The organism is Pedobacter sp. Leaf41 (genome assembly GCF_001422545.1).
In the GTDB taxonomy this organism is placed as follows: domain Bacteria; phylum Bacteroidota; class Bacteroidia; order Sphingobacteriales; family Sphingobacteriaceae; genus Pedobacter.
The window spans coordinates 57672-173014 of sequence record NZ_LMLE01000009.1 but is presented as its reverse complement, the minus strand read 5'-3'; the positions used below and the strand labels follow the sequence as shown (position 1 = coordinate 173014).

Genomic DNA, 115343 nt, shown 5'->3' with positions numbered 1-115343 from the left:
TCAAGATGGATATAAAGTTGCAGAAAGCTATACTAGCATAGATAGGTTTGCAAAAGAATTGGGATCTACTTTGCTTGCTCCATTTATGACGCTTTCGTTTATGGCGTTGCTGGTTATTCCACGTTTAAAGTTAAGCGATAAGGGTTTGTTTGATGGTGATAAGTTCGAGTTTGTTTAAACAACTAAACCACAAAAACTTCTGCTAGTGGATTAAAAAGATAGATTCTTTTATCATCTAAACATACACAGCGGTAGCGTTTTCGAATGCGTTCGCCTTTAGTAAACCGACGGCCATCTTTTATTTTAAATATCGTATTGACCGGAAGTTGTTCTAAATGCAGCGTTTCAACGGTATTAGAATCGTACTTTTTCAAAGCTCTTGATAAATGCAAATCTGAACAGCTCGATGCAGCAGGGTTAGACATGTAATTATCAATAGCCTGATGAATATCAGCAGGGAAAATATTCATATCAAAAAATGGAACCATCATTCTTTGGAAGTTTTTTTTCCACTCCAAACCATGAGGTTTTACTTTGTTTTTGAATTCGTTCCAGGTGAGTAAATGGGCAAATTCATGAACTGTGGTAACCAGAAAAGCGTAATGATTTAAATTAAAATTTACAGAAATGCGGTGTCCCTTGTCGCGGTAAGGGTGGCGGTAATCACCAAGTTTTGTGGAACGGGTTTTAGCGATTTTAAACTCGCATTGAAAATAATCTATCCACTTTGCAATTAGCGGCGCCGCCTGAGCAGGCATATATTGCGCTAACAAATCAACTTTCTCCATTTAACCGCAAAGTTCGCAAAGTTTTTCGCAAAGAAACAAAGAAAACTTACAAGCCATTGGCAACACGTTTTAAACCGTCTTTTAAACGGCTTACGTTGAAATTCATCAAAAGCCCTAATTTATAATTTCCTAACTTCATATAAGTTAATGTTTGCGCCAAATGTACATCATTCAAGGTTTCAACGCTTTTCAATTCGAGCACTAATTTTTTTCTACCAAAATATCAATTCTATAGCCACACTCGAGCTTTACTTCTTCGAAAATTAAAGGCATTACCTTTTCCTTTTCAACAAAAAATCCAGCTTTAGCTATTTTGTAAAATAAACATTCTTTATGGGCACTTTCTAATAGACCTGGCCCTAACGCATTATGTACTTCAATAGCCAAACCTATTACAACTCTCGATAATTCATTCTCATCCATAATATTGAATCTAACTTTGTTCTTTGCGCCTTTTTTCTTGGTGTTCTTTGCGGTTAAGGAATGACCTACTCCTCTGATGGGAACAAAGAAGCCAACACCAGTTTAATCTCTCCAAATGAATAATCTTTTCCTAAAAAGTCTCTGATCGTAGCCATCGATTTTGTTTTCTGGCTCTCAACCGCGTCAGCAATATTTCTAATTTTGTTAGGCTTAACCAACTTCGATACATCTATTTGCTGCGTAGACACGTAATAAGCCAGGTGGCCCTCAATTGTACCAACAGAAAAACCTCTTTCTTTTGCAATTTCCTCCAATGTTTTACCTTGTTCGTAAAGCTCAAAACTGATTAATTTTGTATCAACTTTTGGCTCTTTCTTTTTCTTCTCAACAGCCGATTTCACTTTTAAAACCTGGCCTTTCAGTTGAATGGCCTTCTGCAACTGCTCATTTCGTTCAGCCAGGTTCAACAGTTTGTCAGTATCGGCTTTGCTAAATTCTTTTCCATTAATAATCGCACTGAGTAATGCTTTGCTTTTGTGCATTTTTTTCAATTGTTCATAAACTAAAATTTCCAGTTCAAGCAATTCGGTTAAGTAAGTTTTGATTCCCTTCTCTTCCTTAATGGATTCAATTTGTGCTAATAGTTTATCTGATACAGTTTTAATAAGCGGATTGAAATATTTTAGTGCAGCTTCAACTCTTTTCGAAACATTAAATAAGGTATGCTCGGTTTGTTCGGCGAATAAGCCCTTCAGTTGATTTAGAAATGTATCAGCTGTGGAAGTGGTTTTCTGAAATTCCTTGTACAAATCCATAGTCCAGCTATCATACCGCTGTTTGGTAGATTTTGCCTCGCTTTTATCGAAAGTTTCCACATGCTCTTTCATGTAGTAGCGAACCAGGTTTAAGTCGAATGCAGCCAGTAAATAACTTCTGATAAAATCGTAACTCTCAACGCTTATTTGTTGGGTTAATATCTCTGCAGGTTGTTTTGTGCTGGAGAAATAGTGAATGTTCTGATCTTGCTGCAAACCATTCTCTCGCAAATGCGAAGTAAGTACCAATCCTTTCAGCGAGCGCAAACGCGATAATGCTACGTATGCTTGGCCAGGCGCAAAGGCATCCCCGATATCAATTATTGCTTTATCAAAAGTTAAACCCTGACTTTTATGAACAGTAATTGCCCATGCCAATTTTAGCGGATATTGGACAAAAGAGCCCGTCACATTTTCTGCAATTTCATTTGTAGCTTCGTTGAGTTTGTATTTTACATTTTCCCAGGTGTAGGGCGAAACGGCAATTACCGTTCGCTCATCAGGGAGTTCTATTTCGATAATATCCTTTTCAATGTGGTGCACAACCCCGATTTTTCCATTATAATAGCGCTTTTCGGCAGTCATATCATTTTTGATAAACATGACCTGAGCACCAACTTTCAGCTCTAAACTTTTTTCATTAGGGTAAGCGTATTCATTAAACTCGCCGGTAACTTTCGCATCAAAAAAATACGACTTTGTTTTCAACTGCGTTAGCCTTTCACGGTTAATGGTATCAGCTTTATTGTTGTGCGTAGTTAAAGTGATATAGTTTTCATCGGCCGCAGGCTTAAAATCTTGTTTAAAATGCTGGCGCAGCAAAGCGGTATCTTCGGGCGTAATCTTGTTGTTGCGCAGGTTATTTAACAAATCAATAAATACGGCATCATCCTGACGGTAAATTTTATCCAGCTCGATATACACTGGCGGACTATTTTGTAAGGCCAGTGCATCAAAAAAATAAATGCTCTTGTAGAAACCAGCCATCACCCGCCATTCGTCGTTTTTTACTACTGGCGGCAACTGGTGTAAGTCGCCAATAAATAGCAATTGCACACCGCCAAAAGGCACGTTTCTGTTTCTCCGAATGTACCTTAGCGAGAAGTCAATCGCGTCTAGCATGTCGGCACGGAGCATACTCACTTCATCAATCACCAGCAATTCAAGCTCCTGAATCATGCGCTTTTTGTTGCCCTGCATATTGAGGTGCTTCACAATGGTTCGCGGCGTATTAAAATTGAAGGTAATATTTTGATTGATTAGATTACCCGCCGCATCAGGAAAAAATGCTCCGAAAGGCAATTGAAATAAAGAATGAATGGTTACACCGGCAGCATTAATTGCAGCAATACCAGTTGGGGCACAAATCAGCGCCTTCTTGTGCGTAAGCGAAATCAATTTCCGCAGGAAAGTAGTTTTACCTGTTCCTGCTTTTCCAGTTAAGAAAACATGTTTTGAAGTGTAATTGACAAACTTTGCAGCAATTTCTGCTGGCATAGAAGTTTCTTCCAGTTGTGGCATCGGTATTAAGATTTTGGTTTGCTTTAGTTGGAGGGATGATTAAAGCTAACAATTTTAGCACAAAAATAGGTATGATTTTTAGTTTTCATTTAATAATTTAGGTAATCAAAGTTAAATATCTGGAAATGAATGTTCAGTTTTTCATCGGGTATGGTAGTCCTATGTGGTAAAATTGAAACCTGAAAATGAAACATTTTAAAGCGGTGGGTTTTAAAACTATCCCAAGAAATAATAGAGATGTTATTTAAACCCGACAGCAATGGAAATACTTTTTGTTGTACTAGTTTAGGTAACGCAGAAGCTTTAACAAAAAGATTGTAATAAATGGCGGGACTGCTTTTACCGATGAACTACTGCAGTTGCTTTTCTAAACGTGATTTAAGATTTGAACGGGTAACGCTATTAAAGATTAAAACATTAACCAGTTCAAACAGTTAACCAATTTTCTTATCTTTGCAGCCTGATGAAACAAAATTATTCAAATCTTATCGCTGTTAAATTTCTTTAACCAGGTTTCATCGCCATTTTTACCCCAAATTTATTATGCTTAACCCTGAAATAGAAAAACGTAAAACCTTTGCCATTATTAGTCACCCCGATGCGGGCAAAACCACATTGACAGAAAAATTTCTGTTGTTTGGTGGTGCCATTAACACAGCTGGTGCGGTAAAACGGAATAAAGCGAACCAAAGCAATACTTCCGATTTTATGGAAATTGAGAAGCAGCGTGGAATCTCGGTAGCTACTTCAGTTATGGGTTTCGAATACAGCGGCAAGCGAATTAATATTTTGGATACCCCTGGGCACAAAGATTTTGCTGAGGATACTTACCGAACGCTTTCTGCTGTGGATAGCGTTATTTTGGTGGTAGACTGTGTAAAAGGAGTGGAGGAACAAACCGAAAAACTGATGTCGGTTTGTCGGATGCGTAACACCCCAGTAATTATATTTATCAATAAAATGGATCGTGAGGGAAAAGAAGCTTACGATTTACTGGATGAAATTGAAGAAAAACTAAACATCAGCTTGTGCCCGCTTTCATGGCCAATTGGTCAGGGCCACACCTTTAAAGGTGTTTACAGCATTTATAACAAACATTTAAACCTATTCAATTCTGATAAAACCAAAGTAACCGATTCTGTAGTGGCGGCAAACGATTTGAACGATCCTTCTTTGTTGAACTACCTAAAAGAAAATGAAATTAACAACCTGAAAGATGATGTTGAATTGGTTGATGGTATTTATGGAAAGATTGATAAAGATCTATATACCGAGGGTTTGGTTGCTCCAGTATTTTTTGGAAGTGCCATTAACAATTTCGGTATTAAGGAGCTTTTAGATACGTTTATTGATATTGCGCCAAGTCCCCGCCATAGAGAAGCCGAAGAGCGTGATGTATTGGTAGAGGAGAAAAATTTTAGTGGTTTCGTATTTAAAATCCATGCCAACTTAGATCCAAAACACCGCGATAGAATTGCATTTTTACGGATTTGTTCAGGGAAATTTGAACGCAACAAATTTTATTACCATACCCGCCAGGATAAGAAATTAAAGTTTTCGAACCCGATGGATTTTATGGCGAATGAGAAAAGTATTGTTGAAGAAGCCTGGCCAGGTGATGTGGTTGGCTTATATGATAGTGGCAACTTCAAAATTGGCGATACTTTAACTGAGGGCGAAAAATTGCAATTTAAAGGTATTCCAAGTTTTTCACCATCTATTTTTAAAGAGGTAGAAAATATGGATCCGATGCGTACTAAACAGTTGGAGAAAGGTATTGAACAACTAACTGATGAAGGGGTTGCGCAATTATTCGTGATGCAGCCCGGAAATAGAAAGGTGATTGGTGCGGTTGGTGAACTTCAGTTTGAGGTAATTAACTTCCGTTTAGAACATGAATATGGTGCTAAATGTCGTTTCCGTACCTTAAGTTACACACGCTCGAGCTGGGTAACCTCAACCGACAGAAAAAAACTGGATGAATTTGTGAAGCGTAAGCAACAACATATTGGATTTGATAAAGAGGCAAACCCCGTTTATCTATCAGACAGTGACTATATGATTAATTTAACGAAGCAAGATTACCCGGATATCGATTTTCATAAAACGAGCGAATTTAAGAGCTAAATTTTCTTTCTTGTCCATGCAACTAAAATTTACAAATTTTCGTCTGATAAGTAACAAACTAAAAACTATGAAAAACAAATTTGCTTTCGTTACTTATCTATTGTTTATCCTTTTAGTATCTTCTTGCGCAACGCTAAAAACGGATTCAAAGTCGTGGACACTTTTGATTCCTTTAGAAGCTAAAAAGAAATTAACAGTGAATTTGGCAGATACAAGTGCATTTAATGTAGATATACAAAATCCAACTAAAGATACCTTGATCATTAAACAGCCGAATACTCAGGATCAGGTTATTGTTAATGATAAAGTTACGCTGTCTATTCCGGCTGGAAATCATCTGGAGATTTTAAATGTTTCTAAAAAGACTATCAAGCCAATTGTCAGGATTTTCGATCATAAAGCTAAAGTTGTGTCAGCAGTTTCAGCGTTTTAATAGGATCAATAATTTGATTAATTATAGAACAATCAAATTGCAAACCGATGATTTAAATTATCAACTTTCTCCTTTTCTTTGTCAGATCAATTAAAAACATCATGGTTAACTATAGCGAAATTTTCAATGAGCAAGGAATGGATTATCGAACGTACCGTGCACTGGTAGACCAGCTTTTGCTGGAAGGGAAGGCTACCGGCGATGTTACTTACGATCTGCACTATACAAAAATGAATGTGCAACGTATGAACCGAGTTGATAAAACCTCAAGTTTGACAGATGAACTAACTGCTACCATCGATAATTTTAAAGCCAACTACAAATTTTTGGTAATTACAGAAGGTTGGTGCGGAGATGCGGCTCAAATTATTCCTGTTTTTAATAAAATAGCCACGGCGTCTTTAGGTAAAATTGATTTAAGATTTGTACTTCGCGATAAAAATCTTCCTTTGATAGATGCGCATTTGACTAACGGAGGGAGAGCAATACCAGTTTTAATTATCCTGAATGAAAATGCAGATCAAGTTTTAGCAACATGGGCACCACGTCCACAGGTTTTGCAAGAATTGCTTAAAGAGTGGAGAAAAGAAACAACTGAAATGCCTGTTTTGGCAGAGAAGCTTCACAGCTGGTATGCTAAAGATAAAACACAAACAACACAAGCAGAGTTAAATGTGCTTTTAAGGGGATTGGAAGTAAATAACTAATCTTCTTCACTATCTTTTTCGTAGCCTTCATAGTAGTATGATTGCTCAATTCCTTTGAAGATTACTTCTCTATTATCTACATCATCTGTGAGGTGAGCCGCAAGTAGGGTTTTTAGCTCTAGATCATTTATAGGACTGCGTTCCATCGCTTGTAGATACAATGTCTTATCAATAAACTGCCAGTTAACCAATCGCGTGAGGCGTTCTTTCAAGATCATATCAAGCCAAATTCGCATTGTTCTACCGTTCCCTTCCATAAAAGGGTGTGCAATATTCATTTCTACATATTTAGCTACAATTTCTTCAAAAGTGCTTTCTGGCATCTGTTCTACTTTTACCAAAATCTCATTTAGGTATAAAGCTGTAGCAAATCGAAAACCACCTTTAGAGATATTTAGTGTTCGTATTTTGCCTGCAAAATCAAACAAGTCTTTAAAAAGATAGAGGTGTATATCTTGTAAGGCTTGCGTAGTGCCAATTTCTATTTCATAGATATCTCCACTCTCGAATAATTGGAATGCATTCTCTAAACTTTTTTTATCAATACTTTTCATGCATTATTTGAACGAAAACTTTATCCAAAATCTAATCAACTGAAACCGTTAATCCTTCTTGCTGTAAAATTTTACGGTAAACTTCCATTTCAGTAAAAGAACCTTCCAAAACTGGGCACTTTCCGTCATTATGCACTTTCCACGCAATTTTTTCCGCCTGAGATTCGTTATAATCCAAATACTTCATCATACAGTAAATTACATGATCAAAAGTATTTACATCATCATTCCACAAAATAAGGCGATGTACAGTTTTCAGGGAAGTTAAAATTTCTTCGAGCGTAAAGGTCTCTTCTTTGGTTTCTGTAGACATGGTTGCAAAAATAAACAATAATTAGAAGATTTGAGATATTAGATTTGACAAGTCAGACGATATGCGTTTCCTATCTCTCCCTCATCTCATATCTTTATAAAATAATTACATTTACCTAATCAAATATATGAGCATGCATCAATCCAAAATAGCAGGAATAGGTTACTACGTTCCAAAAAATGTTTATACCAATACCGATTTAAGTCGTTTTATGGATACCAACGATGAGTGGATTCAGGAACGAACCGGGATTAAGGAACGTCGTTTTGCCGATCGAAATGAAGAAACTACCACCACAATGGGAATTGAAGCAGCAAAGATTGCTATCGAGCGTGCAGGTATCACCGCAAAAGATGTCGACTTTATTGTTTTTGCCACCTTAAGCCCTGATTATTATTTTCCAGGATGTGGTGTTTTGCTACAACGTGAAATGGGGATGGGCGAAATTGGTGCCCTGGATATTCGCAATCAGTGTTCAGGATTCGTTTACGCACTTTCGGTGGCCGATCAGTTTGTGAAAACCGGGATGTATAAAAATGTTTTGGTGGTGGGTAGTGAAAAACATTCGTTTGCTATGGATTTCGAAACCCGCAGTCGTAATGTTTCGGTAATTTTCGGCGATGGTGCAGGTGCTGTAGTTTTGCAACCTACAGATGAAAAAGGCAAAGGAATTTTAAGCACCCATTTACACAGTGATGGTACCGATGCAGAAATTTTAGCCATGTATTATCCAGGTTCTCATGCAAATAAATGGATGAAAGATAAACCTGCTTTTCCTGATCAGGAATTAGGCGGCTTATTTATGACTCCAGAAATTTTAGAAAGCGGTGCAGCACTGCCCTACATGGACGGGCCGTCAGTTTTCAAAAAAGCTGTGGTAAAATTTCCAGAGGTTATTAAAGAAGCTTTGGCTGCAAACAACTTAACGGAAAAGGACATTGACATGCTTGTGCCACATCAAGCAAATTTACGGATCAGCCAATACGTTCAAAACTTGTTAGGCTTGAGCGATGATCAGGTATTTAATAATATTCAAAAATACGGAAACACCACAGCAGCATCTGTCCCTATAGCTTTGTGCGAAGCCTGGGAAGCTGGAAAAATTAAAGATGGTGATTTAGTTTGCCTTGCCGCATTTGGATCAGGTTTTACCTGGGCAAGTGCGCTAATCAGGTGGTAACTTAAGGTAAAAGGTTGAGGGTATGAAAGCTTAAGACTAATATCCTCAACGTCATTTTGTTTAGAATAGTAAATTTTATTATCTATTTGAAGTTTAAATCCTTCCTTTATAAAATAGCGCAACGAAGCCAAATAAGATGAAGCAAGCACTAATGCAGGAAAAAACTATAGTGGTTGATGCAAGCCCCCTGCTAATACCATAATTTTCGTTATAAAATATAAATTCCTTTATTCCGACACTATTTTCCTCAAAATCACGGCTTCTATCTACCACTTTAACCATTTTGTTCTTATGTTTGAATTGAAATATGGGATAATACACATATGTAAACCTTTTATTATTTACCCGTTTAACAGCAACAATCGTAGCTTCGGTTTTTGTTCCGAATAGTAATGGGCGATACGAACTTATCAATCCATAAGCCAGAAAAAATCCGAGCAGGATCAACGAAACTCCAAATACTTTTATCAGTGCCATTTCAATTTTTGTCCTTGGTCTAATAGCTTTTTAACCTTTAATTCCTCGCTATAAAATCCCTCAGGTAACTACATTCACCGGCTGCCACCTGATAAAACGGCGTTTTGCTGTATTTCAATTTCAATTCTTTGAAATACGGATTGTTGTAATTTGCATTGATGAAATTTTGATATTTCACATCATCTTTATCCCAATAACTAAATGAATTTAATTTGGCGTTCAAAATTATTTGCTTTTGAGCACATTTGGCGAGCATGAATGTACATTTTGCCTTAAAATCTGCATTTGTACTCAGCGCTCTAGCTTTCAAATACCAGCTTTTGGCAGTTTGAGCTTTTTTATAGTCTGCATCATAACCGTACTTTGCCGGGCTTGCATTGTCATAAGTTGACCAATCGTAGCTAATTAAAAACCAGCTATTTCCATAGTAGCCAGTTTGATATACCGCATTTGCCATTTTGTAATAATAAAGTGCAGCATTCTTCTGGTCACTAACAATCAGTCTTTGTAACCGAAGCATTTCCGCAGCAAAAGTTTTCTTCGTAACAGAAGCTTTTGCCACTACATATTTTTTAGGAAAATCATTTATCGTTTGGATAAATGGGTTTGCATAAAGTTTAGAATTTGCATCATCGGCATAATAATCTTCAGGATTAAAATAGTTGTAGTTTGGTGATACTTTTGCAAACATTTGAACCGCTTTATCGTACTGATGTGTTCTTAGATAAGTGGTTCCATACAGTTCAAAAAAATCATCGTCACTCAGTTGATTTAAAGCTTTTGCCAACAATGCTGTCACATCTGTTCCTGTAGTTTTTTTCTTGTAGTTTAAAAGTCCTTGCATGCTTTTAGGACTTAAATACTGTTGCCAGAAAGATTTGCTCTGATAGCTTATATTCTGAAAAAGCGAATTTTCTTTTAATGTTCTGGATTCCAGATCGCCTTTTACCATTGCCAGTGCAGCCTTTGCGGTATCGCCTAATTTTATGTAAGCCGGAGCTAATATTTGCTGGTAAAAATTTCTTGTTGTTCTGCTAAATTTTTTTTCCTCATTTCCCCAATCATTAACCTGAATTTCATTTTCAGCGAATCGCTTTTCATCGAGCCATTTTAACGCTGGCAACAAATCGTTCTCGTTAAAAGCATTGCCTCTTTTGATGTTTTTCGCTTTGATCAACAAGTCTGTGATCCGATATTGATCACGTAATTTTTCAGGAAGTTTCTCTGCGTTTAGGATGGCTAAATAGTTCGAAGCCAGGAGATCTTTATTTTCCATCCACGATAGATATGCAGCTGTTAAAGTACCCAATTCTGGCTGCGGGTATTTCTTTTCGGTTGCTAATTTAACTGCAAAATCTCTAACCAGGTTTAACTGTTTTAAGTTCAGATTTTTAACACTATCCCTTTGTCGCAGGTTATTCTCAGAGAAATAATAGCTATAGGATATTTTTGCAATATCATTCGCCTCAATCAATGCCTGCTCCAGTTTGTTAACTTCTCTAACCAATAACGCCCCGTTAAGCTCACTTTTGGGTTCGTATTGATATACTTTATACAAACTTTCAATATTAAAATCTGGATTTCCAAAGCCGTTAATTGCCCAAATATTGGCCTTTTCACTATTGGTTTTTGCATATATCAGGGCTCCATCTACAGGAGCGCTGTTGTAATAATAATTCTTATAAGCCTGCACTCTCCTTTCCGGGTTGGTTGCAAAAACTTTTGAAAATAAAAATGCAGATTCTGCCGGATTTCCTAATCGGCGAATAGAACCAGCATAAAGTGCCAAAGCCCATCCTTTAACAGCACTATTGGTTTTATTGGTTTTGATAAATTTTTCGTAAACGGTTTTGCTATCGGTATGTAGGCCTGCATAATGAAACATCCGCTCTGCTTGATAAGCATAACGCAATTTTAAGAAATTATCTTTTTCCAATTCCGTTAATTTAAGGGCTTCTTTCGCAAGCACATCCATTTGTGTGCTATCTCGTGGTATTGGATCCCAAAGATTGAAATTAATATTAGCATGGGGCTCACAGCTTTTAGCGAAAGTATAATATTTCAAGGCGGATTTGTTTTTGCTCAATCCTTGTACAAAAGTGTTTTTTTGCAAACTATCTGCCAAATCTGAAAGCTTTCCGTCGAAATGTGCAAGCTTGTTACTTGTTGCACTATCTACATTGTACATAATCTCATGAACATCCTGTTCCTTAACATCTAAATATTTCGCCCATTCTCGGCTATTAATTTGCGATTCGCTTTCTACATCTTCCTCGTTATTCAGATAAGCCATTTGGTTATAAGCAAAAGGCGTGTACTCATCACCCCCAATGTTGTTATGGAAATAGGAAATATAATAATCATAAGGATCAATTTCGCCGCCACAGGCGATGTTTACCGCGATTTCGCCAAAGAAAGTAACAAGAAAAACGCTAAAAATTAGCGATAACTTTTTGAAAGTCTTCATGTGTAAAATGTTTTAAAAGGTCGGTATCGAGATGATAAAAAACGAGATTTCGCTCTTCAGGTTTTAAATATCGGGATAAAAAATTAGATGTTGTAAATAAATCTCCGGCAGAAATTTCCTCCCACCTAATCACGTCGCCACGTTTTAACCCTGCCGCTGGATAATCGATTAAGAGATCGTATAAAATGGAGCGGCCTCTTTGCTTAAATAGTTTTTTGTCATTTATTTGATCTTTGGTAATTCGTTTAGAAATTCCAGCATATTCTTTATTCCTGAATACGACTGCCCACTCAAAAATTGGTAAGGCAACATCAAGCTTTAATGGGTAATTTCGGAGGTAATCTTTTAAATAGATATTCATTTCTCTTTGATCAAGAATGGAATTTTGCTCGCCATATTTACGCAGATTCCCCATGTTGTAACACATCAGCATGGCCTTTTTTACTGGGGGAATACCACTGGTCGATTTGTTTTTTACCTGATGTAATCTTAAGGTGACGGAAATTGTTTTGTTCTTAAAAAGCGGCTGAGCTTTCAGTTGATCAAGAAAATTGAAATACTTGTCTCTAGTGGTTTTAGTCCAATCGCAGTCTATTTGAAGTTCAGAATAATCCGTCTTTCCGGCCTGCTGAACTTTTGCATCAACAAATACTGCTATTCTATTGGCTAGCGATTTTATTCTGCTCGAATCTATGTCATTAAAAATATGGTTAACAATAAAAACTACTGGAATGATGTCGATTGTTTTTGGAAGCGGATTGGAGAACTTTATAGGAGAAATAGGAACATCCTGTTGAAAGTCGGGATTAAAATCTACATCCATAATGCGAACATAAAGCGATTTCGACTTAAATTTCCGGAGGTAATCAGTTTCAACTTTGTTGTTTTTATAGTTTGTTCTCCAAAAATAAAAAGTGGGCTGAACGATTGACCTTTGCCTACAACCGAATAAGAAAAATATAGAAATCACTAAAATACTTATCTTGCGCATATCAATTTTATTGATCAAAAGTAAGATAAAATGCGAGCAGTTTTACAAAGAGTTACACAAGCAAGTTGCACGGTTGATGGCACAATCACGGGCGAGATTAAAACCGGATTTTTGGTGCTTTTAGGCATTGAAGATGCCGATACAACCGATGATTTGGATTGGCTTGCTCAAAAAATTGTTAATATGCGGGTATTTGGTGATGAAAATGGCTTAATGAATAAAGCGTTGTCTGATGTTAATGGAGATATTTTGTTGATCAGCCAGTTTACCTTATTTGCATCTACGAAAAAAGGTAACCGCCCAGGTTTTACCCGAGCCGCGAGGCCAGATACGGCTATTCCGCTTTACGAAAAAATGATTGAGAAATTGTCGACTTTAATGGGCAGGAAAGTGCAGACAGGGATTTTTGGAGCGGATATGAAAATTGCTTTGGTAAATGATGGGCCAACTACAATTTTAATTGATACGAAGAATAAAGAGTAAAAACCTCTATTTCTCGTCACTGCAATCTTTTAAAGGAGATTTTAGTTTAAAGAAATAATCAGCGAAATATAAAAGCTAACACGATGACCATTAATGAAGCACAGGAAACAGTAGATCAGTGGATCAAAACTACAGGTATCAGGTATTTTAACGAGTTAACCAATACTGCTATTTTAATGGAAGAAGTGGGGGAGGTAGCTCGGATTATGGCTCGGCGATACGGTGAGCAGTCATTTAAAAAGAGTGATGAAGCGGTAAACCTTGCCGATGAAATGGCCGATGTGATGTTCGTGCTGATTTGTTTGGCCAATCAAACAGGTATTAACTTGACCGACGCTTTTCAGAAAAACCTCGACAAGAAAACAATTCGCGATGCAGACAGGCATAAAAACAACGAGAAGCTAAAATAATTTTAAAGCCTTTAGTCGGTAGTAACGAGTTAAATTAGCGCTGCTGAAATTTGCTTTGATATTGAATCGGCTTATGCTTTCAATGCTCCCTTTAGAAAGTTGGAGGTACAAACTCCATTAAAGTTCTGTAGGCCACAAAGCGATTTTTAAACTTTCTGTTTAAACTCTCTTGTAGCTCTGGAGCAAATTCGCTTTGGTATTCGTTGTAATTTTCTAAAGTTTCGGCAACATATTGTGCACAATAAGTTACGCCTTCATTTGGCGAATCAAGCACCTTTAATAATCGATTGGATACAAACATTCCGGTAGCCATCACTTCTGGAATATGGGTTTGCTGCATCCATTGCAACCATTCTTCAACTGCAGCATCATCTAAAATTAGGGTAACATTATATAAAAGCATGTTGCAAAGATAATAAATGTGCCCAAGTAAAAGAGAGATGAAAAACTGAATTTCTTATATTCGGCGATTATTTAGAGGATACTCATGATTGAAATTTCAACATCGCGAACAGTAAAGGATTTAGAAGGTATTATTACGCTTCAAAAAAAGAATCTAAGAGCCGATTTAACTGTGGAAGAAATTGAACAGCAAGGTTTTGTAACGGTTTCGCACAAGCTTGATGATTTGGAAAAAATGCATCATCATGAACCGAACATCATCGCTAAGGACGGTGAAAAGGTAATCGCTTATGTATTGGGGATGACGGAACAATCGAAAAATGATATTCCCCGATTAGTAGAAATGTACGAGAGTTTCGATCACATTCAATATCATGGAAAATCGGTGGCTGAGTATCAATATATTGTGGTGGGCCAGGTTTGTGTTGATAAAGATTACCGTGGGAAAGGCTTATTTGATCAATGCTATCAGGCTTATAAGAATTTTTTCGAAGATAAATTTGAATTCGCAATAACTGAAATTGCCACTATAAATCTACGTTCAATGAAAGCGCATGAGCGTATTGGCTTCAAAACGATTGATACCTATACAGATCAAATGAGCACAGAGTGGAATGTGGTGGTTTGGGACTGGAGATAAACTATTGAAGGTTTATCAAGGCTTGCTTAACTGCATTATCGGTTTGATTCACTGATCGGTAATAGCCTACGTCACCAAGGTAATAGCGGCATAGCAATGCTTTCAAATCGCTCAAAATTACAGGCTTAGCATTGTACAATTGAAAACGATCGATCTGTACGTTTTTGCGTTGAATATAACCTATGAAATCTTTGAAATCATTATCTCCTAAAGTAAAAGAATTGATGTTTTGTTCTACAAAGCCAGCGTTATATTTGTTTGTTAATACATTGAAAACATAATCTGATAAAATCTTTTTGCTTACCAGGGTAGCATAAAATTTATTGTAACCAACGGTATCAAGTTTAACAAAAACATCTGGCTGTATGCCTCCACTAGGCTTTTGTTTTCTTACATTTTGTGTAGCTACGCCTTCTGCTTTTTCTATTGAATCCTGAAAAGAAGTGCGATCTCCGGTCAGTTCTCCATCCATCATTCTCTCATCCAACTCATGTTTGTAAGCATCATAACCTTTTTTGTACGATTTCTGAATGCTTCTTCCCGACGGCGTATAATACCGGGCAATGGTTAAGTTTAAAGCAGATCCATCACCAAAAGAAAACTGTTCTTGAACCAGTCCTTTGCCAAAAGATCGCCTGCCTACAATCACCCCTCTACCTAAATCTTGAATAGCACCTGCAACAATCTCACTTGCCGATGCGGTATTCTCGTTAATCAATACCGCTAATTTCCCATTTTGAAACGCTCCAGTACCGGTTGAAAAATAATCGGTACGAGGTTCGTGTTTACCCTGAGTGTAAACAATGAGTTTATTTTCAGGTAAAAACTGATCAGCTAAACCCGTAGCAGCAGAAAAATACCCGCCGCCATTGTCGCGGAGATCGAGGATGAGCTTCTTCATCCCTTTGGCTTTTAAATTATTAGCAGCAGTAGCGAAATCATTATCGGTATTTGCTCCGAACTTACTAATTCTAATATATCCAGTTTCAGGATTAATCATATAAGAAGCATCAATACTACTAATGTTTACCTTACCACGGGTAACCATTAACTTACTTTGTACCTGTGTTCCATTATGCATTAAAACAACGCTAACACCGCTTCCGGCTTTACCTCGAAAACGTCCGGTTAACTGCTCTTTTGGCAAGTTTCGCCCGCTTACAACTGCGGTATCAATACTCAAAATTTTATCTCCCAGTTTTATTCCGGCCTGGTAGGCAGGCCCGTCTTTAACTACTCCAGTAACCATCATCGTATCATTGAGCATGTAATACTCAATGCCAACACCTTCAAAGTTACCCTCTAAATTGTTGGTCATATCTTGCGCATCGGTTGGAGGCAAATAAACACTATGGGGATCTAGTTGATGTAGAACACTATCTATAGGAAGATTCTGTAAAGAATCAGTATTAATTTCATCAACGTAGTTTTTATTGATAATGTGCAGAATCTCTTCAAGTTTTCCGTCACTATTTACAGCCAGCTGCGGACTTCGCTGAACGCCAAAACCCTGGTCTTTTATAAATTTTATCCCCAAAATCATACCTACTATTAAAATTACAGAATAGCTTATTGCAATCAGTAGGTTATTTCGGGTATTTTTTTTCATTAGCGTTGTGCAAATTTATGAAATTTAGCGGGTTACTATATTTTTTAACTGCATTTTCATGTCTTTTGTTTCTAATATTTAACATAAATTAACGGATGTAATTATTCTTACAGCGACAGGAAGATATATTTTTAAGTTTTTAAGCCGTTTTTTAAAAAGAATTTACCGAATTTTATCAAAATTAAATTTATGAACAGAGTTACCGAGCAGGAATCTAATTATGATAACATCGACAAAATGTCGGTATTGGAGGTTTTGCAGGGCATTAATAACGAAGATAAGACCGTTGCTTTTGCAGTTGAAAAATCTTTGCCTCAGATAGAAAAACTAACTTCGGCAGTTGCCGAAAGAATGAAAAAAGGCGGTCGCTTATTTTATATTGGCGCAGGTACAAGTGGTCGTTTAGGTGTAGTAGATGCCTCCGAATGTCCACCAACTTATGGGGTTCCATTTGATTGGGTTGTCGGAATTATTGCCGGTGGCGATACGGCCATTAGAAAGGCAGTAGAATTTGCGGAAGACGATGCCGAGCAAGCCTGGAAGGATTTGGAAGAATTCAACATCAATGAAAAAGATTGTTTGGTAGGGTTGGCCGCATCTGGAACCACACCTTATGTAGTTGGCGGTTTAAATACTGCCCGTAAGCACGGCGTTTTAACCGGTTGTATTGTTTGCAATACTGGTGGGCCAATCGCTGCTGAATCTGATTTTCCTGTTGAAGTTGTTGTTGGCCCCGAATTTATTACCGGTTCAACCCGAATGAAATCTGGTACTGCACAGAAATTGGTTTTGAACATGTTGAGTACTACCGTAATGGTTCAGTTAGGACGGGTAGTGGGAAACAAAATGGTAGATATGCAGTTAACCAATAATAAATTAGTTGATCGCGGAACGCAGATGGTGGCAGATGAATTAAACATAGGTTATGATGAGGCGGCAGATTTACTTACAAAATATGGAAGCGTACGTAAAGCGGTAGAGGCGGGACAACGACAACCACAGTAAATGGATGAATGATATAATGAGTGAATGATAGAGTTAGCATCGCCGTTAAATTCAGTCATTCAAAATTCACTCACTCAAAATTAAATATTAAAATGCACGAAATCGAGCCTTATTACCAGTGGAGAGATGATTATGTTTCGGCAGAAGATGAGCGCTCACCTTTTTATAACACCGAGTATTCGGAAATTTATTTCGACAAGCAGATTTATAATTTCTTGCTGCATCCGCAGTGGGACGAATTTGGATCGAACACCCTTTACATGAAGGTTTTGTATGCTGATTATGATCGCAGTTATGCCATTATCGAATTTATCGGCGAATGGAATGATGCAATTAATAATGATATCATGTTACTTAAACGCGATATTTTAGAATTAATGATGGACGAAGGCATTACCAAATTTATTCTCATTGGCGAGAACGTTTTAAATTTTCACGCATCTGATGATAGCTATTATGAAGAGTGGTTTCAGGAAGTAGAAGATGGATGGATTGTTGGCGTAAATTTTCAAGAACACGTTATTTCCGAATTTAAAGACAATAACATAGATTACTATATCAACTTCGGAGGAGCTTTTGATAATCTGCCTTGGCGTACACTTAAACCGCTACAGTTCTTTAAAAAAGTTGAAGAACTCTTGACAAAAAGATTAAACTAAATTGTTATTTTTAAAATCATTTAAATACACAAAATTAAAAATGGAACAACAAAATTATAATTATCAAACCAATAGTGTCTTTGTACAGGAAAACTCTGTATCGAAGAAGTTTTTTGCAAACGTATTTCTTTGGATGTTTGTAGCGTTGGCTTTATCAACTCTATCTGCTTTTTATATTTCAAACACGGAGTCAGCATTAAGATCATTAATAGATTTTGAAACAGGAAGAAGAACTGCGTTGGGTTATGTGGCAATGTTTGCGCCACTTGGGCTAGTTTTAGTAATGGGAGCTGGCTTTTCGAGACTATCTTATGGCGCCTTGTTAGGTGTGTTTGTGCTGTTTTCTGTGCTGCTGGGCGTAAGTTTAAGTTTCATTCTCTTAATTTACACTGGCACATCGATTATAACTTGTTTTGCTGCAGCCGCAGGTATTTTTGGTATAATGGCTGTTATGGGCTATACAACAAATATAGATTTGAGCAAGTTCGGCCCAATTTTAATGGTTGGTGTTGCCGGTTTATTTATAGCCAGTATTGCAAATATGTTTATCAAAAGTGAACAGTTTAGCTTAATCATGGCATTTGTTGGTATTGCTGTTTTTACAGCATTAACTGCATACGATGTTCAAAAAATTAAAAGAATTGGAATGGGAATTGAAGAAAGCGGAGAATCAATTCCATCTGCTGATACAAAGAAATTAGCTATAATGGCAGCTTTGTCGCTATATCTTGATTTTATAAATATATTCCTTTTCTTGCTACGCATTTTCGGAAGTAGAAAATAATGAGCAAGTTTTTGGTAATCATATTCTTCATTTTAGTTGGCGGCATTATCCAGGCAATTACTGTAACTTATATTACAGATCGTATATTTCTTAGTTGTTTGCCTGGTGCCTTTTGGATGGGATATTTGATTACATAATACAATAAAAGATTCGATAAAAGGGAAACAGTTTAAAGCCCTCAAACAAAACAATATTCTTAAGGCTGTGCAAATTTGCATGGCCTTTGTAATTTTATTTGGCACCAGAGCGATAATTTTTGGAATTGATGTTGCTTTGTTGCATTTTTGTACGCTTATTAAGAAAGACGGAGGGATTAGACCCAACGAAGTCTTAGCAACCTGTGACCACACAAGGTGCTACATTCTATCCCGATTTTAATCGGGGGCAGATAAGTTTAGGATTACGATTCTCGTACCAACTTTTTAAATAAGCTTTTTTTGAGATTTTAGATTATAGACGTGAGATTTGAGACTTGGTGCGCAAGACTGAATTTCTCATATCTCATATCTTCAATCTCACATCTAACAACGGAATGAGCATAAGAGAAGAATTAGAAAAACGTATTTTAGTAATTGATGGTGCGATGGGTACCATGATTCAGCGTTATACTTTAACCGAAGAGGATTTTAGAGGGGAACGTTTTAAAGATCATCCATGTGATGTAAAAGGCAATAACGATTTGCTCAACATCACTCGGCCTGATATTATTAAAGCCATACATCTTGAATATTTAGCCGCTGGTGCGGATATTATTGAAACCAACACCTTCAGTACACAAAGAATTTCCATGGCTGATTATCAGATGGAAGATCTTTCTTATGAATTAAGCTTTGAAGGTGCGAGGGTGGCAAAAGAGGCTGCTACTGAATTCATGGCTGCAAATCCTGATCGGAAATGTTTTGTTGCAGGTGCAATCGGGCCAACCAACAGAACCCTTTCGATGTCGCCAAATGTAAACGACCCAGGCTTTAGGGCGGTTTATTTTGATGAACTGGAAGCGGCATATTATGAACAGGTTCGCGGTTTGGTAGATGGAGGTTCTGATGTGCTTCTTATCGAAACCATCTTTGATACGCTAAATGCAAAAGTAGCCATTGTGGCCATTAAAAAATATGAAGAAGTAGTTGGTCGTAAGCTCGAAATTATGATTTCGGGAACCATAACCGATGCTTCTGGAAGAACGCTTTCTGGTCAAACAGCAGAAGCTTTCTTAAATTCGGTGATGCATGCAAAACCTTTAAGCATTGGTTTTAACTGTGCTTTAGGTGCTAAAGAAATGCGCCCGCACATCGAAGAGCTGGCTACCAAGGCTGGGTGTTATGTTTCGGCTTACCCAAATGCAGGCCTGCCGAATGAATTTGGCGCTTACGATGAACAACCGCACGAAACCGCTCACCTGGTCGACGATTTTATTCAATCTGGATTCGTAAATATTGTGGGTGGCTGTTGCGGTACCACTCCTGATCACATTGGATGCATTGCAAAGAATGCCAAAAAAGCTTCTCCACGGAAATTACCAACTATCGAGCCTTTCATGCGATTGAGTGGATTGGAGCCTGTAACGATAACGCCAGAAAGTATTTTTGTAAACGTTGGCGAAAGGACAAACATTACCGGATCTCCAAAATTTTCGAAGTTAATTTTAGGCGGCGACTACGAAGCGGCCTTGGCTGTGGCCCTACAACAGGTAGAAGGCGGAGCGCAGATTATTGATGTGAACATGGATGAAGGTATGCTCGATTCGGAAGCTGCCATGACGAAGTTTTTAAATCTGATTGCCTCAGAACCGGATATCGCCAAATTGCCTATCATGGTCGATTCTTCTAAGTGGTCGGTGATAGAAAATGGATTGAAATGTTTGCAGGGGAAAGGAATTGTGAACTCCATTTCGCTTAAAGAAGGCGAAGATAAATTCCGCGAAAGCGCCCGCAAAATTATGCAATATGGCGCTGCAGTTGTTGTAATGGCTTTTGATGAACAAGGCCAGGCCGATAACTACGAACGGAGAAAAGAGATTTGTAAACGAAGCTATGATATTCTGGTACATGAGATCGGTTTTCCTCCTGAAGATATTATTTTCGACCCCAATATTTTAACCGTTGCAACCGGATTAGAAGAACATAATAACTACGCGGTAGATTTTATTAATGCAACCCGTTGGATCAAAGAAAACCTGCCACATGCAAAGGTAAGTGGGGGTGTATCAAATATTTCCTTTTCATTTAGAGGAAATAATGTTGTTCGCGAAGCGATGCACTCTGCCTTTCTTTACCATGCCATTCAGGCCGGTTTAGATATGGGTATTGTAAATGCAGGTATGCTTGAGGTGTATCAGGAAATTCCACCCGAACTTTTGGAAAGGGTAGAAGATGTGCTTTTGAACCGACGGGATGATGCTACAGAGCGATTGGTTGAATATGCTGATACGGTAAAATCAAAAGGCAAAGAAATTGTAAAAGACGAAGAATGGAGGAAAGGATCCGTTGAAGAACGCCTATCTCACTCCCTGGTAAAAGGAATTGTAGAGTATCTTGACGATGACGTTGAAGAGGCTCGTCAAAAATATGCCCGCCCAATACAAGTAATTGAAGGACCATTGATGGACGGAATGAACATTGTTGGTGATTTATTTGGTGCCGGAAAAATGTTTTTGCCTCAGGTGGTAAAATCGGCCAGGGTGATGAAAAAAGCGGTGGCTTATTTGCTTCCCTTTATTGAACAGGAGAAATTAGATAATCCAGATCAGGACCAAAATTCATCAGCGGGAAGAGTGTTAATGGCAACTGTAAAAGGTGATGTTCACGATATCGGGAAGAACATTGTGGGGGTAGTTTTGGCCTGTAATAACTTTGAAATTATAGATATGGGCGTGATGGTTCCTGCTCAGGAGATCATCAAAAAAGCCAGAGAAATAAATGCCGATATTATTGGCTTAAGTGGATTAATTACACCATCACTTGATGAAATGGTCCACTTTGCCAAAGAAATGGAACGAGAAGGTTTTACCATTCCATTAATTATAGGTGGAGCAACTACGTCGCGGATTCACGCGGCTGTGAAAGTTGCCCCAAATTATTCTGGTCCGGCTATCCATGTTTTAGATGCATCGCGAAGTGTTACTGTTTGCAGTACGCTGATGAATCCAGAAACAAAAGCTGACTACGTTGCAGGGATCAAAGCAGAGTATGAAAAAGCCAGGGAAGCGCATTTGAACAAGCGTTCTGATAAGCGTTTCAAAACCATTGAAGAAGCACGGGAAAATAAATTTAAGATAGATTTCAATCGAAATTTACCAGTTCCCGAATTTACCGGAACCAGGGTTTTTGATCAATATCCTTTGGATGAGTTAGTTCCATATATCGATTGGACTCCTTTTTTCCATACCTGGGAACTTCGAGGCAGCTACCCGAAAATATTCGATGATAAAAATGTTGGAAGTGAAGCAAAAAAACTTTTTGATGATGCACAGGCATTATTGAAACGGATTTTAGATGAAAAGTTGTTAACTGCTAGAGCGGTAATTGGATTTTGGCCGGCAAATGCAGTTGGAGACGACATTCATTTGGAAGTCGAAAGTCAAAAGTCCGAAGTCGGAAGTCTACCTGGCGACTCTGGACTTAAGCCTGAAGACTCAAGACTAGTTACTATCCACACACTGCGCCAACAAGCCGAAAAGGTTGATGGCCAGCCATATTATGCTTTGTCAGATTTCATTGCCCCTAAAGAATCTGGTATTCAAGATTATTTTGGCTGCTTTGCTTTAACTGCAGGAATAGGAATAGATGAGTTGGTAGCGGAATTTGAGGCCAATCATGATGATTATAATAGCATTATGGCCAAGGCATTAGCGGATCGTTTGGCTGAAGCTTTTGCCGAACGCATGCACGAGCGGGTACGTAAAGAATACTGGGGTTATGCAAAGGATGAAAACTTAAGCAATCAGGAATTAATTAAAGAAGAATATGCAGGTATTCGTCCGGCACCGGGCTATCCTGCTTGTCCGGAACACACTGAAAAGGGAACTTTGTTTAGCTTGCTCGATGCGGAGAATAAAATTGGCTTACACTTAACAGAAAGTTACGCCATGTATCCCACAGCTGCGGTGAGTGGTTTTTACTTTGCCCATCCCGAATCAAGATATTTTGGCCTGGGAAAAATCACAAAAGATCAGGTGGAAGATTACGCAATCAGAAAAGGAATGACGATAGAGGAAGCAGAGAAGTGGCTCTCGCCTAATTTGGCGTACTAGTAGTTGCCAGTTATGAGTTAAATGTTATAAGTCAAACTGCAGAAACATGGAGCGGGGAAAGAAAAATTATATTGATTTGGATGTCTGGAAACAAGCCCGAATTTTATCGAAGGAGGTATATTTAGTATCTTCAAATTTTCCTAGTGATGAAAAATTCGGCTTGACAAGCCAGCTTAGAAGAGCGGCTGTATCGATTCCTTCGAACATTGCTGAGGGTTGTGGTAGAAATCATCCGAAAGACAGCATTCAATTTTTTTATGTCGCAAGGGGTTCCGTTTATGAGGTCGAAACTCAACTATATCTTGCATTTGACTTGGGATTTATCGAAGAAATAGACTTAAAAACGCTACTGCTTAACTTGAAACAACCAGAAAATGACTTAACGGATTTATAAATTATTATCAGAAGCTGGTTAAATAAGCATCCAGCCTTAGAACCTTTAACCCATAACTTTTAACTACAATTGAAAATTACAGACCATATAAATAATTCAAAAGGCAAAACCCTGTTCTCTTTTGAGCTTTTGCCACCTATTAAGGGACAAAGTATCCAATGGATTTACGATGCCATCGATCCTTTGTTGGAGTTTAATCCTCCTTTTATTGATGTAACCTCCTTAAGGGAAGATTATATTTACAAGGAACAGGAAAACGGCTTGTTGCAAAAGGTATCGTATCGCAAACGCCCAGGTACGATTGCGATCTGCGCTGCAATTATTCACAAATACAAGATAGATGCAGTACCTCATTTAATTTGCGGTGGTTTTACCAAAGAGGAAACTGAAAATGCATTAATTGATTTGCAGTTTTTGGGAATAGATAACGTGCTGGCTTTACGTGGTGATGCCCGTGCTGCCGATCATTCTTTTGTTCCAACTAAAGGGGGCCATTGCTACGCAACTGATTTAATTCAACACATTAAAAACCACAACGACGGTAAATTTCTGCATGAAGATGTAGAAACTTTCAAAAGTGATTTCTGTATCGGCGTTGCCGGATATCCCGAAAAGCACTTTGAAGCACCCAATCTAAATGCCGACTTCAAATACCTAAAAAAGAAAGTTGATATGGGGGCAGAGTTTATTGTTACGCAAATGTTTTTCGATAACCAGAAATATTTTGACTTCGTTAAGAAGTGCAGGGAGAATGATATAAATGTGCCCATTATTCCAGGCTTAAAGCCTATAAGCACACTTACTCAACTAAATGTTTTACCAAAAATTTTCCATATTGATTTGCCTGATGAGCTAACAGACGCACTATCTTATGCAAAAAGCAACGCTGAAGCTAAAGAAATTGGAACCGACGCCATGATTAAACAATGCAAAGAGTTAATCGACTTTGGAGTACCAGTGCTCCATTTTTATACGATGGGGAAACCGCAACAAACCAAAGCCATCGCGAAGGCTATATTTTAATCCTTAACAAAAATCCGCTTTCATTTTAGAGAGCGGATTTTTTATTTTACAGAACTTTAACCGTCGATTTTTGTTAATTTAACTGTTCAACTTATATTTGTAAGGATGAAGTTTTTGACACTTAAATACTTTTTGATTTTATGCATCGCCATAACCTTTTTTTTGAAGGTTGGCAATGTATTGTCGTATTTAAGCTATTCCTCAACCGATATTGAAAATGTCGTATCAAATGATGATGCGACTGAGAAAGAAGAAAAAAAAGTTGAAACAGAGTACTTTATGCAAGATTATATTACTGAAGAACTTGGCAGTCTTCCCCTTGCAATGAAACAAAAGATAGCCATCCCGGCATGTCTTGATCACTCTCCCTACTTCGCGGATGTTTTAACACCTCCGCCCTCCGTTTAGTAGCCAGTTACAAAACAAACCCTTCATTGGGCAATAATCCAGTATTTTATTTCTATTAAATTATAACGAATATGAAACGAGCAATTTCATTCTGTTTTGCGGTATTTGCAATTTCCGCATCATTAAAAGTTAGCGCACAAGAAGTGACGCAAGCTAATGTGAAACCAGTAAGTAACTCTTTAGAGATGGTTTCAAAACTTCAGCCAGTAAGCTTTAATTACGACAAAAGCTGGGCCGATAAATTAAAACTTCCGGCCACTTCACAATACGGTTTTGTTGGAGCTGAGGCTAAAAGTGCTGTACCAAGTGTAGTTACTGTACAAGCCAAGCAATATCCAGCAGGCAAAAATGCTTACAATTCAGCAACTATAACCAAAGTTGATTATGAAAGCTTAATTCCGCTTTTAGTGGGTAGTATTAAAGAGCAGCAGGAGCAAATTGAGGAGTTGAAACGTGAGTTGCGTTCACTAAAATCTCAAGCATCTAAATAGTTTAGGTTTAGTTTTATAGTTGAAAGGTTGGAGTTTTTAATTCCAGCCTTTTTTATTTTCTGATAATTAAGTGTAGTTTCAGAAAAATAAATAAAATTATGAGAAAAATCATTTTAGCTATCATCCTCTCCTTACACTTAAACTATCTGCATGCCCAAATTACTTCTACAGCAATGAAAGTGGAGGATTTGAAAGATGCACCGTTTAAATTCAAAGGAAGTCGGGCAATGATGGTTGATCGGATAGATGATGATTCATCGAAAAATATTTTCGTTTTCTCCAAGGTAAAATCGGGCAGTAATCCGGATACATTGTTTGCTCAAAAATTTACAAAAATTGGCGATTCATGGAAGTTGACTCAAGAAAAAACCATTACCCATAAAGGTATTATCAGCATTTGGGGATCGAGAAAAGCTTTTGGCGATGCCGATAAGGATAAAAGGGTTGATGCTTTATTCATTTATAGTTTTCACGATAGTGATATGAAAAACCAACTTTCGGTGAACCTTTTGTTAATGCACAAGGGCGAAAGTTATATCCTTACCGAAACTGCAGATAAAAAGAATAGTGCTAGCGCTAACTATTCATCTCTACCTGACAGTATAAAAAACTTTGTTAAGGAATATTGGGATAAATTAGATAAATGGAAATAATTAAATTATAATTGATTGCAATTCACTATTGGTATCTTATAGTTTTTTAATTTTTTACCATTTTAAAATGAAATACTTAAAGAATTTCAACTGGTGGAGTCTGCTAAGGAAATCATACTACCGCAAGTTGGAACCTTAATCCCTTTATCTTATTTTTTGTTGTAGGAATTGTTTGTGGTATAATCTACAATGTAGTTTTATGGAAGAAACAGTTCTATAAAAGGGAACCAAAATATTATAAATGGGGTGTTAAGCTCTATATTGTAGCTAGCATGGGTGTCTTCATCTAGTTTCACTTCATCTTGCCTTTATTTTTGCGGCTAAAAGTATCATCAAAAAAGAAGAAAACCGAATTGTATCTCAAATTTATGAGCAAGCAGCAGTGATGGCTTTTGAAACACCCGAACTGCGAAATAATTTTATCCGAAAAATTCAGGAAGGTACGATCGAGATTCAAGCAGGTACAAAAAACACTGCAGTTGCACTAGGGAAATATGTTGCATCTAAAAATGTAGGAATAGGCTTTGTTGATGAGGGTAAAAACAAATTAGCAGTTTATATTTTCGATAAATATAAAGATGATATTTACAGCGCAAGTTTGTACGGAATGCTGCTTGCGGCGGGAAGAGAGCATGTAAAAATCGAAGATTTGAGTTACGATAATTTGAAAGCGCTAGTTGCAACGTTAAATACCTTGGAGCCAAAAAAGATAGAGGAATCTATAAAAATTAAGCTAACTGAAAAGGTAGATGAGTTGATTTCCGCCAAAATAAGTGTATTAATTCGAAGCACTTTCATCTTACTAATTTTGATTTTGTTAATTCCAATAGTTGAATTTTACATTTATGCTTGGTGGTGGAAGCGAAAAGTTGAACAAGCTGTAACAACCGATGAAGCTTCTGCTAGTCCAATTAATCGGGGCGACAATCTTCTGTAGCCCCATTAATTGTCTTTTCTACAAGAATCTTGTTTTAACCTCTCATTAAATAGCTCTTAAACCCTTCAAAATCTACACCCAATTTATCAGCATATTGAGGCAAGCTATCCAATGCTCTCACCTGCTCCGGAATTTCTATTTTTGCTGCAATATCTATAGGAAAAATATCAGGGAACTTACAGGCATGAGCGGTTGATAAAAAGACTGCTGCGCTCTGATCTTCCGGATTTTCCTTTCTGTATTTTTCAATTGCCAAGTAAGCAATTGCAGTGTGCGGACAAGCGACATAGTCAAACTTTGAGTCGATTTCTTTGATACCAGTAAGCGTTTCCTCATCATTAAAACGATACGATGTAACCACGTTTTTCAAGGCATTTACATCTTCGCCAAATAGATCCATGATGCGAACCCAGTTACTTGGCGCACCAACATCCATCGCATTTGAGTAAGTTTGAGTAGACGCTTTCGTTTCGTAGATACCGGATTCCAGGAAGCGCGGAACGGTATCGTTTATATTAGTAGCCGCAATAAACTGCTTAACTGGTAAACCTAGTTTATAGGCCAATAACCCTGCACCGATGTTGCCAAAATTTCCACTTGGAACGGAAAAAATTACGTCATTTAACCCTTGTTTTTTCAGCTGTGCGTAAGTGTTGAAATAATAGAATGTTTGCGGAATTAACCTCGAGATGTTTATCGAATTGGCTGATGTAAGTCGGAAAGTTGCGTTCAACTCTTCATCTGCAAAAGCTTGTTTCACTAAAGCCTGGCAATCATCAAAAGTCCCTTTCACCTCAACTGCTCTAATGTTTTGACCGTTGGTGGTTAATTGCAATTCCTGTATCGGACTTACTTTTCCTTCGGGATAAAGAATAGTGACACGGGTATTTGGTACCCCAAGAAAACCTAAAGCAACTGCACCACCGGTATCTCCGGAAGTAGCAACTAAAACGTCTAAAAGTTGCTCGCCATCTTTTAGAAAGTAAGCCATCACTCTGCTCATAAAACGGGCGCCAAAATCTTTAAAAGCTAAAGATGGCCCGTGAAAAAGTTCCAGTACAAAAGTCTTTTGGTCTAGTTTTACCGCTGGTGCTTCAAGGTTAATGGCATCTTCAATCAATACTTTTAAATCTTCCGCAGGAATTTCATCTTTTAATAAAGTTGAAGCCACTTTATAAGCAATCTCTGGCAAAGAATACTGTTCGATGTTAGCTAAAAAGTCTGCATCCAATTGAGGGATTTCCACAGGCATATACAAGCCTTTATCTTGAGGCATGCTATTAAAAACGGCCTCTTTAAAAGAAACACGTAAATCTTTATTGTTGGTTGAGTATAGTTTCATGGTTTAAGTTGTAGGTTCCAAGTTTTACGTGATAAGTTTTGCACAAGCTAACTTATCACGTAAAACTTATTACTTAAATTACTCTCGGTCCTTTGGCGTTAACCGAAGAAACGTAAGCTCTGCTGTTGATATTTATTTTATGTAAATGTTGTTGTTGTGCTTTTGTTATTCTTTTGGCGGTGTCTTCATCTTTCGCTAAAGCAAAAACCGATGGACCTGAGCCAGAAATTCCGAAACCGATAGCGCCGTTTTCCATGGCTATTGCTCTCATTTCTTCAAAACCTGGAATTAAAATCGATCGGGTTGGTTCTACCAAAACATCTTTCATGCTGCGGCCAATTAAGTCGAAATCATTCATAAATAAGCCACTAACCAAACCAGCAACGTTGCCCCATTGGGTAACCGCATCTTTCAACAATACTTTGTTGCGAATCATTTGCCGGGCATCTTTTGTGGGTACATCCACCTCGGGATAAACAATCGCGGCATACATCCCTGCGGGAGTAGGTAATGAAATTACATCTAAAGGATCGTAACTTCTAACCAACACAAACCCGCCCAAAATGGCTGGTGCAACATTATCGGCATGGCCATAGCCACAAGCAAGCTCTTCTCCTTTCATGGCAAAAGGAACAAGTTCTTTAGGCGTTAATAAGTCGCCCATCAGTTTGTTGATCGCGAATAAACCTGCAACGGTACTTGCCGAGCTTGAGCCCAAACCGCTACCAATTGGCATCTTCTTATGGAGCTCAATTTCGACACCTACATCTAGTCGATCGATGTGTTGCAAATAATGCTGAACACTTGCACTAACCGTATTTTTAGTGGAATCCAAAGGCAACCTACCATCATCTCCAGTAATTCTTTTGATTGCCACACCAGGTGTATCTGTTAAACGCATTTCAACTTCATCGCCAGGTTCATTTACGGCAAAACCTAAAACATCGAAGCCACAAACTACGTTTGCAACGGTTGCAGGTGCGAAAACTTTTATTTCTTTCATAATTCGAATAATGATGAAGGAGCCAAGACAAAAGGCCTAAACTCCAACTCATTTATATTTATATCCTTTGTCTTTGATTTATCGTTGTCTAATTGCTTCCAACATTTATAATATCGGCAAAAACACCTGCGGCAGTAACTTCCGCTCCTGCACCTGGGCCTTTAACCACTAACGGGCGAGATTTGTACCGATCTGTCGTGAACGAAATAATGTTATCACTCCCCGAAAGCATATAAAAAGGATGACTGTCATCAACCATTTGCAAACTGATTTCTACATTTCCATCTTCGAGTTTACCAATGTAGCGCAACACTTTCTTGTCGTTTGCAGCCTTAGTTTTCAAATCTTCAAAGTAGGAAGCATTTTTTTGGAGTTCAACATAAAAATCTTCTACAGAAGTTGCGTTTAAACAAGCTTCTGGTAAAATATTATCGATTTTAACATCAGCGGCTTCCAGTGGATAACCTGCATCACGAGCAAGGATCAACATTTTACGCATGAAATCTTTTCCGTTCAAATCATCACGTGGATCGGGTTCGGTATAACCCAATTCCTGCGCTTCTTTAACCGTTTCGTAAAATCCGGCATCGTCTTTAAAGTTGTTAAAGATGTAAGAAATTGTTCCAGATAAAATTGCCTCGATACGGGCAACTTTATCGCCGCTCATCATCAACTCTCTTAAAGTACGGATGATCGGCAATCCTGCACCAACATTGGTTTCGTAGTAGAAATCGACACCAAATTTCCTGGCCGTATCTTTAAACGATTTGTATTGTGCAAAGTCTGCTGAATTTCCCTTTTTATTGCAAGTAACAACAGAAATGCTGTTTTCAAAAATGCCCTGATAATATTCAATCGGAGATTCTGCTGCAGTATTATCCACAAAAACACAGTTGGGTAAGTTTAATGCTTTCATGCGTTCTACAAAATCCGCTAAGTCTGCCTGCTCACCATTTGTATCCAGGTTACTTTCCCAATCTTCAAGTGATAAGCCCTCGGCATTGAAAATCATTTTACGGGTATTGCTAATTCCGGCAACCTTGACTTGCAAATCATTGTTTGCGGCTAAGAATGGCATTTGCTCTTTCAGCTGGTTGAACAATGTTTTGCCGATGTTTCCTGTGCCCAAACAGAAGATATTTAATGTGCGTTTTAAGTCGGTAAAGAAAGCATCATGCACTGCATTTACTGCTTTTGATAAATCAGCTGCGCTGATAATTACTGAGATATTGTATTCGGATGAACCCTGGGCAATTGCTCTAACGTTAATTCCGTTTCTACCCAATGCGTTAAACAACCTTCCGCTCATGCCGGGCGTGCGTTTCATATTCTCGCCAACAATGGCCAAAACGGCTAGATTGTTTTCAACTTCCGGTAGAGCCAGTTTGTTAGCATCGAGCTCAAGTTCAAATTCTTTTTTAATTAAAGCAATCGCCTGACCAGCATCAGTGGGCTTAACCGCAAAAGTAATGCTGTGCTCTGATGAAGATTGAGTAATCAGCACTACGTTAATCTGCTCGCGAGATAATAAAGAAAACAATCTTCCACTGAAACCTGCTTTACCCACCATGCCGCTACCGGTAAGATTGATAATGCTGATATGATCGATAGATGAAATGCCTTTTATTGGCAGGGTTGACGCTTTAACGTCGCTTTTGATATAGGTTCCAGAGAAATCAGGCTCAAATGTATTCTTAATTACCAGCGGAATTTTCTTCATGAAAGCCGGAATCATTGTTGGTGGGTAAATTACTTTGGCTCCGAAATAACTCAGTTCCATAGCTTCTGTATAACTCAACTCAGGTAAAGAAAAAGCCTTTTTCACAATGCGTGGATCGGCAGTCATCATTCCGTTTACATCAGTCCAAATTTCAATTTCTTCAGCATTTAAAGCTGCACCCCAAACTGCTGCGGTATAATCAGAACCGCCACGACCTAAGGTAGTTACTCTGCCTGCGGCATTGCTGGCAATGAAACCCGTAACAAACAATACCTTATTTTTATTGGCCTGGTAAAAATCATTAATCAACATTTCAGTCAGTTCGGTATCAACCTTGGCCTGGCCGAAATTGCTATCGGTTTTTATAAATTCCGAGCCATTTACATACAAAGCTTCAGCAAATTGCTGTGAAGCGATATGTGCAATCATGAAAGAGGAGCAACGTTCACCATAACTTAAAATCTGGTCTTTGGTTTGCAAACTCAATTCGCGAAGGTTGGTTACGGCCTGCAATAGATCTTCTAACTCGTTAAAGAAGATTTTCAAACGCGTAAACACGGGGTTTTGGGCAGCTGCCGGTAAAAGCGAACGAATCACTGCAAAGTGTTTGGCCTCAATTTCTTTTAAACCAGTGTCGTAATCTTCGCCACGTTCGGCTCTTTCGGCCATATCGGTTAGCAAATTGGTTACGCCACTCATTGCCGATAATACAACTACCGGATTGCTCTGTAATTTTTCTTTGGCTACTATGCTCAGTAACGTTTTGATGTTCTCGGCCGAACCTACGGATGTGCCGCCGAATTTTAATACTTTCATTAGTTTTTAGTTTTAATGAACCTTGCACGCTTGCTTGTTAATTAGTTTGTGCAGTTTTCAATGGTTTTGGTTTAAAAAAAAAGCGCCCCGATTTGTGTCGGGACGCTTTCTGTGTTTTATGTTAATTCAACTTACAACAAATTAGCCCCGCTGGTTTATCCCGGTGGTAATAATAATGGTTGTAATAATTGAAGTATTAAAAATCATTTCTGTTGGTGTATTTTGTACACCGTAAAGTAGCAGATTATTTTTCTTAATTGCAAACAATTTTAAAATTTATTTGAAAAATTTTTAATAAAACGTTTAATCAAATGAAATAGCGGCATTTTTTGAACCGAAAACTAAAATAGAAAATCGTTGTTCCGCAGATGATCGACGCAAGAATCTTAATGCTGTGGGTTTTCAACTCCCCTCCTTATTTTAAGGAGGGGTGCCCGCAGGGCGGGGTGGTTAATAAATGATCATTTTATTTTGTTGAAAAAGTAGATACAGTAATTCTTATGTTGCAGCAATCCTGCCATTTGCTACAATCTTTTTTGCGGATTCCTCTGCCTTTCCCAACCGTCATTGCGAGGAGGAACGACGTGGCAATCTATTTAGTTAATGCAACAAAAACTATTTCCGCTGCTGTCCCTTAGGTTTAGCTAAGCTAGTTTAAGGTACTATTTGAGGTTGTTGCTGGTATGATTTAAAAAATCGTGCTGTAGAAGGTTTGAACGCTATATGCCTTTATTATTTTATGGAATTTCCATCCAGGAAGAATCATCATCAAAACATCTTTATGAAATCTCTTTTCTTTATTCTGTTCTGCACAGCTTTTAGCTTCAATGCTTACTCACAAACTCTACCAACAATAAGATTGAGGTGTTCCTCATCGTTTTCGGATAATTCTCCACTTTGGGTAGTTGTCTTTAAAAATAAGAGTTATATTTTAAATGATTCCTGTTCAACAATGATAAACCCGAATACAATTGAAAAGGTAGAAGTGTTAAAAGATGCGGCCGCTACAGCGATCTATGGTGTCAGGGCAGCAAATGGTATTATTGTGGTAACTATGAAGAATGCAGACTCAAAAAAGGAATTTAATCGCTTAAAACCCTATCTTGAAAAAGGCTAATCTAACTCCTCACCCCAATATAAATCTCTACTTCCGAATCTGATCCCTGCTGAGATTTTTCTCCGTAAACCTCAAAGTCGGCATTGTAAGTTCTATATAAGGCAATGTCGTTTGCCCATATTTCTTGCCACGTATCTACAACAGCCTGTGGCATTTCTCCCTTTGCTTTGTATTTAATGAGCCTCTCGTTTTTAATTTCTCTACCCACAAAACCATCTGGAATGTGATCTAATGTGCTTACCCGTTGCCCAATGATAGTGGTGTATCTACCAGTATAGTCGCTTTCATAATCGGTATAAATGGCATAAATATCTTCATTTTCTTTATTGGCGATTTTGGAAGCTATTTCTTCAGCGAAAAATCTTTGCCACAGTTTTCCTAAATCTGCTTCTGCCTGATTGTTTTGATTGCTGGTTTGTGTTGAGATGCCAATAATTTTGAAGTTTTCCATTTCTAGGTGTTTGGGCGAAGTTAATGTTTAAAATCATAAAGATATCCGTGATTTCGAACGCAGCCGAAAAATCTTTGTATCATGAAGAAGGTTATGGTCAAGAGATTTCTCCATTTCGCTATGCTAAGGTAGAAAGACGAGTTACAAGTAATTTTTCACACCAACATCTTCCATCCTTTTCATACCTTTGTTTTCAAATATGCAGGGCTTAATTATTAAATCTACGGGCAGTTGGTATAGCGTTTTGGCTGATAATGGCAAGCGTTACGACTGTCGTATTATTGGTAAATTCAGGATTAAAGGAATTAAAACCACCAATCCAATTGCGGTGGGCGATCGGGTAAAATTCGACCTGGAGAAAGACAGTAATCAAGGCTTAATAAACGAGTTGCTGCCTCGAAAAAACTACATTATCCGCAAATCGATTAACTTAAGCAAGCAAGCACAAATCCTCGCTGCAAATTTGGATATGGCCATTTTGCTGGTTACACTTGCTTCACCGAGGACATCATTGGGTTTTATCGATCGGTTTTTGGTTACTGCTGAGGCCTACGATGTACCTGCTGTTTTGGTATTCAACAAGCTCGATTTGTTTAGTAAAGAGGGTTTGGAAATATTACAGGAATTCAAAAATATCTATGAAAATATTGGTTATCCCTGTTACGAAGTTTCGGCTTTAAAAGGGATCAATATTCCAGTTATTCAAGAGGTAATTACAAATAAAATTACCTTAATTTCCGGGCATTCGGGCGTAGGTAAATCCAGTTTAATAAATGCTTTGCTGCCTGATAGAGATTTGAAAACAGGTGAGGTATCAGATTGGAGCGATAAAGGTCAGCATACCACAACTTTTGCTGAGATGTTTGAATTACCACAAGGCGGTTTTATTGTAGATACGCCAGGCATCAGAGAATTGGGCGTAATTGACATCGAAAAAGAGGAGTTAGGTCATTTTTTTAGGGAGATTTTTAAAACTTCACATCAATGCCGGTTTAATAACTGCCGCCATGTAAACGAACCTGGATGTGCCGTAATCGAAGCGGTGAATGAGGGTGACATTGCTGTGTCGCGTTATGAAAGTTACTTAAGTATTTACCATAATAACGATACAAGGCATTAAGCCCCTCGGCCCCCTAAAGGGGGAGTTGAAAAGCAGGGCGGAAAACATAGCGTAATAGATAGAAAGGTTTAACGCACTTTGCTTAAACTGTAAAAAATAAAAGCCCCCTTTAGGGGGTTGGGGGTAAATAAAAAGGAGAAGTCCCTTTTAGGGGATTTAGGGGTTATGAAATTTAAATTAGGAGATTTTGTTCGTTTTGTTGATGAAAAACGGGAGGGGTATGTAACAAGGATTATCGACGCACAAACTTTGGGTGTTACCGATGAGGATGGTTTCGAAATTCCGGTTGCCGTGAGCAATTTAACTTCGGTGCATGGGCATGGTGTAGTTGCAGAAGAAATCGATGCGCCTAAACCTATTCAGGTAAATGTTCCATCCGTAAGCAAAATTGAAAATGGAATTTATGTCGCCGTTGCTACAGATAATAAAGCCGGTAATGTGGTTCATTTTTATCTTCAAAACCAATCGCCTAACGTGTTGTTGGTGAGTTTAACCTCAGAGAAGAAAGAGAAATACTCAGGCTTATTTCATGGTGTGGTTGAATCTTATCAATCAAGTTTGGTTTATTCGGCGTCATTAGCAGATTTGGATATCTGGCCCGAATTTACTTTTCAGATTTTAGTTTTTAGCCAAGCTGATGTTAAACCTGTTGATCCTTTGGTGATTCGCAAAAAATTCAGGGCAAAGGATTTTTCGACAGAACAAAAAGAACTGCCACAATCTAAACTCAAAGGCTGGTTAATCCGTTTGGATGATCTGGTACCCATTACTATCGATGCTCAAAAGCTGAAAGAAAGTTTTTTCAAATCGCCTGCTGAAAAACGAACTGTAGATGCACCTGCAAAAGAAATAGATCTTCATATTGAGAAATTAAGAGATGATCACCATTTTTTAGAGGCTGATGAAATTCTCCAGATTCAGCTGAATCATTTTCAAAATGCTTTAGATGCAGCAGTAGTGCATCATTATGATAAAATGATTTTCATACATGGTTCAGGAAACGGAACACTGAGAGATAAAATTCATAAACTAATTAGTAAAAATCCTCATATTAAAACCTACATGGATGCTCGAAAAGAAAAGTTCGGTTATGGAGCTACAGAGGTCATATTTAAATAAACGACTTCTTTACTAAGGATATCATGAACTAAACCATTAGCTAACTAAAAACCTCATCTCCATAATCAGGGTTGGCTCCAGTTTGTGATGCTACAAAGCTTCCAACCTTGCAGGCTCTATCTAAAACTGTGTCAATCGGGTAGCCCTTTAAGTAGCTGGCAATAAAAGTAGCCAAGAAAGAATCGCCTGCCCCAACGGTATCGGCCACTTCTACCTTGTAGCCTTTATGGTGGTAAAGTTTATTTTCCTGTAATACATAAGCACCTTTTTCGCCAACGGTTAAGCAAATCATGTTGATGTTAAAGATGTTGCTCAATTGTTTCAGCAATTGTTCATCTGTATTGCCAGTTAAGGCGAGTTCGCTTTTCAGATAAAGTAACTCGTGTTCGTTAACTTTTAAAATATCGGCTGCAGAGAGTAGTACCTTTAAAGTTTCTATGGTGTAAAAAGGCGGACGAAGATTAATATCAAATATTTTAAGCCTGGCTTCCTTTAATAAAGATAAAATGGTGTTTCGGCTGTTTTCATTCCGGCAGGTTAAACTGCAATAAACAAATGCATCAGCATTTTTCACAGCAGCAATATTTTCATCAGTAAGTTGAATTGCATCCCAGGCAACTGGCGCCACAATAGTATAAGTGGCCTGATGCTGCGCATCTAACTGAACTTCTACCGTACTTGTTGATAAGTTGTTTGATTGGATGAATTGCGTTGGGAACTGATTTGAAGATAAAAAGTTTAAAAGTTCTTTTCCATTTTCATCATCGCCAATGGCGCTTATAAATTGGCTGTTTATACCTTGTTTGTGCAAGTTAAGCGCCACATTCATACTCGAGCCCCCTGCCTTTTTTCCTTCGGGAAAAACATCCCATAATATTTCGCCAATGGCTACAACTGTTTTTGTCATGGTGAATTTTATGTTTTGCAAGGTAGCAATTTTCAGTGTCTGTTAATTATCTGTTATATTTCCTTCTATCAAGGCTTTGAATTCTCTTTCTACATCAGATAAATGCTGTGTGTTAGAGCTTTTTGCTATGGTATGTTCAACTGTTTTCTCTGCCGATGATTAAACTAGTGTAAATCGAAAGGCCATTAATCTGGGTATCTCTAATCGCAATTTTTCTGATCATATTAAATGGAAATTCAACAACTAAAAAGCCGAAAAAGGTTTCTCCAATGATTTTTCGATTTGTATCAACATATATAACTTTCGAATTTACAAATGCTAATAAAAGCAAAAACAATCCAGCAACAGCTGAAAATAATCCGATTGCTAATTCTGTAAACGCAAACTTCGCAACGAGAAAATTGGCCATTAGTAGGAAGAAAAATCCTGCAAAAGCCAATTGTATTATCGCCAGAATTGTTTTTTGAAACGATACAAAACGATAAAGCTGAGGCGCTCTTTGTTTAAAGTATTTAATTTGTATAGGTTCAGTTTGCTGGTTTACGGTGATTTTATCAAGTAAATAAGCTTTTATCAGTGGTAAAACCTGATGGTAAAACTCGGATTTGGCTGTTTGCTTCGTTTGGTTGTAGGTTGGACTTAGCCTAATGCTATGCCCAATCGGGTTGCTTTTCAACACGATATAATAAGCTTCAGGCAACGAACCCGAACGCATTTCTACATTTAAAATATCAGCAAAGGCTATTTCTTTTAATTGAATACCAAAATGAGATACAATAATCTTTTGCTTTTGGCCGTTGATGATTACTTTTTTGTATGCTGTGGCAAAGCCCAACACGATTAAGAGTACTGTGCCGAGGAAAATATAACACATTTTGGCATTACCAATATTTTGATGGGTTTTATTAACGCTATAAAGTACAAAACAAAATAACTAGTATGCCGATAATCACAAATCCTTTTAGATTACCATAATCCGGATAAAGAATTAGATTCCCGTTCTGCTGCTCGAATTTGTTGCGTTTAAACATTGGCTTTTTTCTTGAACTTATTTATCAATGTAAATATGAGCCAGCTCCCTGCAAAAGCGAATGTTACATCGGCTGAAAGTGAAAAAAAATTAAATTCTGTACTGGTACCTCCTTCTTTTGTGATCACATCATAGCCACTTACTTTAGTGTAAAAGTTTAGTGGATACCCATATTGGTCAGCACCATCAGCATTGTAAGTTAGGCTTGCAGTTGCCCAATTAATGATGATGAAAAGCAGAATACCTCCTAATAATATTTTATAGATTGCTTTCATTGATCTAACAAGTTTCCTCTTTGCTTATTAAAAACTTCTTTCTCATCTTTCTCAATCAAACGATCTAGCAAAGCATTATAGCCATTTGCAATTTTATATTCCAGTTCATTCTTGTACAAAGGGAAAATAGACAAAATGTTGATCACTTTGTTATCTATTTTTATCTCGGTAAATTCTTCATCAAACGTTACCGAGGGTAGAACAACTAAACCAACATAATCAGTTGCTTGGTCATAAGGTTCCATATCTGCAGTAGCTTGCAAGGTATGGCCAATGGTTAACCAGGTATCATAATGGTGTGGGAAACGAGCTGTTTCTTTTAACATGCCTAAAATCCAATCGTTTTCATTTTCACTTGGAGAAACCTCTCCAAACTCAATTTCTTTTGGTATCAGAATCATGAGCTCGGCAAATTTGTATTGCTCAGCATTTTCTACACCCTCCGGAACGGTCATTTCCAATAAACTCATCCCACAGGTAAGTAAAATGTTAAAGCTGTGCTTTGCTGAACTGATAAAATACACATCCAAATGAAAATCGGGAGATACCATTTCATGGAAAACCGTAATTTCTTCTGATGTGTAAAAATTATCCAGGTGATTGGCAATCGCTTCTGGGTGGTTATCAAAAAAAGTTAGGTTGCGAAATTTTTCGTAAAAGTCATTCATAGGTTTACATTTTTTTGGTATCAGAAATTTATCGAAAAACAAGTCACAAATCTTATTCCATGATTAAAATACGATATTATCTAAATTTAAAAGCTTTTTATTATTTTAGTTGAGGATGTATTTCTACATTCATACCTAACGGGAAATTAATGATCCCTAAAAATTAAAATTACTATGAGGAAATCAATTTTTGCAATACTCTTTTGCCTGATCACTTTTTCTGTCGCAGCTCAAACATCAGAAGATAAAAAAGCTATTCTTGATGTGCTTGAAAAGCAAAGATTAGCCTGGAACAAAGGCGACCTGGAAACATTTATGCAGGGTTATGTTAAAAGCGATAGTTTACTTTTTGTAGGCAAAAGCGGACCCACTTATGGCTGGCAAAAAACGTTGGATAATTACAAAAAAAGTTATTCAGGAGAAGCTGGAATGGGCCAATTGACTTTCGGGATTAAGAAAATAGATTTCTTAAATAAAGATGTGGCTTTCGTTTTAGGTAGCTGGCATTTAAAACGCGAAAAAGACGAGCCACAAGGCTACTATACTTTGCTTTTTAAAAAGATTGAGGGTATTTGGAAAATAATAGTAGACCATAGCTCCTAAATATGAAAACAACTTTTCTATCGGTACTGGCTTTGATGCTACTGCTATCAGCTTGCAAATATTCATCCACAAAAAAGAAAGAATTTGTTTTATACAGTAAAGAAGGTTGGAGTTTCAGTTTACCAAAATATTGGAAAGTAAAAAAAGATCGCCCTATTGAAGGCGTTCCAAATAGCCGGTTTATTTCTGCAAGTGACGACGAGCCCTTTTCGAAAGATGCTTACCTCATCATAACCGCAATTGATTCGGTAAGTGTAGAAAAGAACCTGGAAAATCTGATTATACAATCAAGAGCAAGTTACCATAAAAGAAAGATTGAATTTGGGATGCTAAACCAACCAAAGGAAATTATGGTTGGGAAGCAAAAGGTTTTAAGGGCTGATTTTGAAACAAAGGTAATTACAAATCGAAATAAGGGAAGTTTTCTGTTTTCAATTGGAAGGGCAAAACCTTTTCATTTGTATTCAGTGTTGATGTTAAAGATAAAAAGGAGAATTTCAATGTGGTTGATTCGGTAATCAAATCTTTGAATGTGAAATAAATTTCCTTGAAAAATACAGGACTGAGTAAACAGTAAGCAGGCAGCCAATGATAGATAAAATGATTACGCTGTTGGAGAAAAATGTTACCCAGTTCAATTTTACTTTAAATATTTCTTTACTCAATAAAACGCCAATACTCCCTACGTAACCAAATGAATCGGCGACGTAAATTAAAAAACCTACATTGCTGGCGTATTTAAATGTTGATATTAACCGATCGAAAAATACTGCGTTAAATGGGATGTAAACCATGTAGAGCCCAAGGCCAACCAAAGTCATCCACCAAATGGGTTGGAGTAAATTTGCTTTAAAAAGTAATGAACATGTACCCGCTAAAATAAATCCCGCTAGGATAAAATAATGTGCTGTTTTAAGAGCCGTAAAATTATTTTTGATCAGCACCATGCTGCCAATTAGCAACAAAACAATTAATGTAATTGGTGTTTCTGTTTTGGCAAAAATGGCGGGTTGGTTCGCAAAGCCCATTTCATTCCACATTTCGGCACTAAAATTATCTCTGATATCTCTAAAAATTGTAGCGAAGCAATAAATGATTACACAGGCAACCAAGCCAGTAAAAAACTCTTTAACAAACAGCTTTCTGTCCTGGTCTGTCATTGGTATTCTATCAGCTCTGTCTTTGATGTCTTCATCATTGGGTGGAGGTATTTTCTCCATTAAGAAAACGAAAATCAAAAGCGGAACCATGAAGACTAAGCCAGCATAAAAAGGTATCCAAAATTCGGTTAAGTTAAAGGTTATACTTAACCACGAGCCAACCGATTTTACAAATCCGGAAGCAAAAATGAAGCTTACGGCTAAAGTTGCACCAATGAAATCGGTGCTTCTTCTGCCTTCTACGTACGAGAATACAACGCCCCAAAGCATGCCTAAGGGAAATCCGTTAATGAAAAGAAAAATGATGTTATAGGGTACCGGAACAAGGGCAAATAACAGCCAGCTTAACCACGCTATAGCTGTTAGGACGATAATAATTTTTCCTCGGCCTGTGCGTTTAAGTTCGGAAATATATTTAATGCCATAAAATTTGGCTAGTAAATAACCAAGCATTTGGCAAATTACTAAAATGGTTTTGTAGCTATATCCAGCTATGGTTAATCCGTCAAAAGTAGCGACTGTAAATGTCTTTCTGAAGCCAAAAATCATCGTATAAGCCAGGAAAACTACTATAGCAGCATATAAGCCTGTTTTGATTTGATTTTTGAACGTAAAGCTTTTGGGCATATCTCCTAAAAATTACCGTAGTGGAAATATAGCTGTAAAAATCCATAAAGCCGCAATCACTCTCTATAATTAGCTAGTGGATTACAACTCTAACTTGAAATCTTTGTAGTAAAAATCTTTGTCTGCATCAGTGAGGTGGCGGATTACCCTGCACGGATTTCCTGCCGCAAAAACATTGTCAAGAATATCCCTGGTAACAATACTACCCGAACCGATGACCACATTTGAACCGATTTTTACTCCTGGGTTGATTACCACGTTTCCTCCGATCCAAACGCTATTGCCGATAGTTACTTCTTGCGCCCATTCATATTCCTGATTGCGTAGGTGTGCATGGATCGGGTGACCAGCGGTGTAAATCGATACATTTGGCGCAATAAAAACACTATTGCCAATGCTAACTTTTGCGCAGTCTAAAATGGTTAAATTGAAGTTGGCGTAAAAATTATCGCCGATTTCGATATTGTAACCATAATCACAGCGAAAAGGAGGCTCTACATAAAACATTTTTTCCGTTTTACCGAATAATCTTTTAAGCAACTCTTTGCGTTGTTTAATAAATTTTGGAGCGAGGTTATTAAACTCGTAAACAATTTCGCGGGCTTTGAGTCTTTCTTGCGATAACTCTTTCCCTCCGGCTTGATAGGCTTTGCCAGCCAGCATTTTCTGTTTTTCGGTAAGTATTTCGTGTTCCATTAATATTCTGATATTCGTTAATTTAATAAAGATTATGCAATGCCTTCATCTTTCTTCCTCGCGAAAATGAAGATTTTGGGAAAGCAGAAACGAAAAAAAACGGGACTATCGTTTCCGATGCCCCGATTTATTCGCTTTTTTTAATCCTATGTCGTAGACCTTTTAGATTTACATTTATCTTGGACTACCGTTTCTCATTGCTTTTTCGGCAATTTTAACAGCTTTCTTTTCTCTCCAATGTGCGTATTTTTCCTTAAAGGTCATTTTAATCAAACTATCAATGGCGCCATGAGTAAACAAACTCCAAACACTTGCTACTTTACGCGTAATAGATTGATCCCAGGCACGTAAACTTAAAGAGAATGAGCCATCAAGGTATTTCATCCAATGCCACATTCCAGTTGGCATAAATAAGGTATCTCCATGTTCTAAAAACACTTCGTAGCCTTCCACGCCTTTTAAAGCAGGAAACTTTTCGAAATCTGGCTTAGCTACATCATAATCTTCCAAAGCATAGGTGGCATTTGGCAGGCAATACAATCTATCTTTCCATTTATTGTCGAAAAGCACGATATGTTTTCTTCCACCAAAATGGGTATGGAAGATGTGCGGTAAATCGATGTCGTAATGTAAAAATGTTACCGAATTGGAACCGCCAAAAAACATGGCGGGCATACTTTCAATAAAGCCACCCATTAAATCCTTTGGTATTTTTACATCGTTAATTAAGCTTGGCACTTTCTTAAATAAATTGAAGAAAAATATTCTCAATTCAGTGGGTTCGCGTTTAATCAAATCCAAATAATCGCCGAATTTCATGTGTGCTGTAGCTGCATTAATTGGTTTAGAAGGATCTGCTTTTGAGTTATCGTACAAAGGAACTTCCAAGTCGCCACCAATCTCTTTTAAATATTCAGTTGTCCATTTTTCTCTAGCTGGCCAATCTTTAGTTAAGCCCCTAATTACCAATGGTTTTTTTGTTTTCAAATAATTTTTTTTGAAATCTTCGGGAGTAATATTCTCGACGATATCTACAGGTTTTAATATGAAACTCATGCGTTTTAAATCGGTTATTTGTTGCCGAACAGCAAATGTGTAAATTTTATTTTACAAATGATATATCTCTAATCAAATGTGACGCAATTTACTTAATTCAGAATTAGCATTAGCTTGATGTTTTGTTAACGCTAAGCCAAAACTTTTCTGCCCACAATTTCTGCATAAGCGGCATCCCATAAATCAACTCGTTTTTTTAAGGCTTCTATCGTTGCCTCTTCTGCTTCTGCCCAAAAACTTTCGTCTTTTTCACAAAGTTTTTCTGTCATAGCTAATGCTAAATGACTATGATGATCTCCATCAACTTCGATGTGGCGTTCTAAATAATATTTGAAAATAGAAACCTGATCTGGTTGATTACTGTTCAAATCGTTAACCATACTAAAGAACATATTTGGGATTAGATCTTCGCGGCCAAAAGTAAAACTAGCTGCCTGAAGGTGGGCTTTTCCACTCTTTATTGTCTTAAACGTCGAATCAACAAAAGCTCTTGCTGAAGGTGGAACTTGAGCCAATTCAAAAGCCATGTCGAAATCACGGCCTTTCTGTAACGACAATAGAAATTGGTTGATGGGTTTAACATTTGCACCACATTGAACCATCGCTTCTAGGTATAGCTCGAAATGACTTTTGATTTCTCCATCCGCATCCACATCACTTTCTTCACCGGCAACTATTTCGTTAATCAGTTGCCTGGTAACGGCGTCTCCAACAGGAAACCAAGGCAGGGTTGTACAGGTTAAATTTATTTGTAATGCTTTAAGCAGCGACATGAAATCCCAAACTGCATAAATGTGGTGTTCCATAAAGGTTTGAAGATCTTCCAGGTCGCTTATTGCAGAATAAACTTTGTGATTAATAATTTGCTGCCTCAAAGGCGCTATGTTATTTTGGATTTTTAGAATATTGGGATGCATGTTCAGTTGTATAATGCCAAATTAATGTCTATCAAAGCTTAGCTTTTTCGCTTAGTTAATGAGGCGAAATTAATCACTTAATAGGTTCAATGTGTATAATCGCTAAAACTTGAAATCCTGCTGACATAAAAGTGACGAGATGATCGAGATATTTTAGGCTAAGTAGCTATCTCATGAAATTAACCGAAAACTTAGCTAAGCAAAAGGGCGTCTTCTTGATTTGTATTGCCAATGGAAATGGATGCGATATGACTTGATTTTATCATACCAAAAACGGCAAAAGTTAACTCCGCCATGAATCTTTCAATCGATGGCGGAATTAGGTTTGTTTGGGTAGTATTATCCGCTGATTATGAGGGAAAAGTGCAGTTCATCACCTTCCAGCTAAATGCTTAGTCCAATTTATGGTTTAAATAGTTGGGTCGCATTCGGCGATTTCATTTTAAGTATTATTTCAAGTAAAAACTGAAAGATTTATACTTGAAATAAACTTGATCACTTTCCAATGATATTGCTACCTATTAGATTACGGTTGCTGTGCGCACTTTTTTAGAGAAAACCTTCGGAAAGAAACGTTTAAGCCAAACCGCTTTCGTTTCTTTTCCTCCAATGTAAACCTCTTCTTTTTTTGCCTGAATAGCTTTAAGCATCTGTTTGGCGCATTCGGCTGGAGACATGGCTTTATCATGTGCATCGCCCATGGTATTCAACGGTTTCCCATCGCCTGTTAAGGCATTATAGGTCACATTCGTTTTAATAAATCCGGGGCAAATGATAGTAATATCTATGTTTTTGTCAAACACTTCCGATCGAAGAGAGTCAAAATAGCCATGTAAAGCATGTTTGGAAGCGGAATACGCTGACCGTAATTTGGTTCCAAATTTTCCAACCAGACTGCTGACCACAGCGATTTGGCCTCCGCCGTTTGCTATCATTGTTGGTAAAACCGCCTTGCTTAAAACAACAGTTCCCCAAAAATTGGTGTTCATAATTTGTTGCTCAGTTGTTATGTCGGTTTTTAAAGCCAGGCTCCGCTGACTTACACCACCGCTATTGATGAGTAAATCAATTTTGCCAAAGATTTTAATGGCATCTTTCGCCTTGCTATCTAATTCTGAAGTTTCGCTTAAGTCGAAAGGTAAAACGTGTACATTAAATGAATTTTGGCAGTTTCCCTTTACTCGAAATAACTCATCGCGGTTGCGACCCGAAATGATCAGTTTATCTCCAGCTTTAAAATACTCGTAAACCAAGGCTTCTCCAATTCCTGAAGATGCGCCCGTTATCCAAACAATTTTCGACATATATTTTGATATTGAGTGAGTGGATGAGTGAGGGATTGAATGAAATGTAAAATTCACTCCTTCAAAACTCAATCATTCACTAATTTCTATTCTACAATGAACAACTCCGATGCAATATGATCTGCAAATAACTTTCCTTGTTCGGTCAGCTTTACTTTATCCCCATCATAAATAAGCCAGTCTTTATCCTTTAAACCTAAAATGTTGTGCTCGGTTTGTTCCTGAAAATCTATTCCAAAATCATCATTTATTTTTTGCAAGTCCGTTCCCCACATTGTTCTTAATGATGTCATGATGTATTCGTTAAATCTGTCGTTCAAATTCAGCAGCTCTACAACTTCTGGCAGTTTATTGCTTTCAATTGTCTCCATGTAAAGTGCATTATTTGCCGGATTCATATATCTGTTTTGTCCGTCAAAACCATGTGCCGATGGGCCGATACCAATATAATTTATGCCTTTCCAGTAATTGGTATTATGAACGGCATAACGATCTGGCTTAGCAAAATTTGATATTTCATAGTGATCGAAACCCGAAGCCAATAACTTTTCCATTAAAATTACAAACTGAGCAGCGCTTTGGCTATCGCTCACTGGAATTTGCTGTTTGTTTTTTATGGCATGAGCCAAGGCTGTTTTTGGCTCAACAGTTAGCGCATAGGCAGAAATGTGTGGCACAGCCAACTCTATAGCTTTGTTAATATTGCTTAACCATTTTGCATCTGTTAAAAGTGGATACCCATAAATAAGATCTAGAGTCAAATTTTCAAAACCCGCATCCTGACTTCTTTTTATACAATTTTCGGCTTCATCAGCATTATGCGCCCGGTTCATCCAGATTAAATCTTCATTGTAAAAAGATTGTACGCCAACGCTAAACCGGTTAACGGGCAGCTGTTTTAGCTCTTTTAATTTTTGAGAAGTTAAATCATCAGGATTGGTTTCGATGGTAATTTCAGCACCGGTATCAACAGAAAATGTATGGTTTATGGTATCAAATATTTTAATCAAAGCGGCTTGCGATAATATGGAAGGTGTTCCACCTCCAAAATAAATGCTTCCAACTTGCCCGGAAATTCTATCCTTCTTCATTTTGATTTCTTTGCAAATGGATTCAACCATTTCATCGGCATATTTTAATGAGGTACTGAAATGAAAATCACAATAGTGGCAAGCTTTTTTGCAGAAAGGAATATGAATATAAATACCGGACATTGGCCACAAAGATACAGCATAATCCATATCCATTTATTTTCTTTAGGTAAACAATGATTAATCGATTACTTTTGCTTTCTTAATTTTTATTTGCAGCATGCCAAAGTTTATTGTCGTTTTATTCGCGTTTTTGTTGTCATCTAACTTCTTGGTTGCACAACAAATTCCCGCTAATACCGATTCAACAGCGGTTGTGAAATATCAGTTTAGGCGATACCGTTTGGATTCGGCTGCACTTGCACGGCAAAAATTTGTTACCGATTCCATTGTTAAACATACCTGGGTGCTGCCCGATAGTTTGTTAAATAAAACCATCCTGCTGGATAGTGTCGAAAAAGAGTTTCTCTTCCCATCACTAGATATAATTGCCTGGCAGAAAAAATACGCCCACCTCAAACGAAAAGCAAATCCATACCAACTGGGCTCGCAAATTCCGAAAGGTAATGTAGGCTTATTGGGTTTTATATTTGCGATGCTGGTGATTTTCGCAATTTTGAAAAACGCCTTTTCTAAGCAGCTCTCGGCAATTGTACAATCATTTTTTAGTAACCGGATTTTAAATAATATCAACAAAGAAGATAACCTTTTTAGTTCGTGGCCATTTCTGCTCTTATTTGTACAGTTTGGTTTCGTTTTTGGAATGTTTTTCTTTTTGGTTGCCCAGTGGAGAGATATGTATCAAGCGAAGGATGGATTTAAGTTTTTCTTCACGATTTCGATCACGATTATACTATTCTATGCTTTAAAACTAGTCGTATTAAGGTTTTTGGGATTTTTATTTAATGTTCAAAAACCAGTAGGTGAATACATCTCCATATTGTATCTCAGTTACTTTAACGCATCACTGCTTTTTATCCCTTTGGTGGTGTCATTTGCATTGTCACCTTTAAAATACGGCGAGGTATATATCATATTGGCGGTCTTATTGTTAGGGGTAATTTTCGCTTTTCAATTGCTTAGAGCTGGGGTTACTATACTTTCTAATAATAAGTTTTCCAAAATGCATTTATTTTTGTACTTTTGCGCCCTCGAAATATGTCCTATTTTAATACTAATTAAAACGATAGGATTGTAGCAGGAAAAAGGAAAATGCAAGAAAAGAACGACTCTAGAATTCGCAAAGTGAAAAGTATTTTGGTTACTTTACCAAAACCTGAAACAGAAAAATCTCCTTACTACGATTTGGCCAAAAAGCACAATTTAAAGGTTGACTTTAGGTCGTTCATTCATGTTGAAGGAGTGCCAGCAAGAGACTTTAGAAAAGATAAAATTAACCTTGCCGATTTCACGGCTGTTATTTTTACCAGTAGAAATGCTGCCGATCATTTTTTCAGAATTTGTGAAGAAATGCGTTACGATGTTCCTGCAGAGTTGAAATACTTCTGCTTGTCTGAAACCATCGCCTTGTATCTTCAAAAATACATTCAGTACAGGAAGCGTAAAATTTTCTTTGGTAAGCAAACCGCTGCAGATTTGGCTGAAGTACTAAAAAAACACGCGAACGAAAAGTTTTTATACCCTTGTTCTGATGTAGCTACGGAAGATACAATGAAGTTTTTGGAAAAAAGCGGGTATGATTTTACACCTGCAGTACTTTTTAGAACTGTAGTGAGTGATTTATCTGATCTTGCCGAAGTTTTTTATGATGTAATTGCCTTTTTCAGTCCTTCCAGTATTCAATCACTTTTCAAAAATTTCCCTGATTTTAAACAGAATAACACCCGTATCGCTGCCTTTGGCGTAAATACAAGTAAGGCGTGTGCTGATATGGATTTGATTGTAGATATTGCAGCGCCAACCCCAGGCGTTCCATCAATGACAATGGCCATTGAAAATTATATCAAGGTATCTAATAAATAATACAACCAATAATTTATTTTTAGTCAACACAATAAAAGCGTAACTTTGCTGTTATAACAGGGTTACGCTTTTATTTGTAACAAAAAAATTAGGCCTAAGAAGGGTTTAACTAGCCCAATTTGCTTTAAACAAACGATTTAACTTAAAATATTTGCAATTGTTGATTATTTCAATGATTTTTGATAAAATTGCTCCTAATCGTGCTTTGCACACTATAAGAAATATGAAGAAAATCTACCTTCTAGCTATTGCGGGTATAACTGTTTTGCTAGCAAGTTGTGGCCATGGGGGTCAGGGCGAGCTAGTGGGAGCTTATAACCGGAAATTCAAAAACAACAGAATCCCTTTGGGTATGGTTTACATCCCGCCAGGGCATACACCACTCGGTGGATCTGATGAAGATATTACTTTCTCGCAGAATGGTCCTAGTAGGATGACTACTATTCCAGCTTTTTTTATGGATCAAACTGAAATTTCAAACGCTGAGTATCGTCAGTTTACCAATTGGGTTAGAGATTCGATTGCAATTGCCATGATGGGCAATCCACAGCAATTTATGATTACACCAAAGGGAAACGCAGCTAATGCACTCGGCGGTGAAAAATACATCGATTGGAAAAAAGTAGGTACTAATGGCGTAAACATTTGGCGGAACAAAGGTAAAGGTGCCAGTGGTGCTCAAGCTAGTCAATTGGATGGCATGTACTATTCTGGATTGGATGCTTTACCAGGAAAAAAAGAAATAGATGTACGCAAATTGGAGTATTCGTACGCGGAACTTAACATGGATAAAGCAGCTTTAGGGCATAAAAACCCAAACAGCAAGCGCCAGGATTATATAGATCGTTATACCATTGCAATTTATCCTGATACAATGGTTTGGAAAACAGATTACTCATACTCCATGAATGATCCAATGGTTCGTGCTTACTATAGCCATCCTTCTTATGATGATTATCCTGTAGTAGGAGTAAGTTGGGAGCAGGCAAAAGCGTTCGGTCAGTGGAGAACAAGATTATATGATGGTGTTGCGCAAGCGAGAAGAATGCCTGTAGGATCGAGATCTGATTACAGATTACCAGCCGAAACTGAATTTGAATATGCAGCCAGAGGTGGTAATACCAAAACAAAATATCCTTGGGGAGGCCCATATATCAGGAATACAAAAGGGTGTTTGCAAGCTAACTTTAAGCCTGGACGTGGAGATTACTCGAGCGATGGTGGTATTTACACAGTTGGTGTAAGATCTTACTTTCCTAACGATTACGGTTTGTATAACATGGCCGGGAACGTTTCTGAATGGACAATTACCGCTTACAACAAAGGTGCAGCCCCGTTATTGCATGATTTAAGTCCGAACTTTACTTATGATGCAAATGCTGGAGACAGCAAGTATAAAAAACGTAAAATCATTAAAGGTGGCTCTTGGAAGGATACAGGATATTTCCTTCAGAACGCAGTTTCCACATACGAATATCAAGATACACAAAGATCGTATATTGGATTTAGGTGCGTTTCCTCTTACCCTGGAACTGATTTAAGAAATTAAAAAACAAACCAAACAACTAAAAACTAAGAAAAACATCAAAATTTTATGGCAGCAAAGAAACAACCAGGCTGGTTACACGTAGCAATTTCATGGGGAGCAAGTATCGTAATTGTAGGAGCATTATTTAAAATTCTTCACATTGGTGGTATCGTGGGTAACTATATGATTGGTATAGGTCTAGGCGTAGAGGCAATATTATTCTTTTTGACGGGATTTTTTCCACCAGAACCAGAACCAGCATGGGAAAGGGTTTATCCAGAATTAAGAGAAGATTTTAAGGGTGAATTGCCAGCGGCTTCTGCAAGACCAGTTGCAGCACCAGTTTCAGCAGGAAATACAGCGGCATTAGATAAGATGTTATCAGACGCTAAAATAGGACCGGACTTAATAGAGAGTTTAGGATCGGGTTTGCGCACATTTGGTGATAAAGTTGCAACGATTTCAAATGTTGCTGATGCTTCAACTGCTACAAACGAATTCACAAGCAAAGTAAAAACAGCTTCTGCTGGTTTTGATAATTTAAGCGCATCTTTTGAGAAAGCTACAGCTAACTTAAAAGCAATGGGTGAGAGCAATGTAGATTCTCAAGCGTACCATGATCAGGTTAATAACTTGGCTAAAAATTTATCGGCTTTAAATGCGGTGTATGAATTAGAGTTACAAGATTCTAGCGCACACTTAAAATCGATGAATAAATTCTATTCTAACTTATCACTAACCATGCAAAACTTCAACGAATCGATGGAAGATTCGAAACAATTTAAAGAAGAAGTGAATAAGTTAGCGAAGAACCTGGCATCGCTTAACTCAATTTATGGCAATATGCTATCGGCTATGAATGGTCCACGTGTATAAATTATCTAGTTTTTAATTTTAAAAAAGAAAGCTACATAACACATGGCAGGCGGAAAAGAAACAACAAGGCAGCGGATGATCAATATCATGTATTTGGTATTGTTGGCCATGCTTGCCTTAAACGTATCAGATACAATTTTAGATGCATTCAAAAATATCAACGATAGTTTGGATACTTCTAAAAACAATGTAAACACCAGTATTAATCAGCTATTTTCTGCTTTCGAAAATTCGAAACTGAAGGAAGAGCCAGCTCGTGCACAACCGATTTATGAGAAGGCCAAACAAGCACAGGCAGCTGCAGATAATTTGAATAACTACATTGAAAGTTTAAAGAAAGAATTTACTACAGCTGGAGATGGTATTGATCCAGAAACTGATGATTTGGTAAACAGATCTAATCAGGATATTGCTCAAAATATCATGATCAACCAAAAGAAAGCTGATGAATTAAAGAAAAGAATTAACGCTACACGTGAGAAACTGATTTCTTTACTAGATCCGGCTGATAGAGCAACTGTTGCTTTTTCATTAGAAGCCAAAGATCCGGTTAGAAAAAGAAAAGGCAACTGGCAAGAAACTTACTTTGGTGAGGGAACGCCATTAACAGCTGCTATGACTATTTTGACAAAATTGCAAACAGACACTAAAAACGCTGAAGCTGAAGTAGTTAAAAAGTTATTCGGAAACATGGATAAAGCTCAGGTTAACTTAGATCAGTTTGCAGCGGTAGCAGTAGCGCCAACCTCTTATGTTATCCAAGGACAACCTTACACCGCTGAGGTATTCTTGACAGCTAGTGATTCAAGATCAACTCCTGATATTACCGTTAATGGAAATAAATTATCCATTAAAGAAGGTAAAGGAACTTACACGGGCGGTACAAGCAGCGTTGGAGAATTTACTTGGGTAGGTACTATTCGTGTTCGCCAAACTGATGGACAAGTGAAGGAATACAAAACGCAGCCTCAAAAATATCAGGTAGCAAAACCATCTGCTACTGTTTCATCTACAAAGATGAATGTAATATATGCGGGTATTCCAAACCCATTCACGGTTTCTGCTGCTGGTTTTCCATTAGAAAGTGTTCGTGCTTCTATCTCAGCTGGATCAATGTCTGGTTCAAATGGAAACTACAGTGTAAACGTTTCTGGAGGTCAGGTTGGAAGTGAAGTTTCTATAAACGTAAGTGCGAGCAATGCTGGTAAAACAGTGAGTTTAGGCGCACAGAAATTTAGAGTAAAAGCTATTCCGAAGCCAGTAGCTAAAGTTGGTGGACGAGCTGGAGGTGATATCGCTTCTGTTCAATTGAAAAGCGAATCAGAAATCGAAGCAGATCTTGATGATTTTCCTTTCGATGTGAAGTTCAAAATTCAACGTTATAAATTGACGGTTATAAAACCACGTTCAGACGCGGTTACTATTTCTGGTAGTGGTGGAAGTTTTGCTGGCGCTGTTAAAGCGGCAATTAATTCTGTAACCCCAGGTACCAGAGTATTTTTTGAAGATATTGTTTCTGTTGGTCCTGATGGCCGCCAGAATGTTTTACCTTCATTAGCATTTAGTGTTAAATAAGAAGAAGATGAAAAGGATTGTAAGCATCATTGCATTGGCTTTATTTACGACGTTGGCTTACGCACAGAAAAAGCCAACCAAATTGGCTCCGAAAAAAGCTGCAGTTGCACCAGCACCTGTTGCCGATACCGTTGCAGCGCCAGTTAAGGTAGCCAAGAAAAAACTTAAGGTTCCACCAAAGGATGGTTTTTATGCCCGAAAAGATATCGATAGTACGGAAATGGTGCCTTTGGCTGATGTAAGAGAGGAAGATGTATTTTATGCAAAGCGTATCTGGAGGGAAATTGACTTAAGAGATACCGTGAATTCGTCATTAAAGTCTCCTAAATCAAGATTAATTGATGTGATCTTAGCTGCTGTTAAAGCCGAAGAATTAACTGCTTATGCTCCTATCGATAGTGTGCTGAACGAAGATGATGCTTTCAATACACCTATGACGAAAGATTCTGCAATGATGGCCGCCGCCGGAACCGTAGAAGTAACCGATGCTAAAGCAGGTACTGTAAAAACTGTTGCAAATGATCTTAACCCTGAATCATTTTTAAAATTTAGAATTAAGGAAGATTGGATTTTTGATGTTAAACGTTCAATTTTCGAACCACGTATTGTAGGTATTGCGCCAATGAAATACAATGAGGTTTCAAAGCAATGGCAACCAGTTTTCTGGGTTTATTATCCAGAAGCTAGGGAAATATTAACGAAGAAACGCTTAATCAATACCAACAATGATGCTTCATCATTAAGCTTTGATGATTTCTTTATACGCCGTCTGTTTAGCAGTTATATTGTGAAGGAATCAAATCCTGGAGATAACAAGCTAAGAGATATTATTGCTGATCCTAGACAACGATTATACGAATCTGAAAGAATTAAAAAGTCGGTTCTTGATTACGAACAAGGACTTTGGGAATACTAACAGAAAAGCTTCGATGAAAATTGAAGCTTTTCTGTTTTTAGCTCGTCTTCAGTTAAACATATCGTCATTGAGAGGTACTAAGCGTTACTACCTACTGCAGGCAGGCAATTTGACTAAATTCTGTTACTGAAAATTGATACTCACATGAACTATTAGGATGGGTTTTCAATTCCCCCTTCAGGGGACTGCGGGCTAAAATGATCCTGCAAAGTTATCATCTGCTTTTTATTAAGCACTTCGCTCAATTCTTTCTCTGTAGCTTCTCTTATTTTCTTAACTGATTTAAAATGTTTTAGCAATTTGTCGGCCGTAGTTTTACCAATGCCTTCAATTTGTTCCAATTCGGTTTTTAAAGTTCCTTGGTCACGCTTTTTGCGGTGAAAGGTAATACCAAACCTATGTGCTTCGTCACGAAGTTGTTGAATCACTTTTAACGTTTCCGATTTTTTATCGAGATAAAGCGGAAACGAATCCCCTGGATAAAAAAGTTCTTCCAATCTTTTAGCAATACCAATAACTGTTACACGATTTTCGATACCAAGCAACTTCAAGCTTTTCATAGCCGACGAAAGTTGTCCTTTGCCGCCATCAATAATAATTAGTTGAGGCAATGGCTGGTCTTCTTCAAGCATGCGCCTGTAGCGTCTAAAAACAGCCTCCTCCATCGTCGCGAAATCATTTGGACCTTCCACTGTCTTCACGTTAAAGTGGCGATAATCTTTCTTTGAAGGTTTAGCATCTTTAAAAACCACAATTGCCGAAACAGGGTACTTACCCTGAAAGTTGGAGTTATCAAAACATTCAATATGCTTCGGCAATTGCGTCAATCGCAAATCTTTTTGCATGGTTGTTAAAATGCGATCTGTCCTTAAATCAGGATTTAACTTTTCGTATTGATTTAGTTTTTCTTTTTTGAAAAACAATACGTTTTTCTGAGATAGCTCTAAAAGTTTCTTTTTTTCACCAAGTTTTGGAACGGTAAATTTTAGCGTTTCATCTTCCAACGAAAGTTCAAATGGAACAATAATTTCTTTTGATGTACTGTTAAACTTTGTTCTGAACTCCAACATCGCCGTGATCAAAAGTTCATCATCACTTTCATCCAATTGCTTTTTAATTTCAATAGTTTGCGTTTGAATGATAGTTCCATTCATTACTTTCAGGTAGTTCACGAAGGCATAACGCTCATCAGAAGCAATGCTCACTACATCAACATTGGTAATGGCACTGTTCACCACGGTCGACTTACTTTGATATTTCTCTAAAACCTGAAGTTTTCGCGAATATTGATGTGCCAGTTCGAAGTTTAATTCTTCTGAAGCAGTTTTGATAATGCCCTTCACATCTCGAATCACATTGCCAATTTTGCCGTTTAAAATCTCTTTAATCTCAACAATGTTCTGGTTGTAATCAATTTCTGTTTGGTAGGCCTGACATGGACCTTTGCAATTTCCAATCTGGTATTCCAGGCAAACTTTAAACTTGCCTTCAGCAATATTTTTGTCGTTTAATGGCAGCGAACAAGTCCTTAAAGGGTATGTTTCTTTAATCAGATCTAAAATAGTGTGCATCATGCCAATCGATCCATATGGGCCGAAATAGGTTGATCCATCTTTAATTACCTTTCTGGTCCAATAAATGCGTGGATAGGGTTCGTTTTTAACGATTATCCATGGGTAAGTTTTATCATCTTTTAAATTGATATTGAATTTAGGCTGATGCTTTTTGATCAAACTATTTTCAAGCAACCAAGCATCAATTTCTGTATCAACAATAGTAAAAGTTATCTTCCTGATTTTGGAAACCAGCACTCTGGTTTTGCCGTTAAATTGTTGCTTATCGCTATTGAAATAGGAGCCGACACGGTTGCGAAGGTCTTTTGCTTTACCAATATACATTAACTTTCCATCTGCGTCCCAATATTGGTAAACACCGGGTTTATGCGGAATTGCGGTTAGTGCGGTTTTATGGTCAAAAGTGCTCATCAATTACAAAAATAGTATTCAAATGCGAAATCCTTATCTAAACGGATAAGGATTCGATGTTGTTTAAAAGAATTTCGGCCAGCTCCTAAGTTACGCATAGGGTCAGGAATATCTCCATTAGTATTAAAAACCTAATTTTTCATCAAGTTCAGGATTGGTTTCCTCTTCCTGTTGCTGATATTGGTTACAGTCGTAGGTGATGGATACCCCTGCTTTTGGTGCTTCAAAATCTGCATGACTTATTTTTAACGCCGGGTTTGCGTAAACCCGTTTAATAAAGCCTGCAAAAATAGGAAGTGCCGTATTTGCACCCTCTCCTTGGTTGGTACTTAAAAAGTGAAAAGCCCGATCTTCGCAGCCGGTCCAAACGCCAGTTACTAATTGAGGTGTGATTGCCATAAACCAACCATCAGAATTATTTTGAGTAGTACCTGTTTTTCCACCAATGGGTGCATTTACTTTATATTTATAATTTAATCTGGAACCTGTTCCACCCGATACCACACCTTTGAGCATTCTGGTCATCACATAGGCAACTTCCTCACTCATAATTGGTTTCGGAATTTCTTTTTGCGAGAAAAGTACAACCCCATTTTTATCTTCAATCTTTAGTAAATAAATTGGTTTGGTATAGGTTCCTTTGTTTGCAAATGCGCCATAAGCGCCAACCATATTGTAAATGGATGAATCAAAAGTTCCTAAACAAATAGAAGGATAAGCCGGAACATTTGGAATACCCATTTTTGTTGCTAAGTTAGCAACTGCAACTGGTCCAACTTGTTTCATCAAGTAAGCTGTAACATAATTTTGGGAGTAAGCTAAAGCTTTTTGTAACGTAATGTTTCCTGGCAATGGTTTACCTGATGAGCCTGGGATGTATGGCTTTCCATAACCTTCAATGGTTACAGGCGTATTGGAAACTGTATAGCAAGGAGAATAACCATTTTCGATGGCAACCGCATAAGTAAATGGTTTGGCTGTCGATCCTACTTGTCGAGTTCCCATTTTAACCTGATCGTATTTGAAATGCTCGTAGTTGATCCCACCAACCCAGGCTTTAACGTGCCCATTGGTAGGATCCATGGTCATCATGGCGTTACGCAACAACATTTTGTAGTAGCGAACTGAATCAATTGGTTTCATCACTGTATCAATATCGCCTTTCCAGGTGAAAATGGTCATTTCAGTTTTAGTGTTGAAATCTTGTTTGATCTCGTCATCAGATTTACCTTCCAATTTGAGTGATTTGTATCGGTCAGATCTTTTAACACCTTGTTCAATCTGCAAATCTTTTCCTTTAAAAGGATTTCTACCTTTCCAGCTGCTGATAAATTGCGCCTGCAAAACTTTCATATATTCTTTCTGCGCTGCCTCAGCGTATTGCTGCATGTCGAAATTCAAGGTGGTGTAAATTTTCAATCCATCACGGTCCAAATCATATGGTGTACCATCTGGCTTTACTATTCCCTGCTCCTGGAAGATTGTTTTGATATCGTTTTTTAAAACTGATCTAAAGTAAGGTGCAATGCCATCGTTTACAGTTGCAGCGTTAAATTTCAAACCTAGTGGTTTCTCTTTTTCCTCATTAAAATTCTGCTGAGTTAATAGTTCTGATTTTACCATCATAGCCATCACAGTATTTCTCCGGTTTCTCGAGCGCTCCGGATGGCGGGTAGGTGAGTACATCGTAATCCCCTTCTGCATACCCACCAAAGTTGCCGCCTGGGTTAAAGTTAGTTTATCAGGCGTGGTATTAAAATAAACTCTTGCAGCTGATTTAATTCCATAAGCCTGATTACCAAAATCTACCGTATTGAGGTACATGGTGATGATTTCTTCCTTTGTGTAATTGCGTTCCAGCTTTACAGCAACAATCCACTCTTTAAATTTGGTGAGTACCAATGAGAAGAAATTGAGGTTGGATTCGCGTGGGAAAAGATTTTTGGCCAACTGTTGAGTAATCGTACTTGCGCCTTGTTTTTTGCCGATTAAATTATAGCCTATGATGGTGAAGGTACGTTTGAAATCGATTCCAGAGTGATCTTTAAAACGGGTATCCTCGGTTGCAATTAAGCCATTGATCACATTTTCGGAAATATCTTTATAGGTAACATTGGATCTGTTTTGTACAAAATAGGTTCCCAGCGGGCGGCCGTCTTCTGCAATAATTTCTGATGCCTGGTTACTTTTTGGGTGTTCAATATCTCTGAAAGAAGGTAATTCGCCAAAAAGCCCAAGTCCGATCATAGATATAAAAATCGCGAAAAGCGATATTCCGCCTACCAATATTTTCCAGATGATTAAACTATATCTTTTTGTTTCTTGTGCAGAAAGGGATTTATTCATTTTGTGTTGTAATTAATGCAAAGGCCTAGCAAATTGGAAGCCATTTTGGCTACAAATTTATTAAAATTTTGATGAACTCATTTTTTGGCCTTTTACAGGCAGTTCTATGCCTATTTATAATTGTCTTTCAAAAATTCCAAATATTCATTAATGCGATCTCTACTATTCAGCTTTTCGAAATTCTCTTTGCTGATAATAAAGCCTCTGTAAAGATTTGCAGGAACTTTCATTATATTTTTTAACTGACCAGCAATGCTTGATTCGTAAATTTTTGCATCTTCCAAATCGATAAAACTGGTTACATAAATCAATTGGTTATTATCTAGCTCAACCAATTTGTGCGCCAGATCATTATCTGGATAATTTCCGCGGTTAAACTGACCAATACCGAAGCGTGATGAACTTAAAGTTAAAGTAGCATCGGCTACATCAATAACATAGTAATACTCGTTAGAAGTAGCTGCGCTAAAAATACTGGCGGGTTTTACTACATCAACCGGTTTAACTTCTTCAGGTTTCTCCACTGGTTTTACAGCGATTTCTACTGGTTTTACTTCTGTTGCAGCATTAATATTGGTAGTGAGCGGTTTCGCAGGTATAGCAATTGGTTTTACCTGGCTCACGAAACGAGGCTCGTTTGAATCAAAGTCGATCAAGGCAACAGGGCGCTGCTTAAACTCAGCCAGGTTTGCTTCAATATACTTTAAATGATCGCGTACTAACGGTGTAACAATTAAATCGTTAGGGTATTGGGTGGTAATGGAATTAAATTCGGCCAATAATGGATCAAGTTTTGATGTACGGCCAACCGCAATAGCTTTTAAGTAGGCATATTGTGGAGCCAGATCGTTATCAGGAAATGCATTTACATTATCATTGGCTTGTTTGATTACGCTTGGATATTCCTTTTTAGCGTAGGCCTCAAAAGCAACATTATAATTGTTGTTTGCAATATTTTCCATTGCACTCTGTTTGGCAGAAAACGATGGATCTAAAATTGTTTTAGCATAATTCGATTCTGGGTATTTCGTTAGCACCAATTGCCTAAACTCATTTGATTTATTCTCATCAACACCTTTGTTATTTAGGTATAAGCTGTAATAAATGGCCGCGAGATGGTTATTTTTTGGATATCTTCTTAAAAGTTCATCGTAAATCTTATTGGCTTCTTTTTTGTCGTTCAGCTCTTGCTGATAGAAACTGGCGATTTCAAAATAAGCATCAATAATTTTCTGATCGGATGTAATAAGCAGTTCCGGTGTAACTGGCAATGCATCCAGATATTGTTTTTCTATCGAGGTTTGATCTGCTGATGTCGTGGTGTTAGTTCCATTTGCAGGCGTGATGGTGTTGGCTACGTTTCCGCCAGACATTACCTGTGCATTTTCCTGAGCTGATGAGCGCTGGCTTTGGCGCCAGTTATCTTCTAATTGCCTGTTACCCCAGCGCTTCTTAAAATCGGCAAAACCAGTACTTATTGCTGCATTATTGTTAAAGTAGAAAGTATTACCAGCACCAGTTTGAGGAGCGTTTAACATCTGGTTCAGAAAATCTGGATTATTAAGGCTTTGATTATTTGAAATCGGAATAGTGGCCACTTCAACTTTCTGAGTTAAATACGCTTTTACTTTTGCTTCGCGTTCTGTTGCAGGCAACTTGGCAATCATTTGAGCGGTATCTTCTTTCGAGATTATCGTGTAACGATCTGTTAAATACTGAAGATTATCTGCCTTTTTAACAATGTTATCATAATCAGGAAAGTTTTTTGGCATAATTAATACCGTGCTATCATAATATAGTTTCGCCTTGATATAGTTGTTAAATTCCTTAAAATTTAAATCGGCAATTTTTAAATAAGATAATGCTTTTTGGTTTTGATTTTTTGTGCTCTTCTGAACTGACTTTTGATAGTTTTCTTCTGCTTTAACAAATTTGCCTTCTTTCGAGAATAGCTCACCAACCTGATAATATATTTGATCAGTGTAGTCGAAATTTTTATCGTCTTTTAGTAATGCCAACAGGGCTTTATCTTCATCAACTTTGTAGCCGCTAATTAATGCTCTTAACTTTATGCGTTGCAAATTGGCATGGAAATACATTTCAAATGGTGCATTACTGTTTTCTACTTTTGTGTAATTGATGAATGCATTTTGATGGTCGTTCTCCTGTTCTTGCAGCTGTGCTAAAATATACCGCCAACGAATACGGAGTTGTTTATCATCGCCTAACCGAACAGCGTTTTCGAGTAGTAGGATTGCCTCTTTATTTCTTTTTTGATATATCCTCATTTGGGCGGTTGTAGCCAAAGGTTCGGCGATATCTTTTTTTAGATTATCGGCAGCACGAAGCATGGTATCTAAAATTTTATCAGCCACCGCCATATTATTTAATTCCATTTGGCCGCGTGCTTTCCAATTCATAGCCATAACAAAAGTCTGTAGATCTTTGTCGTAAGCTTTAGCCACATAATCAAAATACTCTGATGCGATAAAATAGTTTCCTTTTAAATAGTTGGCTTTGCCTAAAAGCATGTAGGCATCGTCTATATAATTACTGAAACTTTTATCGTTTATGATGGTTTGTCCTTTTGTAATTACCTCATCAAGTTGTTTGTTTGGAGCGCCTGGAGTAAGCATTAAATTAACCTGCGGTTCTGGATCAAGATAAATAGGTAATACTTTTTCGTAATTATCAGGGTAACTTTGCTGTAAACCGTCATTATATTCGGTGAGCAGAACCTTAGAATTATAGATATAGTTGTAGCGTGCCGTTAAGTTTTGAAACTTCCGGTCGATAGCGGTATCTTTATTTGCTACACAGCCATACGTAAAAAGCAGGCTGAAGAGAATGATGAAGGGATTTAAGGTCTGGTTGGAGTATTTTTTCAAGTATAATCAGTCGCGTTAGTGGATATACAATAAACAAAATTTAGCAAAAAAATTTTCTTTGCTGGCAAAACTTAATTATTCAAAGTTAACTTAATTATTGCATTTATAAATGGAAAATCCTAAAGAAGAAGATACATCAAAAAAAGTAAATGCAGCGGCAAAATATTCTGCCATAGGCTTTCAAATGATTGCTACTATTGGATTGTTAACTTTTATAGGCTACAAAATAGATGAACATCGAAATAGTAGAACAAAATTAATAACAGCGGCATTTGCGCTCGCCGGTGTGGGCATCGCATTATATCAGGCTATAAAGCAAGCTACGCGATAAACCGTGCCAATCTTAAGTCGCTCAGTTGTTCTTTGGTTGTGTGGTAAACTATTTAGAAATCAAACAAGTTAACAATATTTCATCCTTAAATCTTATCTTTGCCAAAGTTTTTAATTGTAAAGAATTATTCCTTTGACGCTAACCAAGTTTACAAGCATCTACTTCATTTTTGTTGGAATACTGATAGCGATAATCGCTGTTTTGCCCAACATTTTCCCTGAAAAGCAGATTTTGGTTAAGAATTTTTGGGTAATTTTCGGCTTTATGGCTGGCATCACCTACATCGCATATATGCTGGTTGCAATCGGTATAAAACGCGATCCTGAGGTTGGTGTGATGGCGATCATGGGATCAATTGCAGTGAAGATGATTTTTTGTATGGCTTTTGTGCTGGTATACAGTATAAAAGCAAAGGGAAACGGGCTACTTTTTGCACTAAATTTTTTTTCTGTGTATTTATTGTTTACGGCCTTTGAAATATACTGTTTGTTGCGTAACTTGCGCCACCAAAATTTAAAGTAAAAAACTGCCAATAAATGGATTGTAACCAAGTTTTTGTGTCGAAAGTTAAGAAGGTAATCTTTGTTTTTACGCTTTTAATCGCGTTTTTATCTATCAGAAATAATACTTTCGCCCAGGCTGATAGTACTATTGCTTCTCCTGATAGTGTTGTTGCTGAATCTGCTCATGCAGTTTCTGGTGAACACGGAGCAGCAGAGCACGGTGAAGAAAAATTCGAGCCAACTAAAGTGATCATGGAACACATAGCAGATTCGCATGTGTGGCATTTATGGGGGCATACCTCAATTCCTCTTCCAGTAATTTTGTATACTTCTGGTGGTTTGGAAGTTTTTTCTTCAGCACATTTTCATCACGGTGAGCAAGATTATCAAGGTAAATACAACAAATACCGTTTGGTAACAGGTTTAAAACAAAGCATGACTAAAGATATGTTCAACAAGAACATTAAGGTAGTTGGTGCTGACGGCCAAATTGATGAAGCGGCATCTGATACAGTAATTGATTTCTCCATTACAAAAAATGTAGCCGCGATGTTTATCTCCATTCTTTTGATTGTTATTATTTTCGGTTCAATAGCTGTTAGCTACAAAAAGAGAGTTGGGAAAGCGCCAAAAGGATTACAGTCTTTCTTGGAGCCAGTGATCATATTTGTGAGAGATGATATCGCAAAACCAAACATCGGACATAAATACGCAAAGTTTATGCCTTACTTGTTAACGATATTCTTTTTCATCTTATTTAATAACTTATTAGGTTTATTCCCAGTTTTTCCTGGTAGTGCTAACGTAACAGGTAACATCGCTTTAACTTTTGTGATGGCAACGGCAACCATGTTAGTAGTTAACTTAAACGGTAACAAATATTACTGGAAACATATTCTTACGCCAGATGTGCCTTGGTGGTTATATCCCATCATGATTCCGGTAGAACTTATTGGTATCATTTCAAAGCCATTCGCTTTAATGGTTCGTTTGTTCGCAAACATTACCGCTGGTCACATCATTGTATTGAGTTTAATCTCGCTTATTTTTATTTTCAAAACATTGGCTATCGCTCCTGTTTCAGTTGCATTCGTTTTATTTATGGATGTTTTGGAATTACTGGTAGCATTTTTACAAGCGTTTATTTTTACATTGTTATCTGCGCTATTTATCGGAATGGCAGTAGAAGAGCATCATTAACAGAAAACTATTTTTTACAAATTATATAATTAAATTAGTTATGGTAGGTTCAATCGCGGCAATTGGTGCCGGTTTAGCAGTAATTGGTGCCGGTATCGGTATCGGTCATGTAGGTGGTAAGGCAATGGAAGGTATTGCTCGTCAGCCTGAGGCTGCATCAAAAATTCAAACTGCAATGATTATTGCTGCCGCCCTTATTGAGGGTGCTGCATTATTCGGTGTGGTAGTTGCATTATTAGGCTTAGGCGTTTAATAGCAATTTAGAATTATTAATCGGGAATTCAACGATTGGTTGTTTTCCCGATTTTAACGAAAAAGTCAATAAAAAAATATAAAAAATGGAATTAGTTACCCCAAGTATTGGATTGGTTTTCTGGACAGCATTAGCTTTTATTTTCCTATTACTATTACTTAGAAAACTTGCATGGAAGCCAATTTTAGGAGCTATTCATGAGCGTGAGCAAAGTATTGATGAGGCTTTAAATAAAGCGGAGTTAGCTAAGCAAGAAATGGCTCGTTTAACTGCTCAAAATCAAGATTTGATGCAACAAGCACGTGCTGAACGCGATGAGATTTTGAAAGAAGCCAAAACGCTAAAAGATAGTATCTTAAACGAGGCTAAAAAACAAGCACAAATAGAAGGTTCTAAATTAATCGAGAAAGCAAAAATCGAGATTGAAAACCAAAAGAAAGTGGCTTTGGCTGAAGTGAAAGATCAGGTTTCTACTTTATCATTAGAAATTGCTGAACGTGTTTTGCGTAACCAGTTGGATGATAAAACAAAACAAGAAGCTTTAGTAGCTAATTTGTTAAAAGACGTTGAATTAAATTAAGTTTTGAGAAAATAGATTTGAGACATTAGACATTAGATTTGAGATTGATTCTCACATCTTTCATCTCACCTCTCATATCTCACACCTAAAAATATGTCAGAAATTAAAGTAGCAGGCAGGTATGCCAAATCATTAATCGACTTAGCTGTTGAAAATAACGGCCTGGCTGAATCTTATAATGATATGGTTTTATTTGAAAAAGTAGTTGATGAAACTCCTGAACTAGAAGCGATATTGAAGAACCCAATTGTGCCTTTAGATAAAAAAATTGGCATATTGAATGGAATTTTTGCTGACAAGCTTGGTAAGTTGACCCTTACTTTTTTTAAAATTGTTGTTAACAAAGGCCGTTCGGCTATTTTATTTGCTACTGCAAAACAATTTATTCAACAGTATAATAAAATTAAAGGTATTGTAACTGCTGATGTAACTACAGCAACTGCTTTAAGCGCAACTGCTAAGCAGGAGATTATCGCCATTGTAAAAAGAGAGTTAGGTGCTAATGAAGTTATCGTTAAAGAAAAAATTAATGAGAAGCTAATTGGTGGGTTTATTTTAAAAGTGGGTGATAGGCAATTTGATGCAAGTATTGCAAGTAGTTTAAGCAAACTTAAAAAAGAATTTGCTGCTTAGAAATATGAGTATCTCGTATTAAGATTGACTTTGTTAAACTTTGAGGGATACTGAAATAACAAAGGAACTACAGCGCAATAATATATAAACCCGACTGACAGCGGTATTTTTGTCATCCTGAGCGTAGTTGAAGGACAAAAGTTAAGCTGAAAGAGGGACTAGAATAACAAAAGAACTACAAGATTTACATTTACAAAAAGATATAATTAAAACTATGGTAGAGGTAAGACCAGACGAAGTTTCGGCAATTATCAGACAGCAATTGGCGGGCTTCAAATCAGAAACCGAACTGGAAGAAGTTGGTACCGTGTTGCAAGTGGGCGACGGTATTGCCCGTGTTTACGGTTTAACTAAAGTTCAATCGGGTGAGTTGGTTGAATTTGCAAACGGCCTGCAAGGCATTGTATTAAACCTTGAAGAAGATAACGTTGGTGTGGTACTTTTGGGTGCATCTGACGAGATTAAAGAAGGCGATACCATTAAACGTACCAAAAAAATTGCCTCTATTAAAGTTGGTGAAGGTATGCTTGGTCGCGTAGTGAACACTTTGGGTGAGCCTTTAGATGGTAAAGGCCCAATCTTAGGTGAAACTTACGAGATGCCTTTAGAGCGTAAAGCACCGGGTGTAATTTATCGTCAGCCGGTTAATGAGCCTTTACAAACGGGTATTAAAGCAATTGATGCAATGATTCCAATTGGTCGTGGTCAACGTGAGTTGGTTATCGGCGATCGTCAGATTGGTAAAACGGCTGTTTGTATTGATACTATTATTAACCAAAAAGAATTTTATGAAGCAGGCCAGCCTGTGTTTTGTATTTATGTAGCTATAGGTCAGAAAAACTCTACCGTTGCTAACATTGTACGTACACTTGAAGAAAATGGCGCTTTACCATATACAGTCGTTGTTGCTGCTTCGGCTGCTGATCCTGCTCCAATGCAGTTTTATGCTCCGTTCGCTGGTGCTGCAATTGGTGAGTTTTTCCGTGATACAGGTAGACCAGCTTTAATTGTTTATGATGATTTGTCTAAACAGGCAGTTGCTTACCGTGAGGTGTCATTATTACTTCGTCGTCCACCGGGCCGTGAGGCTTATCCAGGTGACGTCTTCTACTTACACAGTCGTTTGTTAGAAAGAGCTGCGAAAATTAACGCGAATGATGATATCGCTAAAGACATGAATGATTTACCAGAATCGATTAGACATATCGTTAAAGGTGGTGGTTCATTAACAGCTTTACCAATTATCGAAACTCAAGCAGGTGACGTTTCTGCCTATATTCCAACCAACGTAATTTCGATTACTGATGGTCAGATTTTCTTAGAGTCGAACTTGTTCAACTCTGGTATTCGTCCGGCTATTAACGTAGGTATTTCGGTATCACGTGTGGGTGGTAATGCTCAAATTAAATCGATGAAAAAAGTAGCAGGTACTTTAAAGTTAGATCAGGCTCAATACCGCGAATTGGAGGCTTTCTCCAAATTCGGTTCTGACTTAGATGCTGCGACGAAATCAGTGTTAGATAAAGGTGCGCGTAACGTGGAGATGTTAAAACAAGCGCAGTTTTCTCCATTTACGGTAGAGAAACAAGTTGCAATTGTTTATGCAGGTACTAAAAATTTAATGCGTAGCGTTCCTGTTAACAAGGTTAAAGAATTTGAAACTGAATATTTAACTCAATTAGAAATGCGTCATCCAGAAACATTAGCGGCTTTAAAAGCTGGTAAATTTGATGATACCATTACTGGCGTTTTAGATACAGTAGCAAAAGAGATTTCAAGTAAATACTAAATAGAGTCTAAAGTTAAAAGTAGAAAGTTCAAACTTTACACTTTTAACTTTTTACTTTACACTTATTAAAGAATGGCTAATTTAAAAGAAGTAAGAAACCGGATTGCATCGGTACAATCAACACAGCAAATCACCAAAGCTATGAAAATGGTTTCGGCGGCTAAGTTGAAACGTGCTACAAATGCAATTATCGCTTTACGTCCTTATGCAACTAAACTGAAAGAGATTTTAGGAAATCTTTCCGCAAGTTTGGAAGGTTCTTCATCACCTTTTATCCAAGAGCGTGAACCTAATAAGGTTTTAATTGTGACGGTATCATCAAACCGTGGTTTGGCTGGTGCTTTTAACATGAACGTAATTAAAGCGGCCAATAATTTAATTGCTGAGAAATATAGCGAACAGTTTAAAAACGGTAACGTAAGCATTATTTCTATAGGTAAGAAAACTCAGGATTTTTACGAAAAACGTAAATACAATGTTATCGGCAACAATAATGAAGTATATTCTGCTTTAACTTTTGAAAACGTAACTAAGATTACAGATGCGATTATGGCTGGCTTTTTAAAGGGCGAGTTTGATAAAGTGGAAGTAGTTTATAATCGTTTTAGAAACGCAGCCGTACAGTTTATTACTACTGAACAATTATTGCCTCTTCCAAAAGTAGAAGCAGTTGCAGAAACTAAAGAAGAGAAAAAGGCAGCAAATGTAGATTATATTTTAGAGCCTTCTCAGGAAGAAATTGTAGAGCAATTAATCCCTAAGTCTATTAAAATTCAGTTATACAAAGCGGTGTTAGATTCTCACGCATCTGAACATGGTGCTCGTATGACATCAATGGATAAAGCCACTGAAAATGCTGGCGAGTTGTTGAAGGCCTTGAAACTTTCTTATAACCAAGCTCGTCAGGCAGCGATTACAACTGAGTTAACGGAGATTGTAAGTGGTGCAGCAGCATTGAACGGATAAGTTTAGTCTCTGGTCTTGAGCCATTAAAATATTAAAAGCCCATTTCTTAATTGTAATGGGCTTTTTTTAATGGCATATATCTGCAAAATCCAAAATTATTATAATAATTATGGATTGTATTCCAAAATTATTATGATAATTATGGATTGTATTCCAAAATTATTATACTTTTGTATGTGACGAAATTATGATGATAATAAGGAAACAGTTAGATTATGCATTAGCCAGACTTTTTAAAGGCAAAGCATTTATAGTCTTCGGACCAAGACAAACGGGTAAAACAACTTTTGTAGAGCAGTTATTGGCCAAGGTTAATAAAAAGACTTTATATCTTAATGGCGATGACGCTGATGTAAGAGAAAATTTAGCTAAACCAAATGCTATTCAAATTGCTCAATTACTTGGAGATTATGAAGTGTTATTTATAGATGAAGCTCAACGAATAGCGGATGTTGGTCTGCTGATAAAGATTATTGTTGATAGATTCAAGCAAGTTCAAGTTATCGCAACTGGCTCATCAGCTTTTGAACTTTCTGGTAAAATTAATGAACCTTTAACTGGTAGAAAATATGAGATGATGCTTTTGCCATTTTCTTATGGAGAGTTGGTTAACCATACCGATTTTTTAACAGAAGAACGTTCCTTAGAGCAGAGATTGCTTTATGGTTCTTATCCCGAAGTAATAAGTGATGCTATAAATGCAGAAGAACATCTAAAACTGTTAGCAGATAGTTATTTGTATAAGGATTTATTTGCTTTGGAAGAAGTGAAGAAGCCTCTATTGTTCGAAAAAATTGTTAAGGCTTTGGCTTTACAGATTGGAAGCGAAGTTAATTTTTCCGAACTGGCACAATTGGTAAAAGCCGACCAAAAAACAGTTGACAAATACATTAGTTTATTAGAGAAATCTTTTGTGGTATTTACCTTGTCTGCATTTTCTGGAAATGTGAGGAATGAGATAAAGAAAAATAAGAAAATCTATTTTTATGATACCGGTATTGTTAATGCCATCACCAGAAATTTTAATGCATTAACAAACCGAAATGATGTGGGTGCATTATTTGAAAATTATATGATTGCGGAAAGAATGAAATATTTACACCAGAATCAAATAGAGGCTAATGTATTTTTTTGGAGAACCACTCAACAACAGGAGATAGATTATATTGAAAAAACAAATAATAAGTTGTTGGCAGTTGAATTTAAATGGAATGAAAAAGGAAAGAATAAGTTTCCGGTAACTTTTACGCAAGCTTATCCTGATGCTGAAACTTTGTTGATATCGAAAGCAGAAAAGGCAAGTTTTTTGAATGATTAAACTTGCAAATCTTACCTTCGATTAAATAAGAAAACCTATGAAAAAATACATGTTAATTTGGATGCTAGGCATTGTTCCAATTTTCTCTTTTGCACAAGCTCAAAACCCAGCCAGAGATTACACTAATGCCGTACTTTGGCAGCAAACCAGTGGCGAATATAGGGCGTTATGTTTTCAGGCTTATAACTTCGCTCGTTTGTCACTAAAAGAAGCAATGTGGGCAGATACGAGTAAGAAACCGAATTGCGTTATTGTAGATATAGATGAAACCGTTTTGGATAATTCTCCATTTCAAGGACACGAAATTAAGAAAGGACTGAGTTATAATCCAGCAGACTGGACTGCGTGGACAGGCTTAGTTAAAGCTGATACCGTACCTGGTGCGTTGGCTTTTTTAAAATTCGCAGCTTCAAAAAATATTGAGACTTTTTATCTGAGCAATCGCGATGAAAAGGATTATGCCGCAACGCTTAAAAATTTACAGGCTTTTGGTTTTCCTTATGCAGATGCTGCGCATTTATTGGTTTCAAAAGGAACGTCAAATAAGGAACCTCGACGCCAAAAAGTTGCTGAAACTCATGATATGCTCTTGCTTTGTGGCGATAATTTGAGCGATTTTTCTAATATTTTTTATCGTGAACAGAAGAATATTTTCGATCAGGTAAATGCAAATCAAAACCTTTTTGGGATCAAATTTATTGTGTTACCAAACCCCATGTATGGCGATTGGGAAAAACCATTGTACACGGGTGAAAAACTAAACGATAAAGACAAAGCAAACCAGCGTTTAGAACGATTAAAAAGTTACTAAACATTTATAATTATTCAGCAATAAGTATTACTTTTGCTGCATCATAAAAATAAATATTATGGAGAACAGCGAATTAAAGCACAATACAGAAAGTATGAAAACGGCTAACCAGCCAGGAATATATAAATTAATGATTTTTGGTGTATTGATTTGTATGGTTGGTACTTATGCTCGTTTTGCATTCGATTCTTGGGTGTTATCATTGGTTTCATGGATTATCCTTTTTATCGGTGCAATCATCAGCATTAAAGGAGTATTCAAAATTTTAGACGCATAAAATATTTCTCTCTAAATACAGAGCCGATGATATACCCATATCATCGGCTTTTTTATTTACTATCCTTTCCTTTTATGTAAAAATCCGTCCTATTGCATCTAAACTTAAACGTTTTTAAGATTGGGTTACCTATTTCTATTTTCAGTATAAAGGGAAAATATGACGACTTAACCTAACCAGAAACGTCTAACTTCTAATGGCCATTTGAAGCAAATATTTAAAATGATTAATTTATTAGAACCCCAGAATCATGAAAAGGAATATCATTGCTGCTGCCATTATTTTAACAATTTTTGGCTGCAATAGCAAAAAAGAAGGATACGTTACGGATAGTGATGCCGAAGCCAAAGAAATACAAATACCAGATACGGTAGTTGCAGATAAAATTATTAAAACTGCCGACATGCGCTTCCGTGTGAAGGATGTTCAAAATACCAAAGAAAAGCTGAGTCAGATTATTAGATCAGAAGGAGGAACAGTTGCCGAATTTTCTATTAATAGTACCATACAAGAAACCGACAAATTTAAATTAACAGCCGATTCCTCAAAGGAAATTACTTCCTATCGAACCGATGGTATTTTGGTAGCTAAGATACCAGCACAAGGCTTGGATGAGTTTACTAATGCGATTGCAAAAATGGCTGTTTTTGTAAATAGTTCTTCTTTAAAACTTGATGATCAAAGTATAAATTATCTGGCTAATCAGTTAAAAGGTCAGAATAGGATAGGTGCTTCTAAACAAATTGGAAAAATACCGAGCAAAAAAACAGCTAACATCACAACTTCTATGAATTTAAGTGATGAATCTATCGATCGGAAAATAGATAATCTGAATATTGATGCCAAGGTGAAGTTTAGCACCATTACTCTGAACTTCTACCAGGATAATACGGTTAAAACAATGATCGTTGCAAATGACAATCTCTACGATTATCGGCCGGCATTTGGTAACCGTTTGTGGTTAAACATTGTAAACGGCTGGACTATTTTTAAAGAGATTATCCTTGCTCTTGCTAACTTATGGATGCTGGTTCTTGTTGGCGTCGTCGCATTTTTTACCATTAGATATTTTGTAAGAAAGAATAAGGTGGCCATGGAAATGGCAACCAGGAATATGATGGAGAATAGGCAATAGGCTTTCATTTTACGAATGAGATTGACACGAAATGATAGCAGAATTTTTTCTCCCGAGGATGGGGGTGGTACTAACTGATAAGACAGCAGGTATCGGTATTAATTGAGTTGGTCGGTGAGGACACCGACCAATAAGATAAATGTAATTCAGTTTAAGGAGATCAGTTTCGACCTCGCTGTGACTTAATCATTAAAATTTATATTTTAGCAAATGAACTCTATGCTTATTAAACCGCAAGCACTCTGGTATCTATACGATTTTGATCATTTTGAAGAAGTGGATGATTATCTGTGTCGCTTGGGATTTATCTCTCAAAGCAGCGAAGATCCTATTAAAATATATAAAGGAAGAAATGAGGCCTTGATGATCAGCTTATTAGATGATGCGATAGTTCAGGTTAATTATAAAACCGTGGATGAACAAAACTATCTCATGTTTATCAACTATGCTAAGGATAATTTTGATTATGTTTTGATACACGAAGATCAAAAACCTACATCTACTTTTCTTCGTTACGATGATGATAAACATAGTCTGATTTTTATGGTAATTTCAGTAGATATTCTTACAACTTATACCGTCATATTACAAGAGAAGTTGGATCAGAGTGCTGCAGTTTTACAAGATATTAGCATCGGTCCGCCTCCGAAAGCAATTTAAACAGAACGTAATAATAAGGCGATAAGTGTTTTATTTTCGAATGAGATTGACACGAAATGTTAGCAGAGTTTTTTCTCCCGAGGATGGGGGAGGTACTAACTGATAAGACAGAATGGATCGATGTTTAATTAAGTTGGTCGGTGAGGACACCGACCAATAAGATAAATCGCATGAACAAATGAGATTGCTTCGTGCCTCGCAACGACGAAAAGGTGTTTAATCAGTCGGTAGGTGTTTCACCGGCCGACTATTTTTTTACTTTCACCGCCAACCCTTTTACTTTCGTTTTGTTGTCGCTCACGAAAGATTCCCAGCCAGAATACGTTTTTGATTTGCCCGTCGAGGTGATTTTTTGAAAAGAGTGACAAACAGCAACTGCTAAACCATCTGTTGCATCTAAAAACTCTGGCGTTTCTTTAAAATTCAATAACCTTTGTAACATCGCAGCCACTTGCTCTTTGGTTGCGTTTCCATTCCCGGTGATGGATTGTTTGATTTTTCGGGGAGCGTATTCTGTAACCGAAATATTTCTGGAAAGTGCTGCAGCAATGGCAATGCCTTGCGCTCTTCCTAATTTTAAGAGTACCTGAATGTTTTTTCCATAAAAGGGTGCTTCAATCGCTAAAACATCTGGTTTGTATTGATCAATAAGCACCACTGTTTTTTCGAAAATGCGTTGGAGTTTTAAGAATGGGTCATCAAGGTGTGTCATCTTAACTACCCCTAAACTAATCAATTCTGTTTTATTTCCCTTCTCTAAAATTACGCCATAACCCATTACCGCAGTGCCGGGGTCGATGCCCATAATTATCCGTTCTTTTTTTTCATTCAACATTACAGCAATATTAAGCATATTTGCAAACTAAAATGAAAATCTTGACAGGCAAGAATAAAAATATATTATCAATATTAATTAAAGCTGCAATTGTAGTATTTGCTTTTTGGTTCATTTATCATAAGCTTGTTGCCAATAAAAATCTTGAGAACTTTGCATCACTTCTGAGAGATATTCCGCAAGTAGAAATTTTCGGTATTATCGGCTTCGTGGTTTTGCTCATGTTTTTAAACTGGTTTCTGGAAGCCGCAAAGTGGAAAAGATTAATGAGTCACATCGAACGCATTAGTTTCTACCGGGCAATCGAATCTGTTTTTTGTGGTTTAACATTAGCCATATTTACTCCAAACCGGTTAGGCGAATATGGAGGAAGAGTCTTTTTTCTTTCCCCAAATCGTAGAATAGTGGGCATTGTTGCCATGACGGTCGGTAACATTGGTCAATTGGTGTTGACCAATGTTTTTGGTGCTGTAGCAGCGTGCTTTTTTATCTATAGATTTGTACCGATCGATCATTTGGTTTTTCTGGCAGTCGTGATTTTGGCAATGGCCTTCTGCTTATTTTTCATTATATTTTATTTCAATATTCAATGGCTTAATGGTATCCTACTTTCTTTTAAATTCACCCGTAAATACAAAAAATTTTACAGCATTCTAGGTCGATATAGAAAAGAAGAACTTTTTAAAATCATGCTTTTCTGTTTGGCCCGCTACCTGGTTTTTAGTTTTCAATACTTCATTTTGTTTGTATGGCTAATCCCTGGTTTACAGTATCTGGATATCGTAATGATGACTTGCCTTTTGTTCCTGATTCAATCTGCATTGCCATCATTAGATCTCTTCGATGTGGGCATCAGAAGTGTAACCGCGGTGGAATTATTTAAACATGTAACCAATCAACACGTTGCGGTTATTGCCTGCACGGCCAGTATTTGGCTAATAAATATTATTATTCCTGCTATCTTAGGCACATATTTCGTCTTTAAACTCAATTTTTTTGGAAATCCTAAAACTAGTTAGTCTTCTATCTGCTGCTTTAACCATCGTTTATGGTTTACTCGTACTTACTTTTATCAAAGGCTGGTATAGCCTGAATTTATATAAAAAAAGTATCATCACTCCCTCTACCAAAGTTTCTGTTATTGTTGCTGCACGTGATGAGGAATTGAATATCGGACGAACAATAGAGGCATTAATCGCCCAGGATTATCCAAAGGATTTAACGGAAATCATTTTTATCGATGATCATTCTACAGATAGCACCGCAGAAATTGTTGCCTCTTACGCCAATCGTGGGGTTAAACTGATCAAGCTAAATGAGAATCAGGCTTTAAATTCCTATAAGAAAAAAGCGATTCAAACAGCCATTGGCTCTTGCAGTGGAGATTTAATTATCACTACAGATGCCGATTGTGTGATGGGTACAAAGTGGCTCTCTTCGGTAGTAGAATTTTATCAGAACAAGGGGTATAAGATGATTTCTTCTCCTGTATCTTATTTTGAAGAGAAAACTTATTTTGAGCGGTTACAATCCTTAGAGTTTCTATATCTAATTGGCTTAGGTGCATCCACAATTGGGAATAAAAAGCCATCTACATGCAACGGGGCCAACTTGGCTTATGAGAAAGTTACATTTTATGAGGTAGGTGGTTTTCAGGGAATCGATGATTTGGCCTCTGGCGATGACGAACTTTTGTTGCATAAAATCGCTGCAAAGTATCCAGATAAAATAGGATTTCTAAAAAACAGATCAGCTATTGTTTATACACATGCGAAGGAAAACTTAAAATCATTTATCCAACAACGGAAAAGGTGGGCTTCCAAAAGCACACGTTATAAAAATAAAGCCATCATCGTTTTAGGTGTTTTCGTTTGGGTATTCAATTTGAGTATTTTAGCAAACTTCATTACAGGATTATTTATTCCCGGCTTTTTAACGATAACAATTTACCAATTGATAGTTAAAATGATTTTAGAAACATTATTTTTATGGGATGTGACCGGCTTCGCAGATAAGCGGAGACTACTTGTGTTAATCCCAGTTTTAAATGTTTTGCATATACTTTATATCGTTTACATTGGTATTGCCGGAAATAGCGGTAAGTACAATTGGAAAGGCAGAATGGTTAAATAATGGATAATAGCCCATCTAAAAAAGTCTGGTTAAAATTTAAAAGAAATAAGCTCGCTTTTGGCGGTCTCATTTTTATTTTACTCTTGGTATTGATGGGTATTTTAGGTTATATCATTACGCCCGATAGTACACCTGACGCCAATACGCAAATATTACCCCTTAATAAGAAAAAGCCTGGAAGTACCTTTAAATTTATCATTCTCAATAAAAATCCAAATATCGAAGAGGTTAGTTTCTTCAGGAAAATGTTAAATGGACAAAAATCTAGTATTACAAGTATTCCAATTGTGTCTTATCGCATTGAAGATAATGATGTCTTTATAACGCCATACATCGGCGACGAAGAGAAAGCTCCGGAAATAAAGTATAATTTAAGAGAACTTTGTCCCACGTGTACGCCATATTCTAAGCTTGGTACACCGGCTACATTATTCGAACAATATAATGTTTACGAAAAAACGTATTGGCTGGGTACAGATATCTATGGTCGTGATTTATTAAGCCGGATGATTCTTGGAATTCGTGTTTCCCTTTCTGTGGGCTTAATGGCCGTTTTAATTTCGCTATTTATTGGAGTAAGCTTAGGCGCAATTGCAGGCTATTTTGGTGGGAAAACTGATGCTGCAATCAGTTGGTTTATGAACGTAGTATGGTCATTACCATCGCTGTTGTTGGTCATCGCTATTTCATTTGCACTTGGAAAAGGTTTCTGGCAAATTTTTATCGCCGTTGGCTTATCTACCTGGGTAGATGTGGCCCGTTTGGTGCGTGGGCAAGTAATGGCTTTAAAAGAAGTGGAGTTTGTAGAGGCCGCAAGAGCTTTAGGCTTTAGTACCTCAAGAACCATCATTAAACACATTTTACCTAATATTGCGGGACCAATTTTGGTTGTTGCCTCTTCTAATTTTGCATCGGCTATTTTGTTAGAAACTGGATTAAGTTTCTTGGGTTTCGGTGCGCAACCGCCCATGCCAAGCTGGGGAAGCATGATTAAAGAGCATTATGGCTACATCATTATGGATGCTGCTTATTTGGCAGTTTTACCTGGTTTGGCGATTATGCTCACCGTTTATGCTTTCAATGTTTTAGCAATTGGCTTACGGGATGCTTTTGATGTAAAGGGACAGAATACTACGGTTTAAGACCCTGATTTTATGATTGAATGAATTAGTATGATTTGCCAGCGAAAAGTAATTTGGTAATTAATCATTGCTTAATAAAGATTGGTTCTATCTTAATACTGAGACTTCGATGGTTAGGTGAACTTTCTGTTATTGCGTAATTGATTAGTGGAAATATACTGAATTAAGTTGCAGAGGTGCCAGGTTTCATTACACGTTTAAGTTGTAAGCTTCTGCAGCCAAAATTTATTAATAGACCAATTTCAAACCCGGAAGCTTCTAGGTAGTTGATAGCTTGAGCTAGATGGGCATCGTCAAGTAGAATAACAGCTTTTAATTCAACCATAATTTTGTTTTCGATGAAGAAATCTACTCTCCTTTTACCCGAAAAATTCCGCTTATAGAAAATACTCATTTCATGCTCCTGTATGAAATTGAACCCTTGTCCCGTTAATTCTATGGCTAAAGCTTTCTGATAATTTTTTTTTTGAAAGCCATTTCCCAATGTATTATGAACTTCCATGGCGCATCCTATAATTCTTCCCGTCAGTTCGCTTTCAGCATATTGAGTATTTATCATGGAGCGCTAACTTTAATTTCACTACAAGTTAGTTAAAAATTATTACTAATAAATGAAGTGGTAAAGTATCTTTGTAGGTAATAAAACTTTCGATTTTTAGTTTTAGTTACATAACTCCATTCGAAAGTTGGCATGAAACTATGATTTGCTAATCATAGCGTTCATTGAATCACCGTAAATCATAGTAATGTTATTAGCTTGTTATCAGGAAGAATTTTTAGAGGCCGGTTGCGATGAAGCTGGAAGAGGCTGTTTAGCTGGGCCAGTGTTTGCTGCAGCGGTTATTTTACCAAAAGGTTATGTGTTAGATGGCTTAAACGATTCTAAACAATTAACACACGAACAGCGAAATTTACTTCGGCCGATAATCGAAAGAGAAGCTTTGGCCTGGGCGGTAGCTTCGTGTGATCATGAAGAAATTGATCGCATCAATATACTTAATGCTTCTTTTCTGGCGATGCATCGAGCAGTTGAGAAGCTTCACACTCAACCTGGTTACCTTGTTATCGATGGAAATCGGTTTAAAGCTTATCCGGAGATTCCGCACAGCTGCATTATAAAAGGTGATGGAAAGTATTTGAACATTGCTGCAGCTTCCATTCTCGCAAAAACCCATCGAGATGAGTACATGAGCAACCTTCACATCGATTTTCCACATTATAATTGGCTATCAAACAAAGGTTACCCAACCATTGCCCACCGTAAAGCAGTCATTGAGATTGGTTTATCTCCTTTTCATCGGAAAACTTTCAACGTAACCGATCCTCAACTCGATTTGTTTTCAAAAGCAATATAATTCGCTTTGTCAAAATTCATTTTTATCTTGCCTAAAAATCAAATAATTATTAAAAACAAAATTTATGGCGCTCTCTCGAACAAATCACTTTAAGAAGGTGAAATTATTCACACTAATTTGTTGGTTCGTTACCCTTCTCTGGGCGTGCAACGTTGATAACGATTTACAAAAAACAAGAGATGAGCTACAGGCTCACATTGATGAAACTGAAAATCTTATTGATATCACAAGCTTAGAAGTTAAACCTTCTAGTTTATCGCCAAAGGAAGCATTTGACGAAAATAACCAGTATAACTTTACATCCGATTACATTAGGTACTTTACTGTTGATGAATTTTTATCTTTCATTAAAAAGGATGAACAGATTGATGCTGAAGTTATTAAGCCAAATAACCTGGTTAAACTTTCTGTAGATGTTATGGATTTGAATAATTTATTAGGTTTAGAGATTGGAGACAATGCGATAATTGCGAATGCCCCTTCGTTTATTCCAAGTACAATACATTTTTGGGATGGAACAAGATTAGCGGTGAATGGAAATTATCAAACATTAGATACTACCAAAATAAAAGAACGCAATGGGCAAGATGCCAATGGATTTAAATATAACGAATTTTTAATTCCTGTTGATAAACCTATTCGTGCTTTAGATTTTGATGTTAAGTTTAAACATAAAGGATTTACAGGTTACCGATTGGATAGTGTTAACAAAATAGCCAAAGTAGATGGTGGGCAAATTGAATTGCTAAGCAACCAAAATGGCGAAGTGAAAATAAGCTATCCGCAAGTTATGGATAAACGGATTGGTGAAACACACGGCTTTTATAAAAATGGTGAAATGTTGAAAAATTCTGGGCGAACAAGCTATTCAGTTCCTACTATAGAAATGATAGAATGGTTAAAAAAGACTTTGACCACTTACCAAAAAGCGGTCGATTTAATTGATAATAAAGAATTGAAATCAAAGCAAGAGGTTGATGCTTATCTAGCCAAAAAGTTGTTAAAAAAACCTGCTCAATCTGATAAAAAAGCATTTGCTAAAACTTTTTATGCTGGCCCTGTAGATCATATTATGATCTATGTAGAAAATAGTAAGCCAGAAAGTGCAACTAAAAAAGTTACTTTAAAGCTCCATAAAGACGATCGGGAATCTTTTAATGAAGGCTATTTTGTAGCTAAAGATTCAAAAAACAATAAATATGGCATTGTAGATGCTAAAGGCAACTGGATAGTCAATCCAACTTATGATGATATTAGGGCAGAGTCGGAAGGTAAATTTAGCGTATACCAGAATAGAATAGGAAGAGTAAGAAAACTCGATGCATTGAACAAAAAATTCGTTGACTTACGCGACTAATGAATTTTTTTTAAAAACCGCTTTAATTACTTAAATTCACAACATTGTGAAAATTCTGTTAATTACTAAGCGGATTCCCTTCCCGCCAAACAGTGGTTATCCAATTGTGGTTTATAATACCATGAAAGGCCTGCTGCAGCTTGGTGCAGATATTACTTTGTTTAGCTTGAACCCCATGAAAGGGCGGATAGATATGGAGGATGTTTACGATTCGATTTTCGAAAAGATCAAGTATCATACTGTAGATCTCGACACCGAAGTAAATGTATGGTCAGCGTTTTTTAACATTTTCACTAATGAATCGTATAACGTTTCCAGGTATTTTAGTGAGGATGCAGCAAGACAACTCGAAAATATTCTGCGAGAAAATGTCTTCGATGTCATCCAGTTCGAAGGATTATTTGTAGTACCTTACCTCGATGTTGTAAAAGCAAATAGCAATGCTAAGCTCATTTACCGGGCCCATAATATCGAATTTACGATGTGGGAACGACTGTCTCACTCAGAAAGTTTTCTAATCAGGAGGAAGTATTTAGCCTTTTTAGCTCAACGGTTAAAAGCTTATGAAACCGATCAAATTAACCGATTCCATCAAATATTTGCCATTAGCGAACCCGACAGGCAAAGTATTATCAGGTTTGGTTGTGAAGTGCCGATGACGGTTTTTCCGGTAGCCATTGATCTAGAAAAGTATAAAGTTGATAAAACGAAAACGAGTTTCCCTACGCTATTTCATCTGGGGGCGATGGATTGGCGTCCAAATCAGGAAGGATTGGAGTGGTTTCTTGATGACATTTGGCCAGATATTGAGAAATTGAATAAAGACCTTCGTTTCTATATCGCTGGCAAAAATATGCAAAAACATTTTTTTGAATATGATTCTGATAACTTAATTGTTGAGGGAGAAGTTTTTGATGCGATTGAATTTATGAATTCGAAGGCGATTATGATTGTGCCACTTATTTCTGGAACAGGTATGCGGGTAAAAATTATTGAAGGTATGGCAATGAAAAAATGCATTATCGCTACCACTACCGCAGCTGAAGGAATTAATTGCCGGCACGGACACGATATTTTAATAGCAGATTCTGCCGACGAATTTTACCGCTATATTTTGCAATGTATCATAAATCCGAAGCGCTGGATGGAGATAGGAGAGAATGCCCGAAAGACAGTGGAGAACGACCACGGGATAAAATTGATTGCGGGTAAAATGCTTGAGATTTACAAAGGATTAATTACAGCGTGAATAATTACATGTTTTTTAAGTAGCTATATTCATGTCTCTTCATCCATTTTGTTTCCCCGAAAAACTGTACTTCTTTTCTGTTTGAATAATTCGTTTTACTGATTGTGTAGGTATGTCTAATCAGTGCCGGTTTCTTGTCATTCCCGTCAGTATCGTTACTTTCCGTTATAATTTGAGTACTTCCGTCACTTAATCTGGTAATCGATTTGACAGCTGCTCCATCAAAGCTATTTTCTTTTGGAGAAATGATTAAGGTATCAACTGAATTGGCCTTGGGTTCGTTAGGATAGATATTGGAGATCAACAGTTCGTTAGCATTTAAACCCTTCTTAATCTCGAGATTGGCAGGCATGGTATAAGGTTTGCCTGAAGAATAATCGATATAAGTAAGGCTTCCTTTCCAATTCCCGATAAAAGGTTTTAATTCTTTTTTAGTGATTTTGCCTTGTGCAATAACCTGGCTCGTTGAAAAAATAAGGAAGCATATGAGCAATTGGAAGCGAATTTTAGTCATGATCTGGTGTTTCTTAAACTTTGTAATTTAGCATAAATTGGTTTCACTTATTTCATCTTATTCAACTCTATTTCCAATCGATCAAAATTTTCTTCATTTTTATCCACTACAAAGGGCTTGAGTTTATTACACTCTTCTGGAGAATTGAATAGCATTTCAAATATAACTTGTGTTTTATTTTCAGTAATTTTTTCAAAACTGGCCAAAACTTAAAAGTGAGGTTTTGAATGTCTTTTCCAGGCTATTAGCGATGGCAATTCGATTTTATAAATTCACATTCGTTAGGATAATTCCCCTTTATCGGGCCCGTGCATAATAAAGCTCCATCTGCCTCATACGCGAAAGTCGAAAATATTGAAAGGTATTGGTGAAACCCTTAGGTCCCCACCAGTTTTTTAAATGTGTTGGATCTTTCTACGCTTTATAAACCAGTTCTCGAGGAGCATCGAAGTTTCTTGTGCTTACAATTTCTGATTCTGGCGTGGTGCTTATTACTTCTGTTGCCATTGTCTGTTTATTCGGTTTGTGATTTGATTTTCTAATTTACATATTTCGTAACCGCTTTAACTAATCAACTCGCTACCTTTATTACAACTTAAGTTAAAGCAGAAATTAGGTGATTTAAACCTGATTGGAGCGAACACGAAACCCGATTTTTATCGGGTAAGTAAAGCAGAAAGCAGGACTGAAAATACGATGAAATGTTTGCATTCTTTTCCGTAACCAATTAAAAAGCCAAAAATTTAAGGCTAAAACATTCCGGTTTTCTTATTACTTTTGCGCAACTAAAATTTACTCATGAGAAACACCGCATTAACAGAAAAACACATCGCTTTAGGCGCTAAAATGGTTCCATTTGCAGGTTATAATATGCCTGTTACTTACGAGGGTATAAACGCTGAACATGCAACGGTGCGTAATAGTGTAGGTGTTTTTGATGTGAGCCACATGGGTGAATTTATACTGAAAGGTGAAAATGCTTTAGATTTAATTCAACGCGTAACCAGTAACGATGCCTCAAAATTATACGATGGCAAAGTTCAATATTCGTGTTTGCCTAATCAAGATGGGGGAATTGTTGATGACCTTTTGGTTTACCGTATAGATGAAAAAACCTATATGCTGGTTGTTAATGCATCGAACATTGAAAAGGATTGGAACTGGATTAAACAGTTTAACAATCAAAACGTGGAGATGCATAACATTTCAGATAAAACCTCTTTATTGGCAATTCAGGGGCCAAAAGCTGCTGATGCTTTGCAAAGTTTAACAGATGTTAATCTGGCATCGATGGAATATTATACCTTCGTTAAGGGAACGTTTGCAGGCGTTGATAATGTGGTTATTTCGGCTACGGGTTATACTGGTGCAGGAGGATTTGAAATTTATTTTGATAATGAGCATGCAGATAAAATCTGGGATGCAATTTTCGAAGCTGGTGCAGCTTATAATATCAAGCCAATAGGCTTAGGTGCTCGTGATACGTTGCGTTTAGAAATGGGTTTCTGTTTGTATGGAAATGATATTGATGATACTACTTCGCCAATTGAAGCTGGTTTAGGCTGGATTACCAAATTCTCAAAACCGTTTACAAACTCTGATGCGCTACAAGCACAAAAAGAAGCTGGTATTCAAAAGAAATTAGTGGGTTTTGAAATGATTGACAGGGGAATTCCTCGCCATGATTATGAAATTGCTGATGCTGATGGAAATATTATTGGTAAGGTAACTTCTGGTACGCAGGCACCTTCGTTACAGAAAGCAATTGGTATGGGCTATGTAGCTAAAGAATTTTCGAAAGAAGGAACGGAAATTTTCATCAACATCCGCAATACGCCAATTAAGGCCAAAGTAGTTAAGTTTCCATTTTACAAATAAGATTTTGAGACAATAGATGTGAGATTTGAGTTCGTTTGTTCTTGGTCTCACATTTTAAATCTCAGTACTCAAATCTAAGAAATGTCAAAAAAAATAGAAGTTTGTTTAACCCCTGCTTTGATCGATCTATATGATATTGAGCAAAGTATTGTGGTTGTTATTGATATTTTGAGGGCTACCTCGTCCATCACCTACGGAATTGAAAATGGTGCTGAAGCCATTATTCCGGTTGCCAATGTGGAAGATTGCTTAAATTACAGCGATAAAGGTTATTTATTGGCTGCGGAGCGGAATGGGGAAGTTGTGGTGGGTTACGATTTTGGGAATTCGCCATTTTCTTATACCAAAGAAAAAGTTGCAGGAAAAACAATTGTTCTTACTACCACAAACGGAACTAAGGCATTACATTTGGCCAATAAACGGGCTTATCAGGTGGTGATTGGTTCATTCTTAAACTTAGATTCACTTTGTAATTACCTGGCAAGTCAGGATCAGAACGTACTGCTTCTTTGTGCTGGCTGGAAAGACCAATTTAATTTGGAAGATACCTTATTTGCCGGTGCAGTTGTAAATCAATTGCGCAAAAATTTCGAACATTTCGATGATTCCAGCGTTGCAGCTGAAGATTTATATCTGCTTGCAAAAGACGATTTAAGGAAATACCTACACAAATCTTCTCACAGTCACCGTTTAGCACAATTAAATATTGAGGATGATGTAGTGTTCTGTTTGCAGTTAAATGTTTGCAAGGCTATTCCGGTTTTGGATGGGGAAAGATTGGTTAGCCTAAACCTCCAAAACCCCTGAAGGGGGCTGTAAAAGCATGGCGGAAAAAGGCAAAAATCTTTCACGTTGTTTACTGGTAAGGTGGAAAAATCTTCTTAATGACTGTTGCCCATACAATATTGCGTACTGCTTTAACGCTGGCCGGGCAAATTCCCCTTTAGCGGACTGGCGTGATAAGTTCCCTGATTTCCTGGGTGTTTTTAATGGTAATCAAAGCCTCTTCGTGTGCCAGCCAATAAATATCTTCAGCCCGTTTCATATCGAAAGTACTTATAGCACCTAAACCTTTTGGTTCAATCATCACATTACAGAACTTAGCTTTACGCTCCATATCATGGTTTATCGACATAATTCCTGCTCGCCCCATTAAATTGGTAATGCCTGTAATTTTATCTACAGGTTTTAAATGATTGCAAGATGAACCAATAATGAAATCGCATTCTTCCATTAAAGGCTCGACTGGGAAATTATTTAGAATTCCTCCATCAACGTACATCTGTCCATCAACCATTATAGGTTTAAAAATACCAGGAATACAACTTGATGCCTGTATGGCCCTGATCAGTGGTCCTTTGGTAAAATATACCAAGCGGCCCTCGCTAAAATTTACAGCCGCAATTGTAAGTGGTATTTTCAGTTTTTCGATGCTATCTTCAGGGAAATATTCTCTAAGTATCTGAGCGGTATTTTCGATATTTATCAAACCCAGTGAGCCAACGGCCGGGCGAACAAAGCGCCAGAGTTTAGTTTTTAAGAAAATGCTTAATCCTTCTTCGGGATCAATTCCTGCTGCAAAAAAAGCGCCTGCAATTGCTCCCGCACTTGTTCCGCTAATGTGGCTGAAGGTAATTCCCAAATTCTTAAATGCCTTAAGAATGCCAAGGTGCGCTATCCCTCTAATTCCTCCTCCTGATAATACGATACCTACTCTCATTTACAAATACTTGATGTTTTTAAACTGAAGAACTACCTAATTTGTTTGCTGACTGGGCTGTTCCAATTGCTAACGTTTACTTCTGTTTCGGTTTATATTTAGATTGATTGAGAATTTTTTGTGCATCGTTATCTGCCATGAGTTGCTGCAGCGTTACTTTTGGATTTTCGGCCATGTACTTCCTCACAATTTGCCAGCCCGTCCATACGCCTAATTTTGGTGCTGATTTTTGGTCGCCCAATGCCGGTGTAAATGGTCCTTCAGAAAGGAAAACCTGGATTTTGTGGTAATCGGTTTCATAAAGGAAGTTATTTTCCAAAAAGTAAGCCCAAATATCACCTTCGAAATCTTGGGTCCATTGTAATTGTTGCTGTGTGTAGCCAATTTTAGTCGAGTCGGCCATATCTTCCGGTAATACCTGATCCAGAAAGTAAAGAATTTTTCCCTGGAAAATCATTTTGGATAATAATGTCCGGTTTTCATCCGGTTCTGGAAACAAGTCCTCATGAGCATAGGTTTCTGCTACCCGGGGCACAATATATTCGGGAGTAAATCTTCGCGATAGGTACAAAGGAACACTTTGGACTATGGCACCATAAAACTTGCTGTCTTTACCTAAAAACATATCTAAGCCTACACCCAAATAATTATCTCCAACGGGCATCTGGTAGGCAAAACCCGAAACAAATGAAATTATTTTTGGCACTTTGGCCTTCGGGTAATAGTATTTGATGTATTTAAAAGTTTGTGTTAAACCTGCTTCCTGAGCTTTTAAATTAGGGTAAACGCTATCAACTTCCTTCGTTAAATCACTGTAAGCTTTATCATTAAATAGGGTATTCAATATTTCTTCATTGCTGTAATCAGGAGAGCCGATCATTTTATGAATATAATCATCATAAAAAAAACCATATTTTTTTGAAAGAAAGGCGTTGGTAGCGCTCACATTTTTATCTTTCGAGGCAAACAACTCTTTATCAAATCGTTCAATTTTTATATCGAGCTTAATGTTGCTTACATCAGGGCGTTTGCTTTGTTTGCAGGAAATAAATGCGGCAGCAAAAAGAAAAATTAGATAAATTTGCCTGTGTTTTACGTTATACATCATGTACAACAAATATAATCACATAAAGCATGAAAAAAATAACGACTATTTTAATTTTATCTTTTTTGGGTTTTGTCGCCTATGCTCAAAATTCTCCATTAATCAATTATGGTTTCAGATTAGGCCTAACCGCTACACCAACTATCGGTTGGATAAAACCTGAACCTGGAAAAACAAACAGCGTTGCACTTGGGTTTTCTTATGGATTGTTAGGAGATTTTAATTTTGCTCCGAACTACAGTTTTTCAACGGGTTTAACCATTACAACTATCAACGGAAAAAGTACTGAGGTAAACGTTTCGCCTTATTATGCAAATGCAAATAATAGTATTCCTGTGGCTTACGATTTGAAATATAAGATGCAATATATTGAGTTGCCGTTAACGGTGAAGCTTAAAACTCTTAAGGCTGATGGTAAACGTTGGTATGGGCAGTTTGGTTTATCCAACGGATTTAATATCAGCGCCAAGCAAGATGCAGTAAGTGGTGCTACTACTGTTGGCGATAATCAAAAAATATCAGATTTTACGAAATTCTATCGGGCGGGTTTAATACTCGGAGCTGGGGGCGAATTCGATATTTCCGGTAACGCAAGTATTTTGGCTGGTTTAACCTATAATAATGGTTTTACTAATATCACAACTGATAAAAATCGAGACGTGAGAAACCATTATCTTGCACTTAATTTTGGTGTATTTTTTTAAATTGCATTTACATTTTTCCTAATATTTGATACTTAATTCTTCAAAATGAAAATAGCGCTGGCCCAACTCAACTACCACATTGGTAATTTCGAAAACAATACGAACAAGATTGTAGAGCACATTCAGCTTGCAAAAAGTAAAGGTGCCGATCTGGTTGTTTTTGCAGAGTTGGCTGTTTGTGGTTATCCGCCGCGAGATTATTTGGAGTTTGATGAGTTTATAGCCCTTTGCGAAGATGCGGCTCAAAAAATTGCAGAAAGCTGTATAGAGATTGCCTGTATTATTGGCTTGCCGGTTAAAAACGACATTCTCGATGGTAAGGATTTGTTCAATGCGGCTTATTTTATCGAAAATGGTAAGGTAAAATCCATAACAAAGAAAGCATTGCTGCCCACTTATGATGTATTTGATGAATACCGTTATTTCGAGCCTGCTTCAAGCTTCAAGTGTATTGATTTCAAAGGGAAAAAGATTGCGCTAACCATTTGTGAAGATTTATGGAACATTAATGATAACCCCTTATATGTTTCAAACCCAATGGATGAATTGATTAAGGAGCAACCCGATTTAATGATCAATATTGCGGCTTCCCCTTTTTCTTACACGCATGATGATGAGCGGATTAAAGTTTTGGCCGATAATGCAAAGAAGTACAATTTGCCGGTTTTTTATGTAAATCAGGTGGGTGCGCAAACGGAAATTATATTCGATGGTGGCTCACTCGTTTTTGATGCCGATGGTGCCATGAAAGCTGAAATGAAATATTTTGAAGAAGATCTTCAGGTATTTGATTTAGACGAAGTTGAAAATGTTAAAAATAAATACCCACAGCCCGAACGGTTAACCGATATAGAGCAAATTCATGATGCATTAATCCTGGGCATTAAGGATTATTTTGAAAAGTCAGGCTTTAAAATGGCGGTTTTAGGATTATCAGGCGGCATTGATTCTGCTGTGGTGTGTGCGCTGGCGTGTCGTGCTTTGGGTGCTGAAAATGTAATGTCGGTTTTAATGCCTTCTAAATTTTCTTCAGATCATTCCATTCAGGATGCTTTAGATTTGGTAAAAAATATTGGATGCCAGCATGAGATCATTGCTATAAAGGAAGTAGCGGAAGCTTTTGATCACATTTTAGCACCAGCTTTTGAAGGTCTGCCTTTCAATTTGACTGAAGAAAATATCCAGGCCCGTATTCGTGGGGTAATAAATATGGCCATGAGTAACAAATTTGGCTACATTTTACTCAATACATCCAACAAAAGTGAGTGCGCTGTTGGTTATGGAACCTTGTATGGCGATATGTGTGGGGCAATTGGGGTAATTGGCGATGTGTATAAAACCCAGGTGTTTGAATTGGCAAGATACATCAATAAAGAAAGAGAAATTATACCAGTAAACACGATTGTTAAACCGCCTTCGGCAGAGTTGAGGCCAGATCAAAAAGATTCTGATTCTTTGCCCGACTACGACACGCTCGATCGCATCTTATATCAGCATATCGAAAAAAAGAAAGGATCGAAAGCAATTATTGAGCAGGGTTTTAGTGAAGAACTTGTAAAAAAGATAATCAAGATGGTTAACGTAGCTGAGTTTAAGCGTTATCAAACTCCTCCAATTTTAAGAGTTTCGCCTAAAGCCTTCGGTATGGGTAGGCGAATGCCAATTGTAGGTAAACACCAGATCTAGTAGATTTAAAGATGTTAAAAAGCTTGTTGACGAATAATCAACAAGCTTTTTTGAGTTATGCCAACGTTGCGTCAACGGTGATTGAAGTATTTAATAATTTTGAGATCGGGCAGTTTTTCTCCGCATCTGCTACTAATTCATCGAATTTTTCTTGAGAAAGCTCTGGAACCTCCGCAGTTAAAGTCAAATGCGATTCTACAATTTCTCCCTTTGAAGGATCTAAGTTAATTTCACATTTCGTTTCCAATTTAGTGGCGGTAAAACCTGCTTCAGCTAAGTTAGCCGAAAGCTTCATGGTAAAACATCCTGCATGCGCAGCGGCAATTAATTCTTCAGGGTTGGTACCAACTCCTTCTGCAAAACGAGAATTGAAAGAGTATTGTGTGTCATTTAATGTAGTGCTTTGTGTTGTCAGTTTACCGGCACCTTCTTTAATAGAGCCCTGCCATACGGCTGTTGCATTTCTTTTCATGTTGAATTAGTTTTTTTGAGATAAGATTTCTAACAATAAATATAACCTAATGTTTGTTTAGCAAACGCAATTATTTCGTTAACATTTGATAAAGTTTTAATCTTCTTTTTCTACGTTAGATGGATCTACTGTAGGTGTTGCCTTCATTCTTAATGATTGGATGAGTAAAATGCCGACGCCAATCATGATTGATATATCGGCAATATTAAAAACACCGGTTTGGAAGATTTGAAAATCCATGTGCATGAAATCAGTAACCGAACCGTGAATAATCCGGTCGTACAAATTACCCATTCCACCGCCAATTAAAAAGCAAAGCGCAATTTGCATGGTGCTCGGTAAATTCTTTTTTGAAAATAAATAATATAGGCCGTAACCTAGAAATAAGACGGGTAGACCTGTTAAAATGATGAGACGAAAAATATAAGGCATGTTATCACCCAAACTTAAAAAAGCACCACTGTTCTCCACTTTGGTAAGGGTGAAAAAATTTTTAATCAACACAATGTGTTCGTAATCAGAAATCTCATTTCGAACAACGAATTTTGATATCTGATCAAGGGCGATGTTTAAAATCAAAACGATCAAAAGGAAAAACCAGGTATAATTTTTATGGTATTGCATTTCTTTAAATTTTAGCGAATAATGTCAGCATCAACGGGTGTGTAGCCTAAGATTCTGCTCAACGACATGATTTGTCCTTTGTGGTGAAACTCATGCGTAATCACGTGTGTAAATAATTGCAAGACACTAATCTTTGTTGTTGTGCCATTGCGAACAATCTGAATCTCTTTTTGATGGTTTCCTTCAAACTGATTTAAAAATTGATCGATGAAAAGATTAACTCGGTTAAAGTATTTAATACAATCATTCAATGTGGAGTAATTGTCGAAAGCGGGATAAGTTAATGGTAAACCTAATGCACGCTCAGCAATCCATGAGGAATACGTATCGCAAATGTGAACCAACAAATTGCGGATAGAGCCTTTGCCAAAAGCACTATTGTCGCAAATAAAGTCTTCGTGAGATATGGTTTTAATGTAATCTAAAATGGTTTCTCTGGAAAACAAAACGAGTTCATATTGTTGTTTCAGCATAAAATTACTTTTTAATCCACTTTTTATAAGGAATAATCAGCACCAGGATTAAAGCTAATATACAAAGCACTTTTGCAATGATGTCGCCATTTTTGGTGTAAAATGTCAGTTCATCATTCAGGTTGATATCACCTTTTAGGGCAGTTCTTGTCCACCATTTCGTACTTTTAGTAATGTCGCCACGTTGGTTGATGAAGCAAGATATACCAGTGTTTGCCGATCGGGCTATGTCTCTGCGGTTTTCGATGGCCCGTAGTTTGGCATACATTTCGTGTTGGTCTTTTCCTGATGTATTTCCCCACCAGCCATCGTTGGTAATAATGGCAATAAACTGTGCGCCGTCTTTAACTTGTTGTCCTATCCAATCGCCCCATAGGCTTTCATAACACACTACAGGTGCGGCGCCAATGCCACTTTGTGCATATAAAACACTGGGCTTTTCTTGCCAGCCCCATCCACTAACACTTCCGCCTAGCTCAGAAAAAACGCCGTCTAAAAATGAGAATACTTTTGGAAAAGGCATTTTTTCTGCTCCTGGAACAAGTTTCGATTTATGGTAAAACTGAACATTGGCTGAATTTTCCAACTGCATTGCAGTATTAAAATTATCGTAATACCGCCCGCTAGGCTCGTCATACTTTGCAGATATTGTCTTTTTATCCGCATAAATTTTTTTGGTTTCCATTCCGGTAATTAGAGTGCCGTTTCTATACTTACTTAAAAAGTTCTGTAAAGAAATAACTTCAGGATATATCCTAATCTGGTCCTCATCGGCATAAATGGGTACAGCAGTTTCCGGCCAGATGAAATATTCGGTATTCGGTTGTGCAAGGGAATCGGATAAATGGGTTAATATCTGAATTTGCTCTGGAGGAGGAATTTCACTTAATTTCTTGTAGGGATCGATATTGGGTTGAACGACTACTACATTGCTGGGTGTACCTTGTTGCTCGACATTGAAGTATGTTACTAATGAAATTGTAGCTGGAACAATTACAACTAAAGCCCAAATACCCGCTGGTTTAAATTTCGCATATCCGGTTGAAGATCTGAATTTTTGGTAAGCTTCGAAGGCTAAAATATTGCTTAACAAAATCCATAACGAACCGCCATAAATGCCGGTATAATCATACCACTGGGCAAGCTGGTGCATACCGGCCAGGCCATTTCCTAAAGTCATCCATGGGAAAGCCAGATCCCAGGTTTGTTGTAAATATTCGAGTGCAATGTAAAATGAGATCAAGCCTAAATAGGCAATCACTTTATTGGTATATCTACTTAAGCGATAAAAAAGCCAGAAAGCGGTAGTCATTAAAAATGCTCCCAGCCCGTAAGGAATTATGGAAACTGGAATAGCAACGGCGGTGCCATTGTAGGCACTAATGGCATTATATACCCAATAAATAGACGCTGTATTCCAAATTAGAAAAGTAAGCCCCGCAGTTAAAAAAACTTTTTTGCCTTTCTTTTTTCGGTCGCTATTAAAAATCGAATCAAGCGCAATAAATAGAGGCACTAATGCAATAAGCAACAGCGGAGTTGTAAAGGGCATAGGTGGCCATGCCAGCCAAAGTAAGAAGGCGCTTAATATGGCTAAGAGATAGCTTTTTTTCATTTTTTTGAGAAATTGGGCCTAGGAAATAGATTAGTTGGTCGACTTTGTGTCTAATTCACTAATCTCCATTCCCTATTTCCTGAATTTAAAAACTATCTAAAATTGCTGCTTTTTTAGCTTCGTATTCTTCCTGAGTAATCAAGTGTTTATCATAAAGTGTTTTCAGCTTACGAAGTTTTAATGTAGTCTCATCTTCCGGCTCTTCTACTACTTCCGCAATTTGAATTGGCTCAGGTTCTGCTGTAGAGGATTCAATAGGCGTAAAATCTGCGAAAGGTTGAGGCGCTGGCTGAATAGGTGCAGCTGCCCGATCTTCTTCCAATTTCTGCTGTCTTAAAGATTCCTTATAATCCTCTAGCTGCTCATTTGCCGCTTGGTACAACTTCCTGGCCTGCGTTTTAGGTATAAACTCTGTAACAATGTTTTCGCCAGTTTGCGGCACACAAATAAATTTCGAACCAAACAATTCTTCCTTGAATGAAACCTCTTTAATGTTTTTAAGCGAAATATCTTTAAAGTTCATGGTTAGGCCTAGATTTCCTGGCTCGCAATAAAAAATGCGTTTGTTAGTTACTGCAATACTATCTGGCAACAAGTTTACAGCAGGTTTTTTTTGCACAGCGAGGTATAGAATTTCTTCGCCTGTGGTTAAAAGGTCATTAAGCTTTCCAATAACTTTTTCAACCGCTTTTGGGTCTTGTTCGTCGCTTAAAAATCTATCTATGCTAATCATAATTGTTATTTAAATTGATTGTGGTTAATTTAAGATGCTACTCTTCTTCGGCATCATCGTATTTGTCCTTGTTCTTTGCTCTTTTATCTTTACTCATATCTTTCCCTGCAATGCAAATTACGAATTCTCCTTTTAAAGTATTGTTCTCGAAATGTGATTTTATTTCTAATAATGTGCCTCTAACGGTTTCTTCGAACATTTTAGTAAGTTCTCTACTTACCGATGCCTGCCTATCCGCCCCCAAATACTGGGCAAACTCTTCCAAGGTTTTTAATAGGCGGTGTGGACTTTCATAAAGTATGATGGTTCGATCTTCTTCGGCAAGTTTTTTAAATTTTGTTTGGCGGCCCTTTTTTACGGGCAGAAACCCTTCGAAACAAAAGGCATCTGCAGGTAAGCCAGAATTTACCAAGGCAGGCACAAACGCCGTTGCACCTGGCAAGCACTCTACATCAATTTCGTTTTTTATCGCTTCGCGAACAAGAAAAAAGCCTGGGTCTGAAATAGCAGGCGTTCCAGCATCCGAGATCAATGCAATTTTTTGTCCTTCCTGTAAAAATTTGATAATCTCCGAAGTCGCCTTATGTTCGTTATGCTGGTGGTGGGAGAATACCCGTTTATCAATGCCAAAATGTTTAAGCATGGGCGCACTTGTGCGGGTATCTTCTGCTAAAATTAAATCGCACTCTTTTAAAATCCGAATTGCCCGAAAGGTCATGTCTTCCAAATTGCCAATCGGCGTAGGTACGAGGAACAGTTTGCCCATTTGATTTTAGATTTTAGATTTTCGAATAACGATTGGTTTACGGTTAACTATACTTGAAATTTTGATTTGCGGATCTAATTGACCACTGGTATAAAAATCCAAAATCGTAACTCGTAATTCGTAATTCAATCCTATCTTTGTAAAAAAATTAAATAATGCTGCAAGTTAACTATATCCGCGAAAATAGAGAGAAAGTTTTAGAACGTTTGAGTGTGCGTAACTTTAAACAACCAGAGTTGGTAGATGAAATTATCAAAATTGATGAAGATCGTCGTGCTACCCAAACCTCGCTTGATCAAATTTCCGCAGAAGCAAATGCAGCAGCCAAACAAATTGGCGATTTAATGCGTACAGGCAAAAAAGATGAAGCAGAAGCTATTAAAGCACAAACTACTTCTCATAAGGAGAATATTAAAAACCTGACAGAAAAATTAAACGAGTTGGAAACTGCCCAGTTTAATGCAGTTGTTCAGTTGCCAAATTTACCTTACCATTTAGTTCCAACGGGCTCAACTGCCGAAGAAAATGAGGTAGTTTATGAGCATGGCGCACCGGCAGAATTGCCAACCAAAGCGTTACCACATTGGGAACTGGCAGCTAAATACGATATTATCGATTTTGAATTAGGAGTTAAAATTACGGGTGCAGGTTTTCCGGTTTACAAAGGAAAAGGAGCGAGGTTACAACGTGCTTTAATTAATTTCTTTTTAGATCATGCAACTGCTGCGGGTTACAAAGAAATGCAGGTGCCTCATTTGGTAAATGCTGCATCTGGTTTTGGTACTGGTCAGTTACCCGATAAAGAAGGACAAATGTATCATTCAACTGTTGATGATTTATATCTGATTCCTACGGCCGAAGTTCCGGTTACTAATTTATACCGCGATGTAATTATTAAGGAAGAAGATTTGCCGATCAAAAATACAGCTTACACACCTTGCTTTCGTAGAGAGGCTGGTTCTTATGGGGCGCATGTTCGTGGTTTAAATCGTTTGCATCAGTTTGATAAAGTGGAGGTGGTTCAGATTACACATCCTGAAAAATCTTACGAAACACTGGAAGACATGAGCAACTATGTACAGTCTTTATTGCAGGAGCTTGGCTTACATTACCGCGTTTTGCGTTTATGTGGTGGTGATATGGGCTTCACATCAGCCATGACTTACGATATGGAAGTGTGGAGTGCAGCACAAGAGCGTTGGTTAGAAGTTTCTTCAGTATCAAACTTCGAAACCTATCAGGCTAACCGTTTAAAACTTCGTTTCAAAGGGAAAGAGGGCAAAGCGCAATTGGCACATACGTTAAATGGAAGCGCATTGGCATTACCTAGAATTGTAGCTTCAATTTTAGAAAATTATCAAACGGAAAACGGAATTAAAATTCCAGAAGCACTGGTAAAATATACAGGATTTGTTATGATTGATTAGCTTTCCACAAGTCGTCATTGCGAGGTATAAAGCAATCTCTTTTGCTGTTAGATTGCTTCGTACCTCACAATGACGGATAATAAGTAGGCATAAAAAAAAAGCTTTGCATCACTGCAAAGCTTTTCGTTTTTTATAGATAGATGTAATTGTTTTTCTGATTATAGAATCAAAATCAATAATAAGATGATGATGATAATTGCACCAACTGAAAGATAAACGCCACCAGAAACTGCACGGGCCTGACCTTTCAATTCTCTCAATTCGCTACGTAATGCCTTACGTTCTGCTCTTGTTAAATTAGATTTATCCATATCTCTAATTTCTTCAACACGAGTCTTAATTCTTTCTAACTGTGCAGATTGCTCAGCCGTTAATTCTGTAGGGTTTTTAGCAGGTTTATTAGCTGCTTGAACAGTGTTAAAGCTGATGCCTAAAGAGAAAATAAGTGCTAATGTGTAAATGAATTTTTTCATAATTTTATTTTTTTAGTGTTTCGATGTGAACGTAACAAAAAACCTACCAAAATGTTCTTGGTAGGTTTTAAAATTGGTTGTTTTAAATGTTTAAAAATGTTATAAAATCATAAAAATCACATTCACAGTAAAATTGAGCTTAATTTTTTTGAAATCGAGTTCCGGTGCGGCATCAGCCGATTCGGCCATTGCAGATTTCATCATATAATTTCTGTACACAGGTTGTATGATATTGTCTCCACCATCCTGAATTTCGAGTACGTCACCCAATTTTCCATAGAGTGCCTCAACCATATAAGCTGCTTTTTCTTTTGCGGCTAATAATGCCTTAATTTTTAAATCTTTCTTAAGGCTTTCAATTTTCGAATAATCGTAGCTTTCAATATTGGTATTGGCAATTCCTTTTGGATCAATAGCCTCTAAAATGGAGTCGAATCTATTAAGGTCACTTACTTTTAAACGATATTGTTTGCTCGCTAAAAAGTCAGGATTTTTCTTTTTCTCCGTAGCATAATTCCAGCTGCTCAGGTTGCTAATGGTCAAATTTTCCTTTGCAATTCCTGCTTTCTGTACAGCAGCAAAAAGTTGTTTCTCCAATTCAGTAATGTCTACTTTCTTTTTTCCGTTCAAATATTCCTTCAATGAAATTCCAATGTAAATGATGTCTGGAGTAACCTCTGTTTCAGAAGTTCCGCTTACGCTAATTTTCCTACGTAAATCTGTTTGCTGAGCCATTGCCGATGAAAGGCCTAAAAATGCAACTAGTGCAACTGCTATTAACTTTTTCATAATCTTTAGTGTTTTTAATTGTAATGAAGCTTGCATAAGCTTTCTTTATTTAGCTTTTGTTTGCTTATGCAGGTTTCATAATTCTATTTTTCTTTGTGTGTGTTGTTATGATGTGCCTTATGTACAAATTCCACACCGAGATTTATTTTAATAAAATATTTTCAAAATGTAAGGCAGCACTGATCGGAAAAACCAGCCCCGTTATTCGTTACAAGTCCTCTTCCAATGAATTATTGGAATGCGGGCTTTCCACTACTACTGCCTGCCTGCCGCAGTCAAGGGTTCATTGAAGGAAATTTGTGCTGATCGCAATCCGTTTGATTTTTAATTTGTCAGTAAAAACCCACAAAACATTTGCTCTGTAACGGCACTGTCTCATTTTTAAACAATTCATGGTATAAAGCAAATTAACGTTAAATTTGCAGTTCATTAAAAGTTTATAGTGAAGAAATTAATCATCGGAACACGCGGTAGCGAACTTGCATTATGGCAGGCTAATCACATTCAAAGTGAGTTAGCAACAATCGGTATTGAAGCAGAAATTAAGGTTATTAAAACGCAGGGCGATAAAATCCTAAATTTACGTCTCGATAAATTAGAGGGCAAAGGCTTTTTTACCAAAGAACTGGAAGAAGAACTTTTGGGCGGAACTATCGATTTGGCGGTACATTGCCTTAAAGATTTACCAACCAACCATCCTGCTGGCTTAACCATTGCTGCAATTCCGCCACGGGAAGAAGCAACCGAATATCTTTTGATTTTAAAAGACTGTGTTGATGTTTCTCAAAAATTGTCTCTGAAAAAGGGCGCAATGGTTGGTACTTCATCAAATAGAAGAAAAGCCCAACTTTTGGGTTTACGCTCTGATTTGGAAATCGAAGATTTACGTGGAAACGTTCCAACCCGCATTCAGAAGCTTAGAGATGAAGATTATGATGCGATTATGCTGGCGAAAGCAGGTATTAAACGGCTGGGCTTGGATGTAAGCGAATTTCACGTAGAAGAATTGGAACCAACAGAGTTTGTTCCTGCTCCTGCTCAGGGCGCTTTGGCCATTCAAATCAGGGAGAATGATACTGAACTTTTCGATGCACTTCAAAAATTACATGATCCCGCGACAGCAGAAGAAGTTGGTGTAGAGCGGAAAGTGCTTAATATTTTTGAAGGCGGCTGCCACATGCCTTTGGGTTGCTATTGCAAAAAAGAAGATGGAGCCTTCGAAGTGTGGACTTCAAAAGCGGAAACAGCCGATGATTTTCCTGAGCGTTTGTTCTTACGTTCTGAAACAACAGATGGTTTAGCAGAGAAAATCGTGGCTAAATTTTCAAAAGAAAGAAAAAAGCCTACAAAGGTTTTCATCTCCCGTGAAATTGGTGAGCACAGTTATTTCCGCAAAGCTTTAGAAAGCAATAATATAGAAATTGAAGGTCGTTCGTTAATCCGTACGTTTCCTATTGTAACTGTTTTAGACCAGTTTATATTAAAAAATATCGATTGGATTTTCTTCAGTAGTAGAAATAGTGTGGAATATTTCTTCAATTTAAAACCGCAATTACCAAAGAAAACACAGTTTGGTGTAGTGGGAAGAGGCTCGGAAGATGCTTTGCGCAAGTTTAATCATTTTGCAGATTTCGTTGGCACAAGCGGCGATATTTCTGAAGTTGCAGAAGATTTTGCGAAACTGGTTTCCGGAAAAAATGTTTTATTTCCAAGGGCGCAGGATTCTTTACAATCTATTCAGAAATCTTTACCTGCTGATTCAAAAATTATCGACTTGCCAATATATGAAACGGTAATCGAAGAAAATATTGATCAGAGTTATGCTGATGTTTTAATTTTTACCAGTCCTTCAAATGTAGATGCTTATTTCGCAGATAATTTATTGGAACCTGGCCAACAGGTTATCGCAATTGGTAATTCTACAGGCAAGAAGTTTGACGAAATGGGCGTAAAATATGCTTTGCCTTATTCGCCCGATGAAATTGGATTGGCGGAAGCAGTTTTTGGAATAGAAATTAAATAGAGGTTGAGAATTTAAAGGTTTAAGGTAGAGGGTTTGGATGCAAAGAGACTAAAGCCTCGCAATGACGACCGTAAAAACTAAAAGCGCTCGGAATAATACAATACTCAAGTCTTAATACCAGCCTAAGCGGCAGGCGAGCTTGATTCTAAATACTAATACACTCGCTAAGGCCTCCTCTCCGGGGAGGTTTGGTGAGGCTTTAATACTAATAAAATGTTACATCGTCCGAGAAGATTAAGGAAAAACCCGTTGGTTAGAGAGATGGTAGCCGAAACTCGACTATCGAAAGATATGTTTGTGTACCCGTATTTTGTGGTTCCAGGAACAAATGTGACACATGCAATTGATGCCATGCCGGGTGTTAACCATTATTCGGTTGATACTTTGGTTAAGGATGTAGAATCGGGAATGAAAAAAGGCTTGAATAAAATCATGCTCTTTGGCGTAGGCGACGAAAAATCTGCTGACGCAAAATCAGCCTATCACGATCATTCACTGGTTCCAACTGCGGTTCGCGAGTTAAAGAAACAATTTGGTGAAGATTTATATGTAGTCACCGATGTTTGCGTTTGTTCTTATACCACTCACGGTCACTGTGGAATTATGGAGAACGATTACGTTCAAAATGATAAAACGGTTGATGTGATTGCAAAAATGGCTTTAACGCATGCGCAAGCGGGAGCGGATATGTTTGCGCCTTCGGATATGATGGATGGCAGAATTGAAGCGATGCGTAATTTGTTAGATGAAAATGGTTTTGTAAATGCCGCCATTATGAGTCATGCTACAAAATTTGCATCCGCCTATTATGGTCCATTTAGGGAAGCTGCAGATTGTGCGCCAAGCAAAGGTGATAGAAAAGCTTACCAAATGGATTTCAGAAATCCTCTGGAAGCTTTGCGTGAAGCACAACTAGACGAGCAGGAGGGAGCGGATGTTTTGATGGTAAAACCAGGTTTGGCTTATCTGGATGTTATTCAGCGCTTGAAACAAGATACAAACTTGCCAATTGCTGTTTACAATGTTTCAGGAGAATATTCGATGGTGAAAGCAGCTGCAGAACGCGGATGGATTGATGAGCAAAAAGTAGTAATGGAAACCATGCACGCTTTTGCCAGAGCAGGTGCAAGTATTATAACCACTTACCACATTAAAGATATTTTAAATAACGATTGGATGTAGATAAGCTGAAAGCTAAAAGCCGAAAGACCAAAGCCATTTTTAAGCGCTTTACTTTTCGCTCTAGTCTTTCAGCTTTTAGCTTAATAGAAATGTTAGATTCATTAAAGAAAATGTTTTCAGGCAACGAGGCCGATATTCCAGTAAATACCGGAAGTAAGCCTGATATTTCAAGAGTAAAATCTGCGGAGTTGTATGAGAAATCAAAAACTTATTTCCCCGGGGGTGTAAACTCGCCGGTTAGGGCATTTAAGTCGGTATACGGAACGCCACTTTTTATAGAAAAAGGTGATGGTTGCTATATTTGGGATGCCGATGGAAATCAGTTTATTGATTTCTGCGGAAGTTGGGGACCATTAATCTTGGGACACAACAATTCTAAAATTCGTGAGAAAGTTACTGAGGTAATGCAAAACGGAATGAGTTTCGGGGCGCCAACAGCTTTGGAAAACGAACTTGCGGAATTGATTATCAAAAACAATCGTTTTGTAGAAAAAATCCGTTTTACAAGTTCTGGTACCGAAGCGGTGATGTCGGCCATTCGTTTAGCTAGAGGTTATACCGGAAGAGATAAAATTCTAAAGTTCGAAGGTTGTTATCACGGCCATAGCGATTCACTTTTGGTAAAAGCAGGTTCGGGTTTGGTTACTTTTGGCGAAACTTCTTCTGCTGGTGTACCAAAATCTTTTGCTGAAGAAACAATTGTAATCCCTTTAAATGATAAGATTGCAATTGAGCAAGCTTTTGCGCAGTTTAAAGATCAGATTGCTGCGGTAATTATTGAGGGCATTCCTGCCAATAATGGCTTAATTATGCAGGATGAAGAATACATTCATTCCCTCCGCAAAATTTGTACTGAGAATAATTCGCTTTTAATTTTTGATGAAGTAATTACTGGTTTTAGAGTTGGCTTTGAAGGTGCTGCAGCTTATTATGGCATCACACCTGATATTGTCACTTATGGTAAAATCATCGGTGGTGGTTTGCCGGTAGGGATGTATGGTGCATCTGCTGAAATCATGAGTCATATTTCTCCAGATGGGGGCGTTTATCAGGCCGGTACTTTGTCTGGCAATCCAGTGGCCATGGCTGCGGGAATCGCAACTTTAACGGAATTAAACAAATCTGGTTTCTACAAAGACTTAAATAACAAAACGCAAGATTTTGTAGCCAGTATTCAGCGTTTTGCGACGGCGAGAAATTATAAGTTTAAGGTGTTTACGGTAGGTTCTATCTTTTGGTTTTCTTTTACGGAGAAGGATAAAATACAGTCTGCTGATGATATTGATGCAAGTAGCATGGAGAAATTTAAAATTATGCACCGTGAACTGTTAAACCGAGGAATCTATTTAGGTCCATCGGGATATGAAGTGGGTTTTGTTTCAGCGGCACATACTAAAATCGAATTGGAGAAAGCCAAGAGAGCAATTTTTGAGGCGCTTGATTTAGTGTTTAAGAAATAGGGTTTAACCACAGAGAGTTTAATAAATTATACGTGCCTGCGGCAGGCAGGTAAGAAAATATAAGCTCACGGTGTCGTCATTGCGAGGTACGAATGAATCTTGAAGCTTCGGGTTTAAAATAGCTTTTTTTGTAGGATTGCTTCGTACCTCGCAATGACGAGTTTAGTTATAAAATTGAAGGGAACTCCCCTCCTTATTTTCAAGGAGGGGTTGGGGGTGGTTTTAAGTTTCTTGCACAAACCGAAGTTAGCTAAACCCGATTGATGTGAAAATACTTTTTTGAGCAGCAACCCTGAATAAACTGTCATGCTGAGACACGAAGCATCTGCAACCGATGAAACAGATGCTTCGTACCTCAGCATGACAGAGGTTGAAAAAAGATTGCAACAGAAAGCGGGGCTGAAATAACCGAAATGTACAGAGACTTGCTTTTCTAATAATAATTTAGCTATTTGAGAAATATCTTAAAATCCTTAAAGCCTAACAATCCTGGTAAAGACAGATGAAGAAATCCATTATCATATTTTACGCCTTATTACTTTACGCATTAATTCAACTTATTTCTTGGGGCACTTTGGTGGTGCGTTTGCAGCCAAGCCGCATGACAATGATTATGGGTGAAGGATCCGTATTTCTGTTTTTGCTTTGTATTGGTGGCTATTTCCTGCATCAATCCTTAAAACGGGAAGATAAATTGAGGGAGCAACAGCAAAATTTCCTAATGTCTATTACGCATGAGTTGAAATCGCCATTGGCCGCCATCAAACTTTCCATTCAAACCATTGTTAAAAGAGATTTAGATAAAGCCCGGCAGGTTTCTTTGTTGAATAATTCACTGAAGGATATTGAGCGTTTGGACGATTTGGTTGAAAATATGTTGCTTGCAACCAAGATTGAAAACCGTTCGTACACCTTTCCGAAGGAGGAATTTAATTTTTCGGAGTTGGTTTATAAAATTACAGATCGGCTGCAGGTGCATTCTTGTGGAAACGAACAACTCATTAATGCGCATATTCAGCCAAATTTGCAGATAATGGGTGACAAGTTTGCCTTATCGTCAGTAGTTACTAATTTAATTGAGAATGCCGTTAAATATTCTAGTCCCTGCGATGAGATAAATGTTTATTTAGATGAGGTGGAAGGGCATATTCAGTTGAGTGTAGTAGATAAAGGGCCGGGTATTTCAGATGCCGAAAAAATGTTGATATTTGATAAATTTTACCGCGTTGGTAATGAGAATGTCAGGAAAGCGAAGGGAACAGGTTTAGGCTTGTTTATTGTGAAAGAGGTTTTACAATACCATGATGCAGATATTACAGTAAAAGACAATTTGCCTCAGGGAAGTATTTTTGAAGTAACATTTAGTTAATCTCAATTATGTCACAAAAATTAAGAATTCTATTGGTAGAAGACGAGGATCACTTGTTAGATGCTATCAAATTAAACCTAGAACTTGAGGGTTATAAAGTTCATGCCGTTAAAGATGGCAAAACCGCTCTTAAAATATTTAAAGAAGAACGTTTCAATTTAATAATACTGGATGTGATGCTACCAGAAATGGATGGTTTCCAGGTTTGCGAAACAATCCGTTTAGAGAACGCAGAAGTTCCAATTATGTTTTTAACGGCTAAAAACACTTCAGAAGATCGTGTTTTAGGCTTGAAAAAAGGTGCTGACGATTATTTAGTTAAACCTTTCAACTTAGAAGAGTTGATTCTTCGTGTTGGAATTTTGGTTAAACGCAGTTTGAAATCTGATGATTTAAAAGAGTTAAATTCTTACAAAATCGGCGATAAAACCATCTATTTTAATTCGTTCGAATTGAAACATGATGATGGCACCATTACTCCATTAACTAAAAAGGAAACCATGTTGTTAAAGCTTTTAATTGAGCGTAAAAACGATGCAGTTTCTCGTGAGCAGATTTTGGAAACTGTGTGGAATTATGATGTTTATCCTTCAACAAGAACGATTGATAACTTCATTTTAACTTTCCGTAAGTATTTCGAACCAGATCAAAAAAATCCAGTTTATTTCCACTCTATTCGTGGTGTAGGTTATAAATTCACTGATAGTCATTAATGTACAATAGTTTAGGCCGGTATGTTTTAATGGCCGTTTTCTTGCTGGCTGCTTTAGTTTGTATCGTTTACGATCAATACGAGCTGGCAGCAGTGGCGGGGTTTTTATTGCTCTTTTTGATTTGGAGTCATTTCAGACATAGCTCTGTTTTAATGGCTTCCAAGTATTTTAAAAATAATGAGTTTGGAAAAGCAAAGCTGATGCTTGCTGAAGTTCCAAATCCTGAGCGATTATCAAAGAATCGTAGAGGATATTATGAATTTATGCAAGGCAATATGGCTTTGAAAGAAGAAGATTACGAAAAAGCTGAATATCATTTTCAGTTGGCCAGTCGTTTTCCTGTTGGCGGAAAAAATGAGAAATCTTATGTATTGATTCATTTGGCCAACCTCGCTTTGCGTAGAAAAGATAAAGAACGGGCAGAAGTTTATGTAGCCAAGGCCAAAGAACTTTCCGAATCATCACGCTCTAAAGATATTATCGTTAAAATTGAAAAAGAAATAAGCAAATTATAATATTCGTATTGTCATTTTGAGAAACGAGGCGCCGCTTTAGGAATAAAAAGGTTCTTCGTTTTTTTTTATTTCATACCTTTGCTCAATTAAATTTTTTATCCATGCGTCATCCTGAATCAGTTCAGGATCTCATTGCTAAGAAGATGCTGAGCTAAATTCAGTATGACAAAAAAAGGGATAGTAACTACAAATCATGAAGAATAATTTATTTTTAGACGCTGCATTTTCGAAACAAACAGAACGTCCACCGGTATGGATGATGCGTCAGGCTGGTCGATTTATGCCGCAATATTGGGAGATTAAAAACAAATACTCTTTTTTAGAGATGTGTAAAACTCCTGAGATTGCTGCCGATGTAACGATGTTGCCAGTAGATTTATTAGGAATTGATGCAGCGATTTTATTCTGTGATATTTTAGTAACGGGCGAAGCTATGGGTGGCGATTTAAGCTTTACTCAGGGCGTTGGTCCTAAGTTTGCTAATCCGGTACGCACGGCACAAGATGTTGAAAATCTCAATGTGGATTGTTTAGATGAGTTACAATATGTAGCTGATGCCATTAAAGTAATTCAGCAGCGGTTAGATGGCAATATTCCACTAATTGGTTTTGCTGGTGCCCCTTTTACGGTAATGAGTTACTTAATTGAGGGTGGGTCTTCTAAAGATTTTAAATTAACGAAGCTGTTTATACATAACCAACCAGAATTGGCGCATAAGTTGTTGGCGAAAATAGCTAAGGTAACGGCAGATTATTTGAACCTTCAAATTGCTGCAGGTGTTAATGCGGTTCAAATTTTCGATAGTTGGGCGCTTGCTTTATCATGGAACGATTATCAGGAATTTTCTCACCGTTATATCCAGGAAATTATTTCAAACTTAAATAGAAAAGATATCCCGGTGATTTCTTTCTGTAAAGGAAGTTCTGTATTTGCGCCAATGATGGCAGTAGCAAAACCTGATGTAATTTCAGTTGATTGGAATGCCGATTTATTGAATATTAAAAATGCTTTGCCACAAGGTATCGCTGTCCAGGGAAATTTAGATCCACATATTTTATATGCTGATCAATCGGTGATTAAAGCACAAATTCATAAACTGTTTGAGCGCATGCGTGGAACAGAAGGATTTATTTTCAACCTGGGTCACGGTATTATGCCAGATATTCCTTTCGACAACGTGAAATATGCGATTGATATAGTGAAAGAGTTCAGGTACTAAATCGCTTTCATTCCGTTAAGGAGACTTTGAACAGCGAGCGTAAATGGTTATATTTGATTGTACTAATTAATGTTTAGCACTGAGGTTTAGATGAAAAAGACTGAAATCATAAATACTTTGAAAGAGATGCCGGATGAGTTTTCTGCGGATGAGTTGATTGAAAGAATTTTATTACTTCAAAAAATTGATGCAGGACTAAATCAGGTAAAAGAGGGGAAGGTTTATCCAGAGGAAGAAGCTGCGCAAAAATTAGATCGATGGCTAAGATAGTTTGGACTGAAATTGCTATTGATGATTTAAATAATATTGCAAATTACCATAGTCAATACTCCGATAATTTCGCATCGGCTCTGATAAAAAGACTTTTTAACAAGCCCAAAATTTTAAAAGAAATGCCTGAATTAGGTCGGGTCGTTCCTGAAAGGGATAATGAATTTATTCGTGAACTCATCGAGGGTAATTATCGTATTATTTATTATTTCGAAAAAGAAATTGATACGGTAGAAATCATCACCATTCATCATGCTTCCCAACCATTTTTATAATCATCCTTATTAAATGATAGAAATTCTTCAGCCATATTATCAATATTTTAAAGCTGTTCATATTGTATTTGTGATTAGCTGGATGGCGGGGTTATTCTATATCTTAAGTTTGTTTATCTACCACACAGAAGCAAACGAGAAAGAGGAGCCGGAAAGAGGTATTCTGCAAAAACAATTTGTTAAAATGGAGGCTACCTTATGGAAAATTATTGCTACTCCGGCCATGATTATTTCTGTTCTGGCTGGTGCCGGGATGCTTGCGCTCAACAGTGGCCTGTTGCAAATGGATTGGATGTGGGTTAAGCTTGCTTTTGTGATCGGCCTTCTTATTTATCATTTTATCTGCCAAAATATTGTAAAGCAACTTAAAAATAATGTATTCAAAATGACTAGCTTTCAATTGCGTTTATGGCGTGAACTGGCTACGATTTTCATGATTGCGATTGTGTTTGTGGTTATTCTCAAAAGTGCAATTAACTGGATTTATGGTTTGATTGGGATCATGGGAATTGCTATGGCGATAATGATTGCTGTAAAATTGTATAAGAATTATAGGTTGAGAAGGTAGAAATTAATTTATCTTTTGTGGAATGTTCTTCGATTATACATCCATAAAATAAAAGACATGTTGAGAATATACTTTGTTGCTATACTTTGCCTAGGTTTTAAAGTTAAAAGAGCAGAAGTTAGTATAAATGTTAATAAGGACTCGCTATATAATCAGCAAGTGAAAATCTTCATCAATGATATTTACGCAGAAAAGTTAAAATCAAAAGGCTCAGTTCTAATAGAAGAACCTCAATCTCGCTATGATCTGAAATATTCGGATACTAGTTTTTTTACAAAGGAAGAGTTGTCATCAATAAAAAAACAGGTAGAAAATCCAAAAGTAGAATCTTGGCGTAATATCATTGGTACAAATATGAAGTGTATAGATAAGGATTCTCTAAATCGTATTCTTAATAAAAAGTATTTGAGGTTATATAATGGATGGGATTATTTTTACAAGTATGTTGGAAATGATATTTATAATTTTTCATCTCCAATATTTATACGAAATTATCAGTATTGCATATTTTATTCGGAAATAAATTGTGGATTCAAATGTGCTAGTGGTGAGCTTTACTTATATAGAAAAGAAAATGAAAAGGGGAAAAAGTTTAGATTACTTTATAGTTGGATAAGTTAAAATACAACTCGCTGTCGATTTAAGGACTTTGTTTCCTTTGCGTAAACTTAGCGATCTTTGCGGTTAAATAAACAAAAAACTATTCTAAATTTGGGCGATAAAAAACCAAGCGCATGTTTAGAAACACAGGTATGAAAAGGGCCTTATTCATTATATTTCTTTTTAGTTCTTATGTTGCCTCGGCACAGTTTAACCAACAAGCTCTTGAAAACAGAATCCGTCCGGATAGCAGCTTAACGAACGAAGTTCACTTCAATTTCTACAATTTCAATTACGTTCGTAATTACGAGTACACAAACGATTTTCACGACGGTTATACGCTGTATGGAACACAGTTGCAACCTCAAATTGTTTATTATGCGCATCCAAACCTGGCCATCACTGCTGGTGCTTTTATTCGTAAAGATTTTGGTAGAAATGGAATTACAGATGCGAAACCCTTGTTCAGTTTAAAGTATCACAAGCGAAACCTCACTTTAATTTTTGGTAGTCTTGAAGGAGGCATTCAACATAAATACATAGAGCCAATTTATAATTTCGAAAGAACAATTACTAATCCAATTGAATATGGAACACAGTTATTAGTAGAGCGCAAGAAGTTTAATTTAGATGCCTGGATTGCCTGGCAGAAAATGATTGATAAAGGTGAAGCAGCCAAAGAGGAAATTGTGGGTGGTTTATCTACCGAAACTACATTGGCAGAAAACAATGGATGGAAACTCAGCTTTCCTGCACAGTTTTTAGCTTTTCATCAAGGCGGACAAATAGATGTTTTAAAAGAGATTCCGATTAGTACAGTTTTAAATGGTGCCGCTGGATTGAAATTGCACAAAGAGATTGGTACTAATATTACTCAAGTTTATACCGATAATTATATCGCTGTTTATAAAGATTTATCGCCTGATAAAAGAAGAGCCTACGAAGGTGGTTTCGGATTGTGGTTAAATGCCGGTGTGGAAAGTAAGTGGGGAAGTTTAGTAGCCTCTTATTGGAAAGGAAATAACTTCATTTCGATAAAAGGAATGCCTTTGTATGAATCAGTTTCGAGTAATTTATATACAAATGGTTTAAAGCAAAGCGGCAGAAATATTGTTTCGTTGCGTTATGCCTACCAAAAGGAACTGATTCCACATTTATATCTAGATGTTCGCTTTGAACCGCACATTGATTTAGACAATACCGATAAACAACTTCAGTTTAATCACTCCTTTTTCTTAACTTATAAACAGGATTTTAGATTGTTTAAGGTTATGAAAAAAGACTAAAATTTCTGTCGTCAGCTAAAGCATGACGGCAATGAAATTCAAGATGCCTAAACTATCGCTATTCTTTGCAGTTGGCTTCAGCCAACGGAACTATGAATATGCTTCGGCTTTAGCCAAATTTTGCGCCTTGCAGGATTCGTTTCCTGCAAAGTCTGAATTTAATAAACCTGATAGCAGTGGAAATACTTTTTGATGCAGATCTTCGACAAGCTCAGATGGACAGTCGCAAAAAGATTGTAACGGATAGCGGGACTAACACTTCAAAAAAGCCCCTGACATTGCTTTTCAAATCAAAAAACAATATCTTTCCTGAAATTAATTTAATATTTATCTAGCTGATAATCAGATTTTAAAAATAAATTTTAACTTTTATTTAACTTTTTCTTACCCCTCATGCAACCAATGTTTGTAATCTGCCATCTTCTATATACAAACACACAATGAAATTGACGCGAAGCTATACGATAAACGATTTGATGGAAGGCTGCAAGGCTGGCGACCGGAAGATGCAAGAGTTGCTGTACAAGCAAACTGCATCGAAGATGTTGGCCGTATGTATGCGTTACGCCAAAGATAGGATGGAAGCTGAAGATGTATTGCAAATGGGATACATCAAGGTTTTCCAAAAGATTAAAGAGTACAGGGGTGAGGGTTCTTTTGAGGGTTGGATAAGAAGAGTGATGGTGAATACCGCTATAGAAAGCTATCGCAAAAATCTGCGTAGCTTAAATGTAGTTGAGATTGACGAGGCATACGAGCAGCCTTCAACAGGGTTCGATTTTGGAACACTAGGTATGCAGGATTTAATGAAAGTGATCCAAAAACTTGCCGATGGTTATCGAATGGTTTTCAATATGTATGCAATTGAAGGTTATTCACACAAAGAGATTGGAGAAACACTTGGTATTTCGGAAGGCGCAAGTAAATCGCAATTATCGAGAGCTAGGGCAATATTAAAAGAAGAAATTATAAAAATGGAGGGATTTGGTTATGCAACCTATACAGGATAAGGATTTTGATCAGTTATTTAAAAATGCTTTCGAAGATGCCGAAATAACGCCATCAAGAGATTTGTGGAGTAGCATTGAAAGTGAAATTGAACCAAAGAGAAAAAGGATTTTTCCAATTTATTGGTTGTCTGCAGCAGCAGTGATACTAATTACAGCAGTTGGGTTGTTAGTTTACCAACAGCAGGAAAAACCAAAACAATTTGCAAGCAGACTTGAATTAAAAGGTACAAAGCCAGTTGTTGAAACGAAAGCTCTTCAAGATTCTTCGACAGTTGTTACCACACAGGAAAGGGAGATTAAGCAAGTTTTACCAACTATAGCGCAACCCTCCACAGCAATTGCAAAGACTAAAGTTAAAGAAACATTCAAACCTGGAGAAGAAAAGAAAATAGTTACGGCGCCTGAAATGCAAAAACAGGAGGTTGTTCTAGCTAAAAACGAACCAGCTAAGCAAGATCTTAAAGAAAAAATTGATGCGGCCATTTTAGAACAGGAAAAACCAATACTCGCTTCGAACGCGGCTGCAGTTAAAGTTGATGAAGTAGCTGGAGGTGATGATCAAGCTGATAATAGAGGGATCCGTAATGTGGGTGACGTAGTCAACTTGATTGTAAATAAAGTAGACAAAAGAAAAGATAAATTTATCCAATTCCGTACTGATGATGACGACTCTTCAATCTCAGCAATTAATATTGGTCCGTTTAAGTTTGGCAAAAAGAAAAAATAAGCAGGATTGGTGAGGATTTAAGGAATACAAGATCAAGTCTTATGCTGCTCTTATTCAATCACTCTCTCAATTAATCATTAAAAACACACACGCAACACATATGAAACATCTAATTTTTACAACACTTTTGGTAAGCGGGCTTGCCGGTGTTATGGCTCCAAGTGCTTTTGCTCAGCAAGATTCAACAAAAAAAGACAGAAAAGATCTAAATTATGGAATTGTTACTATCACAAGAGATGGAAAAGATAGTTCCAAAGTTGATCCAAAAAAGGGTCGTTTTGTAGGCGGGATAACTTTTACAAGAGTAGATTTAGGCTTCTCGAGGTTAATAGATAATGGAAGTTTTAACTTATCTCCCACTAATGAGTTTTTAGATTATAGAGGCGGTAAAACAAGCACATTCTCTTTCGATATTTTACAATTTGGATATCGCTTTAATTCAAATTTTAAAGTTTATTTAGCTGGTGGTTTCGACTGGACCTTGATCAGATTAAGAGATAATGTTACTATTCAAAAGAATTTGCCAACGCTAAATGCGCTTCCTGAAAGTGTTGAGTTTTCTAAAAATCGTTTCTCAAGCAGTTATGTACACATTCCTTTAAACTTCGAAATTCGCACTAAAGAAAATGACAAAGGCAAACGTTTTTACTTTGTTTTAGGGCCAGAGATTAGTTTTTTACTAGGCGGTAAAGTAAAACAAATAAGTGATGAATTTGGAAAGCAGAAGCAATATGATAATTACCATTTTCAATCGGTACGTTACGGTGGTTCATTCAGATTTGGATACGGCGGCTTAGGTTTATTTACCAAATATTACTTCAACGATATGTTTGATACCCCTGCACAAGCTGGTTTAAAAAACATGAGTTTCGGTATTACCTTCGGTTTAAATTAACCCCTAAATCCCCTAAAGTTGACTGATAGAGGCCTTCAGTAAGTATATTAGCAACACATAAATTAAATCCTGTTTCGGTTAGGCGGAACAGGATTTTTTGCGTAAAAACGCCTCTCTTTAAGCTTTAAGCTTTATCTTTACAAGGTGAGCGATAATATAATAAGCGTTAAAAATTTAACAAAGCAGTATCAGGCAGAACAAGCTGGAGGTATTAAAGACATCAATTTTGATATCAAGAGGGGAGATGTAGTAGCGATTATTGGCGAAAGCGGAAGTGGTAAATCGACGCTATTAAAATCGATTTATGGTTTGCTTAAAACTGATGAAGGGGAGATTTTCTTCGATGGTGAAAAAGTAAAAGGTCCAGATGAACAATTAATTCCGGGTCATAAGCAGATGAAAATGGTTACTCAAGACTTTTCGTTGAATATTTACGCCAAGGTTTACGATAACATTGCCTCACAACTCTCGAATACTGACTTAAAAACAAAGGCCGAAAAAACTTTGGCTATCATGGAGCATCTCCGCATCCTTCCGCTGCAAAATAAAAAAATTATCGAACTTAGTGGTGGCGAGCAACAGCGTGTAGCCATTGCCAAGGCAATGGTAGCAGATACCAAAGTTTTGCTTTTAGATGAGCCTTTTAGTCAGGTTGATGCTTTACTAAAAAATCAGTTAAGGGCCGATATTAAACGTGTTGCAGCAGAAACTGGTGTCACCGTGATTTTAGTCTCCCATGATCCTGCTGATGGCTTGTTTCTGGCCGATCAACTCTTAATTTTACGGAACGGAGCGCTGCTTCAAACGGGTAAGCCCTCCGAAATCTATCAGAGCCCAAAACACATTTATACCGCTCAAATCTTAGGAAATGCAGTTGTATTATCACGAGGCGACGCGGAGAAACTTGGGCTGAAAACCTTTTCTGGAACTATAGTTTTTTATCCCGAATGGGCAGAAATTAATAGTAATTGGAGTAGCAGACGCTTTGAGGTGAAGGATGTTTACTATAAAGGTTTTTATGATGAACTGCTATTGGAAAGAAATGGTGTTACTGTTAGAGCAATACAACTGAATAGAGGTGAGCATAAAAAAAACGACTACGTTCAGTTGAACATTAGTCGTTTTTTAGAGTTTTAAAATGTTACGTTTTCTGCTGCGACTAATACAACCTTTATTCTTAGAGGGGTAGTAGGTAAAGTCGATCTACTTATCGAAATCCCACCAATATGTGCTTCATAATCCATATCGCCATAAGGTAGCTGATAATAATTTGTATAATTGGGAGTTGCGGTGTATACCAAAATTCCTTCATCATAAAAATTGATGTCATCCAGTTCAGCGATATCTAAGTCAAGATAGTATTTTCCGTTGTCGAAAACCCACCGATTAGGATTAACATCAAATATCACCGTTCTATTAGGTGCAGTTTGAACTAAAGTTTCTTTCTTGCAAGATGCCAAACCTAGTGTGACAATGCAAAGCATTAGGATAGTAAATTTTTTCATTTTGATTAGTTTTATTTGTGTGCTTTGCGTAATACAAAACAACTGCCAAAAATGCTGCAAAACACAATGTGGATTAATAATTGTTTAAAGGGTAATGAACAACATTTAAAATTGAATTAAAACATCGCCACAATGAGAGTATTTTTTAGAGTTTTACCCTGGTTAATTTTATTGATTGCAGGTTATTTCTTTATCTCAAAAAAGTTCAGCATCAGTACATCCGTAGAAAGCAAACATCAGCTTTTAGTAGAGAAAATAGAGGCCATAGGTAAGTTAGAGCTGGTTCGTTATCAAATTAGTGATGTACTTGAACATAAAAACAAAACAGATTTTTTACCTGAAGCAAGTGTGTTACTTATTGTCAAAGCAGAGGCTGTTGGATGTATCGACCTTACAAAAATAACAAAGGACGATATTGAAGTAACAGCAGATACAGCTGTAGTAAATTTACCACAGCCAGAGATTTGCTATGTAAAAATTGACCACAAAAATTCAAGGGTATACGATACCAAGATGGCCTTTTTTAGAGAAGCAGGTTTAGTGGATGAAGCTTACAAGGCTGCGGAAAAACAGATCACTGCCGAAGTAAAAAAATCGGATATTTTGAAACAGACTAAAACCAATGCAACAAATGTGCTAAAACCAATAATTGAGGGATTGGGGTACAAAAATGTTAGGTTAACTTTTGAGTGAACTTAATAGCAAGTTTATTTACAAGAAATCTTCACGGTGTGGATTGAAAATATCGATTAATAAACCAGCCTCTAAGCAAACTACACCATGAAAAACATTTGACGGTGCGAAGAATACATCTCCTTCATTAAGGATTTTTTTCTCATCGCCTATAGTAACTTCAAAACTTCCTTTTGCTACATAACTGAGTTGCAAATGCGGATGATTATGAAGCGAACCAATGGCATCCTTCTCGAATTCGACCTTCACCAACATCAGATGATCATCAAAAGGCATTACCTTACGCTTAATACCGGCACCTAATTCTTGCCAGTCTAAATCGTTATCACTAATTAAGGTTTTGTTAGCTAAATCTTTAAAGTTCATTTTATTATTTTTAGGCTTTCAACTATTATTTAGATAATGCTGAAAAAGGTTCCTTTAAAATTCGTCGCGATAAAAATAAGAACTGCCGTCCGTTTATTTTATGTTTATCGATATTATTGTTAAAAAAATATAGTGTACGCAATAGCATTAGCGAAATAAATGCTAGTTCCTGACATTATAAGCTGTTGAAAGGAAAAAATATGCGCTAGGTTCTATGCTTAAATAGACGGAATTATATATTTTATAAAACCTTGCGCAGCAGAAATTGATCTGCAGAATTTTTACAATGCCCGAGTATGGGGCTGAGTGAGAACTAAACTTTAGAAACCTTAACTGCAGTTGGTCCTTTTTGACCCATTTCTACCTCGAAAGTTACTTTATCGCCTTCTTTGATTTGCGTTACGCAACCATTCGCGTGAACAAAAATACTATCTTGAGTTTCAGTGTTTTTAATAAAACCGTAACCTTTGCTATCGTTAAAGAAAGTTACTGTTCCTTTTTTAACCGGATTTTCATCGATAATGTCTTCTTGTCTTGTAATGCCAATTTGAACATCCTCAATATTGAAAACCTTTTTCTTTTTCGGATCTGGTGGAGTAGAGGAAATGTTACCGTTTTCATCAACGTATGCAAACATTTCTTCAAGCGCTAAGCCTTTTTTAGCATTAGATTGACGCTCTTCTTTTTTCTCTTGTTTGTCTTTTTGTTTTTTTAATCGTTTTTTTTCGTTCTCTTTTTTACTGTATGTTGCCTGAGATTTAGCCATATATATTTAATTGTTTTTTGTTTTTAAGGTGAGTGGAAACAGAGATTTATACAAATATAACAATACTAAAACGAAAACACGATTTTATTCAATTATGCGTTACGCAAATGCTGTATATAATTTTTTTAGCCACAGATTAGTACATTTAATCTTTTACTAAAGATATTGCCTCCAGAACGCAGATTTATTGAATTGTATCTTTTTATAGCTTTAAGCTAAAATAATCTTAAAATCTGCGGTCGCCAAAATTCTGCTCTTCCCATTTCGCTTTTTCCATTTGATAAACGAAATTCCATTTTACAGGTTCACCATAGTAAGCTACCTCAAGTTCGCCAATTTTTTTAGCGCCTAATTTTTCCGTAGCTTTTTGAGAGCGGAAGTTTGTTGCACCGATGTGAAGAATAACTTTATCTACAAAGTGGAAAGCATAATCAAACATCAACTTTTTTAATGCGGCATTATGTCCTTTACCCCAAAAACTACGCCCAATAAAGGTATATCCTACAACAACCGAATTGTTTTCTTCATCGAAGTCGTAAAACCGGGAACTGCCTACAACGGCACCTGTAGCTTTATCATAAACAATAAAAGCGCCGTTTGATTCTAATGCGCCTTTAAAAAAGTTCTCAAAAACTTCCCTTTTATAGCGGTCTTTATTTGGATGTTGTTCCCAAATAAGTGGATCGGAAGCTACCTCGAAAAGTTTTTCGAAGTCTTCAGCTTTTAAAGGAACTACTTCAATCAAATCGTTTGCTAATGTAGGTTGTAGGTCGAAGTGCATATTATAGGGTTATAAAAAACGGCTGACTACAAGTCAGCCGCCTAAAATGTTAACGAAACAATCTAGCTATTGATGCATTCGTTAGAAACGAGCGCAATTTTTACAATGTCATTCTGAGCTTGGCTAAGAATGGGCGAACGCTTTGCGACAAAGCTTAATTGGACAACTAATCTACTAATCCTTCAATTTCTACCAGTTCATTTGCTTCTTTTTGATAATCAACTTTATCAATCTCAAAACCAAATAAGCTTAAAAAGTCTGAACGGTAACCTGGCAAATCGCCGATTGCAGGTAATGTTTCGGTAGTAGCTTCTTCCCAAAGTTTTGCCACTTTAGCTTGTACATCATCACGCATTTCCAAATCATCAATTCTGATTCTTCCTTTTTCATCAACAGGAATATCACCGCCGGTGTATAATCGCTCTGCGTATAAACGTTGAATTTGTTCAATAGTACCTTCGTGAATGCCTTCCTCTTTCATTATTTTGTACAACAATGAAATATATAATGGAATAACAGGAATAGCCGAACTTGCTTGTGTAACCAAAGCTTTATTAACGGAAACGTAAGCTTTACCGTCTATATTTTTTAGTTTATCAGCAATTGTAAAAGCAGTAGCCTCTAAATCATCTTTTGCACGGCCAATAGTTCCTTTGCGGTAAACTGGCTCTGTCAGTTTAGGGCCAATATAAGAGTAGGCAACTGTTGTAGCGCCTTCAGCCAACAAGTTTTCTGCTTTTAAGGCATCAATCCACATCGCCCAATCTTCTCCACCCATTACGGCAACAGTATTCTCAATATCTTCTTCAGTAGCAGGCTCTATTGAAATTTCTGTAACATTACCCGTATGGAAATCAACGGTTTTATTGGTGTAAGTTCCGCCAATTGGTTTTAAAGTAGAGCGATGTAAAACCTCTGTATCAGGGTGTTTCCGAACTGGAGAAGCTAAACTGTAAATTACTAAATCTACCTGACCCAAGTCGGTTTTAATTAAGTCAAGGGTTTTAGCTTTGATTTCTTTCGAGAAAGCATCGCCGTTTATACTTTTTGCGTATAAACCAGCTGCATGAGCTTCTTTTTCGAAAGCAGCGCTATTATACCAGCCTGGAGATGCGGTTTTGCCAGCTGATGGTGCTTTTTCGAAAAAAACACCAATTGTAGCCGCATCAGAACCGTAGGCAGCAGCAATACGAGAGGCCAAGCCAAAGCCTGTTGATGCTCCAATTACCAATACTTTTTTAGGTCCATTGATGGCGCCCTTTGATTTTACATATTCAATTTGGTTCTTTACGTTTTGAGCACAACCATCTGGGTGCGCTGTTAAACATATAAAGCCCCTCATTCTCGGTTCAATAATCATTTTGTTCTTTTTTACGTTTCGTAATTTTAAAATGGCTTTAATCCGAATAGTACAAAGCCAAATCTTTAACGAAGATAAATTTTTAATTCCTTTCAGCTAAATGAATTTTAAATAAAGCTTGTAGCTTATTAATTTTATTGGAAAAGCTAGGGCAGAAGATTTCTTGGACGTTAGTCGGGCTATACGCTATAGCTCCGATAGAAAAATCGGAGGCTGCCGCTTCTATCCCGTTTAAGTGGCTAAAATATTACAACTATTTAAGGCTGTATGGTTCAAAACTGATCCATTCGAAAGACCTGAATCCAAACTTTGGTATTCGCTATTAATAATTTTCTGTTAATTTTGCAGCGCAACAGATAAACCGGATTATCTTTTTATGAGAAAAATATTATTACTGGCTATGATTTCCTTCATAGCATTAGGAAGGCTTTCTGCTCAAACGCAGTACCAGAACTCTGGCTGGTTCTTTTTTTTAAACAATACCAAGTTTAATAAAAAGTGGGGTTTGCAGTTCGATGCTCAAATCCGTTCTGCCGATGATTGGGGGTATGTTAGGAATACCTTAATTCGCCCGGCACTACAATATTTTATCAATGATAAACATAATGTGGCACTAGGATATCTGTGGCAAACTACAGATTTGAGGTTGGTTGGCACAAGTAAAAATTTATTTAACGAACATCGAATTTTCGAACAATATATTTACACACATAAATTAAAATCAATTTTCGCTAGTCATCGTTTTAGGGTTGAGCAACGTTTTATAGAAAGAGCAAATGAAGAAGTGTTTTCTCAACGTTTCCGGTACTTTTTTCGCCTAGTTCAACCTTTGCAAAAGACAGCGGCAAGTTTTGATAAAGGCGTTTTTGTGGCTTTGCAAAATGAGGTTTTTTTAAACTTTCAAAATAAGGAGAAAATCAACAACAGTGTTTTTGATCAAAATAGACTTTACTTAGCTGGCGGATATCGTTTTTCTAAGAAAGTAGATTTGGAAGTGGGCTATATGAATCAGGCGGTTAAAAATTTTACCAACCATACGAATAACAGCATTGTTCAATTTGCGGTATATACCAGGTTTTAATACGGTTTTAATGTTTTAAAGTCATTTTTTGTTTGAGATTCATTACAAAATGTTAAAGGTGTTGTAATTGGTCGGGGTTTTCAGTCAATTTGCCGCGTGAAAAAATTGTCTATTTTATTTTTTGCGCTCTTGTTTGGCAAGCGGATGCAAGCACAAGAGTTGAAAACGTCTTCTGTTAATAGTACACCAACTTCCAAAAGTTTATTTAATCCAGAGTATAAAAGGAATTTTTCCCGTAAAGGAGATTTTTATTTTCATTGGGGATATAATAATTCCTGGTATGGTAAAAGCGATATCCAATTCCAGGGCCCAAATTACGATTTCAAGCTGCACGATGTTGTCGCTCACGATAGGCAATCAAGACTAGGATGGGATTATCTAAATCCAAGTTTAATCACCGTTCCCCAATACAATATTCGTGTTGGTTATTTCATCAAAGATAATTATAGCATTTCCATTGGCTGGGATCACATGAAATACGTAATGGATATTCCGCAAACGGTAGCTATTACGGGTACAATCGGTTCCAACATTACTCCAGAAAATATCCCAACCGGTGCTCTTGCTGGTACTTATAATGGGCAAATGATCAATGTGAAGGAAAGCATGTTAACCTACGAACATACTGATGGCTTTAACTATGCAAATGTTGAAGTAGAGCGTTATGATGATATTTGGGTAGCCCCAGGTGGAAACACTTCTTTGACTTTGGAAACAGGTTTAGGAGCTGGTTTGATGGTTCCACGAACGGAAGCTCATCTCTTCGGATTGGGTAGAAATAACCACTTCAGCATATCAGGTTATGGCATTTCGGCTAAAGTTGGATTAAAATTCTATGTCTGGAAAAATGTTTATTTGCAAAACAGCACCAAATTTGGTGCAACCAACTTAACCCGGGTACATACCACAGGGTGGGATGAATTTGATAAGGCTAGTCAAAAAATAAATTATATAGAAAATTTAACGGTGATTGGGTTTCAATTTTAAACTACTGTGTGTTTAGATTAAGGAAACCTTTTTAGGCATTTGGTGTTACCTAGAAATTGATAAAACTATTACCTGTACTTCTAATATGCATGTAATATTAAATTTTGTAGGCCATAAAGAGTTG

117 protein-coding genes, 1 pseudogene and 1 riboswitch (1 of these 119 only partly in view) are annotated in these 115343 nt (G+C 37.2%); of the genes and pseudogenes, 73 read left to right on the top strand and 45 right to left on the bottom strand.

What is annotated here, in order from left to right; translation table 11 throughout:
- Positions 1–178, top strand: partial view of an adenine deaminase gene (gene ade, locus ASE92_RS15645; RefSeq protein WP_056851051.1) — the 3' end only. 1460 nt of this gene lie to the left of the window's left edge; the window shows 178 of its 1638 coding nt (coding positions 1461–1638); its start codon lies off the left edge, out of view; its stop codon occupies positions 176–178.
- A 4-nt stretch (positions 179–182) separates the two neighbouring features.
- Here the strand turns inward: ade and ASE92_RS15640 are convergent, their stop codons facing one another.
- The 3 genes and pseudogenes from ASE92_RS15640 to ASE92_RS21635 all read right to left on the bottom strand — a co-directional run bounded on the left by ASE92_RS15640 (position 183) and on the right by ASE92_RS21635 (position 3547).
- Positions 183–788, bottom strand: a complete 606-nt coding sequence (locus tag ASE92_RS15640) for a SprT-like domain-containing protein (protein ID WP_056851050.1) — start codon at positions 786–788, stop codon at positions 183–185.
- A 46-nt stretch (positions 789–834) separates the two neighbouring features.
- Positions 835–1211 (bottom strand): annotated as a pseudogene (locus ASE92_RS15635) (GxxExxY protein).
- Positions 1212–1276: 65 nt separating this feature from the next.
- Entirely contained in the window at positions 1277–3547 is a 2271-nt protein-coding gene (locus ASE92_RS21635; RefSeq protein ID WP_082455088.1) for a helix-turn-helix domain-containing protein, read from the bottom strand.
- Between the two features lie 543 nt (positions 3548–4090).
- Between ASE92_RS21635 and ASE92_RS15625 the strand changes: the two genes are divergently transcribed.
- The 3 genes from ASE92_RS15625 to ASE92_RS15615 all read left to right on the top strand — a co-directional run bounded on the left by ASE92_RS15625 (position 4091) and on the right by ASE92_RS15615 (position 6814).
- Positions 4091–5674, top strand: coding sequence for a peptide chain release factor 3 (locus ASE92_RS15625; RefSeq protein WP_056851049.1), 1584 nt, complete (start codon positions 4091–4093; stop codon positions 5672–5674).
- A 67-nt stretch (positions 5675–5741) separates the two neighbouring features.
- Entirely contained in the window at positions 5742–6107 is a 366-nt protein-coding gene (locus ASE92_RS15620) for a hypothetical protein (RefSeq protein WP_056851048.1), read from the top strand.
- 101 nt (positions 6108–6208) lie between these two features.
- On the top strand, positions 6209–6814 hold the full coding sequence (locus ASE92_RS15615; RefSeq protein WP_056851047.1) for a thioredoxin family protein: 606 nt from the start codon (positions 6209–6211) through the stop codon (positions 6812–6814).
- Here ASE92_RS15615 and fic read toward each other — a convergent pair.
- Positions 6811–7368 (bottom strand): protein adenylyltransferase Fic, encoded by a 558-nt coding sequence (gene fic, locus ASE92_RS15610; RefSeq protein WP_056851046.1) that lies wholly within the window; start codon positions 7366–7368, stop codon positions 6811–6813. The two genes, ASE92_RS15615 and fic, sit on opposite strands and share 4 nt — an antisense overlap.
- A 31-nt stretch (positions 7369–7399) precedes the next feature.
- Positions 7400–7681 carry an ATP-dependent Clp protease adaptor ClpS gene (locus ASE92_RS15605; RefSeq protein ID WP_010599054.1) on the bottom strand — a complete coding sequence of 94 codons (282 nt, stop codon included), beginning with the start codon at positions 7679–7681 and terminating at the stop codon, positions 7400–7402.
- Between the two features lie 133 nt (positions 7682–7814).
- Between ASE92_RS15605 and ASE92_RS15600 the strand changes: the two genes are divergently transcribed.
- Positions 7815–8861 (top strand): 3-oxoacyl-ACP synthase III family protein, encoded by a 1047-nt coding sequence (locus ASE92_RS15600; RefSeq protein WP_200926436.1) that lies wholly within the window; start codon positions 7815–7817, stop codon positions 8859–8861.
- Positions 8862–8954: 93 nt separating this feature from the next.
- Here the strand turns inward: ASE92_RS15600 and ASE92_RS15595 are convergent, their stop codons facing one another.
- Genes ASE92_RS15595 through ASE92_RS15585 form a run of 3 tightly spaced genes read right to left on the bottom strand, consistent with a single transcriptional unit; the run spans position 8955 to position 12796 of the window.
- The gene (locus tag ASE92_RS15595; protein WP_056851044.1) at positions 8955–9338 is read right to left on the bottom strand and encodes a hypothetical protein; all 384 of its coding nucleotides are present in this window, start codon (positions 9336–9338) and stop codon (positions 8955–8957) included.
- Between the two features lie 37 nt (positions 9339–9375).
- Positions 9376–11805 carry a hypothetical protein gene (locus ASE92_RS15590; protein WP_056851043.1) on the bottom strand — a complete coding sequence of 810 codons (2430 nt, stop codon included), beginning with the start codon at positions 11803–11805 and terminating at the stop codon, positions 9376–9378.
- Complete coding sequence (locus ASE92_RS15585) at positions 11771–12796, bottom strand: hypothetical protein (protein WP_056851214.1); 1026 nt, start codon at positions 12794–12796, stop codon at positions 11771–11773. Before ASE92_RS15585 ends, ASE92_RS15590 begins: the two co-directional genes overlap by 35 nt.
- Before the next feature lie 30 nt (positions 12797–12826).
- Here ASE92_RS15585 and dtd point away from each other — a divergent pair, with 30 nt between their 5' ends.
- Together dtd and ASE92_RS15575 are read left to right on the top strand one after the other, a co-directional pair.
- Complete coding sequence (gene dtd / locus ASE92_RS15580) at positions 12827–13279, top strand: D-aminoacyl-tRNA deacylase (RefSeq protein WP_056851042.1); 453 nt, start codon at positions 12827–12829, stop codon at positions 13277–13279.
- 83 nt (positions 13280–13362) lie between these two features.
- Entirely contained in the window at positions 13363–13689 is a 327-nt protein-coding gene (locus ASE92_RS15575) for a nucleotide pyrophosphohydrolase (protein WP_056851041.1), read from the top strand.
- 91 nt (positions 13690–13780) lie between these two features.
- Here ASE92_RS15575 and ASE92_RS15570 read toward each other — a convergent pair whose 3' ends face one another.
- On the bottom strand, positions 13781–14092 hold the full coding sequence (locus tag ASE92_RS15570; RefSeq protein ID WP_056851040.1) for a DUF4286 family protein: 312 nt from the start codon (positions 14090–14092) through the stop codon (positions 13781–13783).
- Positions 14093–14176: 84 nt separating this feature from the next.
- Here ASE92_RS15570 and ASE92_RS15565 point away from each other — a divergent pair, with 84 nt between their 5' ends.
- Positions 14177–14731 carry a GNAT family N-acetyltransferase gene (locus tag ASE92_RS15565; RefSeq protein ID WP_056851039.1) on the top strand — a complete coding sequence of 185 codons (555 nt, stop codon included), beginning with the start codon at positions 14177–14179 and terminating at the stop codon, positions 14729–14731.
- Between the two features lies 1 nt (position 14732).
- On the opposite strand, the gene ASE92_RS15560 is transcribed toward ASE92_RS15565, so the two are convergent.
- Positions 14733–16340 carry a S41 family peptidase gene (locus ASE92_RS15560; RefSeq protein ID WP_056851038.1) on the bottom strand — a complete coding sequence of 536 codons (1608 nt, stop codon included), beginning with the start codon at positions 16338–16340 and terminating at the stop codon, positions 14733–14735.
- 189 nt (positions 16341–16529) lie between these two features.
- Here ASE92_RS15560 and murQ point away from each other — a divergent pair, with 189 nt between their 5' ends.
- The 10 genes from murQ to ASE92_RS15510 all read left to right on the top strand — a co-directional run bounded on the left by murQ (position 16530) and on the right by ASE92_RS15510 (position 26943).
- A complete protein-coding gene (gene murQ, locus ASE92_RS15555) occupies positions 16530–17345 on the top strand; it encodes an N-acetylmuramic acid 6-phosphate etherase (RefSeq protein ID WP_056851037.1) in 816 nt (271 codons plus the stop codon).
- 92 nt (positions 17346–17437) lie between these two features.
- Positions 17438–18004, top strand: coding sequence for a hypothetical protein (locus ASE92_RS15550; protein WP_056851036.1), 567 nt, complete (start codon positions 17438–17440; stop codon positions 18002–18004).
- A 1-nt stretch (position 18005) separates the two neighbouring features.
- On the top strand, positions 18006–18788 hold the full coding sequence (locus ASE92_RS15545) for a Bax inhibitor-1/YccA family protein (RefSeq protein WP_235527376.1): 783 nt from the start codon (positions 18006–18008) through the stop codon (positions 18786–18788).
- Positions 18789–19077: 289 nt separating this feature from the next.
- Positions 19078–19183: riboswitch (SAM riboswitch) on the top strand.
- A gap of 137 nt (positions 19184–19320) precedes the next feature.
- Positions 19321–23037, top strand: coding sequence for a methionine synthase (metH, locus tag ASE92_RS15540; protein WP_056851034.1), 3717 nt, complete (start codon positions 19321–19323; stop codon positions 23035–23037).
- Positions 23038–23083: 46 nt separating this feature from the next.
- Complete coding sequence (locus ASE92_RS15535; RefSeq protein WP_056851033.1) at positions 23084–23431, top strand: four helix bundle protein; 348 nt, start codon at positions 23084–23086, stop codon at positions 23429–23431.
- Positions 23432–23500: 69 nt separating this feature from the next.
- Positions 23501–24454 (top strand): methylenetetrahydrofolate reductase, encoded by a 954-nt coding sequence (locus ASE92_RS15530; protein ID WP_056851032.1) that lies wholly within the window; start codon positions 23501–23503, stop codon positions 24452–24454.
- 105 nt (positions 24455–24559) lie between these two features.
- The gene (locus ASE92_RS15525) at positions 24560–24862 is read left to right on the top strand and encodes a hypothetical protein (RefSeq protein ID WP_056851031.1); all 303 of its coding nucleotides are present in this window, start codon (positions 24560–24562) and stop codon (positions 24860–24862) included.
- Positions 24863–24933: 71 nt separating this feature from the next.
- A complete protein-coding gene (locus ASE92_RS15520) occupies positions 24934–25353 on the top strand; it encodes a tail fiber domain-containing protein (RefSeq protein ID WP_056851030.1) in 420 nt (139 codons plus the stop codon).
- Between the two features lie 98 nt (positions 25354–25451).
- On the top strand, positions 25452–26006 hold the full coding sequence (locus ASE92_RS15515; protein WP_157255765.1) for a hypothetical protein: 555 nt from the start codon (positions 25452–25454) through the stop codon (positions 26004–26006).
- A 385-nt stretch (positions 26007–26391) separates the two neighbouring features.
- Positions 26392–26943, top strand: coding sequence for a hypothetical protein (locus ASE92_RS15510; RefSeq protein ID WP_056851028.1), 552 nt, complete (start codon positions 26392–26394; stop codon positions 26941–26943).
- A 34-nt stretch (positions 26944–26977) separates the two neighbouring features.
- Here ASE92_RS15510 and thrC read toward each other — a convergent pair whose 3' ends face one another.
- The 3 genes from thrC to thrA all read right to left on the bottom strand — a co-directional run bounded on the left by thrC (position 26978) and on the right by thrA (position 31824).
- Positions 26978–28285, bottom strand: a complete 1308-nt coding sequence (gene thrC / locus ASE92_RS15505) for a threonine synthase (RefSeq protein ID WP_056851027.1) — start codon at positions 28283–28285, stop codon at positions 26978–26980.
- Between the two features lie 73 nt (positions 28286–28358).
- Complete coding sequence (locus ASE92_RS15500) at positions 28359–29288, bottom strand: homoserine kinase (protein WP_056851026.1); 930 nt, start codon at positions 29286–29288, stop codon at positions 28359–28361.
- Positions 29289–29376: 88 nt separating this feature from the next.
- Positions 29377–31824, bottom strand: coding sequence for a bifunctional aspartate kinase/homoserine dehydrogenase I (gene thrA / locus ASE92_RS15495; protein ID WP_056851025.1), 2448 nt, complete (start codon positions 31822–31824; stop codon positions 29377–29379).
- 952 nt (positions 31825–32776) lie between these two features.
- Here thrA and ASE92_RS21285 point away from each other — a divergent pair.
- Positions 32777–32941 carry a TonB-dependent receptor plug domain-containing protein gene (locus ASE92_RS21285; RefSeq protein WP_162237768.1) on the top strand — a complete coding sequence of 55 codons (165 nt, stop codon included), beginning with the start codon at positions 32777–32779 and terminating at the stop codon, positions 32939–32941.
- A 1-nt stretch (position 32942) separates the two neighbouring features.
- On the opposite strand, the gene ASE92_RS15490 is transcribed toward ASE92_RS21285, so the two are convergent.
- Positions 32943–33392, bottom strand: a complete 450-nt coding sequence (locus ASE92_RS15490; protein ID WP_056851024.1) for a GyrI-like domain-containing protein — start codon at positions 33390–33392, stop codon at positions 32943–32945.
- 199 nt (positions 33393–33591) lie between these two features.
- Between ASE92_RS15490 and rsgA the strand changes: the two genes are divergently transcribed.
- Positions 33592–34512: a ribosome small subunit-dependent GTPase A gene (gene rsgA, locus ASE92_RS15485; RefSeq protein WP_056851023.1), complete on the top strand. Its 921-nt coding sequence runs from the start codon at positions 33592–33594 to the stop codon at positions 34510–34512.
- A 165-nt stretch (positions 34513–34677) separates the two neighbouring features.
- The gene (locus tag ASE92_RS15480; protein ID WP_056851213.1) at positions 34678–35631 is read left to right on the top strand and encodes a Smr/MutS family protein; all 954 of its coding nucleotides are present in this window, start codon (positions 34678–34680) and stop codon (positions 35629–35631) included.
- A 40-nt stretch (positions 35632–35671) separates the two neighbouring features.
- On the opposite strand, the gene ASE92_RS15475 is transcribed toward ASE92_RS15480, so the two are convergent.
- From ASE92_RS15475 to ASE92_RS15460, 4 genes are all read right to left on the bottom strand, one after another.
- Entirely contained in the window at positions 35672–36538 is an 867-nt protein-coding gene (locus tag ASE92_RS15475) for a carbohydrate kinase (protein WP_056851022.1), read from the bottom strand.
- 136 nt (positions 36539–36674) lie between these two features.
- Positions 36675–37412 (bottom strand): hypothetical protein, encoded by a 738-nt coding sequence (locus ASE92_RS15470; RefSeq protein ID WP_157255764.1) that lies wholly within the window; start codon positions 37410–37412, stop codon positions 36675–36677.
- Positions 37413–37561: 149 nt separating this feature from the next.
- Positions 37562–37843: a hypothetical protein gene (locus ASE92_RS15465; protein ID WP_056851020.1), complete on the bottom strand. Its 282-nt coding sequence runs from the start codon at positions 37841–37843 to the stop codon at positions 37562–37564.
- Positions 37840–38511, bottom strand: a complete 672-nt coding sequence (locus ASE92_RS15460) for a suppressor of fused domain protein (protein ID WP_056851019.1) — start codon at positions 38509–38511, stop codon at positions 37840–37842. The genes ASE92_RS15465 and ASE92_RS15460 overlap by 4 nt, the downstream gene beginning before the upstream one ends.
- 174 nt (positions 38512–38685) lie before the next feature.
- Here ASE92_RS15460 and ASE92_RS15455 point away from each other — a divergent pair, with 174 nt between their 5' ends.
- Together ASE92_RS15455 and ASE92_RS15450 are read left to right on the top strand one after the other, a co-directional pair.
- Positions 38686–39114, top strand: coding sequence for a DUF4440 domain-containing protein (locus ASE92_RS15455; protein ID WP_056851018.1), 429 nt, complete (start codon positions 38686–38688; stop codon positions 39112–39114).
- Between the two features lie 2 nt (positions 39115–39116).
- Positions 39117–39632: a hypothetical protein gene (locus ASE92_RS15450; RefSeq protein WP_056851017.1), complete on the top strand. Its 516-nt coding sequence runs from the start codon at positions 39117–39119 to the stop codon at positions 39630–39632.
- Here ASE92_RS15450 and ASE92_RS15445 read toward each other — a convergent pair whose 3' ends face one another.
- The 6 genes from ASE92_RS15445 to hemW all read right to left on the bottom strand — a co-directional run bounded on the left by ASE92_RS15445 (position 39633) and on the right by hemW (position 46088).
- On the bottom strand, positions 39633–40901 hold the full coding sequence (locus ASE92_RS15445) for a DUF5690 family protein (protein WP_056851016.1): 1269 nt from the start codon (positions 40899–40901) through the stop codon (positions 39633–39635).
- Positions 40902–40982: 81 nt separating this feature from the next.
- On the bottom strand, positions 40983–41597 hold the full coding sequence (locus tag ASE92_RS15440) for a sugar O-acetyltransferase (protein ID WP_200926434.1): 615 nt from the start codon (positions 41595–41597) through the stop codon (positions 40983–40985).
- Positions 41598–41771: 174 nt separating this feature from the next.
- Positions 41772–42653 carry a cupin-like domain-containing protein gene (locus ASE92_RS15435; protein WP_056851015.1) on the bottom strand — a complete coding sequence of 294 codons (882 nt, stop codon included), beginning with the start codon at positions 42651–42653 and terminating at the stop codon, positions 41772–41774.
- A 131-nt stretch (positions 42654–42784) separates the two neighbouring features.
- Positions 42785–43570 carry a DUF3050 domain-containing protein gene (locus ASE92_RS15430; RefSeq protein ID WP_056851014.1) on the bottom strand — a complete coding sequence of 262 codons (786 nt, stop codon included), beginning with the start codon at positions 43568–43570 and terminating at the stop codon, positions 42785–42787.
- Between the two features lie 521 nt (positions 43571–44091).
- The gene (locus ASE92_RS15425; protein WP_056851013.1) at positions 44092–44874 is read right to left on the bottom strand and encodes an SDR family oxidoreductase; all 783 of its coding nucleotides are present in this window, start codon (positions 44872–44874) and stop codon (positions 44092–44094) included.
- A gap of 86 nt (positions 44875–44960) precedes the next feature.
- The gene (gene hemW, locus ASE92_RS15420; RefSeq protein ID WP_056851211.1) at positions 44961–46088 is read right to left on the bottom strand and encodes a radical SAM family heme chaperone HemW; all 1128 of its coding nucleotides are present in this window, start codon (positions 46086–46088) and stop codon (positions 44961–44963) included.
- Positions 46089–46185: 97 nt separating this feature from the next.
- On the opposite strand from hemW, the gene ASE92_RS15415 reads away from it, so the two are divergent.
- From ASE92_RS15415 to gldN, 6 genes are all read left to right on the top strand, one after another.
- Positions 46186–47163: a DUF4271 domain-containing protein gene (locus ASE92_RS15415; protein WP_056851012.1), complete on the top strand. Its 978-nt coding sequence runs from the start codon at positions 46186–46188 to the stop codon at positions 47161–47163.
- Between the two features lie 14 nt (positions 47164–47177).
- Positions 47178–47948 (top strand): uroporphyrinogen-III synthase, encoded by a 771-nt coding sequence (locus ASE92_RS15410; protein ID WP_056851011.1) that lies wholly within the window; start codon positions 47178–47180, stop codon positions 47946–47948.
- 223 nt (positions 47949–48171) lie between these two features.
- Positions 48172–49497: an SUMF1/EgtB/PvdO family nonheme iron enzyme gene (locus tag ASE92_RS15405; RefSeq protein WP_056851210.1), complete on the top strand. Its 1326-nt coding sequence runs from the start codon at positions 48172–48174 to the stop codon at positions 49495–49497.
- A 45-nt stretch (positions 49498–49542) separates the two neighbouring features.
- Positions 49543–50352, top strand: a complete 810-nt coding sequence (gene gldL / locus ASE92_RS15400) for a gliding motility protein GldL (protein ID WP_056851010.1) — start codon at positions 49543–49545, stop codon at positions 50350–50352.
- A 42-nt stretch (positions 50353–50394) separates the two neighbouring features.
- Positions 50395–51927: a gliding motility protein GldM gene (gldM, locus tag ASE92_RS15395; protein ID WP_056851009.1), complete on the top strand. Its 1533-nt coding sequence runs from the start codon at positions 50395–50397 to the stop codon at positions 51925–51927.
- Positions 51928–51934: 7 nt separating this feature from the next.
- Positions 51935–52843, top strand: a complete 909-nt coding sequence (gldN, locus tag ASE92_RS15390) for a gliding motility protein GldN (RefSeq protein WP_056851008.1) — start codon at positions 51935–51937, stop codon at positions 52841–52843.
- Positions 52844–52995: 152 nt separating this feature from the next.
- Here the strand turns inward: gldN and uvrC are convergent, their stop codons facing one another.
- From uvrC to ASE92_RS15375, 3 genes are all read right to left on the bottom strand, one after another.
- Positions 52996–54828 (bottom strand): excinuclease ABC subunit UvrC, encoded by a 1833-nt coding sequence (gene uvrC / locus ASE92_RS15385; RefSeq protein ID WP_056851007.1) that lies wholly within the window; start codon positions 54826–54828, stop codon positions 52996–52998.
- Between the two features lie 123 nt (positions 54829–54951).
- Entirely contained in the window at positions 54952–57174 is a 2223-nt protein-coding gene (locus ASE92_RS15380; RefSeq protein ID WP_056851006.1) for a transglycosylase domain-containing protein, read from the bottom strand.
- 110 nt (positions 57175–57284) lie between these two features.
- A complete protein-coding gene (locus ASE92_RS15375; protein WP_056851005.1) occupies positions 57285–60062 on the bottom strand; it encodes a hypothetical protein in 2778 nt (925 codons plus the stop codon).
- Positions 60063–60171: 109 nt separating this feature from the next.
- On the opposite strand from ASE92_RS15375, the gene ASE92_RS15370 reads away from it, so the two are divergent.
- The 13 genes from ASE92_RS15370 to ASE92_RS15310 all read left to right on the top strand — a co-directional run bounded on the left by ASE92_RS15370 (position 60172) and on the right by ASE92_RS15310 (position 70518).
- Positions 60172–60393 (top strand): AtpZ/AtpI family protein, encoded by a 222-nt coding sequence (locus ASE92_RS15370; RefSeq protein ID WP_056851004.1) that lies wholly within the window; start codon positions 60172–60174, stop codon positions 60391–60393.
- A 132-nt stretch (positions 60394–60525) separates the two neighbouring features.
- On the top strand, positions 60526–60915 hold the full coding sequence (locus ASE92_RS15365) for a hypothetical protein (RefSeq protein ID WP_056851003.1): 390 nt from the start codon (positions 60526–60528) through the stop codon (positions 60913–60915).
- A 14-nt stretch (positions 60916–60929) separates the two neighbouring features.
- On the top strand, positions 60930–62096 hold the full coding sequence (atpB, locus tag ASE92_RS15360; RefSeq protein ID WP_056851002.1) for a F0F1 ATP synthase subunit A: 1167 nt from the start codon (positions 60930–60932) through the stop codon (positions 62094–62096).
- Positions 62097–62136: 40 nt separating this feature from the next.
- Positions 62137–62349 carry an ATP synthase F0 subunit C gene (gene atpE, locus ASE92_RS15355; protein ID WP_029287406.1) on the top strand — a complete coding sequence of 71 codons (213 nt, stop codon included), beginning with the start codon at positions 62137–62139 and terminating at the stop codon, positions 62347–62349.
- A gap of 85 nt (positions 62350–62434) precedes the next feature.
- Positions 62435–62929: a F0F1 ATP synthase subunit B gene (gene atpF, locus ASE92_RS15350; protein ID WP_056851001.1), complete on the top strand. Its 495-nt coding sequence runs from the start codon at positions 62435–62437 to the stop codon at positions 62927–62929.
- Positions 62930–63022: 93 nt separating this feature from the next.
- Positions 63023–63562, top strand: coding sequence for an ATP synthase F1 subunit delta (gene atpH / locus ASE92_RS15345; protein WP_056851000.1), 540 nt, complete (start codon positions 63023–63025; stop codon positions 63560–63562).
- Between the two features lie 214 nt (positions 63563–63776).
- Positions 63777–65351, top strand: a complete 1575-nt coding sequence (gene atpA, locus ASE92_RS15340) for a F0F1 ATP synthase subunit alpha (RefSeq protein WP_056850999.1) — start codon at positions 63777–63779, stop codon at positions 65349–65351.
- Between the two features lie 72 nt (positions 65352–65423).
- Complete coding sequence (atpG, locus tag ASE92_RS15335) at positions 65424–66317, top strand: ATP synthase F1 subunit gamma (protein ID WP_056850998.1); 894 nt, start codon at positions 65424–65426, stop codon at positions 66315–66317.
- A gap of 187 nt (positions 66318–66504) precedes the next feature.
- Positions 66505–67635, top strand: a complete 1131-nt coding sequence (locus ASE92_RS15330) for an ATP-binding protein (protein WP_235527375.1) — start codon at positions 66505–66507, stop codon at positions 67633–67635.
- 37 nt (positions 67636–67672) lie between these two features.
- Positions 67673–68446 (top strand): 5'-nucleotidase, lipoprotein e(P4) family, encoded by a 774-nt coding sequence (locus ASE92_RS15325; RefSeq protein ID WP_056850996.1) that lies wholly within the window; start codon positions 67673–67675, stop codon positions 68444–68446.
- 58 nt (positions 68447–68504) lie between these two features.
- Complete coding sequence (locus ASE92_RS15320) at positions 68505–68723, top strand: hypothetical protein (RefSeq protein ID WP_056850995.1); 219 nt, start codon at positions 68505–68507, stop codon at positions 68721–68723.
- A 250-nt stretch (positions 68724–68973) separates the two neighbouring features.
- The gene (locus ASE92_RS15315) at positions 68974–69858 is read left to right on the top strand and encodes a DUF4349 domain-containing protein (RefSeq protein WP_056850994.1); all 885 of its coding nucleotides are present in this window, start codon (positions 68974–68976) and stop codon (positions 69856–69858) included.
- A gap of 219 nt (positions 69859–70077) precedes the next feature.
- Positions 70078–70518, top strand: a complete 441-nt coding sequence (locus tag ASE92_RS15310) for a hypothetical protein (protein ID WP_056850993.1) — start codon at positions 70078–70080, stop codon at positions 70516–70518.
- Between the two features lie 247 nt (positions 70519–70765).
- Here ASE92_RS15310 and ruvC read toward each other — a convergent pair whose 3' ends face one another.
- Positions 70766–71353 (bottom strand): crossover junction endodeoxyribonuclease RuvC, encoded by a 588-nt coding sequence (ruvC, locus tag ASE92_RS15305; RefSeq protein WP_056851209.1) that lies wholly within the window; start codon positions 71351–71353, stop codon positions 70766–70768.
- Positions 71354–71385: 32 nt separating this feature from the next.
- Here ruvC and ASE92_RS15300 point away from each other — a divergent pair, with 32 nt between their 5' ends.
- Genes ASE92_RS15300 through ASE92_RS15290 form a run of 3 tightly spaced genes read left to right on the top strand, consistent with a single transcriptional unit; the run spans position 71386 to position 74628 of the window.
- On the top strand, positions 71386–72372 hold the full coding sequence (locus tag ASE92_RS15300) for a lysylphosphatidylglycerol synthase domain-containing protein (protein ID WP_056850992.1): 987 nt from the start codon (positions 71386–71388) through the stop codon (positions 72370–72372).
- Positions 72350–73486: a glycosyltransferase gene (locus ASE92_RS15295; protein WP_056850991.1), complete on the top strand. Its 1137-nt coding sequence runs from the start codon at positions 72350–72352 to the stop codon at positions 73484–73486. Before ASE92_RS15300 ends, ASE92_RS15295 begins: the two co-directional genes overlap by 23 nt.
- Positions 73486–74628 carry an ABC transporter permease gene (locus ASE92_RS15290; protein ID WP_056850990.1) on the top strand — a complete coding sequence of 381 codons (1143 nt, stop codon included), beginning with the start codon at positions 73486–73488 and terminating at the stop codon, positions 74626–74628. The genes ASE92_RS15295 and ASE92_RS15290 overlap by 1 nt, the downstream gene beginning before the upstream one ends.
- Positions 74629–74791: 163 nt before the next feature.
- Here ASE92_RS15290 and ASE92_RS15285 read toward each other — a convergent pair whose 3' ends face one another.
- The gene (locus tag ASE92_RS15285; RefSeq protein ID WP_056850989.1) at positions 74792–75187 is read right to left on the bottom strand and encodes a GxxExxY protein; all 396 of its coding nucleotides are present in this window, start codon (positions 75185–75187) and stop codon (positions 74792–74794) included.
- 187 nt (positions 75188–75374) lie between these two features.
- Here ASE92_RS15285 and ASE92_RS15280 point away from each other — a divergent pair, with 187 nt between their 5' ends.
- From ASE92_RS15280 to ASE92_RS15270, 3 genes are all read left to right on the top strand, one after another.
- Complete coding sequence (locus ASE92_RS15280; protein WP_056850988.1) at positions 75375–75983, top strand: ribonuclease HII; 609 nt, start codon at positions 75375–75377, stop codon at positions 75981–75983.
- 64 nt (positions 75984–76047) lie between these two features.
- Positions 76048–77340, top strand: coding sequence for a WG repeat-containing protein (locus tag ASE92_RS15275; RefSeq protein ID WP_056850987.1), 1293 nt, complete (start codon positions 76048–76050; stop codon positions 77338–77340).
- Positions 77341–77386: 46 nt separating this feature from the next.
- Positions 77387–78589: a glycosyltransferase family 4 protein gene (locus ASE92_RS15270; RefSeq protein WP_056850986.1), complete on the top strand. Its 1203-nt coding sequence runs from the start codon at positions 77387–77389 to the stop codon at positions 78587–78589.
- A gap of 4 nt (positions 78590–78593) precedes the next feature.
- Here ASE92_RS15270 and ASE92_RS15265 read toward each other — a convergent pair whose 3' ends face one another.
- Complete coding sequence (locus ASE92_RS15265; RefSeq protein WP_056850985.1) at positions 78594–79103, bottom strand: hypothetical protein; 510 nt, start codon at positions 79101–79103, stop codon at positions 78594–78596.
- A 798-nt stretch (positions 79104–79901) separates the two neighbouring features.
- Between ASE92_RS15265 and gcvT the strand changes: the two genes are divergently transcribed.
- Together gcvT and ASE92_RS15250 are read left to right on the top strand one after the other, a co-directional pair.
- Positions 79902–80981, top strand: a complete 1080-nt coding sequence (gcvT, locus tag ASE92_RS15255) for a glycine cleavage system aminomethyltransferase GcvT (protein ID WP_056850984.1) — start codon at positions 79902–79904, stop codon at positions 80979–80981.
- Positions 80982–81062: 81 nt separating this feature from the next.
- Complete coding sequence (locus tag ASE92_RS15250) at positions 81063–81788, top strand: 2-phosphosulfolactate phosphatase (RefSeq protein ID WP_056850983.1); 726 nt, start codon at positions 81063–81065, stop codon at positions 81786–81788.
- Positions 81789–81924: 136 nt separating this feature from the next.
- Here ASE92_RS15250 and ASE92_RS15245 read toward each other — a convergent pair whose 3' ends face one another.
- Positions 81925–82701 (bottom strand): patatin-like phospholipase family protein, encoded by a 777-nt coding sequence (locus tag ASE92_RS15245; protein WP_056850982.1) that lies wholly within the window; start codon positions 82699–82701, stop codon positions 81925–81927.
- A 76-nt stretch (positions 82702–82777) separates the two neighbouring features.
- Positions 82778–83809, bottom strand: coding sequence for a gliding motility lipoprotein GldB (gene gldB, locus ASE92_RS15240; RefSeq protein WP_056850981.1), 1032 nt, complete (start codon positions 83807–83809; stop codon positions 82778–82780).
- A gap of 26 nt (positions 83810–83835) precedes the next feature.
- Between gldB and ASE92_RS15235 the strand changes: the two genes are divergently transcribed.
- Positions 83836–84510 carry a porin family protein gene (locus ASE92_RS15235; protein ID WP_056850980.1) on the top strand — a complete coding sequence of 225 codons (675 nt, stop codon included), beginning with the start codon at positions 83836–83838 and terminating at the stop codon, positions 84508–84510.
- Positions 84511–84555: 45 nt separating this feature from the next.
- Entirely contained in the window at positions 84556–86196 is a 1641-nt protein-coding gene (locus ASE92_RS15230) for an NAD+ synthase (RefSeq protein WP_056850979.1), read from the top strand.
- 55 nt (positions 86197–86251) lie between these two features.
- On the opposite strand, the gene ASE92_RS15225 is transcribed toward ASE92_RS15230, so the two are convergent.
- The 6 genes from ASE92_RS15225 to rsmI form a co-directional block, all read right to left on the bottom strand.
- On the bottom strand, positions 86252–86668 hold the full coding sequence (locus tag ASE92_RS15225) for an OsmC family protein (protein WP_056850978.1): 417 nt from the start codon (positions 86666–86668) through the stop codon (positions 86252–86254).
- Between the two features lie 96 nt (positions 86669–86764).
- Positions 86765–87292: a signal peptidase II gene (lspA, locus tag ASE92_RS15220; protein WP_056850977.1), complete on the bottom strand. Its 528-nt coding sequence runs from the start codon at positions 87290–87292 to the stop codon at positions 86765–86767.
- Positions 87293–87303: 11 nt separating this feature from the next.
- Positions 87304–87765: a DinB family protein gene (locus ASE92_RS15215; protein WP_056850976.1), complete on the bottom strand. Its 462-nt coding sequence runs from the start codon at positions 87763–87765 to the stop codon at positions 87304–87306.
- A 4-nt stretch (positions 87766–87769) separates the two neighbouring features.
- Positions 87770–89380 carry an apolipoprotein N-acyltransferase gene (gene lnt, locus ASE92_RS15210; RefSeq protein ID WP_056850975.1) on the bottom strand — a complete coding sequence of 537 codons (1611 nt, stop codon included), beginning with the start codon at positions 89378–89380 and terminating at the stop codon, positions 87770–87772.
- A gap of 85 nt (positions 89381–89465) precedes the next feature.
- A complete protein-coding gene (locus tag ASE92_RS15205; RefSeq protein ID WP_056850974.1) occupies positions 89466–90113 on the bottom strand; it encodes a PH domain-containing protein in 648 nt (215 codons plus the stop codon).
- Between the two features lie 37 nt (positions 90114–90150).
- Positions 90151–90879, bottom strand: coding sequence for a 16S rRNA (cytidine(1402)-2'-O)-methyltransferase (rsmI, locus tag ASE92_RS15200; RefSeq protein WP_056850973.1), 729 nt, complete (start codon positions 90877–90879; stop codon positions 90151–90153).
- 155 nt (positions 90880–91034) lie between these two features.
- On the opposite strand from rsmI, the gene serS reads away from it, so the two are divergent.
- Positions 91035–92306 carry a serine--tRNA ligase gene (gene serS, locus ASE92_RS15195; protein WP_056850972.1) on the top strand — a complete coding sequence of 424 codons (1272 nt, stop codon included), beginning with the start codon at positions 91035–91037 and terminating at the stop codon, positions 92304–92306.
- Positions 92307–92464: 158 nt separating this feature from the next.
- On the opposite strand, the gene ASE92_RS15190 is transcribed toward serS, so the two are convergent.
- Positions 92465–92779: a hypothetical protein gene (locus tag ASE92_RS15190; protein ID WP_056850971.1), complete on the bottom strand. Its 315-nt coding sequence runs from the start codon at positions 92777–92779 to the stop codon at positions 92465–92467.
- Between the two features lie 99 nt (positions 92780–92878).
- Positions 92879–93568, bottom strand: a complete 690-nt coding sequence (locus ASE92_RS15185; RefSeq protein ID WP_056850970.1) for an SIMPL domain-containing protein — start codon at positions 93566–93568, stop codon at positions 92879–92881.
- Positions 93569–94010: 442 nt separating this feature from the next.
- On the opposite strand from ASE92_RS15185, the gene hemC reads away from it, so the two are divergent.
- The 17 genes from hemC to ASE92_RS15105 all read left to right on the top strand — a co-directional run bounded on the left by hemC (position 94011) and on the right by ASE92_RS15105 (position 108817).
- Complete coding sequence (gene hemC, locus ASE92_RS15180) at positions 94011–95591, top strand: hydroxymethylbilane synthase (protein WP_200926431.1); 1581 nt, start codon at positions 94011–94013, stop codon at positions 95589–95591.
- Between the two features lie 213 nt (positions 95592–95804).
- Positions 95805–96773 (top strand): porphobilinogen synthase, encoded by a 969-nt coding sequence (gene hemB, locus ASE92_RS15175; RefSeq protein ID WP_056850968.1) that lies wholly within the window; start codon positions 95805–95807, stop codon positions 96771–96773.
- Positions 96774–96862: 89 nt separating this feature from the next.
- Positions 96863–98233 carry a glutamate-1-semialdehyde 2,1-aminomutase gene (gene hemL / locus ASE92_RS15170; RefSeq protein ID WP_056851208.1) on the top strand — a complete coding sequence of 457 codons (1371 nt, stop codon included), beginning with the start codon at positions 96863–96865 and terminating at the stop codon, positions 98231–98233.
- Positions 98234–98735: 502 nt separating this feature from the next.
- Complete coding sequence (locus tag ASE92_RS15165; RefSeq protein WP_056850967.1) at positions 98736–99602, top strand: sensor histidine kinase KdpD; 867 nt, start codon at positions 98736–98738, stop codon at positions 99600–99602.
- Between the two features lie 8 nt (positions 99603–99610).
- The gene (locus tag ASE92_RS15160; RefSeq protein ID WP_025146905.1) at positions 99611–100315 is read left to right on the top strand and encodes a response regulator transcription factor; all 705 of its coding nucleotides are present in this window, start codon (positions 99611–99613) and stop codon (positions 100313–100315) included.
- The gene (locus ASE92_RS15155; RefSeq protein ID WP_056850966.1) at positions 100315–100830 is read left to right on the top strand and encodes a hypothetical protein; all 516 of its coding nucleotides are present in this window, start codon (positions 100315–100317) and stop codon (positions 100828–100830) included. Before ASE92_RS15160 ends, ASE92_RS15155 begins: the two co-directional genes overlap by 1 nt.
- A 193-nt stretch (positions 100831–101023) precedes the next feature.
- On the top strand, positions 101024–102049 hold the full coding sequence (gene hemE, locus ASE92_RS15150; RefSeq protein WP_056850965.1) for a uroporphyrinogen decarboxylase: 1026 nt from the start codon (positions 101024–101026) through the stop codon (positions 102047–102049).
- A 90-nt stretch (positions 102050–102139) separates the two neighbouring features.
- Complete coding sequence (locus ASE92_RS15145) at positions 102140–102319, top strand: hypothetical protein (protein WP_056850964.1); 180 nt, start codon at positions 102140–102142, stop codon at positions 102317–102319.
- Positions 102307–102594 (top strand): type II toxin-antitoxin system RelE/ParE family toxin, encoded by a 288-nt coding sequence (locus ASE92_RS15140; protein WP_056850963.1) that lies wholly within the window; start codon positions 102307–102309, stop codon positions 102592–102594. The genes ASE92_RS15145 and ASE92_RS15140 overlap by 13 nt, the downstream gene beginning before the upstream one ends.
- 13 nt (positions 102595–102607) lie before the next feature.
- A complete protein-coding gene (locus ASE92_RS15135) occupies positions 102608–103162 on the top strand; it encodes a CopD family protein (RefSeq protein WP_056850962.1) in 555 nt (184 codons plus the stop codon).
- A gap of 57 nt (positions 103163–103219) precedes the next feature.
- Entirely contained in the window at positions 103220–103783 is a 564-nt protein-coding gene (locus ASE92_RS15130) for a hypothetical protein (RefSeq protein WP_056850961.1), read from the top strand.
- 113 nt (positions 103784–103896) lie between these two features.
- The gene (locus ASE92_RS15125; RefSeq protein ID WP_056850960.1) at positions 103897–105048 is read left to right on the top strand and encodes a hypothetical protein; all 1152 of its coding nucleotides are present in this window, start codon (positions 103897–103899) and stop codon (positions 105046–105048) included.
- Positions 105049–105079: 31 nt separating this feature from the next.
- Complete coding sequence (locus ASE92_RS21195; protein ID WP_157255763.1) at positions 105080–105241, top strand: hypothetical protein; 162 nt, start codon at positions 105080–105082, stop codon at positions 105239–105241.
- 247 nt (positions 105242–105488) lie between these two features.
- Positions 105489–106058 (top strand): RNA polymerase sigma factor, encoded by a 570-nt coding sequence (locus ASE92_RS15120; protein ID WP_010601060.1) that lies wholly within the window; start codon positions 105489–105491, stop codon positions 106056–106058.
- Positions 106039–106785, top strand: a complete 747-nt coding sequence (locus ASE92_RS15115; protein ID WP_056850959.1) for a hypothetical protein — start codon at positions 106039–106041, stop codon at positions 106783–106785. Before ASE92_RS15120 ends, ASE92_RS15115 begins: the two co-directional genes overlap by 20 nt.
- Positions 106786–106885: 100 nt before the next feature.
- Positions 106886–107680, top strand: a complete 795-nt coding sequence (locus tag ASE92_RS15110) for an outer membrane beta-barrel protein (RefSeq protein WP_056850958.1) — start codon at positions 106886–106888, stop codon at positions 107678–107680.
- A 144-nt stretch (positions 107681–107824) separates the two neighbouring features.
- Positions 107825–108817, top strand: a complete 993-nt coding sequence (locus tag ASE92_RS15105; RefSeq protein ID WP_056850957.1) for an ABC transporter ATP-binding protein — start codon at positions 107825–107827, stop codon at positions 108815–108817.
- Here the strand turns inward: ASE92_RS15105 and ASE92_RS15100 are convergent.
- Complete coding sequence (locus ASE92_RS15100) at positions 108814–109185, bottom strand: hypothetical protein (RefSeq protein WP_056850956.1); 372 nt, start codon at positions 109183–109185, stop codon at positions 108814–108816. The two genes, ASE92_RS15105 and ASE92_RS15100, sit on opposite strands and share 4 nt — an antisense overlap.
- Positions 109186–109317: 132 nt before the next feature.
- On the opposite strand from ASE92_RS15100, the gene ASE92_RS15095 reads away from it, so the two are divergent.
- Positions 109318–109878 carry a DUF4230 domain-containing protein gene (locus tag ASE92_RS15095; RefSeq protein ID WP_056850955.1) on the top strand — a complete coding sequence of 187 codons (561 nt, stop codon included), beginning with the start codon at positions 109318–109320 and terminating at the stop codon, positions 109876–109878.
- Between the two features lie 18 nt (positions 109879–109896).
- Here ASE92_RS15095 and ASE92_RS15090 read toward each other — a convergent pair whose 3' ends face one another.
- From ASE92_RS15090 to fabV, 4 genes are all read right to left on the bottom strand, one after another.
- Positions 109897–110244 (bottom strand): cupin domain-containing protein, encoded by a 348-nt coding sequence (locus ASE92_RS15090; RefSeq protein ID WP_056850954.1) that lies wholly within the window; start codon positions 110242–110244, stop codon positions 109897–109899.
- Between the two features lie 313 nt (positions 110245–110557).
- Positions 110558–111010: a cold-shock protein gene (locus ASE92_RS15085; RefSeq protein ID WP_056850953.1), complete on the bottom strand. Its 453-nt coding sequence runs from the start codon at positions 111008–111010 to the stop codon at positions 110558–110560.
- A 226-nt stretch (positions 111011–111236) separates the two neighbouring features.
- On the bottom strand, positions 111237–111791 hold the full coding sequence (locus ASE92_RS15080) for a GNAT family N-acetyltransferase (RefSeq protein ID WP_056850952.1): 555 nt from the start codon (positions 111789–111791) through the stop codon (positions 111237–111239).
- Between the two features lie 166 nt (positions 111792–111957).
- Positions 111958–113151: an enoyl-ACP reductase FabV gene (gene fabV, locus ASE92_RS15075; RefSeq protein ID WP_056850951.1), complete on the bottom strand. Its 1194-nt coding sequence runs from the start codon at positions 113149–113151 to the stop codon at positions 111958–111960.
- A 376-nt stretch (positions 113152–113527) separates the two neighbouring features.
- Here fabV and ASE92_RS15070 point away from each other — a divergent pair, with 376 nt between their 5' ends.
- Together ASE92_RS15070 and ASE92_RS15065 are read left to right on the top strand one after the other, a co-directional pair.
- Positions 113528–114232: a DUF2490 domain-containing protein gene (locus tag ASE92_RS15070; RefSeq protein ID WP_056850950.1), complete on the top strand. Its 705-nt coding sequence runs from the start codon at positions 113528–113530 to the stop codon at positions 114230–114232.
- Positions 114233–114328: 96 nt separating this feature from the next.
- The gene (locus ASE92_RS15065; RefSeq protein WP_056850949.1) at positions 114329–115219 is read left to right on the top strand and encodes a hypothetical protein; all 891 of its coding nucleotides are present in this window, start codon (positions 114329–114331) and stop codon (positions 115217–115219) included.
- Positions 115220–115343 lie beyond the last annotated feature (124 nt).

Bases quoted from the DNA above. Each gene is read 5' to 3' on its own strand.
- lnt (WP_056850975.1), bottom strand. From the start codon at position 89,380: ATGAAAAAAAGCTATCTCTTAGCCATATTAAGCGCCTTCTTACTTTGG.
- ASE92_RS15605 (WP_010599054.1), bottom strand. From the start codon at position 7,681: ATGTCTACAGAAACCAAAGAAGAGACCTTTACGCTCGAAGAAATTTTA.
- ASE92_RS21195 (WP_157255763.1), top strand. From the start codon at position 105,080: ATGAAATTCAAGATGCCTAAACTATCGCTATTCTTTGCAGTTGGCTTC.
- ASE92_RS15430 (WP_056851014.1), bottom strand. From the start codon at position 43,570: ATGCATCCCAATATTCTAAAAATCCAAAATAACATAGCGCCTTTGAGG.
- ASE92_RS15100 (WP_056850956.1), bottom strand. From the start codon at position 109,185: ATGAAAAAATTTACTATCCTAATGCTTTGCATTGTCACACTAGGTTTG.
- atpG (WP_056850998.1), top strand. From the start codon at position 65,424: ATGGCTAATTTAAAAGAAGTAAGAAACCGGATTGCATCGGTACAATCA.
- ASE92_RS15135 (WP_056850962.1), top strand. From the start codon at position 102,608: ATGATAGAAATTCTTCAGCCATATTATCAATATTTTAAAGCTGTTCAT.
- ASE92_RS15600 (WP_200926436.1), top strand. From the start codon at position 7,815: ATGCATCAATCCAAAATAGCAGGAATAGGTTACTACGTTCCAAAAAAT.
- ASE92_RS15500 (WP_056851026.1), bottom strand. From the start codon at position 29,288: ATGAAAGAAATAAAAGTTTTCGCACCTGCAACCGTTGCAAACGTAGTT.
- rsmI (WP_056850973.1), bottom strand. From the start codon at position 90,879: ATGGGCAAACTGTTCCTCGTACCTACGCCGATTGGCAATTTGGAAGAC.
- atpA (WP_056850999.1), top strand. From the start codon at position 63,777: ATGGTAGAGGTAAGACCAGACGAAGTTTCGGCAATTATCAGACAGCAA.
- ASE92_RS15620 (WP_056851048.1), top strand. From the start codon at position 5,742: ATGAAAAACAAATTTGCTTTCGTTACTTATCTATTGTTTATCCTTTTA.
- ASE92_RS15560 (WP_056851038.1), bottom strand. From the start codon at position 16,340: ATGAAAAAAAATACCCGAAATAACCTACTGATTGCAATAAGCTATTCT.
- ASE92_RS15315 (WP_056850994.1), top strand. From the start codon at position 68,974: ATGAAAAGGAATATCATTGCTGCTGCCATTATTTTAACAATTTTTGGC.
- ASE92_RS15550 (WP_056851036.1), top strand. From the start codon at position 17,438: ATGCACGAAATCGAGCCTTATTACCAGTGGAGAGATGATTATGTTTCG.
- ASE92_RS15380 (WP_056851006.1), bottom strand. From the start codon at position 57,174: ATGAATAAATCCCTTTCTGCACAAGAAACAAAAAGATATAGTTTAATC.
- ASE92_RS15230 (WP_056850979.1), top strand. From the start codon at position 84,556: ATGAAAATAGCGCTGGCCCAACTCAACTACCACATTGGTAATTTCGAA.
- thrC (WP_056851027.1), bottom strand. From the start codon at position 28,285: ATGAAACTATACTCAACCAACAATAAAGATTTACGTGTTTCTTTTAAA.
- hemL (WP_056851208.1), top strand. From the start codon at position 96,863: ATGTTAGATTCATTAAAGAAAATGTTTTCAGGCAACGAGGCCGATATT.
- ASE92_RS15370 (WP_056851004.1), top strand. From the start codon at position 60,172: ATGGAAAATCCTAAAGAAGAAGATACATCAAAAAAAGTAAATGCAGCG.
- gldL (WP_056851010.1), top strand. From the start codon at position 49,543: ATGGCAGCAAAGAAACAACCAGGCTGGTTACACGTAGCAATTTCATGG.
- ASE92_RS15120 (WP_010601060.1), top strand. From the start codon at position 105,489: ATGAAATTGACGCGAAGCTATACGATAAACGATTTGATGGAAGGCTGC.
- lspA (WP_056850977.1), bottom strand. From the start codon at position 87,292: ATGCAATACCATAAAAATTATACCTGGTTTTTCCTTTTGATCGTTTTG.
- ASE92_RS15615 (WP_056851047.1), top strand. From the start codon at position 6,209: ATGGTTAACTATAGCGAAATTTTCAATGAGCAAGGAATGGATTATCGA.
- ASE92_RS15535 (WP_056851033.1), top strand. From the start codon at position 23,084: ATGGAGCGGGGAAAGAAAAATTATATTGATTTGGATGTCTGGAAACAA.
- ASE92_RS15480 (WP_056851213.1), top strand. From the start codon at position 34,678: ATGAAATTTAAATTAGGAGATTTTGTTCGTTTTGTTGATGAAAAACGG.
- metH (WP_056851034.1), top strand. From the start codon at position 19,321: ATGAGCATAAGAGAAGAATTAGAAAAACGTATTTTAGTAATTGATGGT.
- ASE92_RS15525 (WP_056851031.1), top strand. From the start codon at position 24,560: ATGAAGTTTTTGACACTTAAATACTTTTTGATTTTATGCATCGCCATA.
- ASE92_RS15585 (WP_056851214.1), bottom strand. From the start codon at position 12,796: ATGCGCAAGATAAGTATTTTAGTGATTTCTATATTTTTCTTATTCGGT.
- ASE92_RS15235 (WP_056850980.1), top strand. From the start codon at position 83,836: ATGAAAAAAATAACGACTATTTTAATTTTATCTTTTTTGGGTTTTGTC.
- ASE92_RS15330 (WP_235527375.1), top strand. From the start codon at position 66,505: ATGATGATAATAAGGAAACAGTTAGATTATGCATTAGCCAGACTTTTT.
- ASE92_RS15125 (WP_056850960.1), top strand. From the start codon at position 103,897: ATGTTTAGAAACACAGGTATGAAAAGGGCCTTATTCATTATATTTCTT.
- ASE92_RS15190 (WP_056850971.1), bottom strand. From the start codon at position 92,779: ATGAAAAAATTCATTTACACATTAGCACTTATTTTCTCTTTAGGCATC.
- ASE92_RS15245 (WP_056850982.1), bottom strand. From the start codon at position 82,701: ATGAGAGTAGGTATCGTATTATCAGGAGGAGGAATTAGAGGGATAGCG.
- ASE92_RS15450 (WP_056851017.1), top strand. From the start codon at position 39,117: ATGAAAACAACTTTTCTATCGGTACTGGCTTTGATGCTACTGCTATCA.
- gcvT (WP_056850984.1), top strand. From the start codon at position 79,902: ATGAGAAACACCGCATTAACAGAAAAACACATCGCTTTAGGCGCTAAA.
- ASE92_RS15425 (WP_056851013.1), bottom strand. From the start codon at position 44,874: ATGTCGAAAATTGTTTGGATAACGGGCGCATCTTCAGGAATTGGAGAA.
- ASE92_RS21635 (WP_082455088.1), bottom strand. From the start codon at position 3,547: ATGCCACAACTGGAAGAAACTTCTATGCCAGCAGAAATTGCTGCAAAG.
- murQ (WP_056851037.1), top strand. From the start codon at position 16,530: ATGAACAGAGTTACCGAGCAGGAATCTAATTATGATAACATCGACAAA.
- ASE92_RS15320 (WP_056850995.1), top strand. From the start codon at position 68,505: ATGGAGAACAGCGAATTAAAGCACAATACAGAAAGTATGAAAACGGCT.
- ASE92_RS15410 (WP_056851011.1), top strand. From the start codon at position 47,178: ATGCAAGAAAAGAACGACTCTAGAATTCGCAAAGTGAAAAGTATTTTG.
- ASE92_RS15275 (WP_056850987.1), top strand. From the start codon at position 76,048: ATGGCGCTCTCTCGAACAAATCACTTTAAGAAGGTGAAATTATTCACA.
- ASE92_RS15145 (WP_056850964.1), top strand. From the start codon at position 102,140: ATGAAAAAGACTGAAATCATAAATACTTTGAAAGAGATGCCGGATGAG.
- ASE92_RS15570 (WP_056851040.1), bottom strand. From the start codon at position 14,092: ATGCTTTTATATAATGTTACCCTAATTTTAGATGATGCTGCAGTTGAA.
- ASE92_RS15080 (WP_056850952.1), bottom strand. From the start codon at position 111,791: ATGCACTTCGACCTACAACCTACATTAGCAAACGATTTGATTGAAGTA.
- ASE92_RS15155 (WP_056850966.1), top strand. From the start codon at position 100,315: ATGTACAATAGTTTAGGCCGGTATGTTTTAATGGCCGTTTTCTTGCTG.
- ASE92_RS15595 (WP_056851044.1), bottom strand. From the start codon at position 9,338: ATGGCACTGATAAAAGTATTTGGAGTTTCGTTGATCCTGCTCGGATTT.
- thrA (WP_056851025.1), bottom strand. From the start codon at position 31,824: ATGAAAGTATTAAAATTCGGCGGCACATCCGTAGGTTCGGCCGAGAAC.
- fabV (WP_056850951.1), bottom strand. From the start codon at position 113,151: ATGATTATTGAACCGAGAATGAGGGGCTTTATATGTTTAACAGCGCAC.
- ASE92_RS15285 (WP_056850989.1), bottom strand. From the start codon at position 75,187: ATGATAAATACTCAATATGCTGAAAGCGAACTGACGGGAAGAATTATA.
- fic (WP_056851046.1), bottom strand. From the start codon at position 7,368: ATGAAAAGTATTGATAAAAAAAGTTTAGAGAATGCATTCCAATTATTC.
- ASE92_RS15130 (WP_056850961.1), top strand. From the start codon at position 103,220: ATGTTGAGAATATACTTTGTTGCTATACTTTGCCTAGGTTTTAAAGTT.
- ASE92_RS15070 (WP_056850950.1), top strand. From the start codon at position 113,528: ATGAGAAAAATATTATTACTGGCTATGATTTCCTTCATAGCATTAGGA.
- dtd (WP_056851042.1), top strand. From the start codon at position 12,827: ATGCGAGCAGTTTTACAAAGAGTTACACAAGCAAGTTGCACGGTTGAT.
- atpE (WP_029287406.1), top strand. From the start codon at position 62,137: ATGGTAGGTTCAATCGCGGCAATTGGTGCCGGTTTAGCAGTAATTGGT.
- gldN (WP_056851008.1), top strand. From the start codon at position 51,935: ATGAAAAGGATTGTAAGCATCATTGCATTGGCTTTATTTACGACGTTG.
- ASE92_RS15510 (WP_056851028.1), top strand. From the start codon at position 26,392: ATGGCTTTTGAAACACCCGAACTGCGAAATAATTTTATCCGAAAAATT.
- ASE92_RS15455 (WP_056851018.1), top strand. From the start codon at position 38,686: ATGAGGAAATCAATTTTTGCAATACTCTTTTGCCTGATCACTTTTTCT.
- ASE92_RS15465 (WP_056851020.1), bottom strand. From the start codon at position 37,843: ATGAAAGCAATCTATAAAATATTATTAGGAGGTATTCTGCTTTTCATC.
- ASE92_RS15095 (WP_056850955.1), top strand. From the start codon at position 109,318: ATGAGAGTATTTTTTAGAGTTTTACCCTGGTTAATTTTATTGATTGCA.
- ASE92_RS15090 (WP_056850954.1), bottom strand. From the start codon at position 110,244: ATGAACTTTAAAGATTTAGCTAACAAAACCTTAATTAGTGATAACGAT.
- ASE92_RS15415 (WP_056851012.1), top strand. From the start codon at position 46,186: ATGCCAAAGTTTATTGTCGTTTTATTCGCGTTTTTGTTGTCATCTAAC.
- ASE92_RS15490 (WP_056851024.1), bottom strand. From the start codon at position 33,392: ATGGAAAACTTCAAAATTATTGGCATCTCAACACAAACCAGCAATCAA.
- hemW (WP_056851211.1), bottom strand. From the start codon at position 46,088: ATGTCCGGTATTTATATTCATATTCCTTTCTGCAAAAAAGCTTGCCAC.
- ASE92_RS15590 (WP_056851043.1), bottom strand. From the start codon at position 11,805: ATGAAGACTTTCAAAAAGTTATCGCTAATTTTTAGCGTTTTTCTTGTT.
- atpB (WP_056851002.1), top strand. From the start codon at position 60,930: ATGGATTGTAACCAAGTTTTTGTGTCGAAAGTTAAGAAGGTAATCTTT.
- ruvC (WP_056851209.1), bottom strand. From the start codon at position 71,353: ATGTTGAATGAAAAAAAAGAACGGATAATTATGGGCATCGACCCCGGC.
- ASE92_RS15265 (WP_056850985.1), bottom strand. From the start codon at position 79,103: ATGACTAAAATTCGCTTCCAATTGCTCATATGCTTCCTTATTTTTTCA.
- ASE92_RS15300 (WP_056850992.1), top strand. From the start codon at position 71,386: ATGAAAATCTTGACAGGCAAGAATAAAAATATATTATCAATATTAATT.
- hemE (WP_056850965.1), top strand. From the start codon at position 101,024: ATGAAGAATAATTTATTTTTAGACGCTGCATTTTCGAAACAAACAGAA.
- ASE92_RS15625 (WP_056851049.1), top strand. From the start codon at position 4,091: ATGCTTAACCCTGAAATAGAAAAACGTAAAACCTTTGCCATTATTAGT.
- ASE92_RS15460 (WP_056851019.1), bottom strand. From the start codon at position 38,511: ATGAATGACTTTTACGAAAAATTTCGCAACCTAACTTTTTTTGATAAC.
- ASE92_RS15115 (WP_056850959.1), top strand. From the start codon at position 106,039: ATGCAACCTATACAGGATAAGGATTTTGATCAGTTATTTAAAAATGCT.
- ASE92_RS15470 (WP_157255764.1), bottom strand. From the start codon at position 37,412: ATGTGTTATATTTTCCTCGGCACAGTACTCTTAATCGTGTTGGGCTTT.
- ASE92_RS15110 (WP_056850958.1), top strand. From the start codon at position 106,886: ATGAAACATCTAATTTTTACAACACTTTTGGTAAGCGGGCTTGCCGGT.
- ASE92_RS15205 (WP_056850974.1), bottom strand. From the start codon at position 90,113: ATGATTAGCATAGATAGATTTTTAAGCGACGAACAAGACCCAAAAGCG.
- ASE92_RS15445 (WP_056851016.1), bottom strand. From the start codon at position 40,901: ATGCCCAAAAGCTTTACGTTCAAAAATCAAATCAAAACAGGCTTATAT.
- ASE92_RS15640 (WP_056851050.1), bottom strand. From the start codon at position 788: ATGGAGAAAGTTGATTTGTTAGCGCAATATATGCCTGCTCAGGCGGCG.
- uvrC (WP_056851007.1), bottom strand. From the start codon at position 54,828: ATGAGCACTTTTGACCATAAAACCGCACTAACCGCAATTCCGCATAAA.
- ASE92_RS15215 (WP_056850976.1), bottom strand. From the start codon at position 87,765: ATGCTGAAACAACAATATGAACTCGTTTTGTTTTCCAGAGAAACCATT.
- ASE92_RS15435 (WP_056851015.1), bottom strand. From the start codon at position 42,653: ATGAGTTTCATATTAAAACCTGTAGATATCGTCGAGAATATTACTCCC.
- serS (WP_056850972.1), top strand. From the start codon at position 91,035: ATGCTGCAAGTTAACTATATCCGCGAAAATAGAGAGAAAGTTTTAGAA.
- ASE92_RS15225 (WP_056850978.1), bottom strand. From the start codon at position 86,668: ATGAAAAGAAATGCAACAGCCGTATGGCAGGGCTCTATTAAAGAAGGT.
- ASE92_RS15165 (WP_056850967.1), top strand. From the start codon at position 98,736: ATGAAGAAATCCATTATCATATTTTACGCCTTATTACTTTACGCATTA.
- ASE92_RS15475 (WP_056851022.1), bottom strand. From the start codon at position 36,538: ATGACAAAAACAGTTGTAGCCATTGGCGAAATATTATGGGATGTTTTT.
- gldM (WP_056851009.1), top strand. From the start codon at position 50,395: ATGGCAGGCGGAAAAGAAACAACAAGGCAGCGGATGATCAATATCATG.
- rsgA (WP_056851023.1), top strand. From the start codon at position 33,592: ATGCAGGGCTTAATTATTAAATCTACGGGCAGTTGGTATAGCGTTTTG.
- ASE92_RS15185 (WP_056850970.1), bottom strand. From the start codon at position 93,568: ATGAAAAAGTTAATAGCAGTTGCACTAGTTGCATTTTTAGGCCTTTCA.
- hemB (WP_056850968.1), top strand. From the start codon at position 95,805: ATGTTACATCGTCCGAGAAGATTAAGGAAAAACCCGTTGGTTAGAGAG.
- ASE92_RS21285 (WP_162237768.1), top strand. From the start codon at position 32,777: ATGATAAACCCGAATACAATTGAAAAGGTAGAAGTGTTAAAAGATGCG.
- ASE92_RS15440 (WP_200926434.1), bottom strand. From the start codon at position 41,597: ATGGAACACGAAATACTTACCGAAAAACAGAAAATGCTGGCTGGCAAA.
- ASE92_RS15140 (WP_056850963.1), top strand. From the start codon at position 102,307: ATGGCTAAGATAGTTTGGACTGAAATTGCTATTGATGATTTAAATAAT.
- ASE92_RS15515 (WP_157255765.1), top strand. From the start codon at position 25,452: ATGAGAAAAATCATTTTAGCTATCATCCTCTCCTTACACTTAAACTAT.
- ASE92_RS15160 (WP_025146905.1), top strand. From the start codon at position 99,611: ATGTCACAAAAATTAAGAATTCTATTGGTAGAAGACGAGGATCACTTG.
- ASE92_RS15280 (WP_056850988.1), top strand. From the start codon at position 75,375: ATGTTATTAGCTTGTTATCAGGAAGAATTTTTAGAGGCCGGTTGCGAT.
- ASE92_RS15405 (WP_056851210.1), top strand. From the start codon at position 48,172: ATGAAGAAAATCTACCTTCTAGCTATTGCGGGTATAACTGTTTTGCTA.
- gldB (WP_056850981.1), bottom strand. From the start codon at position 83,809: ATGATGTATAACGTAAAACACAGGCAAATTTATCTAATTTTTCTTTTT.
- ASE92_RS15085 (WP_056850953.1), bottom strand. From the start codon at position 111,010: ATGGCTAAATCTCAGGCAACATACAGTAAAAAAGAGAACGAAAAAAAA.
- ASE92_RS15575 (WP_056851041.1), top strand. From the start codon at position 13,363: ATGACCATTAATGAAGCACAGGAAACAGTAGATCAGTGGATCAAAACT.
- ASE92_RS15310 (WP_056850993.1), top strand. From the start codon at position 70,078: ATGCTTATTAAACCGCAAGCACTCTGGTATCTATACGATTTTGATCAT.
- atpH (WP_056851000.1), top strand. From the start codon at position 63,023: ATGTCAGAAATTAAAGTAGCAGGCAGGTATGCCAAATCATTAATCGAC.
- atpF (WP_056851001.1), top strand. From the start codon at position 62,435: ATGGAATTAGTTACCCCAAGTATTGGATTGGTTTTCTGGACAGCATTA.
- ASE92_RS15565 (WP_056851039.1), top strand. From the start codon at position 14,177: ATGATTGAAATTTCAACATCGCGAACAGTAAAGGATTTAGAAGGTATT.
- ASE92_RS15325 (WP_056850996.1), top strand. From the start codon at position 67,673: ATGAAAAAATACATGTTAATTTGGATGCTAGGCATTGTTCCAATTTTC.
- ASE92_RS15290 (WP_056850990.1), top strand. From the start codon at position 73,486: ATGGATAATAGCCCATCTAAAAAAGTCTGGTTAAAATTTAAAAGAAAT.
- ASE92_RS15520 (WP_056851030.1), top strand. From the start codon at position 24,934: ATGAAACGAGCAATTTCATTCTGTTTTGCGGTATTTGCAATTTCCGCA.
- ASE92_RS15250 (WP_056850983.1), top strand. From the start codon at position 81,063: ATGTCAAAAAAAATAGAAGTTTGTTTAACCCCTGCTTTGATCGATCTA.